Origin of the sequence: Azoarcus sp. DD4 (genome assembly GCF_006496635.1) — a bacterium.
Classification (GTDB): domain Bacteria; phylum Pseudomonadota; class Gammaproteobacteria; order Burkholderiales; family Rhodocyclaceae; genus Azoarcus.
The window spans coordinates 3,075,550-3,185,996 of record NZ_CP022958.1 but is presented as its reverse complement, the minus strand read 5'-3'; the positions used below and the strand labels follow the sequence as shown (position 1 = coordinate 3,185,996).

112 protein-coding genes, 2 tRNA genes and 1 pseudogene (2 of these 115 only partly in view) are annotated in these 110,447 nt (G+C 66.4%); 65 read left to right on the top strand and 50 right to left on the bottom strand.

The window, feature by feature from the left end:
- From CJ010_RS14740 to CJ010_RS14695, 11 genes are all read right to left on the bottom strand, one after another.
- Positions 1-220 carry the 5' portion of a TfoX/Sxy family protein gene (locus tag CJ010_RS14740; protein WP_141018733.1) on the bottom strand. Its footprint begins 143 nt before the window's first position, so only the first 220 of its 363 coding nucleotides appear in the window; it begins with the start codon at positions 218-220; its stop codon lies beyond the left edge, outside the window.
- A gap of 111 nt (positions 221-331) precedes the next feature.
- Positions 332-1,666, bottom strand: a complete 1,335-nt coding sequence (locus CJ010_RS14735; protein WP_141018732.1) for a hypothetical protein — start codon at positions 1,664-1,666, stop codon at positions 332-334.
- Between the two features lie 152 nt (positions 1,667-1,818).
- Complete coding sequence (locus CJ010_RS14730) at positions 1,819-2,892, bottom strand: zonular occludens toxin domain-containing protein (RefSeq protein ID WP_141018731.1); 1,074 nt, start codon at positions 2,890-2,892, stop codon at positions 1,819-1,821.
- Positions 2,889-3,221 (bottom strand): DUF2523 family protein, encoded by a 333-nt coding sequence (locus tag CJ010_RS14725; RefSeq protein ID WP_141018730.1) that lies wholly within the window; start codon positions 3,219-3,221, stop codon positions 2,889-2,891. Before CJ010_RS14725 ends, CJ010_RS14730 begins: the two co-directional genes overlap by 4 nt.
- Before the next feature lie 11 nt (positions 3,222-3,232).
- Positions 3,233-4,159 carry a virulence factor TspB C-terminal domain-related protein gene (locus CJ010_RS14720; protein ID WP_141018729.1) on the bottom strand — a complete coding sequence of 309 codons (927 nt, stop codon included), beginning with the start codon at positions 4,157-4,159 and terminating at the stop codon, positions 3,233-3,235.
- A gap of 686 nt (positions 4,160-4,845) precedes the next feature.
- Positions 4,846-5,055: a major capsid protein gene (locus tag CJ010_RS14715; RefSeq protein WP_240794370.1), complete on the bottom strand. Its 210-nt coding sequence runs from the start codon at positions 5,053-5,055 to the stop codon at positions 4,846-4,848.
- Entirely contained in the window at positions 5,052-5,297 is a 246-nt protein-coding gene (locus CJ010_RS14710) for a hypothetical protein (RefSeq protein WP_240794622.1), read from the bottom strand. Before CJ010_RS14710 ends, CJ010_RS14715 begins: the two co-directional genes overlap by 4 nt.
- Before the next feature lie 202 nt (positions 5,298-5,499).
- Positions 5,500-5,811, bottom strand: coding sequence for a hypothetical protein (locus tag CJ010_RS14705; RefSeq protein WP_141018728.1), 312 nt, complete (start codon positions 5,809-5,811; stop codon positions 5,500-5,502).
- A gap of 572 nt (positions 5,812-6,383) precedes the next feature.
- A complete protein-coding gene (locus CJ010_RS14700; RefSeq protein ID WP_168224965.1) occupies positions 6,384-7,070 on the bottom strand; it encodes a DNA-binding protein in 687 nt (228 codons plus the stop codon).
- Positions 7,071-7,089: 19 nt separating this feature from the next.
- On the bottom strand, positions 7,090-7,365 hold the full coding sequence (locus CJ010_RS25165; protein WP_168224964.1) for a hypothetical protein: 276 nt from the start codon (positions 7,363-7,365) through the stop codon (positions 7,090-7,092).
- A 16-nt stretch (positions 7,366-7,381) separates the two neighbouring features.
- On the bottom strand, positions 7,382-7,591 hold the full coding sequence (locus CJ010_RS14695; RefSeq protein ID WP_141018726.1) for a hypothetical protein: 210 nt from the start codon (positions 7,589-7,591) through the stop codon (positions 7,382-7,384).
- A gap of 390 nt (positions 7,592-7,981) precedes the next feature.
- On the opposite strand from CJ010_RS14695, the gene CJ010_RS14685 reads away from it, so the two are divergent.
- Positions 7,982-8,200, top strand: a complete 219-nt coding sequence (locus CJ010_RS14685) for a hypothetical protein (protein WP_141018725.1) — start codon at positions 7,982-7,984, stop codon at positions 8,198-8,200.
- Between the two features lie 21 nt (positions 8,201-8,221).
- Here CJ010_RS14685 and CJ010_RS14680 read toward each other — a convergent pair whose 3' ends face one another.
- From CJ010_RS14680 to CJ010_RS14670, 3 genes are all read right to left on the bottom strand, one after another.
- Entirely contained in the window at positions 8,222-9,199 is a 978-nt protein-coding gene (locus tag CJ010_RS14680) for a site-specific integrase (RefSeq protein ID WP_141018724.1), read from the bottom strand.
- A gap of 162 nt (positions 9,200-9,361) precedes the next feature.
- Positions 9,362-9,446 (bottom strand) — tRNA-Leu (locus tag CJ010_RS14675).
- 123 nt (positions 9,447-9,569) lie between these two features.
- Complete coding sequence (locus CJ010_RS14670; RefSeq protein WP_371415668.1) at positions 9,570-10,496, bottom strand: LysR family transcriptional regulator; 927 nt, start codon at positions 10,494-10,496, stop codon at positions 9,570-9,572.
- Between the two features lie 154 nt (positions 10,497-10,650).
- Between CJ010_RS14670 and uraD the strand changes: the two genes are divergently transcribed.
- The 5 genes from uraD to CJ010_RS14645 all read left to right on the top strand — a co-directional run bounded on the left by uraD (position 10,651) and on the right by CJ010_RS14645 (position 15,063).
- Positions 10,651-11,163, top strand: coding sequence for a 2-oxo-4-hydroxy-4-carboxy-5-ureidoimidazoline decarboxylase (gene uraD / locus CJ010_RS14665; protein ID WP_141018723.1), 513 nt, complete (start codon positions 10,651-10,653; stop codon positions 11,161-11,163).
- Positions 11,164-11,232: 69 nt separating this feature from the next.
- The gene (locus CJ010_RS14660; RefSeq protein ID WP_141018722.1) at positions 11,233-11,733 is read left to right on the top strand and encodes a hydroxyisourate hydrolase; all 501 of its coding nucleotides are present in this window, start codon (positions 11,233-11,235) and stop codon (positions 11,731-11,733) included.
- Positions 11,734-11,784: 51 nt separating this feature from the next.
- A complete protein-coding gene (uraH, locus tag CJ010_RS14655; RefSeq protein ID WP_141018721.1) occupies positions 11,785-12,138 on the top strand; it encodes a hydroxyisourate hydrolase in 354 nt (117 codons plus the stop codon).
- Positions 12,139-12,232: 94 nt separating this feature from the next.
- Positions 12,233-13,552, top strand: a complete 1,320-nt coding sequence (locus tag CJ010_RS14650; protein ID WP_205754793.1) for an MFS transporter — start codon at positions 12,233-12,235, stop codon at positions 13,550-13,552.
- A gap of 128 nt (positions 13,553-13,680) precedes the next feature.
- Positions 13,681-15,063, top strand: a complete 1,383-nt coding sequence (locus CJ010_RS14645) for an HD-GYP domain-containing protein (protein WP_305764608.1) — start codon at positions 13,681-13,683, stop codon at positions 15,061-15,063.
- A 26-nt stretch (positions 15,064-15,089) separates the two neighbouring features.
- On the opposite strand, the gene CJ010_RS14640 is transcribed toward CJ010_RS14645, so the two are convergent.
- Positions 15,090-15,977: a LysR family transcriptional regulator gene (locus CJ010_RS14640; RefSeq protein WP_141018719.1), complete on the bottom strand. Its 888-nt coding sequence runs from the start codon at positions 15,975-15,977 to the stop codon at positions 15,090-15,092.
- A 144-nt stretch (positions 15,978-16,121) separates the two neighbouring features.
- Between CJ010_RS14640 and CJ010_RS14635 the strand changes: the two genes are divergently transcribed.
- The 3 genes from CJ010_RS14635 (at position 16,122) to CJ010_RS14625 (ending at position 17,893) form a co-directional block, all read left to right on the top strand.
- Positions 16,122-16,499 (top strand): cupin domain-containing protein, encoded by a 378-nt coding sequence (locus CJ010_RS14635; protein WP_141018718.1) that lies wholly within the window; start codon positions 16,122-16,124, stop codon positions 16,497-16,499.
- A 112-nt stretch (positions 16,500-16,611) separates the two neighbouring features.
- Entirely contained in the window at positions 16,612-17,175 is a 564-nt protein-coding gene (locus CJ010_RS14630; protein WP_141018717.1) for a CYTH domain-containing protein, read from the top strand.
- 22 nt (positions 17,176-17,197) lie between these two features.
- Entirely contained in the window at positions 17,198-17,893 is a 696-nt protein-coding gene (locus CJ010_RS14625) for an SURF1 family protein (RefSeq protein ID WP_141018716.1), read from the top strand.
- A gap of 240 nt (positions 17,894-18,133) precedes the next feature.
- On the opposite strand, the gene CJ010_RS14620 is transcribed toward CJ010_RS14625, so the two are convergent.
- A tRNA-Ser gene (locus tag CJ010_RS14620) sits at positions 18,134-18,224 on the bottom strand.
- Between the two features lie 213 nt (positions 18,225-18,437).
- Here CJ010_RS14620 and CJ010_RS14615 point away from each other — a divergent pair.
- The 5 genes from CJ010_RS14615 to dctP all read left to right on the top strand — a co-directional run bounded on the left by CJ010_RS14615 (position 18,438) and on the right by dctP (position 23,158).
- On the top strand, positions 18,438-19,709 hold the full coding sequence (locus CJ010_RS14615) for an HD-GYP domain-containing protein (RefSeq protein ID WP_141018715.1): 1,272 nt from the start codon (positions 18,438-18,440) through the stop codon (positions 19,707-19,709).
- Between the two features lie 73 nt (positions 19,710-19,782).
- On the top strand, positions 19,783-20,169 hold the full coding sequence (locus CJ010_RS14610) for a DUF2237 family protein (protein ID WP_141018714.1): 387 nt from the start codon (positions 19,783-19,785) through the stop codon (positions 20,167-20,169).
- Positions 20,170-20,307: 138 nt separating this feature from the next.
- A complete protein-coding gene (locus tag CJ010_RS14605) occupies positions 20,308-20,826 on the top strand; it encodes a TRAP transporter small permease (protein WP_141018713.1) in 519 nt (172 codons plus the stop codon).
- Between the two features lies 1 nt (position 20,827).
- Positions 20,828-22,144 carry a TRAP transporter large permease gene (locus tag CJ010_RS14600; RefSeq protein ID WP_141018712.1) on the top strand — a complete coding sequence of 439 codons (1,317 nt, stop codon included), beginning with the start codon at positions 20,828-20,830 and terminating at the stop codon, positions 22,142-22,144.
- Between the two features lie 42 nt (positions 22,145-22,186).
- Positions 22,187-23,158, top strand: coding sequence for a TRAP transporter substrate-binding protein DctP (gene dctP / locus CJ010_RS14595; RefSeq protein WP_141018711.1), 972 nt, complete (start codon positions 22,187-22,189; stop codon positions 23,156-23,158).
- 46 nt (positions 23,159-23,204) lie between these two features.
- Here the strand turns inward: dctP and CJ010_RS14590 are convergent, their stop codons facing one another.
- From CJ010_RS14590 to CJ010_RS14535, 12 genes are all read right to left on the bottom strand, one after another.
- A complete protein-coding gene (locus CJ010_RS14590) occupies positions 23,205-23,855 on the bottom strand; it encodes a DsbA family oxidoreductase (RefSeq protein WP_141018710.1) in 651 nt (216 codons plus the stop codon).
- An 83-nt stretch (positions 23,856-23,938) separates the two neighbouring features.
- Positions 23,939-25,018 (bottom strand): alpha/beta hydrolase, encoded by a 1,080-nt coding sequence (locus CJ010_RS14585; RefSeq protein ID WP_141018709.1) that lies wholly within the window; start codon positions 25,016-25,018, stop codon positions 23,939-23,941.
- 130 nt (positions 25,019-25,148) lie between these two features.
- A complete protein-coding gene (locus CJ010_RS14580) occupies positions 25,149-27,797 on the bottom strand; it encodes a chemotaxis protein CheW (protein ID WP_141018708.1) in 2,649 nt (882 codons plus the stop codon).
- A gap of 170 nt (positions 27,798-27,967) precedes the next feature.
- Positions 27,968-28,684: a DUF4336 domain-containing protein gene (locus CJ010_RS14575; protein ID WP_168224963.1), complete on the bottom strand. Its 717-nt coding sequence runs from the start codon at positions 28,682-28,684 to the stop codon at positions 27,968-27,970.
- A 103-nt stretch (positions 28,685-28,787) separates the two neighbouring features.
- Positions 28,788-29,324, bottom strand: coding sequence for a flavodoxin (locus tag CJ010_RS14570; RefSeq protein ID WP_141018706.1), 537 nt, complete (start codon positions 29,322-29,324; stop codon positions 28,788-28,790).
- A 178-nt stretch (positions 29,325-29,502) separates the two neighbouring features.
- Positions 29,503-29,832: a hypothetical protein gene (locus tag CJ010_RS14565; RefSeq protein ID WP_141018705.1), complete on the bottom strand. Its 330-nt coding sequence runs from the start codon at positions 29,830-29,832 to the stop codon at positions 29,503-29,505.
- Positions 29,833-29,839: 7 nt separating this feature from the next.
- Positions 29,840-30,679, bottom strand: a complete 840-nt coding sequence (locus tag CJ010_RS14560) for an ankyrin repeat domain-containing protein (protein WP_141018704.1) — start codon at positions 30,677-30,679, stop codon at positions 29,840-29,842.
- 24 nt (positions 30,680-30,703) lie between these two features.
- Positions 30,704-32,467: a nitroreductase family protein gene (locus CJ010_RS14555; protein ID WP_141018703.1), complete on the bottom strand. Its 1,764-nt coding sequence runs from the start codon at positions 32,465-32,467 to the stop codon at positions 30,704-30,706.
- Positions 32,468-32,608: 141 nt separating this feature from the next.
- Entirely contained in the window at positions 32,609-34,081 is a 1,473-nt protein-coding gene (locus CJ010_RS14550) for a diguanylate cyclase domain-containing protein (protein WP_141018702.1), read from the bottom strand.
- Between the two features lie 119 nt (positions 34,082-34,200).
- On the bottom strand, positions 34,201-35,559 hold the full coding sequence (locus CJ010_RS14545; protein ID WP_141018701.1) for a sensor histidine kinase: 1,359 nt from the start codon (positions 35,557-35,559) through the stop codon (positions 34,201-34,203).
- A complete protein-coding gene (locus CJ010_RS14540) occupies positions 35,556-36,230 on the bottom strand; it encodes a response regulator transcription factor (RefSeq protein WP_141018700.1) in 675 nt (224 codons plus the stop codon). Before CJ010_RS14540 ends, CJ010_RS14545 begins: the two co-directional genes overlap by 4 nt.
- Before the next feature lie 6 nt (positions 36,231-36,236).
- Positions 36,237-36,563 carry a PepSY domain-containing protein gene (locus CJ010_RS14535; protein WP_141018699.1) on the bottom strand — a complete coding sequence of 109 codons (327 nt, stop codon included), beginning with the start codon at positions 36,561-36,563 and terminating at the stop codon, positions 36,237-36,239.
- A gap of 217 nt (positions 36,564-36,780) precedes the next feature.
- Here CJ010_RS14535 and CJ010_RS14530 point away from each other — a divergent pair, with 217 nt between their 5' ends.
- The 6 genes from CJ010_RS14530 (at position 36,781) to CJ010_RS14505 (ending at position 44,157) form a co-directional block, all read left to right on the top strand.
- Positions 36,781-37,989, top strand: a complete 1,209-nt coding sequence (locus CJ010_RS14530) for a cation:proton antiporter (RefSeq protein WP_141018698.1) — start codon at positions 36,781-36,783, stop codon at positions 37,987-37,989.
- Positions 37,986-39,113, top strand: coding sequence for a YbdK family carboxylate-amine ligase (locus CJ010_RS14525; protein WP_141018697.1), 1,128 nt, complete (start codon positions 37,986-37,988; stop codon positions 39,111-39,113). The genes CJ010_RS14530 and CJ010_RS14525 overlap by 4 nt, the downstream gene beginning before the upstream one ends.
- Positions 39,110-39,889, top strand: coding sequence for a gamma-glutamyl-gamma-aminobutyrate hydrolase family protein (locus CJ010_RS14520; protein ID WP_141018696.1), 780 nt, complete (start codon positions 39,110-39,112; stop codon positions 39,887-39,889). Before CJ010_RS14525 ends, CJ010_RS14520 begins: the two co-directional genes overlap by 4 nt.
- A 130-nt stretch (positions 39,890-40,019) precedes the next feature.
- Positions 40,020-41,033, top strand: coding sequence for a sulfate ABC transporter substrate-binding protein (locus tag CJ010_RS14515; RefSeq protein ID WP_141018695.1), 1,014 nt, complete (start codon positions 40,020-40,022; stop codon positions 41,031-41,033).
- Positions 41,034-41,194: 161 nt separating this feature from the next.
- On the top strand, positions 41,195-42,136 hold the full coding sequence (locus CJ010_RS14510; protein ID WP_168224962.1) for an alpha/beta hydrolase: 942 nt from the start codon (positions 41,195-41,197) through the stop codon (positions 42,134-42,136).
- 137 nt (positions 42,137-42,273) lie between these two features.
- Entirely contained in the window at positions 42,274-44,157 is a 1,884-nt protein-coding gene (locus tag CJ010_RS14505; RefSeq protein ID WP_141020713.1) for a potassium transporter Kup, read from the top strand.
- 90 nt (positions 44,158-44,247) lie between these two features.
- Here the strand turns inward: CJ010_RS14505 and CJ010_RS14500 are convergent, their stop codons facing one another.
- Both CJ010_RS14500 and xpt read right to left on the bottom strand, forming a co-directional pair.
- Positions 44,248-45,108: an HDOD domain-containing protein gene (locus CJ010_RS14500; protein WP_141018694.1), complete on the bottom strand. Its 861-nt coding sequence runs from the start codon at positions 45,106-45,108 to the stop codon at positions 44,248-44,250.
- A gap of 114 nt (positions 45,109-45,222) precedes the next feature.
- Positions 45,223-45,828, bottom strand: a complete 606-nt coding sequence (xpt, locus tag CJ010_RS14495; protein ID WP_141018693.1) for a xanthine phosphoribosyltransferase — start codon at positions 45,826-45,828, stop codon at positions 45,223-45,225.
- Between the two features lie 253 nt (positions 45,829-46,081).
- On the opposite strand from xpt, the gene CJ010_RS14490 reads away from it, so the two are divergent.
- Positions 46,082-48,106, top strand: a complete 2,025-nt coding sequence (locus CJ010_RS14490) for a methyl-accepting chemotaxis protein (RefSeq protein ID WP_141018692.1) — start codon at positions 46,082-46,084, stop codon at positions 48,104-48,106.
- Positions 48,107-48,115: 9 nt separating this feature from the next.
- On the opposite strand, the gene CJ010_RS14485 is transcribed toward CJ010_RS14490, so the two are convergent.
- A complete protein-coding gene (locus CJ010_RS14485; protein ID WP_141018691.1) occupies positions 48,116-48,979 on the bottom strand; it encodes an SPFH domain-containing protein in 864 nt (287 codons plus the stop codon).
- Between the two features lie 43 nt (positions 48,980-49,022).
- Positions 49,023-49,466: an NfeD family protein gene (locus tag CJ010_RS14480; RefSeq protein WP_141018690.1), complete on the bottom strand. Its 444-nt coding sequence runs from the start codon at positions 49,464-49,466 to the stop codon at positions 49,023-49,025.
- A 186-nt stretch (positions 49,467-49,652) separates the two neighbouring features.
- On the opposite strand from CJ010_RS14480, the gene CJ010_RS14475 reads away from it, so the two are divergent.
- Complete coding sequence (locus CJ010_RS14475) at positions 49,653-50,603, top strand: DMT family transporter (RefSeq protein WP_168224961.1); 951 nt, start codon at positions 49,653-49,655, stop codon at positions 50,601-50,603.
- 95 nt (positions 50,604-50,698) lie between these two features.
- Positions 50,699-51,328 (top strand): glutathione S-transferase family protein, encoded by a 630-nt coding sequence (locus tag CJ010_RS14470; protein WP_141018689.1) that lies wholly within the window; start codon positions 50,699-50,701, stop codon positions 51,326-51,328.
- 78 nt (positions 51,329-51,406) lie between these two features.
- On the opposite strand, the gene CJ010_RS14465 is transcribed toward CJ010_RS14470, so the two are convergent.
- The 11 genes and pseudogenes from CJ010_RS14465 to CJ010_RS14415 all read right to left on the bottom strand — a co-directional run bounded on the left by CJ010_RS14465 (position 51,407) and on the right by CJ010_RS14415 (position 59,478).
- A complete protein-coding gene (locus CJ010_RS14465) occupies positions 51,407-51,835 on the bottom strand; it encodes a hypothetical protein (protein ID WP_141018688.1) in 429 nt (142 codons plus the stop codon).
- Between the two features lie 141 nt (positions 51,836-51,976).
- Positions 51,977-52,084: pseudogene (locus CJ010_RS25720) on the bottom strand (IS5/IS1182 family transposase); the annotation flags it as partial.
- Positions 52,085-52,121: 37 nt separating this feature from the next.
- Entirely contained in the window at positions 52,122-52,868 is a 747-nt protein-coding gene (locus CJ010_RS14455; RefSeq protein ID WP_141018687.1) for a cyclopropane-fatty-acyl-phospholipid synthase family protein, read from the bottom strand.
- A gap of 124 nt (positions 52,869-52,992) precedes the next feature.
- Positions 52,993-53,424 (bottom strand): hypothetical protein, encoded by a 432-nt coding sequence (locus tag CJ010_RS14450; protein WP_141018686.1) that lies wholly within the window; start codon positions 53,422-53,424, stop codon positions 52,993-52,995.
- 479 nt (positions 53,425-53,903) lie between these two features.
- Positions 53,904-54,215 carry a hypothetical protein gene (locus CJ010_RS14445; RefSeq protein WP_141018685.1) on the bottom strand — a complete coding sequence of 104 codons (312 nt, stop codon included), beginning with the start codon at positions 54,213-54,215 and terminating at the stop codon, positions 53,904-53,906.
- A 211-nt stretch (positions 54,216-54,426) separates the two neighbouring features.
- The gene (locus CJ010_RS14440) at positions 54,427-55,155 is read right to left on the bottom strand and encodes an amino acid ABC transporter ATP-binding protein (RefSeq protein ID WP_141018684.1); all 729 of its coding nucleotides are present in this window, start codon (positions 55,153-55,155) and stop codon (positions 54,427-54,429) included.
- Positions 55,142-55,795, bottom strand: a complete 654-nt coding sequence (locus CJ010_RS14435; protein ID WP_141018683.1) for an amino acid ABC transporter permease — start codon at positions 55,793-55,795, stop codon at positions 55,142-55,144. The genes CJ010_RS14440 and CJ010_RS14435 overlap by 14 nt, the downstream gene beginning before the upstream one ends.
- Positions 55,795-56,463: an amino acid ABC transporter permease gene (locus tag CJ010_RS14430; protein WP_141018682.1), complete on the bottom strand. Its 669-nt coding sequence runs from the start codon at positions 56,461-56,463 to the stop codon at positions 55,795-55,797. The genes CJ010_RS14435 and CJ010_RS14430 overlap by 1 nt, the downstream gene beginning before the upstream one ends.
- Positions 56,464-56,535: 72 nt before the next feature.
- The gene (locus CJ010_RS14425; protein ID WP_205754792.1) at positions 56,536-57,354 is read right to left on the bottom strand and encodes a transporter substrate-binding domain-containing protein; all 819 of its coding nucleotides are present in this window, start codon (positions 57,352-57,354) and stop codon (positions 56,536-56,538) included.
- Positions 57,355-57,402: 48 nt separating this feature from the next.
- Positions 57,403-58,083 carry a FadR/GntR family transcriptional regulator gene (locus tag CJ010_RS14420; protein ID WP_141018681.1) on the bottom strand — a complete coding sequence of 227 codons (681 nt, stop codon included), beginning with the start codon at positions 58,081-58,083 and terminating at the stop codon, positions 57,403-57,405.
- Between the two features lie 402 nt (positions 58,084-58,485).
- A complete protein-coding gene (locus CJ010_RS14415; RefSeq protein ID WP_141018680.1) occupies positions 58,486-59,478 on the bottom strand; it encodes a helix-turn-helix domain-containing protein in 993 nt (330 codons plus the stop codon).
- Positions 59,479-60,079: 601 nt separating this feature from the next.
- Here CJ010_RS14415 and CJ010_RS14410 point away from each other — a divergent pair.
- The 11 genes from CJ010_RS14410 (at position 60,080) to CJ010_RS14360 (ending at position 72,299) form a co-directional block, all read left to right on the top strand.
- The gene (locus CJ010_RS14410) at positions 60,080-61,234 is read left to right on the top strand and encodes an amine dehydrogenase large subunit (RefSeq protein WP_141018679.1); all 1,155 of its coding nucleotides are present in this window, start codon (positions 60,080-60,082) and stop codon (positions 61,232-61,234) included.
- On the top strand, positions 61,234-61,785 hold the full coding sequence (locus tag CJ010_RS14405) for a MauE/DoxX family redox-associated membrane protein (RefSeq protein WP_141018678.1): 552 nt from the start codon (positions 61,234-61,236) through the stop codon (positions 61,783-61,785). The genes CJ010_RS14410 and CJ010_RS14405 overlap by 1 nt, the downstream gene beginning before the upstream one ends.
- Positions 61,782-62,384 (top strand): methylamine dehydrogenase accessory protein MauD, encoded by a 603-nt coding sequence (gene mauD, locus CJ010_RS14400; RefSeq protein ID WP_141018677.1) that lies wholly within the window; start codon positions 61,782-61,784, stop codon positions 62,382-62,384. Before CJ010_RS14405 ends, mauD begins: the two co-directional genes overlap by 4 nt.
- A gap of 21 nt (positions 62,385-62,405) precedes the next feature.
- Entirely contained in the window at positions 62,406-62,939 is a 534-nt protein-coding gene (locus tag CJ010_RS14395; RefSeq protein WP_141018676.1) for a methylamine dehydrogenase light chain, read from the top strand.
- A 10-nt stretch (positions 62,940-62,949) separates the two neighbouring features.
- A complete protein-coding gene (locus CJ010_RS14390; RefSeq protein WP_141018675.1) occupies positions 62,950-63,429 on the top strand; it encodes a cytochrome c in 480 nt (159 codons plus the stop codon).
- 132 nt (positions 63,430-63,561) lie between these two features.
- A complete protein-coding gene (locus CJ010_RS14385) occupies positions 63,562-64,881 on the top strand; it encodes a DUF1329 domain-containing protein (protein WP_240794369.1) in 1,320 nt (439 codons plus the stop codon).
- Positions 64,882-64,912: 31 nt separating this feature from the next.
- Positions 64,913-66,709: a DUF1302 domain-containing protein gene (locus CJ010_RS14380; protein WP_141018673.1), complete on the top strand. Its 1,797-nt coding sequence runs from the start codon at positions 64,913-64,915 to the stop codon at positions 66,707-66,709.
- Between the two features lie 67 nt (positions 66,710-66,776).
- The gene (locus tag CJ010_RS14375) at positions 66,777-69,140 is read left to right on the top strand and encodes an RND family transporter (protein ID WP_141018672.1); all 2,364 of its coding nucleotides are present in this window, start codon (positions 66,777-66,779) and stop codon (positions 69,138-69,140) included.
- A gap of 11 nt (positions 69,141-69,151) precedes the next feature.
- Positions 69,152-70,123: a YCF48-related protein gene (locus CJ010_RS14370; RefSeq protein ID WP_141018671.1), complete on the top strand. Its 972-nt coding sequence runs from the start codon at positions 69,152-69,154 to the stop codon at positions 70,121-70,123.
- A 14-nt stretch (positions 70,124-70,137) separates the two neighbouring features.
- Positions 70,138-70,611 carry a TerB family tellurite resistance protein gene (locus CJ010_RS14365; protein ID WP_141018670.1) on the top strand — a complete coding sequence of 158 codons (474 nt, stop codon included), beginning with the start codon at positions 70,138-70,140 and terminating at the stop codon, positions 70,609-70,611.
- Between the two features lie 185 nt (positions 70,612-70,796).
- The gene (locus CJ010_RS14360; RefSeq protein WP_141018669.1) at positions 70,797-72,299 is read left to right on the top strand and encodes an aldehyde dehydrogenase family protein; all 1,503 of its coding nucleotides are present in this window, start codon (positions 70,797-70,799) and stop codon (positions 72,297-72,299) included.
- Between the two features lie 126 nt (positions 72,300-72,425).
- Here CJ010_RS14360 and CJ010_RS14355 read toward each other — a convergent pair whose 3' ends face one another.
- Together CJ010_RS14355 and CJ010_RS14350 are read right to left on the bottom strand one after the other, a co-directional pair.
- Entirely contained in the window at positions 72,426-73,850 is a 1,425-nt protein-coding gene (locus tag CJ010_RS14355) for a hypothetical protein (protein ID WP_141018668.1), read from the bottom strand.
- Between the two features lie 156 nt (positions 73,851-74,006).
- Positions 74,007-74,348 carry a hypothetical protein gene (locus tag CJ010_RS14350; protein WP_141018667.1) on the bottom strand — a complete coding sequence of 114 codons (342 nt, stop codon included), beginning with the start codon at positions 74,346-74,348 and terminating at the stop codon, positions 74,007-74,009.
- 62 nt (positions 74,349-74,410) lie between these two features.
- Between CJ010_RS14350 and CJ010_RS14345 the strand changes: the two genes are divergently transcribed.
- The 7 genes from CJ010_RS14345 to CJ010_RS14315 are packed head-to-tail and all read left to right on the top strand — an operon-like array spanning position 74,411 to position 80,346.
- Positions 74,411-75,490, top strand: coding sequence for an NAD/NADP-dependent octopine/nopaline dehydrogenase family protein (locus CJ010_RS14345; protein WP_141018666.1), 1,080 nt, complete (start codon positions 74,411-74,413; stop codon positions 75,488-75,490).
- Entirely contained in the window at positions 75,487-76,488 is a 1,002-nt protein-coding gene (locus tag CJ010_RS14340) for a 3-hydroxybutyryl-CoA dehydrogenase (protein ID WP_141018665.1), read from the top strand. The genes CJ010_RS14345 and CJ010_RS14340 overlap by 4 nt, the downstream gene beginning before the upstream one ends.
- A gap of 52 nt (positions 76,489-76,540) precedes the next feature.
- A complete protein-coding gene (locus CJ010_RS14335) occupies positions 76,541-77,530 on the top strand; it encodes an ABC transporter substrate-binding protein (protein ID WP_141018664.1) in 990 nt (329 codons plus the stop codon).
- 14 nt (positions 77,531-77,544) lie between these two features.
- Complete coding sequence (locus tag CJ010_RS14330) at positions 77,545-78,333, top strand: ABC transporter ATP-binding protein (RefSeq protein ID WP_141018663.1); 789 nt, start codon at positions 77,545-77,547, stop codon at positions 78,331-78,333.
- Complete coding sequence (locus CJ010_RS14325; RefSeq protein ID WP_141018662.1) at positions 78,330-79,148, top strand: ABC transporter permease; 819 nt, start codon at positions 78,330-78,332, stop codon at positions 79,146-79,148. Before CJ010_RS14330 ends, CJ010_RS14325 begins: the two co-directional genes overlap by 4 nt.
- A complete protein-coding gene (locus tag CJ010_RS14320; RefSeq protein ID WP_205754791.1) occupies positions 79,145-79,909 on the top strand; it encodes an ABC transporter permease in 765 nt (254 codons plus the stop codon). Before CJ010_RS14325 ends, CJ010_RS14320 begins: the two co-directional genes overlap by 4 nt.
- Positions 79,906-80,346, top strand: a complete 441-nt coding sequence (locus tag CJ010_RS14315; protein ID WP_141018661.1) for a MarR family winged helix-turn-helix transcriptional regulator — start codon at positions 79,906-79,908, stop codon at positions 80,344-80,346. Before CJ010_RS14320 ends, CJ010_RS14315 begins: the two co-directional genes overlap by 4 nt.
- Before the next feature lie 9 nt (positions 80,347-80,355).
- On the opposite strand, the gene CJ010_RS14310 is transcribed toward CJ010_RS14315, so the two are convergent.
- Positions 80,356-81,747 (bottom strand): undecaprenyl-phosphate glucose phosphotransferase, encoded by a 1,392-nt coding sequence (locus tag CJ010_RS14310; protein ID WP_205754790.1) that lies wholly within the window; start codon positions 81,745-81,747, stop codon positions 80,356-80,358.
- On the opposite strand from CJ010_RS14310, the gene CJ010_RS25160 reads away from it, so the two are divergent.
- The 17 genes from CJ010_RS25160 (at position 81,734) to CJ010_RS14230 (ending at position 99,473) form a co-directional block, all read left to right on the top strand.
- Entirely contained in the window at positions 81,734-82,036 is a 303-nt protein-coding gene (locus CJ010_RS25160) for a hypothetical protein (protein ID WP_168224960.1), read from the top strand. The genes CJ010_RS14310 and CJ010_RS25160 overlap by 14 nt on opposite strands.
- Positions 81,939-83,156 (top strand): XrtB/PEP-CTERM-associated polysaccharide biosynthesis outer membrane protein EpsL, encoded by a 1,218-nt coding sequence (epsL, locus tag CJ010_RS14305; protein ID WP_371415711.1) that lies wholly within the window; start codon positions 81,939-81,941, stop codon positions 83,154-83,156. The genes CJ010_RS25160 and epsL overlap by 98 nt, the downstream gene beginning before the upstream one ends.
- Positions 83,157-83,227: 71 nt before the next feature.
- Positions 83,228-83,683: a hypothetical protein gene (locus CJ010_RS14300; protein ID WP_141018659.1), complete on the top strand. Its 456-nt coding sequence runs from the start codon at positions 83,228-83,230 to the stop codon at positions 83,681-83,683.
- A 10-nt stretch (positions 83,684-83,693) separates the two neighbouring features.
- Entirely contained in the window at positions 83,694-84,614 is a 921-nt protein-coding gene (locus CJ010_RS14295) for an EpsD family peptidyl-prolyl cis-trans isomerase (protein ID WP_141018658.1), read from the top strand.
- A gap of 31 nt (positions 84,615-84,645) precedes the next feature.
- Positions 84,646-85,485, top strand: coding sequence for a polysaccharide export protein EpsE (gene epsE, locus CJ010_RS14290; protein WP_240794368.1), 840 nt, complete (start codon positions 84,646-84,648; stop codon positions 85,483-85,485).
- Between the two features lie 11 nt (positions 85,486-85,496).
- Entirely contained in the window at positions 85,497-86,888 is a 1,392-nt protein-coding gene (gene epsF / locus CJ010_RS14285; protein ID WP_141018657.1) for a chain length determinant protein EpsF, read from the top strand.
- Positions 86,889-86,913: 25 nt separating this feature from the next.
- Complete coding sequence (epsG, locus tag CJ010_RS14280; protein ID WP_141018656.1) at positions 86,914-87,780, top strand: chain length determinant protein tyrosine kinase EpsG; 867 nt, start codon at positions 86,914-86,916, stop codon at positions 87,778-87,780.
- A 48-nt stretch (positions 87,781-87,828) separates the two neighbouring features.
- Positions 87,829-88,905: an acyltransferase gene (locus CJ010_RS14275; protein WP_141018655.1), complete on the top strand. Its 1,077-nt coding sequence runs from the start codon at positions 87,829-87,831 to the stop codon at positions 88,903-88,905.
- A gap of 17 nt (positions 88,906-88,922) precedes the next feature.
- Positions 88,923-89,987, top strand: a complete 1,065-nt coding sequence (locus CJ010_RS14270) for an acyltransferase family protein (protein WP_168224958.1) — start codon at positions 88,923-88,925, stop codon at positions 89,985-89,987.
- Positions 89,984-91,312, top strand: a complete 1,329-nt coding sequence (locus CJ010_RS14265) for a hypothetical protein (protein ID WP_141018653.1) — start codon at positions 89,984-89,986, stop codon at positions 91,310-91,312. Before CJ010_RS14270 ends, CJ010_RS14265 begins: the two co-directional genes overlap by 4 nt.
- Complete coding sequence (locus CJ010_RS14260) at positions 91,309-92,421, top strand: glycosyltransferase family 4 protein (protein WP_141018652.1); 1,113 nt, start codon at positions 91,309-91,311, stop codon at positions 92,419-92,421. The genes CJ010_RS14265 and CJ010_RS14260 overlap by 4 nt, the downstream gene beginning before the upstream one ends.
- Positions 92,418-93,434 (top strand): glycoside hydrolase family 5 protein, encoded by a 1,017-nt coding sequence (locus CJ010_RS14255; RefSeq protein ID WP_240794367.1) that lies wholly within the window; start codon positions 92,418-92,420, stop codon positions 93,432-93,434. The genes CJ010_RS14260 and CJ010_RS14255 overlap by 4 nt, the downstream gene beginning before the upstream one ends.
- A 37-nt stretch (positions 93,435-93,471) precedes the next feature.
- A complete protein-coding gene (locus tag CJ010_RS14250; RefSeq protein ID WP_141018651.1) occupies positions 93,472-94,626 on the top strand; it encodes a glycosyltransferase in 1,155 nt (384 codons plus the stop codon).
- 15 nt (positions 94,627-94,641) lie between these two features.
- Entirely contained in the window at positions 94,642-96,111 is a 1,470-nt protein-coding gene (locus CJ010_RS14245; RefSeq protein WP_141018650.1) for an oligosaccharide flippase family protein, read from the top strand.
- Positions 96,112-96,198: 87 nt separating this feature from the next.
- Positions 96,199-96,957 carry a WecB/TagA/CpsF family glycosyltransferase gene (locus CJ010_RS14240; RefSeq protein WP_141018649.1) on the top strand — a complete coding sequence of 253 codons (759 nt, stop codon included), beginning with the start codon at positions 96,199-96,201 and terminating at the stop codon, positions 96,955-96,957.
- 19 nt (positions 96,958-96,976) lie between these two features.
- A complete protein-coding gene (locus CJ010_RS14235) occupies positions 96,977-98,299 on the top strand; it encodes a UDP-glucose/GDP-mannose dehydrogenase family protein (protein ID WP_141018648.1) in 1,323 nt (440 codons plus the stop codon).
- Between the two features lie 70 nt (positions 98,300-98,369).
- Complete coding sequence (locus tag CJ010_RS14230) at positions 98,370-99,473, top strand: sugar phosphate nucleotidyltransferase (protein WP_205754789.1); 1,104 nt, start codon at positions 98,370-98,372, stop codon at positions 99,471-99,473.
- A 32-nt stretch (positions 99,474-99,505) separates the two neighbouring features.
- Here the strand turns inward: CJ010_RS14230 and CJ010_RS14225 are convergent, their stop codons facing one another.
- From CJ010_RS14225 to CJ010_RS14215, 3 genes are read right to left on the bottom strand one after another with little or no spacing between them, the layout of a single operon-like run.
- Positions 99,506-100,615, bottom strand: coding sequence for an FAD-binding oxidoreductase (locus CJ010_RS14225; RefSeq protein WP_141018647.1), 1,110 nt, complete (start codon positions 100,613-100,615; stop codon positions 99,506-99,508).
- On the bottom strand, positions 100,612-101,415 hold the full coding sequence (locus tag CJ010_RS14220; RefSeq protein WP_141018646.1) for a PepSY domain-containing protein: 804 nt from the start codon (positions 101,413-101,415) through the stop codon (positions 100,612-100,614). The genes CJ010_RS14225 and CJ010_RS14220 overlap by 4 nt, the downstream gene beginning before the upstream one ends.
- Before the next feature lie 35 nt (positions 101,416-101,450).
- Complete coding sequence (locus tag CJ010_RS14215) at positions 101,451-103,595, bottom strand: TonB-dependent siderophore receptor (RefSeq protein WP_141018645.1); 2,145 nt, start codon at positions 103,593-103,595, stop codon at positions 101,451-101,453.
- 250 nt (positions 103,596-103,845) lie between these two features.
- Here CJ010_RS14215 and CJ010_RS25625 point away from each other — a divergent pair, with 250 nt between their 5' ends.
- From CJ010_RS25625 to CJ010_RS14195, 4 genes are all read left to right on the top strand, one after another.
- On the top strand, positions 103,846-105,315 hold the full coding sequence (locus CJ010_RS25625; RefSeq protein WP_141018644.1) for a sensor histidine kinase: 1,470 nt from the start codon (positions 103,846-103,848) through the stop codon (positions 105,313-105,315).
- Positions 105,312-105,953 (top strand): response regulator transcription factor, encoded by a 642-nt coding sequence (locus CJ010_RS14205; RefSeq protein ID WP_141018643.1) that lies wholly within the window; start codon positions 105,312-105,314, stop codon positions 105,951-105,953. The genes CJ010_RS25625 and CJ010_RS14205 overlap by 4 nt, the downstream gene beginning before the upstream one ends.
- A gap of 104 nt (positions 105,954-106,057) precedes the next feature.
- On the top strand, positions 106,058-106,546 hold the full coding sequence (locus CJ010_RS14200) for a heme-binding protein (protein ID WP_141018642.1): 489 nt from the start codon (positions 106,058-106,060) through the stop codon (positions 106,544-106,546).
- Positions 106,547-106,571: 25 nt separating this feature from the next.
- Positions 106,572-107,276: an ankyrin repeat domain-containing protein gene (locus CJ010_RS14195; protein ID WP_141018641.1), complete on the top strand. Its 705-nt coding sequence runs from the start codon at positions 106,572-106,574 to the stop codon at positions 107,274-107,276.
- Between the two features lie 9 nt (positions 107,277-107,285).
- Here CJ010_RS14195 and CJ010_RS25295 read toward each other — a convergent pair whose 3' ends face one another.
- Positions 107,286-108,500, bottom strand: a complete 1,215-nt coding sequence (locus CJ010_RS25295; protein ID WP_141018640.1) for an alpha/beta hydrolase — start codon at positions 108,498-108,500, stop codon at positions 107,286-107,288.
- A 205-nt stretch (positions 108,501-108,705) separates the two neighbouring features.
- On the opposite strand from CJ010_RS25295, the gene CJ010_RS14185 reads away from it, so the two are divergent.
- From CJ010_RS14185 to CJ010_RS14180, 3 genes are all read left to right on the top strand, one after another.
- Complete coding sequence (locus CJ010_RS14185; RefSeq protein WP_141018639.1) at positions 108,706-109,404, top strand: response regulator transcription factor; 699 nt, start codon at positions 108,706-108,708, stop codon at positions 109,402-109,404.
- A gap of 193 nt (positions 109,405-109,597) precedes the next feature.
- The gene (locus CJ010_RS25290) at positions 109,598-109,891 is read left to right on the top strand and encodes a hypothetical protein (protein ID WP_205754788.1); all 294 of its coding nucleotides are present in this window, start codon (positions 109,598-109,600) and stop codon (positions 109,889-109,891) included.
- Positions 109,870-110,447, top strand: the 5' portion of a protein-coding gene (locus tag CJ010_RS14180) for an ATP-binding protein (protein ID WP_205754787.1). The gene runs 313 nt beyond the window's last position; the window shows 578 of its 891 coding nt (coding positions 1-578); the start codon lies at positions 109,870-109,872; its stop codon lies off the right edge, out of view. The genes CJ010_RS25290 and CJ010_RS14180 overlap by 22 nt, the downstream gene beginning before the upstream one ends.

Genomic DNA, 110,447 nt, shown 5'->3' with positions numbered 1-110,447 from the left:
GGATCGGCTTGCCGCTGCGCACGTACTCGAAGGGAAGCAGGCCCTGCGCCTCGAATTCGCCGACGCTCTGCGCGTCGGCCTTCAGGTAGAGCGTGTCGTCCACGACCAGGCCGAACATCAGGCCGTCGTGATAGATCCCGTAGCCGCCGAACATCCGGCGCGCAGAAACCGCACCGAAGCGTTCGAACACCTCTTCCAGGTAAGCGACGTATTCGTTCATGGGATGGAAGTCCGGTATCGGTGAAAACCACGCCGAACATCTGGTGCCTTGGGCGAGACTCGATAGCCCACGAAAACACTCACTAAAACACGCTATGTCGTAATTCCGTCGTTACGCGGCCCGACCCTGTAACACGCGCAAGTTTAACGCCTTCTCCACGAACTGGTATATGTCCGACTCTTGAAAGCACTGCAGCCGGAAATACGCCCGCTTCTCGAAGTAGTTGTAGAGATCATCATAGATGCCTGACGCCTTGATGCACGCATACGCACGAGTCGCGTTAAAACCATTGCGCGCATAAACCGACAACAGATTACCCAACGCCAGCATCAGATTCTTCTCGTTACCGACCCCGGGCGTTTTCTTAACCCGACGGTAGGCAAAGTCGCCATCCGGACACGACCACCGGACATCATCAAGCAGGAACTGCCACATCGGCGCGTAATAACGCGCACCACGCGCCGACACCCGACGCTCAGACCGGAACGAGTTAAGGCCGTAGGCCCACAACCCCTGCAGATGCCCGCAAACGCCCCGGAGACCAGCCCACACCGCCGACTGGAAACTAAACCCGTAATCCATATCCTGAGCCATCCCACGGCCAAAATCAGCCAGCACGGAATGATGAAACCGGAACTCCAGCCGCCACACCGGACGCTCAGGGTCATACGCCGACCGGTCAAACGACTCCCCCGGAGCCTGCGACCAGACATTAGCCCAAAAATCCATCTTATCCGCCGCTTTCGCCTGAACATCCTTGCGATACATCGCAAACTGCACCGTCGACGCCGAACCAAACAAATACGACTGACCATTGCCGAACACAGATGCAATCTCACCCATGTTCATGTACGACACGTTCCCACCCGAGTGAACCGACGAACGTCGAGCACGCGTAATCAAAGTGTCCTGAAAGTCCTTAGCAGGCTCCCAGCCCTGCACATCCACGCATAGATGCACCGCGACACCGGACGGAACCGCACGCTCAAGAAAACACCCCGCCAACACTCCAAGCTCCGCGTGCATTTGCTCATCCGACCGTGGATAAATCCAATGCGGTGATGCCTCGATCTTGACATGCGAACCTTCATCGGTTTGTTCGCAATACCGGCTTTTCAGAAAGCAGATCAAGCCAAGATCAGAATTCTGCAGCCGATACTGATAACCCGAAGCCCCGCCCGACCCAACCGCCCACACATGCCCGCCAAGTTCGATACATTCGCCGAAACCGGCTTGAAAACGCTCCGAGACATCCGCCAACACATCCACCCGCAACACACCGGAATACAACTGTTTCACGGTATCCAAACCGTGATGCAGCACCCGGACCCCTTCTAAGTTTTCCTGTCCAAGTTCAGAAAGGAAAAGCCTACCCCTATCGTCCGAATGCCCCTCGACCAGACTCGCAATGCTGAATCGCTCCCACCGCTTCACAAGCTTATTCATACCATCCCCGATCTATTGTGTTGCAATGTGTCAGACTGAAACGCTATGTCGTATGTTCATGAGACGTGCTACAGGCCCGTCTCAGCCACCCCGGTTTTCGCGGTACCGTCGTCGCACGCTCCGCCGGTACCGCGAAAACCCATAACCCAAAACTATCGAACGCCGCCCCACGTATCCGCAGCAGCAACACCACCCCAAGCACCGCCACCAACGCCCACAGCAGCCGCAGGAGCACCGGACGCCCCCTGACCCTCGGACCGCACCGCGCGCCCGACCTGAGGCCGCGCACCGTCATCCCACGCCACAAAGTAACCATGCGCCGCAATCTCGCGGCACAACGCATCCGCCATGCCGAGCCGAGTTGCCTGCGACGTGTAACAGACGCACGCCGAAGCGCTCGCAATGCAGCCAGCCGGATGCGGCGCACGCACCGGCACCGTCACCTTGTCGTAAACAGGCGCCGTATGCGGCAACCCGACCACGCGCGGCTTACGATCCTCAGCCCAATCCAGCCCGGCCGTCACCGGTTGACCAGGAGACGGCGACGCAGACACCACCCCCGACTTACCCGCCACCGCCACCGACTCTTGACCCTTCCCCGCCGACCCACGCACCCACGACACCACGAACCAAACCAACACACCAGCCACGACAAAAAACACCGGCAACGCCACCAAACGGGCCGGCAACCGCATCTTATGTGTATGTACCGTAGCGGAGACATACGCATCAAAAAGCGCTCTCGGATACACCACTTGCTCTTTCAGACTCCCAGCCCTCGACTTTACAACCTCATCCCGAACACCCTTAAAACGATGGACCGTAGCCACCTTCGAACCAAACGCACGCACAACGTGCATATGCTCCCCGACAAGCCGACGCAAATTCACATCGACTAAACCCGGATGTTGCGTAATGAAATAAATATCAAAACCTTTATGCCGATGCGTCTCCAGTTCTGAAACATATTTCGGAACCCGCGAACCATTCTGACGAGGACGGTAAAGCTCTTGACATTCATCGTGCAAAACAATCGCGCCGTCCGGTAACTCATACCACTTCTCCGGATCATCCAACTTGACCCAGCCCGGAAACAACTCCGGCTTGAGTATCTCAATCCCTGAATAATAGACCGCTCGATTTTCACTCGCCGCTCGCTTCATCACCGCAGCCAGCGTCAACAACGTTTTTCCATCACCCGGCGCACCGGTAACCAAAATAATCATTGCGCCAACCTCGCCAAGAACACACGACCTGCCTTGACATACGCCATCGCCATGTAGCCGGCAAGCACAATGTTGATTCCATCGAACAACCCACAATATGCCGCGAACTTCAGCATGATTGCGCCCCAGTGCGTGGACGAACCGGAGAACGCGCCAACCACCGTATTGAAATCCGCAATCATGAAGCCAACGATCAGTTCAAGCCCCTTAGCCGTTACCAGCGTAAGCCCAGCACCCACGAGAATTGCACCCGCCTTCGATGCGAAGAATTGCACCAAGCCCGAAATCAGACCACCAATAAACGTAGCAGCAAGCAGCGGAACAGCCATCGCACACCCCCTTAATCCAATTTCATGAAACCGCGAAGAACGATCATGTACGCGATCAGATGCACCATCAGCCGAATGTAATCAGCGATCTGGCACAGGAACTCCGTATTGAACGTATATGTGGTGCCCTTGAACTCGAAATAGGGCGGAGGCATACATTCGCTTGTGAAAGTCACGTAGTCCTGCCGCGCCTCTTCAAACTTCTGGCCCAAGTCAATATCCAGATCACCGGACTTGTTCATCGCCGCGTCAATCACACCCTGACCCGGCACCGCTGCCAGCGTTTCGTTATAAATCTCGGATAAGGGATTCGCCTCTTCCGCCCACTTCATCGCGCAACGCTGTTCATGCAAGGTTTTGGCAACGGCACAATCAATCGGATCGCCTTCGCATTGATACGCGCTGCAGTCCCCGGACCATTTGCGCTCCGGCTCTTTCTTGCAGATCGCCGACGCCGCGTTATCCTTACAAAAGTCTTCTAGCGGATCGTCGCTTTGATCCTCGCCGCTCCCGCTGCCACTACCGCCACCAGTCCCGGCAGTCGTTGTCGTAGTTTCCGAGCAATTCCCCGCCGCATCACACGTTCGTGTCGTTGTCGTCGTTGATCCATCCGACCCGGTTTCCGTCGTCGTCGTCGTAATCGTGCCGTCCCCGTTATCCGTCGTCGTCGTATCCTTTGTGGATGTTTTAGGCGCAGTCGGAACCGGGTCCGGGTGCGGATCATTCTCCGCACCCGTATTAGGGTCATAACAAATGTTCTGCCCGTTCGAATACAACGAGACCCAGCCGGCCGGACACGTGTCGTCAGGAACATCAGTCGTACTACTCGACGCCGTTTCCCCCGTTGAACACGTACCGCCAGTCTTTTGATATTCCCCATTCATGTAGTAGTGATATTCGCCGCCGACGAGCGCGCGACTACTGATGTCACCGGTCAAGACGACTTCGCAGCTACCAGAGCACGCAACGCGCATCGAAGAGCTTATTTCCGGCCTGATTCCAATGTCGTAATAGCCCGACGACGTGACCTCTCCCGCAACACACGGCGGAGGCGGAGGCACGCCACACAAGCCTGTCGTAGTATTACGGACCTGACCCGACGAACATGCCTGAGAAACGGAACTAAAAGTGACAGTCACATAAAAATATTGAGAGCCACCCGCCGATGATGTGTACCTAACATTGATCTGCGAACTAGTAGGCGAGCCAAATCCATCTGTCGTATACGTCGCGCCCCCGGAAACATGAGTTGTGCCCAACGTATAAACACCCTGTATATATGACCACGGTGCCGACGTAGAGTCCCACTGCCGACCGACCAAATGCTGATTCGCAGTCGCCGATTTAACCGCCAACTCATGCCCCGAATTTGAAGCCGCAACGCCTGTTATCCGATATGTCCCCGCCCAAGCCGCAGACGCCGCAAACATAATGACAAACGGAAGCAAAAACGCGACAGCGTTACGCCCGCCGCGCGACAGGCCACACCACGCCCGCCAGATCAATCCGCCAAGATTAGCCATACCGCCCCCAGTATCCCGATCAGCACCCAAGTCCCCATTTCCACACCTCAGAAAAAAAGGGCGCATAAGCGCCCTGGGGTAGAACTACGGGCCGCAGCGAATTACATCGCCGAACGGACCCACTTGAAGACCTTGATGCCCACGATCACCAGCAGCACCGCCGAACCGATCGCAGCGATCGGAGCCGCAGCACCGGCAATCTCGGTGACCACACCGGTGACATCCGGAGCCGCAGCCATCGCGGACACCGGCACCAGCGAAACCAGACCCATCGCCGGAATGCCGGCACGCTTCATCAGATTCTTGATCATGATTCACTTTCCTTTTCATCGACAGTTTTCAAAGTCCGGATCAACAACCGGAACACGTAAGCAAGCGCCCAAAGCGCAAGGATCGAACCCGCTACCTCTGAACCTTGCTCCGGCGTCAAAGCGAACGGAGAAACACTCAACTCCGCCGCACTCTGAACAACCAGACTGCACCCCGTTACTTCAACCGGCTGAGGATCAACCGCAACCAGCACGCCCGATTCATCCACAGCCACGCACAACATAATCAACCCCTAAATCCAACCCATGTACCACGCCAAAACCACCGCATTACCGATCAAGATCAACCCCAAAGTCAGCCGCTCCAACATCACAACCCCCTTTCAGTAAGCCGCATCACGATCTATTGAAAAGGTGCCGGTTACAGTTTCCGGCCCTGACTCGGCGGTAGAGATTGACCGCCTTACAGGTGACTTACGGGGGTATTCAGGAAGCAGGCTTCTGGTCCGGAACACGACCCACCGGCTTGAACGCGATGCAGACTTGCTTCTGTTTGCTGCCCGACGTGACGGTTTCCATCGTCATTTCCGCTTCGATAGGGAAGGGAAGATGCTTCACCTTCTCGAAGTTCGAGGAGTCGCCCCACTGGTAGGACGCACCGGCGAACCCCTTGGCAGTGCCCTGCGATTCATCGAGCATCGTTTGAACATAGACCGTCGTCGTATCGAACTTGCGACCATCGATGATCCCCGAGAACGATTTGATGCCAAGAACCAGACCTTTCGTGACGTAAGACATTTGCGAATCTCCGAACTCAGTAGAAAACCCCGCTCGATTTGGCCGTTATCGCGCTGCGGGATATGCGCGCGGCACCGAAAACTTTTGATTCTGCTGATGCAGCCTTCGCATGCTCAGGCTGCATCGATCTTTCCCTTACCGCGTTTCACGCTGCACCCTGCACGGGTTTTCGCCGTGTCGCACGTAACATGCACTGCAGTCATCACCGCTATTCCTGTCGGAATTCCTGCGGAAATCCGACAGGAAAGACTCGCGCCGGTAACTGCAGAAACCTTGGGGCGCCGCCCCAAACCCCGCACTCGCCGTGAGGCAGCCGCCGGGGGAATTAACCCCTTCCCCCGGCAGCAGCCGGGAGCGTTTTAGTGTTGCGCCGATCAAGAGTTCGCTTCGCCGCTCGGACTGGCCGTGTTCGCTTGTTCGCGGCAGCGGCGGGACCCTTGCTTCTTTCGTCAGGATCGCCCCCGCCACTCGACCCGCTTGCCCCGAACACAACCAGACCGACCGCCCTTGACGGTAGCCGGCCGAGCTGCGCGCCCTAACCCCAAAACCGGCGCACGCTCGGCGCAGCTCCGTCAATGCACATCCGCTGCCGATTGTTCCGAGGCCGCCGGACTCGCGCTCTTGCTCCCGCCCGAACGCTTCCGAGTCCCGCCGCTGCCGCTTCCGAACTTCCTGCGGAACTCCTCCAGCTCTCGCTGTGCCGCATCCAGCGCCGCCTGCTGCACCTGCACCTGAACCCGTGCCTGGGTGAGCTCTGCAACCACCGCATCCGCCCGCTTACGCTCCCGCTCCGCCGCCTCTTGCGCCGCCAACTGCAAACCCCGCGACGTTTGCGCATCCGCCCGCAACGAGTCCCGCAACAACTCCGCGTCATGCGCTGCCTGCCGCCAGCTTTCTACGTCCGCCTGCACCTGATCCGCCCACTGATTCGCCGCCGCAACTTGCTCCAAAAGCTCCGCTTTTTCCGCTTCCCACACCAGACGCGCTTCATTCGCAACACCAAGCGCCACTCGAGAGGCCACCGCCCACAAATCGCCCGCCGCCAAGGTGAGCTTTTCCAACACTTCAGCCGGAACCGGAGACAGCTCCGCCCCTTCCTTCGCGGCTTCCGCTGATTCCTTCCATTCCTTCAACGCCGCCGTGATCGTGCTGTAACTGCCAGAGCCAAGACGCCGCCGAACTTCCAGCGCAGACGCCTTACCGCCTTCCGCGTCAATCTCCGACGCAACCCGGAAAACATCCTGTTTCGTGATTGCCATGCTGAAATCCCCCGCTTGATTACGACTTGCACACCCCGGCAAGAATCGCCCCGATTCGAGCCGTATCCGCCTTGCCGAAGAACGGCACAAATACATCCCGCAGGATGCAAGCCGCCCGTTCCGGCCCCTGAACACCCGCAACCCGATCAATCCCGCGAATCGCCCTCGCCACCGCAGCACGCGCCACCCCGAGCGGATCAATGCCGACGCGCTGAACATCGCGGATCAATTCCAGCTTCAACTGCCTCGACAGGAATTCAACGCTTTTCATATACGCCCGCCCGATGTTCATCATTCGCCCCCGCGATTGATCACAAGTCCCGATCCGGCGCAGACATGCAGTCCGCGTGAAGCTTCGCCAGATTGATAAACCGATGCTTCCCGATCTGAACAACCGGAACATGCCCCTTCTCACACATGCCCCGCATTACCCCTTCCTCAACACCAACAAGCTCCGCGAACAGCCGCCAGTGCATGACCGGCACAGACGGTGCCTGCACAACCTTGATGGAATCGCTCATATCTGACACTGTTCACCACTGTGAACCACAATCGATTAATTACTAAGGATTCTAGCAAAAACTAAGAATCTTAGTGATGATATGTCACTATCAGATATTCAATACAGATTGAAAAGAATTATTGACAGGCAGCTGCCGTCAAAAGCCTCTGCAGAACTCGCAAAGAAAACCGACGTGAGTGCTGCAATGTGGAATCACGTCTATCACGGACGCGTAAAACCAAGCGCCGAACACCTAGAACACCTATGTCGACTCTATCCTCGCTACACCCTATGGCTTATGACAGGCCAGACCGCCCCAGACGCCGGACAGACCAGCCCGGACATTGAACAGCTTGAAGAATTGAAAAAGGCCGTCAATCACTGACGGCCCTTAATAGGAGAAGCAAAGATGAAAAGCGCAACGCTCGCAGCACTCGCTACCCTGACCCTGTTTGCTACCACCACACAAGCAGCCGACCCGAACAACAACAGCGAATGCAAAGCCCTCAAAGCGCAGATCAAACGCATTGACGAAGCCGCCCGCAAAAATTCCACCGAATATCTAACCGAACAACGCCGCCAAGCCGTAAAGCGATTCAACGAACTCGGCTGCAGCAACTTCGATTAACGTAATTACAGCATTACGTAATTACACTGCAAGCCGGGCCGCAATCTCATCCGGCTTTGCATTGTAATAGACCATCAGAATCCGCAAGTCCCGCACCCCGACCATCCGCGCCAGATCGAGCACATCGAGCTTACGAGCCAGCCGCGTAATTGCTTCATGCCGCGTATCGTGGAAGTGTAGATCATCAATCAAGGCTCGCCGCTTCACCTTCCGGAACAGCGCATCGATCTGACTCGGCACCAGTCCGAACACCGGCCCATCACCCCGAGGCAGTGTATCCAAGATCGACAACGCAACAGGCGACAACGGAACCGAACGAGCCGAACCATTCTTAGTTAGCGGCAACCTCGCCACCGGCCCGGACACATTCGCCCAGGTAAGCCCGCATATCTCGCTTGCCCGCATCGCTGTTTCAATGGCGAAGCAGAACGCCGCACCACACCGCGCAGTCACGGTATCCGGAACCTCACCCAAGCGATACCCAAACCCCAGCAACAGACGATCAATCTCGTTTTGCGAAATACGCCGATCACGAGACGGAGGCGCTTTAGGACGCGCGACCCCCTGAAACGGATTCTCGCGCAACCAACGCCACTCTTTAACCGCCACCGTGAACGCGTGACTCAACAAAACCCACTCACGCAACACCGATGCCGCCGAAACCTGCGCTAACCGCCTATCCCGCCACGCGGCAACATCCGCAGGCGACAGATTCGGAAGGCGAACATCCGCAAGCTTGTCCCGCAGAAACAGACCGATCCGCATCCGCTCCCAACGCTCGCCACGCTTACGAACCGAAACCTCATCGCGGTAACGCTCCAAAAGCGCCGAAACCGGCTTATCGAGCACCACACCACGAACGCCTGCAAAAATCTCCGCCTCGACAGTCGCCGCCCAGGCTCTAGCCTCAGACAACCGGCTAAAGCTCGCCGACTTGCGCACACCCAACCGGCAGACCTGCACCTGATAGACAGCACCACGCTTGCGAAACGTCGCCATACACACCCCTTGTCGTAATCAATGTCATAGCCGTGTCGTAAGCACATCCGACACAACGCAACACATCGGACCACGCAAGAAGCGAGGCAAACAAGCAAACCCTTGATATAAAACGGGAATGCGTTACATAGTGGTTTATTGTGGTTGCAGAAAAACAACCGTTGGTGCCTTGGGCGAGACTCGAACTCGCACGGCTTTCGCCACTACCCCCTCAAGATAGCGTGTCTACCAATTTCACCACCAAGGCTTTCGAGTCGCGAAGAGTTCGCGGCTGCGGAAAGGGGGCGGATTATAGCCAAAGGACCATAACGGTCGTCAAGTCCTCCTTGCGGTTGGGAAAGTGAGCGGTCGGAAGCGGGGGCCGGCCCTGTCACCCGGCCAGCTGCTGCCGGCCGACCGCACCCAAGAGTTCGCGCATCCAGCGATGGCTTTCCACATGGTGGGTGCGCTCGTGCCATAGCAGGTAGAAGCGCATGCGCGGAAAGTCGAAGGGTGCGGGCAGCACAGCCAGCGGCAGGTAGGCGGCGAAGTGCTCGGCGAAATGGCGGCTGGTGGTAAAGACCAGGTCGGTGCCCGGCAGCAGGTGCATCGCCATGCCGAAGTAGGGCAGTACCACCGCCGCGTTGCGCGACAGCTTCATGCTTGCGAGATGGGTCTCGACCACGCCGCGGTGCGCTACCGAGTAGGGCATGGGCACGATATGCGCGGCGCGCAGGTATTCCTCGGCGGTGAGGCCCTTGCGCGCGAACGGGTGGTTGCGGCCGACCACGCAGACGATCTCGTCTTCCATCAGCATCGCCAGGTGCAGGTTGCCGGGTGGCTCCGGCCAGTTGCCGATCACCACGTCGAGCTCGCCGTCAGCGAGCGCACGCTGATAGTCGAAATCCGGCCCGAGTGCATGCACGCTCAGGTGTACATGCGGCGCCTCACGGCGCAGGCGTTCCACCACGCGGGCGAGGAACACCACCGAGAGGAAGTCCGGCGAGCCGACACGGAAGGTGAGCTGGGCGCGCGCCGGGTTGAACTGCTTGGGTGCGCTGAACATGCCGTCGATCTCGGCCAGCGCGCTGCGGGCGCGTTCGTGCAGATCGAACGCTCGCTCGCTGGGAATCAGCCGGCCCTTGTCTACGCTGAACAAAGGGTCGTCGAAGATTTCGCGCAGGCGCTTGAGCGCATTGCTCACCGCAGGTTGGGACTGGTTCAGCTTGATCGCGGTACGCGACACGCTGCGCTCCGCCATCAGGGTGCACAGCACCCGCAGCAGATGGGTATCGAGGGGGGCTGCCGCACGGGGCATCGTCAGGCCACCGAATCGTTTGTGGGTATATCGGCGCAGCTTATAACACGTATAGACGCGGACGCGTTTCGCGCGTCCGGGCGCTCCATATACTGGCTCGCAAGTCATCCAGCCGGCGGCGCAGCAGACGCTGCCGCATACCAAAGGAAGCAAGATGAGCCTCGACATCGCCCACATCAACGCCATGGACCGCAGCGAATTCGTGAACGCATTCGGTGGCATCTTTGAACATTCGGCCTGGGTCGCCGAACGCGCCTGGAGCAAGCGTCCATTCGCCGATCTGGCCGCGCTGCACGCGGCGATGCGCGCGGTAGTCGCCGAAGCGCCGGAAACGCAGCAACTGATACTGCTGCGCGCCCACCCCGACCTTGCCGGCAAGGAGGCACAGGCCGGCACCATGACCGACCATTCGGTTTCCGAGCAGTCCAGCGCCGGCCTCGACGCGCTCACCTCGGCCGAGCTGCAGCAGCTCACCCGCCTCAACACCGCTTATCGCGCCAAGCACGGCTTCCCTTTCATCATCGCGGTGCGCCGCCACACCAAGAACGGCATTTTCGCCGAGTTCGAGCGGCGGGTGGGCAACGACAGCCGCAGCGAACTGCAGGAATGCCTGACGCAGATCTTCGACATCACCTGGCTGCGCCTGCAGGCGCAAGCCACGGTCTGAACGCCGCCCGAACCGGGCCCAGACGCGGCCGGCATCCGGCACACCGATCTTCACCACAAGGGGAACACCATGAGCACTCATGAACCGACGCGGCGGAACTTCCTTGCCGCTGGCCTGGCGATCGGCACCGCCACGCTGCTGCCGGCCCAGCAGGCGCAGGCGGCCGACGCCGCCACCAAACCGGCGGCAGCGCCGGCACAGGCCGCCACGCCCGGCCCTGGGCGGATCACCTTCCACGCCATCGACACCCACCACGGCGCCACCGTCGGCACGCTGCGGGTGGATCTGCTGCGCCTGGAAGGCGGCCAGTACCGTCTGGTGAAGAGCTTCGACACGGTGAAGAACGGCCGTTCCGACGGCGCGGTGATCGAGGGTGAGGCGCTGACCCCCGGCCTTTACGAGATGCTGCTGCATGTGGACGACTACTTCGGCAAGCTCGGCACGCAGCTGCCGTCGCCCACCTTCCTGTCCAAGGTGCCGCTGCGCTTCGGCATCCACGACGCCGGCCAGCGCTACCACATTGCGGTGTTGTTCAACCCGTGGAGCTACTCCTACTACCGCGGCAGTTGAGCGCACGCCGACCCCGCATCCAGCATTTTCCGAACGCGACAGGAGAAAACCATGGCAGGCATCACCACCCACGTGCTCGACACCACCAGCGGCAAGCCCGGCGCTGGCATGCGCATCGACTTCTCGGTGCTCGACAACGGCAGCTACCGGCTGGTCAAGACGGTCACCACCAACGCCGACGGCCGTACCGACCACATGATCCTCAAGCCCGAGGACACCCAGGTCGGCCAATACGAACTGCTGTTCCACGTCGAGGACTACTTCCGCGCCCAGGGGCTGGCCTTGCCGACCCCGTCCTTCATCGGCCAGGTGCCGGTGCGCTTCGCGGTGTTCGACACCAAGCAGCACTACCACGTGCCGATGCTGGCCACGCCCTGGAGCTGCGCAACCTACCGCGGCAGCTGAACACCCGCTTCACGCAGCACATAACTAGATCGGAGACCGAGGAGACAACCATGAAGCATGTGCCAATCAGCCCAGGTAGCAGAAGGAGATGAGCATGAGCAATGCAAGCACCTTGCCGCTCGGCAACGCGGTGTCGACGGCGCCGACGCTGGACCGGATCTACGCCAGGATCACCTGGCGGCTGATCCCCTTCCTCGCAACCCTGTGGGTACTCGCCTGGATAGACCGGGTGAACATCGGCTACGCCAAGCTGCAGATGCTGGACGACCTCCAGTTCAGCGAGGCGGTGTACGGCCTGGGCGCGGGCATCTTCTTCCTCGGCTATTTCTTCTTCGAGGTGCCGAGCAACCTGCTGCTGGAGAAGATCGGCGCCAAGAAGACCATCATGCGCATCACCATAGGGTGGGGCCTGGTGTGCATCGCGCAGATGTTCGTCACCACGCCGGAAATGTTCTACGTGCTGCGTTTCCTGCTGGGCGTGTTCGAAGCCGGTTTCTACCCCGGCATCATCCTCTACCTCACCTACTGGTATCCGAGCGTGCGGCGCGCGCGCGCCTTCGGCCTCTTCATGTCGGCGTCGGCACTGGCCGGCGTGATCGGCGGGCCGCTGGCCGGTGCCATCATGACCGGGCTGCATGGCGCCAACGGCTGGTCGGGCTGGCAGTGGCTGTTCCTGATCGAGGGCATCCCCTCGGTGCTCGCCGGCGTGGTGACCCTGTTCTACCTCACCGACAAGCCGCAGAAGGCCAACTGGCTGAGCGACGAGGAAAAGCGGATGGTGCTCGCCGACCTCGAGGCGGACCACGGCGCCCAGGGACACCGCGACCACAGCATGATGGCGGCACTGCGCAACCCGAAGATCTGGATGCTCGTCCTGGTGTACTTCTGCATCATCGCGGCCAACTCCTCGCTGACCTTCTTCGCGCCGACCTTGGTGAAGGCGCTGGGCTATACCAGCACGATGCAGATCGGCTGGATCATGGCGGGTATCTACCTGCTCGGCGCCATCGGCATGATCGCCAACGGCCGCCACTCCGATCACCGCAAGGAATCCCGCCTGCACTGCGGCTTCGCAGCGCTGATCGGAGCGGTCGGGGTCGGCGTGGCGGCGGTCTCCACCGACAACGCGGCGCTCGCCCTGGCTGCCCTGGCGGTGGCCGTGGTCGGGACGATGAGCGCGATACCGGTGTTCTGGCAGCTGCCCAACCAGTTCCTGTCGGGTACGGCAGCGGCGGCCGGCATCGCGATGATCAACTCCATCGCCAACCTCGCCGGCTTCGGCGCGCCGTGGATGCTCGGCGTGGTCAAGACCGAGACCGGCTCCTTCGTCGGCGGGCTGCTGGCGGTGGCTGCGGTGGAGGCCCTGACGCTGGCGCTGGTGCTGATGTTCATCCCGCGGCGCAAAGCGGCTTGAACCTTGCGACCGGGCGGTTGGCGTGCCGTCGCCCGACAAAGTGGATAGAGTGAAGACCTCGCCATTCACTGCGGCCGCGCGCGGTACGGATCACGAATCCGCGCCGCGCGCGGCCGCACCGCGCATCGATGAACGACATCCTGCCCCCCGCCGTGATGCAGCGCGCCGAAACGCGGCTGCAACTTTCCGAACTGATCTCTGCCCTAAGCCACGCGCTCGACATCACCGAGGGCCAGCCGGAAGGGCACTGCGTGCGCTGCTGCTGGATAGGCATGCAGATCGGCCGCCGGCTTGGACTGCCCGACGATACGCTGTGGGGGCTTTACTACACACTGCTGCTCAAGGATCTCGGCTGCAGCAGCAACGCCGCGCGCATCTGCGAGCTGTACCTGACCGATGACCTTTCCTTCAAGCGCGACTTCAAGGTGGTGGGAGACAGCCTGCCCAGGGTGCTCGACTTCGTGCTGTCGCACACCGGCCTGAAGGCTCCGCTGGCCGAGCGTTTCCGCAGCGTGCTCAACATTCTGCGCAATGGTGGGGAGCTGGCGCGGGAACTCATCCAGACCCGCTGCCAGCGCGGCGCCGAGATCGCCCGGCTGCTGCGCTTCCCGGAAAGCGTGTCGGCCGGCATCTACAGCCTGGACGAACACTACAACGGAAAGGGCCGGCCGCAGGGGCTGGCGGGGCAGGCGATCCCGCTCTATTCGCGGGTGGCGCTGCTGGCCCAGGTGATCGACGTCTTCCACACCGCCGGCGGGCCACAGGCGGCGCTCGACGAGGCCAGGCTGCGGGCCGGCCGCTGGTTCGACCCGGAACTGGTGGAGGCCTTCGAGGCCGTTGCCGACGAGGCTTTCTGGGCCACGCTGGGATCACTCGACATCGTCCGCGATGTCCTTGCGCTGGAGCCGGCCACCCATGTCGTGACGCTGGATGACGACTACCTCGACGATATCGCCACTGCCTTTGGTCAGGTGGTCGACTCCAAGAGCCCTTACACCAGCGGCCACAGCGCGCGTGTCGCGCTCTACACCGACCTCATGGCCGAGACCATGGGCATGGATGGCGAACGCCGGCGCTGGCTCAGACGCGGTGCGCTGCTGCACGACATCGGCAAGCTGGGTGTGAGCAACAGCATCCTCGACAAGCCGGGCAAGCTCGATGAAGACGAATGGGCGGCAGTCAAGGCGCATGCGGCGTATACCGAGGCCATCCTGGGGCGCATCACGGCCTTTGCCGAACTGGCGCGGGTGTCCGGCGCGCACCACGAGCGGCTGGACGGCAAGGGCTACCCGCGCGGGCTCATGGCGAGCGAAATCAGCCAGGAAACCCGCATCATCACCTGCGCCGACATCTTCGACGCGATCACCGCCGAGCGGCCCTACCGCGGCGCGGTGCCGATCCCGAGGACGCTCGAAATCATGAGCGAGAACGTCGGCAGCGCCATCGACCCGGTGTGTTTCGAGGTGCTCAAGGCCAGCGTGGCACGCCTGCCCCTGGGTGGGGGCGCCTGACGGCGGGCGCTCCCGGCCACAGATCCTCACCGTTCGCCGGGCGCCAGTGCCTCCATCAATGCCCGCAGCCGTGGCGTGATCCGCCGGGCCGACGGATACACAAGCGAGATCGGCAGCGGCGGCGGTCGAAAGGCGGCGAGCACTTCGACCACGCGGCCCGCCTCGATGGCGCGGGTGGTCATGTAGTCCGGCACCTGCGCAAGGCCGACGCCTTCGGCTACTGCCGCGACCAGCGCCTCGCCGTCGTTGATGGTCACCGCGGATGGCGGGTTCAGCTCCAGCAAGCTGCCATCCACGATGAAGTCCCAGGGCCGTACCCGGCCGCTGGACGGCATGCGGAAACGCAGGCAGGCGTGGCCGGCGAGGTCGGCCGGCGTGGCCGGCTGGCCGTGCTGCTCGAGGTAGTGGGGTGCGGCGATCACGACGATCTGGTGCTGGCCGATGCGGCGGGCGCTCAACGTGGAGTCAGCCAGCGGGCCGATGCGCAACGCCGCGTCTACGCGTTCGCCGACGATGTCCACCTGACGGTCGGACAATTCGACTTCCATGGCCAGCGCGGGGTGGCGCCGCCGCAGGGCGGCGAGTGCCGGCAGGATCAGCATCCGGCCCAGCACCACCGGGGCATTGAGCCGCAGGGTGCCGGTCGGCTCGGCGCGTGCGCCGGAGGCTTCGTCATGCAGTGCCTCGATCTCGTCGGCAATCCGGCAGACCCGCTCGTAAAGCGTCTGGCCCTCGATGGTCAGGCTCACCTGCCGCGTGGTGCGCTGGAACAGCCGTACGCCGAGGTCCTCCTCCAACCGCGCCACGCTCTTGGCAACGGCGGATGCGGAGAGACCGAGCCTGCGCGCAGCCTCGGCGAAGCTGCCGTGCCGCACGGTCTCGGCAAAGGCCAGATAGGTCTGCAGTCCCGCCATGGTGCCCTCGCGTCATTGCCGAATATTCGTCGGCAATCTTACGACACGTCCCTCCGTTCTGTTCCGGCTTGGTGATGCGCACACTGGCGACATGCCGCTGGGGCGCGCTGCCCGGCGACGCCGATCCGTCTGGAGGAAGCAAGCATGTTCGTACTCGATAACGCCCGCCTGCCGCAGGCGGAACTACCCGGTATCCAGCACACGACGCTGGCTGGCAGCGACAACGGATTGCGCCATCTTTCCGTGTGGCGCCAGACCATCGCGGCAGGCGAGGCCACGCCGCCACATCGGCATGACTGCGAGGAGGTGGTGGTGATCGACAGCGGCCGCGGCGAACTGCACGCCGCCGGTGCAGTGTTTGCGTTCGGCCCGGATTCGACACTGGTGATTCCGCCCAACCTGGATCACCAGATCATCAATACCGGCGACGCGCCCATCCGGCTGACGGCGGCGTTTTCGGTGTCCCCGGTGACCGTGGTGTTGCCCGACGGAAACATGCTCGAACTGCCCTGGCGGAGCTGAGGCCGGCGTAGCGCACAGTGGACGAAGCCTGGCCGCAGGCTTGGGCGCGCTGTAACATTTCGAACGTTTTGTTTTGTTACAATGCGTTTTGCTCAAATAGACGGCAGAGCGCATGGCCAGAGAGATCGAGCGCAAGTTCCTTGTACGCGATACCGGATTCCTGAACGGCCTGGTCGGGGAGCGCATCCTGCAAGGCTATGTAGCCAAGGAATCCGGTGCGATGTCCACCCGGGTGCGCCTGCGTGGTACCCAGGCCTGGCTCACCCTCAAGGGGCCGCGACTGGGCATCGGTCGCGACGAATACGAATACCTCATCCCGGTCGAAGACGCCCGCCAGATTCTCGCCAGCCACTGCGCTGGCCGCCTCATCCAGAAAGTCCGCTACCTGGTCGATTATGCCTCGCACTGTTTCGAGGTTGACGTGTTCGAAGGCCGGCATACGGGTTTGGTCGTTGCCGAGGTCGAACTCGGCCATGAACGGGAAGTGGTAAGCCTGCCACCCTGGATAGGGCCGGAAGTGACGCACGATCCGCGCTACGGCAATTTTTCGCTCGCCCAGTTCGAAGGGCCTATGCAACCGCGGATGATCCTGTCGCAACTGATGTCAGCCCGCGCCCGCCCCGAAACGCCCCCCTTCCTGCGCGAATCGCGGGCTTCGACGCTCATGTCGGGCTGAACCCGTCCTCGGAAGACACCCCATGCTCAAGCGCTTCCTCGCCGCCATCGGGCTCAGCGCCACAACGGCGGCCGCGTCCGCCAGCCCTCCCTACGCCCCTTATGCGGACGATGCCGCGAATAGCATCTACAACATGCTGTTCTGTGACCTTCCCGCGCTGTTCGAACCTGAGGCCGCGGGCGTCCCCGCGCGGTGGAAAGCCACCTTGCAGGCAGAGCCCGCGGACAGGGAGGCACTTCGGGCGCTCGCGGAAAATGCCGGGCATGATGGCCGCGTTCGCGCGCTGGCCTACCGGCGCCTGCGCGTGTCCGGTGCGACGGTGCCGCGCGGCGTTCTGCTGGGGGTGATCACCGAGGTCGGGCTGCCCCAGGGGCTGGATACCTTGGCTGCATTCTCCGAGGGCGGGGTGCGCTACCTCAATTTCAGCGGCAAGATGGTGTTCGTCGAAGGCGCGGTTCCGCAAACGCGTGAACTCCTGCCCCGGCTTTTCGCTGCTGCCCAGGTCGCGGTAGACACGCTGAAGCCGTGGGCGGCGGCGCGCCGGGCGCCGCCGGCGAACGGTTTCATCCGCTTCACCTTCCTTACCTCCGACGGCATGTACTTTGGCGAGGGACCGATCGAGGCGATGGCAAGCGACGGCATGGGTGGTCCCATCGTGCGTTACGCCACCGAACTCATGCAAACAGTCGTCGGCATGGACCTGCACAAGGCCGACTAGCGGCGGCCCGAGGATCTCGACCACGGCGGATGCACACGGATGTCATCAAAACGTCATGGACGTCATGCGTGAATTCCCAGGGAATGCGTATGCCGAAAAAACTGTTGAAGAAGCTCAGCCCGTTTACCAGGAAGAAGTCGTACGCGAAGGGCAGCGACCGGGAGCGCCGGTGGTGATTGGCTGCGTCGGGCTTCAGGAAAGCAAAAGGCCGTTGATAATCAACGGCCTTTCTATTTGTTCTGGCGGAGAGGGCGGGATTCGAACCCGCGTCAGGGTATTACCCTGAACACGCTTTCCAGGCGTGCGACTTAAACCGCTCATCCACCTCTCCGTGGAAGCCGCGCATTATAGCGTTGCTTCCACGGAGTGGGAAGGCGTTTCGCGCGAAAGTTTCCGGTGAGCTGAACGTGGGCCTTCGTCACGGCGATAGGGGGAGGTCGGGGTAAAATGACGGCAATAAGACAGGAGCGGACCGTTTCCGGCGCAGTTCCTGCACGGCAAAGAAGTCAGAACAACGCATTCATCCCCAAGAGAACCTGCGGCAATGGTCCCACTGAATCTGCATGACGCGATCACCGCGCTCACCACTTCCTTCGACTTCGTCGGCATCGACGAGGTGCAACACGGCAAGCGTGTCGGCTATATGGCGCGCACGGTGGCGCAGGCGCTGGGCTGGTCGGACGAGCGCTGCTGGAATCTGCTGCATGCGGGCATGCTGCACGACTGCGGCGTCTCGCGGGTGCGGGAGCATCGCCATCTCACCGAGACGCTGGAGTGGGACGGGGAGGAGGAGCACTGCATCCGCGGTGCCGCCTACCTGCAGGCCTGCCCCATCCTCGCGCATTTCACCGACATCGTGCGTTATCACCATACGCGCTGGGCGACCCTGGAAACCATGCCGGAACTCGACCCGGCGATGAAGCTCGAGGCGAATCTCGTCTATCTGGTGGACAGGGCGGACGTCCTGCTTGCGCCCTGGATGGACGGCGGCCACCTCAACAACGCGATCATGTGGGAGAAGGATGCCATCGTCGCCCGGTTGCAGGGGCTGGCGGGCACCTTGTTCTGTCCGGAACTGGTCGACGCCTTCGTGCGCGTGGCGGAGTCCGAAGCCTTCTGGTTGGGGATGGACCCGCTCTATCTCAACGAGGAGATGGAATCGCTCGGGCGCAACATTCCCCCGGTGTGTCTTTCCGCGCCGGAACTGCGCGAGTTGGCGTTGATGTTCTCGCGGGTGGTCGATGCCAAGAGTCCCTATACCGACGACCATTCCCGCCGCGTCGCCTTGATCAGCCGCCATCTTGCCGAGGTGATGGGGCGCGATCGCGAGACCCTGGACATGATAGAGCTGGCCGGCCTGCTGCACGACATGGGCAAACTGCGGGTGCCGGACGAGATCATCGAGAAGGCGGGCGAACTCACCCGTGAAGAGCGGGCGTGGATCTCCCGTCACAGCTACGACACCTACCGGATTCTCGCACGCATCTTCCCGGCGACGCCCATACCCGACTGGGCCGGCGCCCACCACGAGAACCTGCTCGGGCTGGGCTATCCGTTTCGCCGTACTGCGGGCGAGATCGATCTCGAAACCCGCATCATCTCTGTCGCCGATATTTTCCAGGCGCTGCTGCAGGATCGCCCCTATCGCGCGCGCCTGTCCGGCGACGAGGTGATGAGCCGCATCCGGGCGCTGGTGGCCGATGGAAGGCTGGATCGCGATGTGGTGGCGACCCTGCAGTGCGAGCTCGCCGTGTGCCTCGATCTGGCTGCCGGTGAGGACGCCCTGGGCGAGCGCTTTCCTGCCATTGCTGCCTGAGCCTTCCGGCCCCTTGCCGGCGGTCCGCGATTCGGTTTAACTGGCACAGGACCAACTCACCGGAAAGTAAGACATGCCCTCCTCACGCAATGTGCTCGGCGGCGACTTGCTGGCTTGCAGTTACGCGCCGTTGACCGGCTTCTACCGTACCGGCTGCTGCGAGACCGGGCCCGATGACCATGGCCGTCACCTGATCTGCGTGCGGGTCACCGCCGAGTTCCTGAAGTTCTCCCAGCAGGCCGGGAACGACCTCTCGACGCCGCGGCCCGAGTACCGCTTTGCCGGCCTCAAACCCGGTGATCGCTGGTGCTTGTGCGCGATGCGCTGGGTGGAGGCGCTGCGCGCCGGGTTCGCACCGCCGGTGGTGCTCGAGGCCACCCACGAAGCGGCACTGAAGATCGTCGATCTCGATACGCTCAAGGCCCACGCCTACGGAACCAAGTTGGGGCCGACCAACTGAAATGCGCACTGCCACTGTGCCGAAAACCATGACGCCAATAGGTTGAAAGTCATAGGTTTCAAAAAGACGCGGAAACGCGTGGACACGAAAATTTACCCCTGATATGTTTAAGTCTGAATTAATAGCAGGGGTAAGAGCATGGCAACCCAACAGGCCCCGGCCGCGTTCAGAGCGCCGGCCAACAGGCTTTACCACGCCTTGATGGCGAGCTGCGGCGTGACTGCAGCTGCGCTCTTCGGCAGCATGGCGCTGCTGGTCAGCGTCGACGTGTTCATGCGCAATCTCGGTCTCGGCACGCTGCCGTGGAGCGTCGAGATGACCGAGTACATGCTGATGGTCGCGACCTTCGTCGCTGCGCCCTGGCTGCTCTACGTCGGCGATCACATCCGTATCGACATGCTGCTGCGCGCGGCATCGCCCGCCGGGCGCTGGCTGCTCGAGGTCGTCACCGATCTGGCCGGGCTGGTGATCTGCGCGGTGCTGGCGTGGCAGTGCTTCGTCGTCACCCAGGACGCCGCAGCCCAGGGCGGCGTGGTGTTCAAGGTGCTGATCTTCCCGGAGTGGTGGTTGAACCTGCCCATGGGCTTTGCCTGTGTGATGCTGACGGTGGAGTTTGCCCGCCGCCTGCGTGCCGCCTTCGTGCGCCGGGAGGCCTGACATGGAATGGCAATCCGCGCTGTTGTTGATGATGGGCTGCCTGTTCGCGCTGATGCTGATTGGCGTGCCGGTGGCGTTTGCCTTCCTCGGGGTCAATCTGATCGGAGCCTGGATCTTCCTCGGCGGCGAGGCCGGGCTCGGACAGCTGGTGCGCAACTCGGTCGGCTCGGTGAGCAGCTTTTCGCTGACGCCTATCCCGCTGTTCGTGCTGATGGGCGAGGTGCTGTTCCACACCGGCCTTGCCTTCAAGGCCATCGAGGCGATCGAACGGCTGATCTCGCGCGTCCCGGGCCGCCTGTCGGTGGTATCGGTGCTGGGCGGCACGGTGTTCGCCACGCTGTCCGGCTCGACCATCGCCAACACCGCGATGATGGGCGGTACCTTGCTGCCGGAGATGCTGCGACGCGGCTACCACCCGACACTGTCCATCGGCCCGATCATGGCGGTGGGCGGCATTGCGATGCTGATCCCGCCCTCGGCGCTGGCGGTGATGCTGGGCAGTTTGGGCGGCATTTCGATCTCGCAGTTGCTGATCGGCGGCATCGTGCCTGGCCTGGTCATGTCGATCGGCTTCCTCGGCTACATCGTGCTGCGCTGCCGCGCCAACCCGGAGCTGGCGCCCGCCGACGACAATGTGGTGGATGTCCGAGGCTGGGAGCGATGGAAGCCCTTCGTGCGCGACGTGGTGCCGCTGTTCGCCATCTTCGTCGCGGTGGTCGGCAGCATGTTGATCGGCTGGGCTTCGCCCACGGAGTCCGCTGCCATCGGTGCGCTGGCCTCGGTGGTGGCCACCATGGCCTACCGCGCGCTCACCCTGCATGCGCTCTACAAGGCACTGATGGAGACCGCGCGCGTGTCGGTGATCATCCTGTTCGTGATGGTGGCCTCCACGACCTTCTCGCAGTTGCTGAGCTTTTCCGGTGCCACCACCGGCTTGCTGGGCCTCATCAACGGCATGGACCTGTCGCCGCTGCTGCTGGTGCTTGGCATGCTGTTCCTGCTGCTGGTGCTCGGCTGCGTGATCGACCAGGTCAGCATGATGATGATCACGCTGCCCTTCTTCATGCCGCTCGCGCACGCCGCCGGCATCGACACCGTGTGGCTCGGCGTGATGATGCTGATTGCCATCGAGATGGGCCTGCTGACGCCGCCGTTCGGCCTGCTGCTGATGGTGATGCAGAGCGTGGCGCCGCCGCACATCCGCCTGCAGCAGATCTACGGTTCGGCGATTCCCTTCATCGCCATCGAGCTGGTCGTGCTTGTGCTCATCATCGCGGTGCCAGGGCTGGCGATAGGCTTGCCCAAGCTGATGAGCTGATGTTTTCCCCTTGCAGTCGTTGATACCCCACGGAGAACCAAGATGCAGAAGAAAACCGGAAAACTGGCCGCGGGCCTGCTGTTCGCGATTGTCGCCTCGACCGCACAGGGTGCGGAAATCACCCTCAAGGCCGTCAGCGCCTTCGGCCAGGACACCTTTTTCGCGCAGCGATTCAAGGCCTTCGTCGAGAAGGTGAATGCCGAGGGCAAGGGCGTCATGAAGATCCAGGTGGTCGGCGGGCCGGAGTCGATGCCACCGTTCGAGGTCGGCAACGCCCTGCGGGCCGGCGTGATCGACCTCGCCAACAGTACCGGCGTGTTCCACGCCAACCTGGTGCCGGAAGCGCTGGCGATGACGCTGGCCGAGAAGCCGATGTCCGAACTGCGCGCCAACGGCGGCTACGCGCTGCTCGACCAGATCCATCGCGAGAAGGCCAACATGGTGTGGCTGGCGCGGGTGTCGGACGGCCTGCAGTACCACATCTATTCCAACAAGAAGGTCGCCAGCTCCGACTTTTCCGGCTTCAAGCTGCGCAGCGTGCCGGTGTACCGCGCCTTCTTCCAGTCGGTTGGCGCTTCGCCGCTGCAGGTGGCGCCGGGAGAGGTCTATACCGCGCTCGAACGCGGCGTGGTGGATGGCTACGGCTGGCCGTCGATCGGCGTGTTCGACCTCGGTTGGCAGGAAAAGACCAAGTACCGCGTCGAGCCCGGCTTCTACAACGTCGAGGTCAGCTTCTTCATGAACCAGAACACCTGGAAGAAGCTCGATGCCACCCAGCGGGCCTTCCTGGAGAAGCAGATCGCCTGGGTGGAATCGCAGAACGCCGGCGATCTGAAGAAGGCGGAAGAAGAGAAGGCGCGCCAGGGCAAGGCGGGGATCGAAGCGGTCGCGTTGCCGGCCGACCAGGTGAACCTGTTCGTGGCCAAGGCCTACGAGGCGGGTTGGAAGGGCATCGAGCAGGCCAGCCCGCAGAACGCCGCCAAGCTCAAGCCGCTGTTCAGCAACGGCCGCTGAGCGATGGCGCCCCGCGGCCGGCAGGCGGTCGCGGGGCGGTTTCCGCTTATTCCAGCGCTTGCAGCAGCGCGGCACCCATGGCCGCCACCGACTGTGCGCCCGAAACCGCCAGCTTGCGGTTGAGGATGAAGAAAGGCACTCCGGTCACCCCTTGCTGCTGTACCTGCGCCGCCATCCGCTGCACCACCGCAGTATCGGCATCGCTTTCAAGGTAGGCGCGCACGGCGTCGGTCTTGTCGCCGCAGGCCGTGGCGATGTCCGCCAGCGTGTCGATGTCGCCGATGTTGCGGCCTTCCAGGAAGTGCGCGGCGAACAAGGCATCGGCCAGTGCGGCGATCTGGGTCTGCCGTCTGCCTTGGGCCTGGGCGCGATACATCAGGCGATGCGCCCGCAGGGTGTTGGGCCGTATCGTCATGCGTTCGAAGGCGAAACTCACATCCGGTGCGCCCGCTTCGGCGACGCGCGCATGCATCGCGTCGACCTGCTTCGCGCCGCCGAACTTGGCCTCGAGGAAGGCGCGGTAGGGCTCGCCGGCAGGCGGCGTGTCCGGATTCAGGAAATAGGGCAACCAGTTGATGCGGACGTCGAGTTCCGGGCGCTGGGCCCGCAGGTCGTCGAGTGCGCCTTGCAGCCTGGCCTTGCCGATGAAGCACCAGGGGCAGACGAAGTCGGAAACGATGTCGATGTTGAGCGGCATGGGCGAGGGCGGGCCGGGCGCGTGCCCCCGGCGGAATTGATCGAGGCGCTACGCTAGCACACCCGCCGACCCGCGGCGCTCAGTCAGGCACCGGGGATACGGTACATGTGGGTGGCCGGATCGAAGGGCAGGCCGTCTTCGGCGCGTTCCCCGTTGAAGGCGCGCTGGAAGAACTGGCGGGCGACCGCGGTCTTGAGACGCACCGTGTCGTCCTCGAAGTAGGCATGGCTGCTGCCTACCTGCGGCGCGCCGGTGAAATCCACGTACAGCGCCTGGCGCGCGTCCAGCCGGTGGCGGTAGTGGCCGAGCCGGGCCTGCTGCTGCTCGCCGGTCTTCATGCGCGAGGCGCGCAGGGCGCCGTCGTTCTCGTTGATGGTGATGTACACCGATTTGCGGCAGGGAATGCGGTCCACCCATTGCGCGTGGTCGAGGTTGTTGGTGTCGGCCGCCAGCAGCACGATGTTGTCGAACACGAGCCGGTCGGCGTAGCTCGCGGTCGAGAGCAGGGTGTGCTTGTAGAGGTAGTTGCCCATGCTGTGCAGCATCATGTTCACGGTGAAGGGGCAGTGCTTCTCCTGCAGGCGGGCGAAGAAGGCTTCGCGCTTCTCGGCGTCGTCGGGGTGGCGCAGGCGGGCTTCTTCCTGCAGGCGGATGCCCTCCTGTACCGTCAGCTCGGCGAGCAGTTCACCGATGCGGCCGAGGCAGCGGTCGAAGGCGCCGACCGAGGCGCGCGCGTCGCGCTGGTCGCTCTTGTAGCTCGCCACCCCGCTGAGTCCGCCGCCATTGGCGGGCCAGGAGAAAGCCAGCACCTCCACGCCATAGAGCTGCTGCAGGCTGTTGGCGCGTTCCAGCACCGCCTTGACGTCGTTGTTGAAGCCATGAACGAAGAACAGCAGGTTCTTCTTTTCCTTGCGGATGCGCTCGAGCAGCACGCGGGCGACGTAGGCGCTGGCATAAACCGGTTGGTCCGAGGGCGCAATGCCTGCGCTGCTGCGCATGTCCGGCGTGACGACATCGGGCAGCACGCTGACCGACCAGCTTCGCCCGCTCTTGACCGCCTCGACCAGGCGCAGTTCGTTGGGCCCCTTGCTGTTGGGTGTGGTACCGAGTTGGCCCATGCCGGTCTCCCCGGCGACGATTTCGCGGTTGGTGACGAAGAACATGATCTCCCCCCGTTTGGTCCTGGATGACAAACAACCCCGTCGATGACGGGGATACGCTTGAATCTAGACCATATGCATCGAGGCGCCACAACGAACAGCAGGGGAATGCCGGCGCGCGCCGGCCGACGCCTCATCCGAGGACCAGACGTTCTCCGTCCAGCGGCAGCGCGCGCGCGGCCTGCGTGATGGCATCGCCCTGTCGCTGCAGGCGGTCGCGGATGCGATGCGCCGAGAGAATCACCAGGATGCCGTTGCGGCCATGCGAGGGGTCCGGCCGCGCCACGCTTTCGGCCAGCACCGCCTGGCCGGGAAAGAGGTTGGCGATCGGGTCGATCAGGTGCAGGGGGATTTCCGGCGTTTCCGCAAGTGCGTGGACGAGGATGCCGAACACGCTGTCGTCCGATGCGCGCACGATGACGATCTGCCGGTAGGTGTCGGGATCTGCCGGTTTGCCGAAGCGCAGCTCGTTACGCAGATCGAACACCGGCACAGGGTTGCCGTGGAACATCATCACGCCGCGGACGTGGTCCGGCATGCCGGGAACCGTGGTGACGTGCTCCAGGCCGACGGCTTCCACGACGTCGCGACAGGGAATGCCCAGCCATTCCTCGCCGATGAGGAAGCTGGCGATCTCCATGGTCTCGGCACCGTCGTCCGCGGCGTGGCGATGGGGCGCGCGGATGCGGTCGACGGGGGCTGTGGCACCCGATCCTGTGGTGATCTCGGCGCCGAGCGGCATGAAGACGAGCGCCGCCACGTCGTTGCGGTAGGCGTCGTCCGGGCCCTTGTATTCGCGGTAGCCGGACGACATCCGCGATCCGACCGCGTAGTAGGCTCGGTTGCGCACGACGATGCTGGAGTAGGTGGCGCCCGGTGCGAGCGCGAGCAGCGCGCCGTCCGCTTCCAGCATATCGCCCGGCACAAGGGTGTGGTCGCTGCAGGCCACGACTTTGCCCTTGTCGTCGACGAAGGCGGCGAAGGGCGTCGATGCGTCGCCGGCAGCCGGTGCGTCGTGGGCGATGGCGTCGCACAGCATGGCGCGAAACTGCGGCTCGGCATCGAACACGATGGCGATGCCGCCTACCACACGCAGTGCGGCCCCCGCTGCCGGAATCGGGGCGGCGTAGATGTAGGTGGGGCGGCCATCGTAGAGCGGCGTCGCTTCGAAGGGCGACACCACGTAGTGGCGCAGGTTGTCCAGCGCCAGCGTGCGCCGTGCCCATTCGTCGCCCAGGGTCAGGCCGACCAGGTGCTGGCAGCGCTCGCTGGAGACGGCGACGATGCGGCCGCGGCGATCGAACACGACGAGTTTGTCGTACACCGTGTAGAGCGCGTTGATCTGCGCCAGCGTCGCGGCCATGGCGCTGCCGTGGGCGGCGTCGGGCGCGTCGTCGCCGAGCGCTTCGCGGAACACCGGGTTGAGCGCCCACCAGCGGCAGTCGTTGGCCCGCTCGTACAGGTTGCGGTCCATGATGTCGATGGCCAGCGCGGCCTGGAATTCGCAGTCGCCCAAGATGGACGACACCACCGTTTCGTGCAGGTTGCCGATGGAGCGGGCGAACACGTCGCGGGTCTGTACGCCGGTGTTGCCGATCTCGCCGAGCAGCACTTTGGAGAAGGTGCTGTTCATGGTGTTGCCGCCCTTGCCTTGCCTGACGCTGCCGTTCCACACCGAGCGGTTGAGTTCGCGCTGGATGAGATCGGCACGATCCGGGATGCGCTGGAGCTCGTCCGAGAAGAGCGTCGGGCTGTGCATCACGCCGTGGAGCGTCGCCGGTGGCACGCGGGCCAGGCGGTCGCCGGCATCGCGGCCGAAGGCGTGTTCGAGCGGCACCATCACGTGGGCGAGCCAGCCGGGCCCGAGGTAGCCCTGATAGCCGCGGGTGTTGGCCGAGGTGGCGAGATATTCGCGTCCGCCGAGGCGGACGATCCGACAGTCGGCATCCAGCACCATTTCGACACGGGTGCCGACCGGTAGCTGCAGTGGGTCGGAACTCGCGATGCAGATGCCGTCGGCGTCGAGCAGGCTCAGCAGGTACCAGTCGCCGGTTCGCAGCAGGTTGGCAAAGATGCCACGCATCTCGTCCTCGAAGCGGAAGCACAGGCAGAGCACGCCGAGCGGGGTGTCACCGCCGGCGTTCTCGATACGGTAGGCGTAGGCCAGCACCGGTGCGCCACCCGCCTGCAGGTCGGAAACGCGGAAGTGTTCGACATAGGGCGCGGTTGTCCGCAGCGCTTCGTCCACCAGCGGATCGTTGGAGTGTTCGAGCGCCTGTGTCTGGTCGAGACGGGCGAGCACCCGGCCGCCGGTGTCGAGCAGCACGATGTCGTGGTAGACGGAGTACTTCTCGACGTAGGCCTGGAAGCGTTCGACGATGGCAGCGTGCTCGGCAGGGTCTGCCCCCTGGGGTGACGAGGCTTTGCCGGCGTAGCGGCGCAACTCGTCATCGATTGCCAGGAAGCCGATGTCGGCGGTGCGTTCGAAGAGGTTGCGCACCAGGATGTCCACCGCGACCTGCGCGCGAGACCTCATTTCGAGCACGACCTTGCGGCGGGTTTCCATGCCCAGGTTGTCGAGCAGGGTAGCCGTCAGTTGGGAAAACGCCTGGCGGGTACTGTTCATGTCGGTGGCAATGCCCGAGAGCTGGCCCAGCAGGGCGAGGTTGTCCCATACGGCCTGCAGGCGCTGCAGCATTTCGCGGTATTCCTCGACATGCGCCATGTGACGGATGAGCGGGCAAAGACGGGAGTCGATCTCTATGCCTTTGTAGGTGGTCATTGCACGCTGTGTCCTGGCGTGGGAGGTGTGTGTTCGAGGAAAGCAAGAACCGGGCGCACGGTCGGCGGGGCAAAGCTGCGACAGGCGCGCGCTGACGGGGTGGGTGTTGCTCCGCCCGTGTCCGCGATCTGGCTGGCGGGCATGTGCCGTTGGCGGTTCGGTCGAAGAGCCTAGCGTAGCCAGGCGAAGGCGGACTCGAGGCGGCTGCGGGCGTCGGCCGCGATCACCGGTCCGTGTGCAGGCACGATACGCTCGAAGTCCCAGGCAAGGACGCGTTGCAGCGAGGCCCGTGCCGCGTCGCGGTCGCGGAAGAAGCGCTTGAGCAGGAAGGATAGGCCGAAGCGGTCGTAGAAGCCGTTCAGCCGTGCGTAGGTTCGCGTCCCGAAGGAGTCCCACGGGCCGATGTGCACCGCGAGGTCGGTGATGACGAGGCTGCGGCTGGGCTGGTGGAAAAATACGGTTTCGTTGAGTTCGCTGTTGCCCTCGATGAACACCGAGTCGATATCCGCAGCCCACGGCGCCGCGCGCGGTGGAACCGGTGGATGGCTGGCGAAGGCGGGGTTCTTGTCCGCAAGGCCGGGGGCGACGTATAGCGTGGCGCCCGGACTTGCGGCGAGGAAGTCCAGCGCGTGGAGGTGATGCAGGCGATTGGGGGCGACGATGTGGCGCACGCTGCCGAGCGGCGCGAGTTCGGCGAGCAGTTCGGGCGTCGGCGCGATCGGCGAATGCACCCAGAGCGTACCGTTGCCGAGCCGGCACACGGTCATGCACGTCGTCATGCGAAAACCGTAGAACACCAGCGGCTGGCGGGCGATCCAGATGTCGTCGGCCAGGCGGGTGAGGCGGAATTCGCTGGCAGGGCTCCAGCTGGCGCTGCGGTCAGTCATGGCGCAATCCATCCGGGATATCCTCGATGGGGGCATGATAACGCGCTGCGAAATGGCGGCGCAGCCCGCGGGTGGGGGCTGCGCCGGTGGTTCGAGGGCTGACTCAGGCCGCGAGCAGCGCCGGCTTGATCTGCTCCAGCCAGGTGTTCACACGCTCGTCGGTGAGATTGGCCTGGTTGTCGTTATCGAGGGCGAGGCCGACGAACTGGCCGTCGATGACCGCTTGCGAGACCTTGAAGTCGTAGCCTTCGGTGGGCCAGGGGCCGACCACGGTGGCGCCGCAGGTGGTGACGGTGTCGTAGAGGAAGCTCATCGCATCGCAGAATTCGTTGCCGTACTTGTCCTGGTCGCCGAGACCGTAGATGGCGACCACCTTGCCGCTCATGTCGGCGCCGTCGAGCTGCGGCAGGAATTCGGCCCAGCTTTCGTTCTGCGCGCCGGACTCGATGCCGGGCAGTTCGCCTTCGCCCAGCGTCGGGGTGCCGATGATGAGTGCGTCGTAGGACAGGAAGTCGTCGACCGTGGCCTTGTTCACATTGACCGGGTCGGCGGCCAGTTCGCCCAGCTGCTTGGCGATGTACTTCGCGACCTTGCGGGTGCGGCCGGTGTCGCTGCCGAAGAAGATGCCGATTTTTGCCATGGTGTGCTCCGTTGCGTTTCAGGGAAAGACTGGGTCCGCTACGCGTTGCCCGGACAGGCGCGCGTGCGGACCGGTGGACAGGACGGGAGGCGGCGCTTCATCGGACTACCCTCGTGTCGCTGCGCGACATTCTTCCGGAGTGAGGGAGCGCAGCCTTCGGGCGGCCGGGCGGAAGCGCTCATGCGTACCCCGGCAGGTTGAAATGGGTGCGGATCACGGTGAGCAGTTGCTCCAGGCTGAGGTCTTCCCGGTACAGCGGCACGTTGGCGGTGGCGATGTCGGCGAGTTCGGGAAAGTCGAGTTCCACGCCGTAGTGGCCCTGGGCCTGACCGTAGATGAAGACGTAGGCACCGAGCTTGGGTTCGCCGGGCTGATGGAAGCGGATTGCCTGTTCGTTGTCGTGCCAGCCGTCGCTTACGGCGAGTCGGCCGTTGTCGATCAGCTCGGCCAGGGCGTCGAGCAGGGCGAGCAGCGAGCGGTACTTGACGGGCTGTCTGGTGGTGGGCATGGGAGCCTCAGCGGGCGGTGTGGCGGAGCAGCTTGAGGCATGCGAGCGTGGCGGCCAGGTCCACCGCGCGCGCATCGTCGAAGTTGGGGATGGACGGATCGGCACCGCATTCGAGGAGCAGTGCCACCATGTCGGCCTTGCCGGCCGAAGCGGTGTACATCAGGCAGGTGGCACCCATGTCGTTGCGGTTGTCGACGTCGATGCCGGCGGCGACGAGTTGGCGTACCACCTGGGCATTGCTCGACACGCAGGCCAGCCACAACGCGTTGTTGCCGTCCATGTTGCGACGGGCGATCGACACGCCATGGGCCAGCAGCTCTTCGACGATGTCGGCGCGGCCTTCGAGCGAGGCGCGCATCAGCGGCGTGAGGCCGTGTTCGCGGGTGGCGTCGAGGTCGTCCGCGTCGAAGCCGTGATGTGCCAGGAACTCCGTCAGCGCAGGGCTGGGCGCGACGCTGTGCCGCGGGGCGCCGCTGCGGCTCGCCTCCAGTTTGGCGAGTGCTGCGGCGAACACCTCATAGCCGCCATCGACGCTGTAGACCTCGGCGAAGCGGAAGTCGGCAAACATCTGCGCGTAAGTCTGGCTGGCGTTGCCGTGGTAGCAATAGACCAGCACAGGAGTGGTCTTGGGCAGGCGGCGCGCCACACCCATGAAGCCCGACTCGGTGAGATGGTCGGCGCCGGGGATGCGGCTGGTGCCGTAGCGGGCCGGGTCGCGCACGTCGAACACTGCCAGCGCCGGCAGGATGCCGTCGCGGTGGCGCAGGTAGAGGTCGGCGGCGTCGTCAGCGGAGATGCGGCGGTCGCTGCGGCTGGTGACCGGGGAGGGGGAGGCGGTCTGCGTCATGGTCGCGGTCTCGTCGATGGGCGTTCAGCCGGCGCTGCCGGGGGTGGGGCGCTTGGCATAGGCGGGGGTGGATTCGATGCGCCGATCGTCCACCGCCTTGCCGATGGTGAAGTGGTAGAGCGTCTGGAACACTTCGCCGTCCAGGCCCAGCAATTCGTGCACCGGGTCGTCGAAGAAGCAGCCGATGCCGGTGCCGCGCAGGCCGAGCGCCTCGGCCTGCAGGTAGAGGACCTGGCCGAGCAGGCCGGCTTCGCGGTAGAGGTCGCGGTAGGCTGCGGCGTCCTCGGCGATGACGCCGTCGAAGGGCGCGATCATGCCAAGCGCGAGGCAGGCGGTGGAGGCGATGTCCTGGTGGCAGTGCAGGCTGCGCGCCAGCCGGTGCAGCTGAACCGGCTCGAATCCCTGCAGGAAGCGCAGGTCGATGTCCTCGCCCAGCTTGTCTACGCGGCGCGGCGAGAAGGGCTGCTGCAGGCGCGCCAGCAGCGGCGCGGCTGCGGCGCTGTCGCGGCTATAGACGTAGAGGCCGGGTTCCATGCCCTCCACGCGGTGGATGAAGAGTACCGGGGTGATGCGCCTGTGCTCCTGCAGCGCGTCCCAGGGCAGGCCGGCACGCGGCTCGAGGGCGCGCAGCAGGCTGGCGAAGTGGCTGCGCGGCATCACGTATTCCGGGGTGAAGCGCTGCGCGCTGCGGCGGCCGAGCACCAGTTCTGCCCCGCCGCGCTCGCCGCCCGGCGTCGCCACCGGGCGCGAGCAGGGCACGGACTGCAGGCGCGACTGACGGGGGGCGTCGTCGTCGGCACGGCGGGTGGCGACGGCGACTTCGCCGATGATGGGCCAGCGGAACATCGGCCGCGGGTCGAGCATGCTGGCGGTGCCGTGCCACTGCGCCGCGGCGGTATCGGCGCGCAGCGCGGCCGGCAGCAGCGCCGGCGAAGCGGGCGCGTCCAGCGGTTCCAGGGTGAAGAGGATTTCGGCCTCCTCGAGCTCGGTCTCGGGGTACTTGCGTGCAGGGAAGTCCGCGCTGCGGTCCAGGCCCAGGCGGCCGGCGAGGCTGGCGGTGCCGATCTGGCGCTGTTCGAGCATGCGCCAGCCGAGCATCGCGCAGGCGTAGCGCAAGGCGCCGACGGCGTGGCCGACGTCGAGCTGGCAGTAGCGGAAGGCGCGTTCGCCGTACTTCCAGGCTTCGCGCCACATGGCGCTGGACAGTGCGATCTGCAGGCGCGGTGCGCTGCCGGGCGCGGCGGCCCGGTCCGAGGCGCGGCATTCGAGGGCGTGGTCTTCCGGCCGGTAGTGGTGCACGCCATCGGCGAGGCCCGGCACGGCGTGGCTGACGATCCAGGCTTCGACCGGATGCAGGTTGCCGCTGGACGGGTTGGCGCGGACCGCCCAGCGGTCCGGACCCAGCGTCTTCCACGCCGTGACGCCAAGTGATAACTGGAACAGGGCGCCCAGACTGGCAAGCCCGACCGGCTGGGCCGGGGGAGGAAGCGGCAGCGAGGCGAAGGGCGACACCAGCGCCTGGCGCAGCGGCGCGTCGGCGTCGAGCTCGTCGATCAGCGGCAGCGCGACGGCGCTGGCCCCTTCATAGTGGCGGAACGCAGCGGGCTGGGCATCCCAGTCGAGCACGCCCGGACCCACCGCATAGGCCTGGAAGCGGTGCTTGGTGCGGCGGTGGTAAAGGCGGACGACGAGGGCGGGCGATAGTTCGATGCCGCCGGTGCTCGCCTGCGCTGGCGGGCGGTCGGCGGGGGCGTCGGTATGGGGCGGGCGTTGGGCAGCGAGGTTCATGCCTCGCCCGTTGCAAATCTGATACCAGCCCGAAGGCGCCGGCGCGGCAAGGGTTTTGCGCCGATCCGGCGCGCAGTGTCGCGTGTATTGCGACGACGGGCCGGGCCTTGTCGATTTTCCGACAGGCGCGGTCCGCGGTCGTCAGTCTGTGCTGCGGCGGTCCTTGCCCTCGCCGAGGTAGAACTCGCGCTTGACGGCGTACATCTGCGCGTCGGCGGCGTGGATGGCCTTGGACAAGGGTTCGCCCTGGGTGCAGGTGCCGATGCCGAGCGAGAAGCTGAGTGCGGTGCCGGTATAGAACTGGTTATTGAGCACGGTGACCGCGAGGATGCGCTCGACGACTTCTTCGGCGCTGTGCGCGTCGCAGCCGGGCAGCAGCACGGCGAATTCGTCGCCGCCGATGCGTGCGCTGCAAACCTCGTCGCCCACCGCCTTCTTCAGTACCTCGCCGGCGCGCCGCAGCAGTGCGTCGCCGGCGGCGTGGCCGAGGCCGTCGTTCACCAGCTTGAGGCCGTTGAGGTCGGCCACGATCACGCTGACCGGGAATGGCCCCTTGCGGCCGAGGCGCATCAGTTCCTCGTCGTAGTAGGCGCGGTTGTAGAGCTTGGTGAGGGCGTCATGGCGGCCGAGGAATTCCAGGTAGGCTTCGGCCTTCTTGCGCGCGGTGATGTCGGTCAGCGCGATCAGGACGCGGTCCCAGCTGTCTTCATGGCCGGGCAGTACCGAGAACTGCAGGAAGACATTCACCTCGTTGCCGGCGAGCGAGTAGTTCACCGTTTCGCGCTGGTGGAAGAGCTTGCCGTTCCACAGGTCGATCAGCTGCTCCATGAAGTGTTCGCGCATCTCGTCGCGGAAGACGCGGTCGAGGTTGCCGAAGAGTTCATCCTTGCTGCGCGCACCGAACAGCTTGAGCGTCTGCCGGTTCACGTCGATGACCTGGATCTCCTGCATGCAGCGGGTGATGAATTCCGGATGCACGTTGAGAAAAACGCGGAAGTCCGAGATGCCGGCGTCGCGCACGCCTTCGATGAGGTGACGCACGCCGCTGAAGTTCTCCACCCACAGCGATACCGGCGAATGCTCGAACAGGCCGCGCGCGTACTGCTCGGAGAACTTCAGTCCGCGCTGGGCCCGGACGTGGTCGGTGATGTCTTCCAGCGACACCATGACGCGGCTCCAGTCGTCCTCGTGGCCCGGCAGGATGCGCGCGTTCACCCGCACATCGATGCGGCGGCCGTCGATGCCGTAGTTGACCGACTGGCTGGAAAAGCCGCCGTTGCCGTTCCACAGGGCTGCCATGTCGTGGGCGTGCTGGCGGTGCATGTCGTCGCGGAAGACCTTGTCGAGGTTGGCGACGAGGTGGGCGAGGTCGCGGGCGCAGAACATTTCCAGCGTGCGCTGATTGACGTCGAGCACGCGGATGCCGGCCGAGCAGGCGCCGACCTGTTCCGGGTAGGCGGCGAAGTAGGCTTCGATGTCGGAAATGCCCTTGCTGCGCCACTCGTCGAACAGGGTCTTGATCGCCGAGAAATCTTCCAGCCACAAGGAGATCGGCGCGAGCTGGAAGAGATCGCGGAAGTTCACGTTGTGTTCGGAGGCGGTAAGCGCGCTCATGTCCATCGCGTGTTCCGGGGTCGGGGCCGGGCGCCGGGATGCGGCGGCAGGCGGTTTGGAAAGCCTGTCGTTATATCACTTTCAGCCGGCCGGGCACATGCGGTTTGCCGCGCTCGCCGTCAGCGCGGGATTGCGTCCGGATCGCCCGGATAGGGCAGGCGTCCGTCCACCTGCAGGCCACCGAGGCTGGCGCTGCGGGAAAAGCGCAGTGTGCCGCCGTACTGGCTGACGATGTCGCCGACGATGGCCAGGCCGATGCCGTGGCCGGGCCGGTTCTCGTCGGTACGCAGGCCGGCGGTGCCGAGCCGGCCGAGCAGGTCGTCGGGCACGCCGGGGCCGTCGTCCTCGACGCGAAACACCAGCGCATCGCTGGCCTCGTCGCGCGGCGCCACCCGCAGGCGCAGCTCGCCACGCGCCCATTTGCAGGCGTTGTCGAGCAGGTTGCCGAAGAGTTCCAGCATGTCCTCGCGGTCGAGCGGATCCCAGCGCTCGGGCAGGTCGAGGCCGATGGCGACGCGGCCGTCGTGCAGCCGCCCGACGGCATCGGCGAGCGCCTGCAGTTGGGGCCGGAGATCGAAACCGGCGCCCGGTGGCCCGCCGCCGGCCAGCCGGGCGCGGCGCAGTTCGCGTTCTATGGTGTCGCGCATGGTGGCGATCTGGGCGTCGAGTTCGTCCGCGAGCGCCGGGTCGCCACGCGAGCGCAGGCTGTCGGCTCGCTGGGCGAGCACGGCGAGCGGCGTCTTGAGCGCATGCGACAGGTTGCCGGCGGCGTGGCGGATGCGGCCAAGGCGCTGGGCCTGGTGGCGGGCCAGGCGGTTGACGGCGTCGAGCATGGGCCGGACCTCGCTCGGCGAGCGGGTGTCCACCGCCACGTCTTCGCCGCGCTCCAGCCGGCGGCAGGCGTCGACCGCATCGTCCAGCGGGGCGAGACCGCGGATCAGCAGGCGTCGCTGCACTACGACCAGCACCAGCAGCGCTGCGAACAGCCCGGCCAGCAGGCCGGTGCGAAAGCGCGCGATGGCGACGTCGAGCGTCGACACGTCCTCGGCGACGGCGACCAGGAGCGGCGGCACGCCCGTTTCGTCCGCGCTGCGCTTGGTGAGTACCAGCAGCGTCTGTCCGGCCGGGCCGGGCAGGCGGAAGCTTGCTTCGCCGGCGGGCAGCGTCGCAGGCAACTGCAAGTCCTCGTCCCAGAGCGAGCGCGAACGGAGCAGTTCGGCGCCGCGCCGGACCACGAAGTAGTGGCCGGACAGCGGCAGCTGGTAGACAGTGCCGGTGGCTGCCTGGACCGCGGTGGCGGCATCGGCGGCGTCCAGCACGCGGGCGTAGAGCAGATCGGCGTCGTGTTCGAGGCGGGAGCGCACGTAGTCCTCGACCAGCCGGCGTGGGAAGTCCTGCAGGCCGAAGGCGAGCAGGGCGCCGGCGCCGATCAGCACCAGCGACAGCGCGAGACTGAGGCGATTGCGCAGCGATTTCATGGTGCGGCGACCGGCGGGTGGAATATGTAGCCCTGGCCGCGCCGGGTTTCGATGCAGTCCTGGCCGAGCAGCACGCGCAGGCGGCGGATGTAGACCTCGATCACGTTGCTGTCGCGGTCGCCGTCGTAGTCGTAGACGTGTTCGGCCAGCCGCGTTTTCGAGATGACCTCGCCGGGGTGGCGCAGAAAGTAGCGCAGCATGCGGAATTCGGTGGCGGTGAGCGCACGGCTGCTGCCGTCCGCCTCGATCAGGCACTGGCGGCCTTCGTCCAGTCGGGCCGTGCCGACGCGCAGTTCGGGGCTGCGCACCGGCGCTGCCCGGCGCAGCAGTGCCTGGATGCGGGCGAGCAGTTCTTCGACATGGAAGGGCTTGCCGAGGTAGTCGTCGGCGCCCGCCTGCAGGCCGGCGACGCGCTCGCTCCAGCCGTCACGCGCGGTAAGGATGAGCACCGGGACGTGGTTGGCGGCCGTGCGCCAGTCGCGCAGCAGGTCCAGGCCGGCGCGGCCGGGCAGGCCGAGGTCGAGGACCACCGCGTCGTAGGGCTCGGTGGCGCCGAGGTGGCCGGCGTCGATGCCGTTGGCGGCGAGATCCACCGCGTAGCCCTCGGCGACCAGGCGCTGGCGCAACTGCTCGCCCAGCGCCGTGTCGTCTTCTGCGATCAGCAGACGCATCGTGGCTTACTTCTGCCGGCGGCGGAGCACTTCGCCGCTGGCGGCGTCGAGCTCTAGCTTGTGTATCGCGTTGCGCTCGTCGATCAGCTTGACCTCGTAGACATACTTGCCGTTTTCGCGGTCGAGTTCGACCTCCACGATCTGGCCCGGCTGGGCGGCGCGGCTGCGGGCGAGGATGTCTTCCATCGGCAGGATCTTGCCGGTCTCGCGCAACTGGCGGACTTCGCCCTGGTCGAGCTTGTCGTCGGCGTGGCCGGCAGGACTGGCAAGCAGGCCCACGCTGACAAGGACGGTGGCAGCGATGGTGGCGATGCGGGTGCGGGTTGAATTCATGGCGTTCCCTCCGGTCGGAAGTGTAGTGGATGGGCTCGGCGGCCCGGTGTTGCCAAGTATCCGTGGGGTGGCTGAAGCCAAGCTGAAACGACAAAACGCCGTCCATTGCCGGTTTGCGGGTTTGCCGCAAGCGCTCGAAATATTTGCACGAACTATAATCACGCCATCGCGGGAGCAGGCACCGGGGTGGGGACACCCCTTCCGGAGGACTTTGCTGATGGATCTTCCCCTTTGGCCGGAATGGCCGCCGCGCTTCGGCGTGTTGCTGTTCTTTGCGGTGGCGCTGTTGGCAACGGCGCTGGTCGGCGAACTGCTAGGCCGTCGCGCGGGCTTGCCGCGTGTCACCGGTTATGCCCTGTGCGGCCTGGTGCTCGGTCCGCTGGTGCTGGGCGGTTTCGCGCAGGACGACCTGGTGACCTGGCGCGGCGTGCTCGATCTGGCGCTGGCGCTGCTGCTGTTCGAGCTCGGCATCCGCCTCGACCTGCGCTGGTTCCGCGCCAACCCCTGGATACTCGCCTCCAGCCTGGCCGAGGCGGCGCTCAGCTTCGTGCTGACCCTGGGCGCGCTGCTGGCGATCGGTGTCGGCAAGGAGGTGGCGCTGGCGGTGGCGGCGATCTCGGTCGGGACCTCGCCGGCGATCGTGATGCGCGTGACCGCCGAGCTGCGTGCGGCGGGGCAGGTGACCGAAAGGCTGCAGGCCTTGTGCGCGCTCAACGTCGGCTATTCGGTGATCCTGTTCAAGCTGGTGATGGGCGCCCTCTACGGCGCCGAGGTGCAGACCTGGTGGGTGGCGGTGCTGCACCCGCTCTACCTCTTCGCCGGGTCGCTGCTGGTGGGCACGCTGGTGGCCGTCGCCTTCGTCGGCCTGCGGCGGGCGGTCGATCCCGGCACCGAGCAGGGCGCGGTGGCGATCTTCGGCCTGCTGCTGGCCGCGATCGCGGTGCTTACCGCGCTGCGCCTGCCGACCCTGCTGGCGCCACTGCTGGCTGGCCTGCTGGTGAAGTGGCACGACCCACGTCCGCATCGCTGGCCGCAACATCTCGGGACCGCCGGCGGCGTGCTGGTGATCGCGCTCTTCATGCTGAGCGGCGCGGCGGTCAGCGCCACCCAGCTCGCCCAGGGGCTGGCTGCGGCGCTGGTGGCGGTGCTGGTGCGCATCGTCGCCAAGCTGGGCGGCGTGATGATGTTCGGCGCGAAGAGCGGGCTGGGGCTGCGCAAGAGCTTTGCGCTGGGCGTGGCGTTGCTGCCCTTGTCCGCCGTCGCGGTGCTGCTGGTGGAAGACGTGCGCATGCTCTATCCGAGCTTTGCCGACCAGCTCGCCCCGGTGGTGATGAGCATGGTCGCGGTGCTGGGCCTGGTCGGGCCTGTCGCCACCCAGCGCGCGCTGATCCACGCCCGTGAGCATCGCAGCGGAGATAAGTCATGAGCCTGGAAGCCTTTTCGCCTTCGCGCGCGCTGTCGCTGGGCGTCGAACTCGAGCTCCAGCTGGTCAGCACGCACGACTACGACCTCGTCGGCGTCGCCGAGGACATGTTGCGCCTGACCGACGGCCTGGACATCACCGGCGAAATCAAGCCGGAAATGACCGATTCGATGATTGAGATCTCGACCGGCATCTGCGACGGACACGAGATGGTGCTGGCGCAGCTGGAGGCGATACGTGCGGCGCTGTCGGGTATCGCCCGCAAGCTCAACGTCGGCATCTGCGGCGGCGGTACGCACGCCTTCCAGCAGTGGGGCGAGCGGCGCATCTTCGACAAGCCGCGCTTTCATTATCTGCACGAACTCTACGGCTATCTCGCCAAGCAGTTCACCGTGTTCGGCCAGCATGTGCACGTGGGTTGCCCGGGGCCGGATGCGGCGCTCTACCTGCTGCATGGCCTGTCGCGCTACATCCCGCACCTGATTGCGCTGTCGGCCTCGTCGCCTTTCGTGCAGGGCAGGGACACCGGCTTCCAGTCGGCGCGGCTCAATTCGGTGTTCGCCTTTCCGCTGTCGGGCCGGGCGCCCTTCGTCGAGAGCTGGAGCGACTTCGGCGCGTACTTCGACAAGATGACCGCCACCGGCGTGGTCAGCAGCATGAAGGATTTCTACTGGGACATCCGGCCCAAGCCCGAATACGGCACGGTGGAAGTGCGGGTGATGGATACGCCGCTCACCGTCGAACGCGCCGCGGCGATCGCCGCCTACATCCAGGCGCTGGCGCGCCACCTGATGATAGAGCGGCCGATCCGCCCGAGCGAAGACGACTATCTCGTCTACACCTTCAATCGCTTTCAGGCCTGCCGCTTCGGCTATGCCGGTACCTACGTCGATCCGGAAAGCCATACCCACATGTCGGTCGGCGAGGCGATAGAAGCGAGCTTCGGCCGTATCGAACAGCATGCGGTCGAACTCGGCGCCGATGGCGCGATCGCCCGCTTGCGGGCCGAGGTGGCGGCCGGCCGCAACGATGCTTCGTGGTTGCGCGAGAGCCTGCAACCGCACGGCGTGCTGCCCGAAGTGGTGATGGCGCAATGCCAGCGCTGGATGAACGGGGAGGGAATGTGAGTGACGGGCCATTGCGCATCGGCCTGTCGGCCCGCCTGCTGCACAGGCCGCCGGCCGAGCTGGGCTTTCCGGGCAAGACGCTGCAGTACCTGGAGCAGTCGATGGCGCACTGGGTCATGGCCCACGGCGCGCTCGCCTTCATGGTGCCGACCATAGGCGAACACCTCGGCCTGCGCCGAGCGCAGATTTCGGTGCACGATTACGTCGCCGTGCTCGATGGCCTAGTGCTGCAGGGCGGTGCCGACGTCAGCCCGACCACCTATCACGAATCCCCGCTGCGCCCTGAATGGAGCGGCGACCGGGTACGCGATCTGTACGAGATCGAGCTGCTGTGGGAGTTCGTGATCCAGGGCAAGCCGGTGCTGGGGGTGTGCCGCGGCGCCCAGCTCATCAACGTCGCCTGCGGCGGAACCTTGTGGCAGGACATCGCCGAATACGTGCCGGGCGCCGGCACACACCGTAACGACGACCTCTACGACAGCCATCACCACGAGGTCGAACTGCTGCCCGGCAGCCGCCTCGAAGCCTTGTACCCGACCGCCCGCGTCGGCCGGGTGAACAGCATCCACCACCAGGCGGTGCGCGAGCTCGGCGCCGATCTGTGCGTGGAGGCGCTGTCGGTGGGCGACGGCGTGATCGAGGCGATCCGCTGGAACGGCAGCAGCTACATGTTCGGCTGCCAGTGGCATCCGGAATTCCATGGTGCGGCCGGCCTGCTCGACGGCGGTGCCATCCTGCAGGACTTCCTCGACGCGGCGCGGCGGGCGCGGGGCTAGGGCGAAGCGAGGCTTGCAGTGGTTGTCGGGCAAGCAGTGCGGTGAATAATGTTCGCAGTTTTTGTTATTTTGAGTTCTTAAGAGTCGAATATCTAATGTCTCCACGTTATTTAAATGCTGGAGAGCGCAGATGTCCGCCCCGTTCCGCTTCAAATCCCTGATTGCCGCTGTCGTCCTTGGCCTCGGCGCGGCAGGCGCCGCCCAGGCGCAGACCGCGCTGCTCAATGTGTCCTACGATCCGACGCGCGAGCTCTACCAGGAATTCAATCCCGCCTTCGCCAGGTATTGGGAAGCCAAGACCGGCGAGAAGATCAGCGTCAAACAGTCGCACGGCGGTTCGGGCAAGCAGGCGCGGGCGGTCATCGACGGCATCGAGGCCGACGTCGTGACCCTGGCGCTGGCCAACGACATCGACGCCATCGCCGACAAGGGCAAGCTGCTGCCGGCCGACTGGCAGAAGCGCCTGCCGCAGAACAGCACGCCCTACACCTCGACCATCGTCTTCCTGGTGCGCAAGGGCAACCCGAAGGGCATCAAGGACTGGGACGACCTGGTCAAGCCGGGCATCAGCGTCATCACGCCCAACCCCAAGACCTCGGGCGGTGCGCAGTGGAACTATCTGGCGGCCTGGGAATACGGCAAGCGCAAGTTCGGTGGCGACGACAAGGCCAAGGACTTCGTCGGCAAGCTGTACAAGAACGTGCCGGTACTCGATTCCGGCGCCCGCGGCTCGACCATCACCTTCGTCGAGCGTGGCATCGGCGACGTTTTCCTGTCGTGGGAGAATGAAGCCTTCCTGGCGATCAAGGAGTTGGGGCCGGACAAGTTCGACATCGTGGTGCCCTCGCTGTCCATCCTGGCCGAACCGCCGGTGGCGGTGGTCGACAGGAACGTCGACAAGAAGGGCACGCGCAAGGTCGCGCAGGCCTACCTCGAATACCTCTACACCGAGGAAGGCCAGGAGATCGCCGCCCGCAACTATTACCGGCCGACGCTGGACAAGGTGGCGAAGAAGTACGCGAGCCAGTTCCCCAAAGTCACGCTCTTCACCATCGACGACGCCTTCGGCGGCTGGAAACAGGCTGCCAGGACCCACTTCGCCGACGGCGGCAGCTTCGACCAGATCTATACCGCCGGTCGCTGATACTTTCGCACTATCTTCACCCCGCCGTGGCAGTCTGCCCCGGCGGGGCATTTCTTTTCTGGATGCGGTGCACAAAAGTCGGGGCGGCATGATTAGAATCCGCCATCCCAACAATTTCCCGCCGCAGCGCCCCGCAAGAGTGCGCGCGGCTGCACCCCGACATGCCGCTGACTCCCCAGGCCCGGTCGCTGCTCGACATGGTGTATCGCGTGGGCGCACCACGCTTCCACGAACTCTCGGTGGCGCAGGCGCGGCACTCTTTCCAGAAGCTGCAGTACGCCTTCCGGCCCGACGTGCCGGCGGTGGCCTCGGTCATCGAAGTGCCGATGGCGCGCGCCGACGGCTCCGCCTTGCTGGCACGCTACTACCGCCCGCTGCAGCGCGGCCCGCAGGAGACCCTGCCGCTGCTGGTCTACTTCCACGGCGGTGGCTGGTGCGTCGGCGACATCGAAAGCTATGACGTGCTCTGTCGCGAACTCGCCAACGGCGCCGGCTGCGCGGTGCTGTCGGTCGATTACCGGCTGGCGCCCGAGCATCCCTTTCCGGCCGCGGTGATCGATGCCCGTTTCGCGGTGGAATGGGCCTGCGACCATGCCGACCTGCTCGCCATCGATCCGGCGCGCATCGCGCTCGGCGGCGACAGCGCCGGCGGCAATCTGTCCATCGTCACCGCGCTGGCGCTGCGCGACGCCGGCGGCCCGCAGCCACACTGCCTGGCGCTGGTGTATCCGAGCACCGAGATCGTCAGCCAGCGGCCTTCGCGCGAGCGCTATGCCGACGGCTATTTCCTCGACCGCGAGAGCCTGGTGTGGTTCTTCGAGCGTTACCTGCCGGAAGGCCAGACCGAGGACTGGCGGGCTTCGCCCATGCGTGCGGCCTCGCTTGCCGGCCTGCCGCCCATGCTGCTCGTCAGCGCCGAGTTCGATCCGCTGGTGGACGACTGCGCGGCTTTCGGTGCGCGTGTGCGCGAAGAGGGCGGCGAGATCGAGGAGGTGTGCATGCCGGGTATGGTTCACGGCTTCCTGACGCTCGGCAAGTATTTCCCCGAAGCCAACGAAACGGTACGACTTTTGGCCGATACTCTCGGGCGCCGGCTGGCTTGAATCGAACGGTCGTGCACCTTCGTACGACCGGGATGTGACGGCGGCTCCGAAATCGTCGCCGCAGGCGCCGGCCGGCGTGGCCGGCGCAACAGAGGGGAACACCGATGCAGTTGGAACGTGAAGAATCGCAGGCTGAAATGGCGGCGTCCCCTGGCCATGGTTCGCGCAAGGGCCTGCTTGGCGTCGCGGTGGCTGCGATCGGCGTGGTCTACGGCGACATCGGAACCAGCCCGCTCTATACGCTGAAAGAGGTATTCAACGGCCCGCACGCGGTGCCGGTGACCGAGGCCAATGTGTACGGCATCCTGTCGCTGGTGTTCTGGGCGCTGGCGCTGGTGGTGTCCGCCAAGTACGTGATCTTCATCACCCGTGCCGACAACCGCGGCGAGGGCGGCATCATGGCGCTCACCTCGCTCGCGCTGCGCGTCGTCGAGCCGGGGCGCAAGGCCTGGTGGCTGTCGGTGCTCGGCGTTTTCGGCGCGGCGCTGTTCTACGGCGACGGCATGATCACGCCGGCGATCTCGGTGCTGTCCGCGGTCGAAGGCCTGGAGGTAGCGACGCCGGCCTTCCGGCCCTTCGTGATTCCGATCGCGCTGGTGGTGCTGGTCGGGCTCTTCCTGATGCAGCGCCACGGCACCGGCCGCGTCGGTGCGATCTTCGGGCCGGTGATGGTGTGCTGGTTCGTGGTGCTGGCGGTGCTGGGCGTCAATGGCATCATGCTCCACCCGGAAATCCTGGGTGCGCTCGATCCGCGCTGGGCGCTGGGCTTTTTCGCCGAGCAACCGCTGATCGGCTGGCTGGCGCTGGGTGCGGTGGTGCTGGCGATCACCGGCGGCGAGGCGCTGTATGCGGACATGGGCCATTTCGGGCGCAGGCCGATCAAGCTCGCCTGGTTCTTCATGGTCTTCCCGGCGCTCTACCTCAACTATCTCGGCCAGGGCGCCCTGATCCTCGATCACCCCGACAACGTCCGCAATCCCTTCTACATGCTGGTGCCGGATGCCCTGGTGTACCCCATGGTGGGCATGGCGACGCTGGCCACCATCATCGCCAGTCAGGCGGTGATTTCGGGCGCATTCTCGCTGACGCGCCAGGCGATGCAGCTTGGCTACGCGCCGCGCATGCAGACCCTGCACACCTCGGAACACGAGATCGGCCAGATCTACGTCCCCGGCATCAACTGGATGCTGCTCGGCGCAGTGATCGCCCTGGTGGTCGGCTTCCGGTCGTCGAGCGCGCTGGCCTCGGCCTACGGCATCGCGGTGACGCTGACGATGATGATAGACACCGTGCTCGCCTTCGTCGTGGTGCGCAGCCTGTGGGGGTGGGGCAGGGGCAAGGCGATCCTGTTCCTTGCGGTCTTCCTGACTGTGGATTTCGCCTTCTTCTCGGCCACCACGGTCAAGATCATGGCGGGCGGCTGGTTCCCGCTGCTGATCGGCGCGGCGATCTTCATCCTGTTGCGCACCTGGAAGCGCGGGCGCAGCTTGCTGGGCGAGCGGATACGCAGCGACACGATGCCGCTCGACCTCTTCATCCAGTCGATGTTCCACAATCCGCCGCCGCGTGTCGAAGGCACCGCGGTGTTCATGACCACCTGGCTGGAAGGCGTGCCGCGCGCGCTGCTGCACAACCTGATCCACAACAAGGTGCTGCACCAGCGGGTGGTGCTGCTCAAGGTGGATACCGCCGACGTGCCGCACGTACCGGTGAGCGAGCGGGTGGAGGTGGAAGAGATCGACTACGGTTTCTACCGTGTGCGGGTGAAGTACGGCTTCAAGGACGAACCCGACATCCCGGCGGCGCTGGCGCTATGCACGCAGGCCGGCATGAAGTTCAACATGATGGAAACGTCCTTCTTCCTCGGCCGCGAAACCCTGGTGTCGCGCGTCGGCTCGGGCATGCCGCGCTGGCGCGAGAAGCTCTTCATCGTGCTGTTCCGCAATGCGGGCAGTGCGGCCGATTACTTCCGCATCCCGCCCAACCGGGTGGTCGAACTCGGCACCCAGGTCGAGCTCTGAGCGCCCATCGCGCGCAGGCCGCCTCAAAACGCCTTCGGCCCGGACCACGCTGGGTGATCCGGGCCGAAGGCGGGCGGGCGTAGCCGGGGATCAGCCGCAGACGGCGGCGAGGATTTCCTGCTTGTTGCTGCGGGCAGCGTCGAGCAGGGCGTCGAACTTGCCTTTTTCGATGCCGGCGATACAGGAATCGAGCAGCTCCGGCCGGCGCTGGATGCCGAGCAGGGAGTCGAAGGGGTTGGGCGTCTCGGCGGCGATGTTGGCGACGAACAGGATGTCGCCGAGGCTGGCCGGCGGCCACGAGCCGCCATACGGATCTTCGTATTCGTAGGCGTCTAGCACCGCTTCCGGCAGCTCGAACACCTCGAGGATGGCGCGGGCGACCGGTTCGCGCCAGGTGGAGATGAACTCGGCGAAGCGGTCCAGATGCTCTTCCAGCGCCGGATAGGCAGAGGCGCGGGCGAGCAGGAAGAACTGGCCGATGTCCGTCATCATGCCGGCGAGCATCGCGGTGTCGGGCGTGACCGTGCGCAGCTGGCGCGAGAAGGCGTAGCACCAGGAGGCCACGTCCACCGAGTGCATCCACAGGCCGGACGCGATCAGGCGGATGTGCTTGGAGCGGTGATCCTGCGACAACTGTTCGGCGGCGACCGCAAAGGCGAGGCAGCGCAGCGAGGCGAGCCCGATCCGCTTGACCGCATCGTTGACGCTGGTGATCTGCGCGCCGTAGGGGTTGAGCAGCACGGCGTTGGCCATGCGTACCACCTTGGCGCTAAGCACAGGTTCGGCACGCACGACGTTGGCGATGTCTTCCAGCGTGGAGGCGGGATCGTCCGCCAGCCGCTTGATGCGCAGCGACACGTCGAGCGAGGTCGGGAAGTTCAGCCGGCCTTCCTCCAGTTCGGCCTCGATCTGTTCGGAAAATGCCTGTGCCTGCGCATCGAAATCGTGCATTGCTGAGCTCGCCGGAAATGGTGACGTCAAAGTTTATCGTGCCGGAGCGGGCACGGGCGAACCTTTGGGCCCGTTCGTGGCCGTGTTCACGCCGGAACCGGCCGTGCGGGCGCTTCAGGACGGCTGGTTGAGGATCGCTCTGCCGTTCTCCAGGCCTTCGACCTGAGCCAGCGTTGCCACCGGCACGCCGAGCGATTCGATCGCCTCGTGACCGCGCTTGAAGCGCTTCTCGACGATGAAGCCGGCGCACAGCACATCGGTGCCGGCCTCGCGCGCCATCTCCACCAGCGCGACCGCGGTCCGGCCATTGGACAGGAAGTCGTCGACGATGACGACGCGGGCGCTTGCCGGCAGGTAGCGCTGCGACAGCACCAGCCGCGTCTCGCCGCCCTTGGTGGGCGAGGGAATGATGCGCGACAGCGCGGGCGATTCCACCTGCGGCGAATATTTCTTGGCGTAGACCAGCGGCACATTCAGCGCCTGCGCGACCACCAGGCCGGGCGCAATGCCGCTCGCTTCGGCCGTAAGGATGAGGTTGGGCTGGTAGCCGGACAGCCGGCGCGCCAGTTCCCGGCCCATCTCGGTGATGAAACCGGGTTCGATACGGTGGTTGAGGAAGTGGTCGATCTTGAGGATCTGGTCGCCGATGACCGTGGCTTCCGCCTCGATGCGGCGCACCAGCGGGCCGTAGGCGGAGGTGAGTTCGGTGTATTGGTACATGGAGGGGCACTTGCTGAACGGCCCCCGGACCGGGGGCAGGACGCTGCATTCTAGCCCACGCCTTGCGCCACCGTTGTTGCGCGGGCGGCACGCTCGCGCAGCCCGCCCGAGGCAAAACGGCGAGGACCGGGCAGCTTTGCCCTCTTATCCGCGGATCCATGCGCGCTTTGGCTGTCTATCATGAATTCATCATCGTATTGCCGCGCCCTGGCCCCGGGGGGCGGCATACTGCATTCAATCACAGGAGCGCGTCATGGACCTGCTGTTTCGCCCGGTCATCGGTCTGCTCGACCGCCTTCGTTATCCCTACAAATTCGCCCTGATCGGCTTCGTCAGCATCGCCGCGTCGATTGCGCTGCTGGCCCAGATCTACGCCGGTTTGCGCCAGGACATCGTGTTCACCGAGCGCGAGATCGCCGGCGTGAGCCTGCTCGACAAGGGCTTTGCGGTGCTGGTGCTCAGCCAGCAGCATCGCGGCCTGTCGGCCGGGGTGCTGGGCGGCAGCGACGCATTGCGGCCCAAGGTCGCGGAGAAGGCGGCAGCCCTCAACCAGGCGATCGCCACGCTCGACGCCGAGCTGGCGCAGGACGAGGGCTGGGCGCCGTTGCGCGCTGGCTGGGGCGACATCCGGGGCAGGCTGCAGAAGCTCGCCGGCGAGGGCCTGGGCATGAGCGCCGGCGACAACTTCCGCGAGCACACCGCGGCGATCGAGCGCACGCTGACCTGGATAGGCGATGTGGGCGACGCCTCCAATCTGGCGCTCGATCCGGAAGGCGACAGCTACAACCTGATCGACCCGATGCTGCACTCGATCCCCGAAATGACCGAGCGCCTCGGCCGCCTGCGCGGGCGTGCCACCGGCATCATCGCCAAGGGCTCGGCCACCAAGGAAGACGAATACGCCATCGTTGCCCAGCTGGCGGAGCTGGGGCAGACCGAGAACGCGCTGAAGGACAGGCTCAATCGCGCGGCGCGCGAGAACGAGTCCCTGGCCGGGCCGCTCAACGGCGCGCTGGGCGAGATCGACGCCGCGGTCAAGCGCGTGCGCGACACGGTGCGTGGCGAGGTGCTGGACCAGGGCTTCTCGATGCAGCCCACGGCTTTCTTCGAGGTCGGCACCAATGCGATCGACGTGGTGCTCAAGCACTACCGTGAGTCGGTCAAGCCGGCGGCGGAAAAGCTGCTCGCGGCGCGCCTGCAGCAGCTCGAACGCAGCCTGATCCGTGATGCGGTGGTGTCCGGCATTGCGCTGGTGATCGCCGCCTATCTCTTCATCGGCGTCTATCTGTCCATCCTGCGCTCGGTGCGCGAGCTGTCCGCCGGCGCGCAGCAGTTTGCCAAGGGCGACTACCGCGCGCGGGTGGCCTTCTCGGCGGAGGACGAACTGCGCGAGGTGGCCGACCGCTTCAACGCCATGGCGCACGACGTGGCCGAACTCATCCGCGAGATCCAGCACGGCGCCGAGAGCGTCGGCACCGCTTCGGCCAACGTCTCCGGGGCGGCGCATCGGGTGGCGGAAGGCTCGGACACCCAGAGCGAGGCGGCTTCCGGCATGGCAGCCGCGGTTGAGGAGATGACCGTAGGCATAGACGAAATCTCCCGTCACGCCGGTACCGCGCAGGTGCTGGCGGAGCGTTCCGAGAGGCTGTCGAACGACGGTGGCGAGGTGATGAAGCGGACGGTGGAGGAAATGGAGCGTATCGCTGCGGCCGTCAATGCCTCGGCTTCCACCATCGGCGAGCTGGGCCAGAAGGCGCGCCACATCAGCTCGATGGTGGATGCCATCCGCGAGATCGCCGACCAGACCAACCTGCTGGCGCTCAACGCCGCGATCGAGGCGGCCCGCGCCGGCGAGAGCGGCCGCGGCTTTGCGGTGGTGGCGGACGAGGTGCGCAAGCTTGCCGAGCGCACCGCGCGCGCCACCGAGGAGATCACCGACATGGTGGGCTCGATCCAGCATGGCACCGAACGCGCGGTGGAATCGATGGAAGCCGGGGTGGCGCGCGTGCGCGACGGCGCCGAACTCACCACCCGCGCCGGTCAGTCGATGGCCGAGATCAATACCGGCGCCCGCGAAGTGCTGCAGGCGGTAAGCGACATCTCGCTGGCCCTGCGCGAGCAGAGCAGCGCCAGCGCCGACATCGCGCGCAACGTCGAGCGCATCGCGCAGATGGCCGAGGAAAACAGCGCGGCGGTGCGCGACACCGCCCAGATCGCCTCCACCCTGCAGTCGCTGGCCGGCGACCTGGAACGCAAGGTGGAGCGCTTCAAGGTCTGAGCGCCCGGCTCAGCCGCGTGCGCCGAGCTTGCCGACCAAGCCGCGCAGGGTTTCCTGCAGGTCGGCCGGCATGACCACCACCTTGGAACTCTCGCCCTGGCCGAGCCTTTCCAGCGAGGCGATGTACTTTTCGCCCAGCAGGTAGAGCATGGGCGTGGTTTCGGTGCCAACCGCGACGGCAACGCGGCGGATCGATTCGGCCGAGGCTTCGGCGAGCATCACCTGGGCGTTGGCGTCGCGCTTGGCCGACTCCAGCCGCGCTTCCGCTTCCAGGATGGCGGCCTGCTTCTCGCCCTCGGCCTTGGTGACCGCGGCCTTGCGTTCGCGCTCGGCGGCGGCCTGCATTTCCATCGCGCGCTGCATCGACTGCGACGGCTTGATGTCCTGGATCTCCACCGACTTCACCGTCAGGCCCCAGTCCACCGCCTCGTCGGCGATGCTCTCGCGCAGCCGCGCCTTGATCTTGTCGCGCGAGGACAGCGCTTCGTCCAGCTCCATTTCACCGACGATGGAACGCAGTGTGGTCATGATGAGGTTGCGGATCGCCTCGGAGAAGTCGGTGACGCCATACACCGCCCTGACCGGGTCGGTGACCTTCACGAAGGCGATGGCGTTGGTGAGGATCACCGCGTTGTCGCGGGTGATGACCTCCTGCTCCTGCACGTCGAGGATGATGTCCTTGGTCACCAGCTTGTAGGCCACCGCGTCGAGGTAGGGAATCAGGATGTTGAGGCCGGGCTTGAGGGTGCCGTGGTATTTGCCCAGCCGCTCGACGATCCATTCCTCGCCCTGGGCGACGACGCGCACGCCCTTGGCGATGGTGACGGCGACGAAGATCAGCAATGCGATGACGATGATCAGACCTGCACTCATGCGGGAACTCCGGTGATGTGAAATCGGTTGTGAAGCGGTGGCGTCAGACCTTCGCCACCTTGAGAAAACTGCCTTCGATGGCGACCACGCGCACCCGCTCGCCGGCCGGGATGGCGGTTTCGGCAAGACAGCTCCATTCGTCCGAACCGAGGATGGGGCGCTGGAAGCGCACCTTGCCGCGGCCGTAGGGTTCGATGGCGCCGACCAGCAGGCCGACCTCGCCGATGACTTCGCCGGCCGCGGTGCCGGCCAGGGTCTTGTGGCGGCGCCGGTCGAACACGCGGAACCACAGCACCGTCATGGCGATCGAGGCCAGCATCCACAGGGCGAGCTGCACGGTCAGCGACATCTCGCCGGCGAGCAGCGCCACCAGGGCGACGAGCAGGGCGCCAAGGCCGAACCAGATCACGAAGAACGCCGGAATCGCCAATTCCAGCAGGATGAGGACGATGCCGCCGACCGCCCAGTGCCACCATTCCAGATTCATGGGAACCTCCTTGGCGGGCATTCTAGCCTGCACCGGTGGTGGAAACGGGCGATATCACGCCGGGCTTATCCGCGGCATAAGCGCCCGGGCCTTACGGGCGGCGGCCGCTATTGATACCCTCGCTCCCTGACCCCGCCGCGGCCGCGCCATGCGCCGCGCCTATCGCCAACCCTATCCGGAAGATCCATGAACCCGAACCACGGCTCCCGCCTCGCGCTGGGGGCGCTGATCCTGCTTTCCCTTATCTGGGGCTACAACTGGGTGGTGATGAAGCAGGTGATGCAGTACGTCGATCCCTTCGACTTCTCCGCGCTGCGCACCCTGCTGGGCGCGGCCGCCCTGTTCGGCGTGTTGCTGGCAAGGCGCGGCTCGCTGCGGCCGGTGGCCGTGGTGCCGACGATCTGGCTCGGGCTGGTGCAGACCGCCGGCTTTACCGCGGTGATCCAGTGGGCGCTGGTCAACGGCGGCGCCGGCAAGACGGTGGTGCTGGTGTACGCGATGCCCTTCTGGCTGCTGCCGATGGCGTGGTGGCTGTTCGGCGAGCGGGTCGGCCGCGTGCAGTGGATCGCGGTGGTGCTGGCGCTGATCGGCCTGGTCTTCATCCTCGAACCGTGGCATGCCGCCGGCGGCAGCCTCTTCAGCGACATGCTGGCCCTGAGCGGCAGCGTGCTGTGGGCGGCCAGCTCCATCATGGCCAAGCGCATGCGCCAGCGTTTCCAGGTCGATCTGCTGTCGCTCACCGCCTGGCAGATGCTGTTCGGCGCGCTTGCGCTGTCGGCCGTGGCCTGGGTGCTGCCGTCGCGGCCGATAGAGCCGACCGCGTATTTCTTCGGCGCGCTTGTCTTCTGCGCCGTGGCGGCAACCGGGCTGGCCTGGCTGCTGTGGCTATTCATCCTCGACCGTCTGCCGGCCGGTCTGGCGGGGCTGTCCTCGCTGGCGGTGCCCGCCATCGGCGTACTCTCGGCCTGGCTGGAGCTGGGCGAACAGCCGAGCGGCAGCGAATCGGTGGGCATGCTCTTCATCGGCGGCGCGCTGGTGGTGGTGAGCCTGCTGACCTTGGGTACGCGCACGGCCGCTGCGCCCAAAGCGGAAGCGGCGGTGGAGGAGGGTGAAGCGAGGTGCCAGGCGCAACGCTGATGGTAGTAGCATGCCCGGTGCATTCCGGGCACAACCCCTGCTGATTCGGGCCGCTGCAGCGCGGGTGCATCGTTGAATTCCAAGGAGACGTGGAGATGAGCGATCTGGTCCTGTACACCCACCCGCATTCGCGCGGCCGCATCACCCACTGGATGATGGAAGAACTCGGGCAGCCTTACCAAACCGTGTGGATGGATTTCGGGCCGGCGATGAAAACGCCGGAATACCTGGCGATCAACCCGATGGGCAAGGTGCCGGCGCTGCGCCACGGCGAGGTCGTCGTCACCGAGGCGGCGGCCATCTGCACCTATCTGGCGGACTGCTTCCCCGAGAAGGGCCTGATTCCCCCGCCGGGCGATCCGGCACGCGGCAGCTTCTTCCGCTGGCTGTTCTTCGCCGCCGGTCCGCTGGAAATGGCGGTGGCGGTCAAGGCCATGGACTGGCCAGTGCCGGCGGAGAAGGGCTCATTTCTCGGCTTCGGCAGCTACGCCGCCACCCTGGCCGCGCTGGAGCAGGCGGTGTCGGCAGGGCCGTACCTGTGCGGCGACCGCTTCACCGCCGCCGATCTCTACGTCGGCGCGCACCTCGGCTGGGGCATGATGTTCGGCACCATCGAGAAGCGGCCGGCGTTCGAAGCGTATGTGGCGTGGCACTACGCGCGCCCGGCGGCACAGGCGGCGGATCGGATCAATGAGGCTTGGCTGGCGCAGCGGGCGGGTGGTTGAGGGCTGGGAGCGATCCGGCGTCGGCATCGGTATTCGTCATGCGCCAATGGCAATCCGCAGCCTCGCATACACAGGGGGCTAGGTCGTGCTCGTCGCGACCTTCCCCACGGTTGCGCCGAGGTAGAAGTATCCCCACCAAACGAGCCCAATAGAACCCAGAATTGCCGCGGCGTACATGGCTTCAAAAAGGCAAGCCCACCACTCTGCCCGCGGAGCATCAGGGTTGATCTTGCATTCTGCTGCGCGATACTCATACCAACGCTTGATGCAAAAGAGTATCTGCGCTACGGAGATCGAGGCGGCGAAGGACAGGAAGACGGCAATCGCAAGTATCAGATCCAGGACGACGGCTTGCGACAGCGACAACTTCTCCGCCGCGGAGACGAGCGTGATCGTTCCAGCGACGAACGCTGCAAGTGTCCTCGCATATGACGCGAATGTGTCCTTCGTCAGATCAACCAGGTAGAGCTGGCGCGAAGTAACAAGCTTATAGCGCTCGTGAATCATGGACTCTCGGAAATCCATAGGGCACCTCCTTCGATAGACGGACTTCAATTTCTCCCGTGCGAGCTAACAGGACGATGCGAAAGCGCTGGATGCCACATCAACTGAGGGATTCCGATTGATCTCCATGGCGACTCCGTTGCATGAGGCCCATGCCTTGATGAGCATGCCATCGACGGTGAAATGATCCGAGGACAGAAGATGGTCCCGCCGAGCCAGACTCACCACTTCGTCAAAGAAATGGCGCGCGATTATTCCCCGCCATCCGGGATGCCCGCAAATTCCCTCATCACTGCCTCATAAGCGCGAACACGCCCCAGCCCAGGTATTCACGCGTGTAAGCGGCGTAGCGCTCGGGTTCCGCGCTTAGCCTGGCTCGAACATCCTCGGCGAACTCGTCGTCCGGATTGGCTTCAAGCCATCGGCGCATGGTGAGCCACTTGGCTGCCTCGTATCTGTCCCAGCTGTCCTGGTCTGCCAAGACCATTTCCACCACGTCGTAGCCGAGGTGGCGGAAAAAGGCGAGAAGTTCTGGAAGCAGGAGAAAGTCGGAGATCGAGCCGGCAAGACAGCCCCTGGCAACATCTTCCGTCGGCGGTAACCGCCGCCAGTAAGGCTCGCCGATGAGGATGAGCCCGCCGGGGCGGAGGCTTTGCGCCAGGAGTTCGATGGTGCCACCGACTCCCCCGGCGATCCACGTCGCGCCGAGACAGGCTGCCACACCGACCTTCTCGTCGGAGACGAAGCCGGCAGCATCGCCATGGATGAACCTGACCTCATCGGCGACACCGAGTTCTTCTGCGCGGCGTTTCGCTTGCTCGGTAAACAACTGGCTCATGTCGATGCCGGTGCCGGTGATTCCGTAGTCGCGTGCCCAGGTGCACAGCATCTCCCCCGAACCGCTGCCGAGATCGAGCACCCGGGTTCCCCGCTCCAGACGCAGCGCCGCGCCGAGCGTGGCGAGCTTTTCGGGTGTGAACGGGTTATGGATGCGGTGAGCGCTTTCGGTGATGTTGAAGATCCGTGGAATATCCAATGCGGAAAAGCTCCTTACCGGGGTGAAGATGAGCAGTCACTGTCCAACTAACGACGGCCTTCAGCCGCCGGAAAAATGCACAGCATTTTGACGGTCGGCTGCAAGCACTAGTTGGGCACGACGTTCACGTTTGCGAACACGTTACTCTGCTGACCAGCGGCGCCAGAGCCGCGAGCGTCACACTTGCGATTAAGATCAGCGTCGAGAAGGCGTGCTGCATGCCCAATCCTGAAAGCATTTCACCGAAATGGCGGATGTTGGCTTCCTCCGCACTATCACTCGTCGGCTCCCCAACGTGAACGCCCCCAAGCCGATTGGCACACGTCTTGATCAGTGTAACGACTGAAAAATGCTCTCCTTCGAATTTCGCAACCGGAAACTTTAGGAATTGCTCCAATTTCAGAATCTTCCTTGGTTCGTTCGGCGGAATCGCGCCGAGAAAGTGCAGCATTACTTCGGGTAGCCCGAGAGCACGCATTTCAGCTTCTCTTTCCTTTGACGATAGCCCGACAGAAAACTCAAGCGGTACACGGTGCTCCCGATTCACGACGTCCACTAGCCGATTTCCGTCTACAAGGAGTTGCCGAAGTGCTTGAGATAGAAGAAGCATGGACTCGGCATCTCGCCTTTCGAGACACTCACTAAGTTGCCGCACGCGAATAAGGAAGAGGCTATTCGGATGCATAGCGTATTGCCCAACGTGTTTTCGCCCGCAGATCTGCGGACTCGTTCCGACCCCTGCGATATATCCGGGGGAACCCGACATTCAGAAGCCAGTGAACGAATTGCTCTTCTTGGGCAGATCGCATTTATGAGCCCCAATAAACAAGCCGACAAACCTGGTAAGCCGCACCCGCGATTGCATGCATCGCGATGACTGGTCGCAGGAGAGCGGGCGCGGCGGGAGTTCGTATCGGCCACAAGGATACAACTTGCCATCCGAATGACAATATGTGTTCAGGATGCGGAGCCTGCCTCGGTCGTGAGACGCGGGCGCGGCTACTTCCGGTCGAATAGCGGCCGCGAAGTCCGGCCTCAGCGAATCTCGCCGAGAAACCGCTTGCGCGCCATCTCCAGTGCCTCGCGTCCTGCCTCGTCGGTCAATGTCAGTGCCGTCTGGTGATAGCTTTCGAAGGCCGTGCTTACTTTGGCCGCGTCGAGCGTCTGGCCCGCTGCCTCCGGCGGCGGGAGCGGGAATTCCTCGCCGGGCGCGGGTTTCAGCACCGCGTGCTTGGGGATGAAGGCGACGCCGCCGGTCTCACCGGAGGCCGTCATCGGGCCGATCTTGGTATAGGTGATGCCTTTCCACTGGAAGCGGGCGCCGAGGGGGAGGAGGTCGATCTTCATGGCCTTGTGCGGGTGTCTGCGTTTGAGCCGACAGTCTATACCCGCACTGTTTGCCGCCCGGGGTGTCCGCGGCTTGCCGCCGGCCAGGCGCGAGGGCCGTCGCCTGCCGCGCGTGGGGATGAAAAAGGCGCCGGTCGCGCAGCGTGGGCTGCGGCCGGCGCCTGTCCCGGGCGCTGCGTGGTGCCGGCGGTGTCGCCCGCCGGCGTGGCCTTCAGCTGACCGCGCCGACGAAGGCCGCGAGCTCGGGCGTCTGCGGCGCGGCGAACACGGTTTTCGGGTCGCCGCTTTCGTGGATGCGGCCGTGGTGCATGAAGATCAGCTTGTTGCCGACCTCGCGGGCGAAGCGCATCTCGTGGGTGACCATGATCAGCGTCATGCCTTCGGCGGCGAGCTGCTGCACCACCGCCAGCACTTCGTTCACCAGTTCCGGGTCCAGGGCCGAGGTGATCTCGTCGCACAGCAGCACCTTGGGCTTCATCGCCAGCGCGCGGGCGATGGCGACGCGCTGCTGCTGGCCGCCGGAGAGCTGGTCGGGGAAGCTGTCGAACTTGTCCGCCAGGCCTACCTTCAGCAGCATTTCCTTGGCGATGTCCTCGGCTTCCTTCTTGGGCGTGCCCTTCACCACGGTGGGCGCCAGCATCACGTTCTGGCCGGCGGTGAGGTGGGGGAAGAGGTTGAACTGCTGGAACACCATGCCCACCTTCTGGCGCAAGGCGCGCAGGTCGCCCTTGCCGTCGTGCAGTGCGGCACCGTCCACCCGCAGCTCGCCCTTATCTATGGTTTCGAGGCCGTTGATGGTGCGCAGCAGGGTGCTCTTGCCCGATCCGCTGCGGCCGATCAGGGCGACCACGTCGCCCTGTGCGACTTCCAGATCGATACCCTTGAGAACGTGATTGCTGCCGAAGTGCTTGTGCAGGCCGGCGATCTTAACGAGCGACATGGAATTTCCTCTCCAGGCTTTTCGCGTAGAGCGAGAGCGGATAACACAGGGCGAAGTAGCCGGCCGCCACCAGGCCGAACACCATGAAGGGTTCGAAGGTGGCGTTGGCGAGCATCGAACCCGTCTTGGTGAGTTCGGCAAAGCCGATGATGGAGGTGACCGCGGTGCCCTTGACCACTTGCACCGAGAAGCCGACGGTCGGCGCCACCGCGATGCGCAGCGCCTGCGGCAGGATCACGTGACGCATCTGCTGCGCGTAGGACAAGGCGAGGCTGGACGACGCCTCCCACTGGCCCTTGGGCACCGCCTCCACGCAGCCGCGCCAGATCTCGGCGAGGTAGGCGCTGGTGAAGAGCGTCAGCCCCACCGCGGCGGCCAGCCAGGGCGAGACGTCGATGCCCAGCAGCGACAGGCCGAAGAACACGATGAAGAGCTGCATCAGCAACGGCGTGCCCTGGAAGACCTCGATATAGCCCTTGGTGAAGGCCTGCAGCGCGCGGTTCTTGGAGATGCGGGCGAACAGGATGGCCAGCCCGACGATGCCGCCGAGCACGAAGGCGATCAGCGACAGTGCCAGCGTCCATTTGCCGGCATCGAGCAGGTTGCGGACGATGTCCCAGGTGGTGAACTGGACGAACATCAGCGTGCCCTCCCGACCACGTAGCGCTGGCCGATCTGGATCAGCAACTGGCGGATCAGCAGCGCCATCGCGAAGTAGATCGCGGTGGTGACGAAGTAGGTTTCGAAGGCGCGGAAGTTGCGCGACTGGATGAAGTTGGCGGCGAAGGTGAGTTCTTCCGTGGCGATCTGCGAGCACACCGCCGAACCCAGCATGACGATGATCACCTGGCTGGTAAGCGCCGGCCACACCTTGGCCAGCGCCGGGCGCAGCACCACGTGGCGGAAGATCTGGCTGCGGGTCAGCGCCAGCGATTGCGCCGCCTCGATCTGGCCGCGCGGCGTGGCCTGGATGCCGGCGCGGATGATCTCGGTGGAGTAGGCGCCGAGGTTGATCACCATCGCCAGCACCGCCGCCTGCCATTCGGTCATCTTGACGCCGAGCGAGGGCAGGCCGAAGAAGATGAAGAAGAGCTGCACCAGGAAGGGCGTGTTGCGGATCACCTCCACATACACGCCGAAGATGCGGTCGAAGGGGGCGAGCTTCCAGGCGCGGCAGATGGCGCCGAGGATGCCGAGGCCGATGCCGAACACCGCGCCCACCGCGGTCAGCGCCAGGGTGAAACCGGCGCCCGACAGCAGCAGGCCGGTATTGTCGAACACCGGTGCAAAGTCGAATTGATAGGCCATCGTGGATTCCGTTGAAGGCGGATCAGAGGCATGCGCGCAGGGCCTGCGCCCCGCGCGCCCGGCGGCTTGCGCTTACAGGTCTTTCGGCAGCGGGGCGTTGAGCCAGCGCTGGGCGATGTCGTTGAGCGTGCCGTCCTGCTTGGCCTTGGCGATGATGGCGTTCACCTTGGTCATCAGCGCGGTTTCGCCCTTGGCGGTGGCAACGTAGCAGGGGGAGTTCTTGATCAGGAACTTGGCGCCGAGGCGGCGCAGCTTGGTCATGTCGTTCACCGCGGCGGCCACCACGTTGCCGGTGGCGACGAACTGCACCTGGCCGGTGAGGTAGGCGGAGATCGTCGCGTTGTTGTCCTCGAAGCGCTTGATCGTCACCTTGGGCGAGGCGATCTTGGTCAGCTCCAGGTCTTCCACCGAGCCGCGGGTCACGCCCACGGTCTTGCCGTCCAGTTCCTCGACCTTGGAGAGCTTGACGTCTTCCGGCCCGAACACGCCGTTGAAGAAGGGCGCGTAGGCGGTGGAGAAGTCGATCACCGCTTCGCGCTCCGGGTTCTTGCCCAGGCTGGAGATCACCAGGTCGGCCTTGCCGGTGGTGAGGTAGGGGATGCGGTTGGTGCTGGTCACCGGGATCAGCTCGACCTTCACGCCGAGTTCCTTGCCGATCAGGTTGGCCATGTCGATGTCGTAGCCGCGCGGCTTGAGGTCGGTGCCGACGCTGCCGAAGGGCGGGAAGTCCTGCGGCACCGCGACGCGCAGGGTGCCGGCCTTCTGCACATTGGCGAGCACGTCGGCACGGGCGTCGGTCAGGCCGATGGTAGAGGCGACGGCGATACCGGCGGCAAGGCCGAAGAGGCTGCGCAGGAAGGGGCGGCGGGTGGATTGAATGGGCTGGGACATGCTTGCTGGCTCCGTGAAGGATGAGGGGAGGGAAGGGAGTTCGGGCGTTCAGCCCGGCGGGCGGTAATCGATGCTGATGCGGCGGGCCGAGCCGCCGAGGTGGGCATGCATTGCGGCGGCAGCGGCGGCGCTGTCGCCGGCGAGGATGGCGTCGGTGATGTGGCGGTGCTCGTCGGCCGGTTCCCAGATGCTGGCGGTGCGCGAGAAGGGCAGGCGCAGGCTGTGGCTGATCTGGTCGCGGAAGTGGCGCGCGATCTCGGTGAGGCCGGGATTGCCCGAAAGCTCGGCCAGCAGCAGGTGGAATTGCAGGTCCCAGTCCGACGCCATCACCAGGTCGCCGACGTTCAGGGCTTCTTCCATGCCGCGCTGGATGGCGCTGAGGCGTTCGCGGCCGCCGTCGTCGATGCGCATCGCGGCAAGGCTGGCCCAGGCGGGTTCGATGGCCGCGCGGAATTCGATCAGCGCCTGCGGCGTCATCGTCGCCGTGCCGCGCAGCGGCAGGGAAGCGGCGCTCTGGCTGCCGCTGGTAACGAACACGCCTTTGCCGGGCTGGCTGCGCACCAGACCGAGCGCTTCCAGCGTCGAGATCGCTTCGCGCAGCGACGCGCGGCTGATGGCGAGCTGCTCGGCGAGTTCCCGCTGCGAGGGCAGGGCGGCGCCGGCGGAGAACTCTCCGTTGTTGATCCGGCGCTGCAGGGCCTGGGCGGCGATGTTGGCGATGCTGGGCATGGTCTTCCTGCTGCGGGTTACTGTTCTGACTGGTCTGACCAGTCCAACCAGTTAAGCAGGCGTCGTGCCAGATCGCCGCGCACGCGACGGGTGCCCGGATCTACAGGGATTTCGGGGAGATGACCGGTGGCCGCGAGCGGCAAGAACGCGGTGTGCGTGCATGGAGTTGGGGCGCGAAGTCCGGTCGATGAACCAGTACGGGGCGTTCAGACCACGCCTTCGACTGCGCCGGATAGGCAGTCTTTGGATCGCCCTGCGTCGGTGAGCGATGTTCGCCTTGCCGATTCGGGCTAGTGCAGGGTGGCTGGGGCGCTTCCGGCAGGGGTGCGGGCCGGGGGAGGGGGGTGTGCGGGGCGCCGGTCGTGCTGTTGCTGCGCACCAATCGGGGGCGAACCCCAGTCTTCAGCGGCCGCCGCGGGTGGTCTGGCGCAGGGTTTCCGAAGGCAGTTCGCCGAACATCGACTTGTAGTCGGCGGCGAAGTGCGACAGGTGCCAGAAGCCCCAGCGCGCGGCGATGTCGGCCACGGTGCCGACGTCGGCCGTGGCGTGCTTGAGCGCGCGGCGCACGCCGTTCAGCCGCAGCGCGCGCAGGAAACTCACCGGGTTGAGGTTGAGCACGTCCTGGAAGCTGTACTGCAGCGTGCGGCGCGACACCCGCAGCTCGGCGCAGAGGTCGGCTACGGTGATCGGTTCTTCGATGTGCTCGCGCATGTACTCGCGGGCGCGCTCCACCACCAGCTGGCGGGCATTGCCCGATGGCGGCGTGCGGCCTTCCGGCTCGTTGCCGATGGCGGCGATGATGCTGCCGAAGATCGCCTGTTCCAGCGCCTTGCGCATCGGCGCGTGGCGCAGCATGTCGGGCGTGGCGCGCAGGCTGGCCATGACCGTGCGCAGGAAGGCGCGCAGGTTTTCCGCCTGTTCCGCGCTGGAAGGGGCCACCCGGCGGTCGGCCAGTTCGGCCTCGATGTCGCGGTGCTCCACCTGCAGGGCGTAGGTGTTGAGCGCCTGTGCGTGGGTGGTGACGGCGAGGATGTCGTGGAGGCGCGGGGTACGGAAGTCGAGCTCGTCGCCGCCGCGCAGGGTGATGATGGAGTTGATGTCGAGGATTTCGCCGCAGTACCAGCCCTTGCCGTCCACTTCGAGCGGTACGCCGAAAGTACGGGAGCCTTCCCAGGCCTGGCCGGCCTCGTGGATGGACTGGTTGGTGCGTTCGCGAAAGACCTGGACGTTGTCGAACCAGTATTCCTCGAAGCTGCCGGAGAAGGTGCCGGCGGTGAGCTGATCGTAGCGCTGCTTCCAGTGTTGCAGGCAGGACGCGTGGTCGTCGGCGTCGCTGGTGTCGTGCCAGGTGGCACTGAAGGCCTGGTCGTCAGGGGACGAGGCGTAGGAAGTCATGGAAGCCGCTCTCCGCAACTGGGCGTAACGGATAAGGGCACGCATGCATCATGCCAAGCCCGAATCGGCAAGGGCATGGGCCGACCCTTGCGGGCATGCGCAAGCTTGCGGACATGTTGTGGGAGAGGGTGCCGGCACGGCGTACCCAGGCGTGACGGGCGCGCGCGGACGCCCATCGATCGCTGCCCGGTCTCCACGGGTGCGAGGGCAAGATACTTCATTTCCGTCTGTCTCCTGACCGGAAATCGGTTGCTTGTCGTTATGTGTGAGCTGCTGTTTTTTCAGCGTAATCCGATAAGCGGCCCACCGACAAGCACTTTTCTGCAATCCCGCCGGCTGGCGCGGGTGCCGTCCGCCCGAAGCGCCGAATTGGTGCATTGCAGTACCACTTTTGTGCAGGCGACGCCTTTCCCCTCGGGCTGCAAGGTTTTGCCGATTTCGGTTACCGGTCGCCGAAACCCCCGCTCCAGAATCCGTTCCACCCGCTGCTTTGACCTGGATCAAGGAACGGCGCGGACAACAAGCGCACTCGCCTTCCGGACGGACGGGCGGGTTCCGAGGATGCCGTTGCAGATGCAGCGGCCACAACAAGGAGTCAGCCGTGCTTCGACACAGCGCCCTGCGATCCTGCCTGGCTGCCGTGCTGATTGCCCTCACCGGGGCGTCGGCACAGGCCGAACTGCAGGTCGAAATTCCCAAGGTGGCGGAAATGCCGCCCGCCAACCCCTACCGCATCTACCTGTCGGACGTTTCCATCGGCCACATCGTCGACGGTCGCCTGCATGTGATCGACGGCGACAGCATGCGCTACCTCGGCGTGGTCGCCACCGCCTACGCCGGGCAGGCCATCGTGTCGCCCGACCGCAAGGAAATCTACGTCGCCACCACCTACTACTCGCGCCTGTCGTCGGGCGAACGCACCGACACGGTGGACATCCACGACGCGCAGACGCTGACCAAGACGGGCGAGATCATCATCCCGCCCATCCACGCCCAGGCGCTGCACTACAAGGGCACCATCCGCGCCTCGGCCGACGGCCGCTGGCTCTATGTGCTCAACGCCACCCCGGCGATCTCGGTGACGGTGGTCGATCTCAAGGAGAAGAAGGTCGCCTCGCAGGTCGATATTCCCGGCTGCTGGATCCTCCTGCCGGCGGCGAGCGTGTCCAACCGCTTCTCCACTGTCTGCGGCGACGGCACCCTGCTCACCGTCACCCACGACGACAAGGGCCAGTCGGTCGATCAGCAGAAGAGCGCGGTGTTCTTCAATCCGGACGCCGACCCCATCTTCATCCACGGCGAGCAGGACGGCGACACCTACCGCTTCGTCTCCTACGGCGGCGACCTCTACACCGCCAATGTAGGCGGCGCGGTGGCGAGCTTCGAACCGAAGTGGTCGCTGCTCACCGACAAGGAGCGCAAGGCCGGCTGGCGTCCCGGCGGCTACCAGCTGCTCGCCCAGCACAACGCCAGCGGCCGCGTCTTCGTCGGCATGCACGACGGCGCCAAGGTCGGTAGCCACAAGTTCCCCGCCAAGGAAATCTGGGGCTTCGACCTCAAGACCAAGAAGCGCATCACCCGCGCGCCGGGCAACAACGCGATCGCGATGGCGGTAAGCCAGGGCGACAAGCCGCGCCTGTTCGCCTACGACGGCCTCAAGGCGGCGATCGCCTCCTACGACGCTTCCGGCCCGCTCAAGCTCATCCGCCGCATGGAAGGCGTGGGCGAAACGCCGTCGCTGATGGAGCTGCACTGATGGACGCGCTCGCACTCGACCCGGTGCTGGCGCGCACCTGCGGGGCGGCGCTGGCGGTGATCCTGGTGCTGGGCGCGTGGCAGAAGCTGCGCGACCTGGCGGTGTTCGAAGCCTCGGTGGAGCTCTACCGCCTGTTGCCGGAACGCCTGGTGCCGCTGTTCGCCCGGTTGTTCCCGGTGGTGGAGGCGGTGGCCGGCATGGCGCTGCTGTTCGACACCACCCGCGCGGCGGGCCTCGTGCTCGGCCTGCTGGTGCTGGGCGCGGCGACCGCCGGGGTGGCGATCAATGTCGCCCGCGGCCACACCGAAATCGATTGCGGCTGCGGCGGCGCCGAAGGCCACACCCGGCTGTCGTGGGCGCTGGTGGTGCGCAATGCCGTGCTGCTCGCGCTGCTCGTACTCGGCGCCCAGTTGGGTAATGAGCGCGGCCTGGTCTGGATCGACTACCTCTCCGTTGCCGGCGGCACGCTGATGCTGCTCACCCTCTACGCGGCGGCCAACCAGCTGCTCGCCAACCACCCCCATCTCGCCCAAATGAGGAGCGGATCATGAATGAAGCCCTGATGATTTCGAACGTCCTGCTGTGGATCGCGGTGCTCGCCGCGCTGGTCGGCCTGTTCGCCCTTGCGCGCCAGATCGGCGTGCTCTACGAGCGGGTCGCGCCGATGGGCGCGCTGATGCTCGACACCGGCCCGCAGGTGGGCGAAGCCGCCCCGGTGTTCGACCTGCCGCACATCGTCAATGTGCGCGAGCGCGTCTCGCTCGGCCTGCCGGGCGACAAGAGCACGCTGCTGTTCTTCCTGTCGCCGACCTGCCCGGTGTGCAAGAAGCTGCTGCCCATCCTGCGCTCGGCCAACCAGTCCGAACGCAGCTGGCTGCGCGTGGTGCTGACCTCCGACGGCGAGCAGCCCGAGCACCTCGCCTTCTACGACAAGGCCGGCCTGCAGGACTTCCCCTACGTGCTGTCGCGCGAACTGGGCATCGCCTACCGCGTCGCCAAGCTGCCCTACGCGGTGCTCATCAACGAACAGGGCCGCATCGCCGCCAAGGGCCTGGTGAATTCCCGCGAACAGCTGGAAAGCCTCTTCACCGCCAAGGAGCTGGGCGTGGCTTCGGTGCAGGCCTACCTCGAACAACCCGGCCGCGCCTGACCGAGAGAAGGAGAACGAACGATGAAATGGCTGGATGAATTCTTCGAGCGCAAGACGCGCAAGGTGGCGCAGAGCGCCTCCCGGCGCAGCGCGCTGATCGGCATCGGCAAGCTGCTGGTGGGCTCGGCCTTCGTGCTGCCGGTGCTGCCCTTCGACCGCACCGCCCAGGCAGCCGGCGCGGCGATGAAGAAGGCCGGCGGCAAGGCGCCGACCGACGAGGATTGCGAATACTGGCGCTACTGCGCGCAGGACGGCTACCTGTGCAACTGCTGCGGCGGCACCGCGTCGAGCTGCCCGCCGGGCACCGAGGCCTCCAAGGTGTCGTGGATCGGCACCTGCCACAACCCGGACGACGGCAAGGACTACCTGATCAGCTACAACGACTGCTGCGGCAAGACGGCCTGCGGACGCTGCTTCTGCAACACCAACGAGCGCGAGATGCCGGGCTACCGCATGGGCCTGCACAACGACATCAACTGGTGCATGGCCAACGACTCGACGATGTTCCACTGCACCATGGCCACCGTCGTCGGCCTGGCCGAGACCAAGAGCTGAGGGCGCGGCGATGGACGGCAAGCGCATCCAGGGTCGGGCCGGGCGGCGGGGCAGGGCAGCCGCGCTGGCCGCCGTCATCGTCGCGGCAGCCGGCGCGGCCCAGCCGGCCATCGCCGACGAGGCGGGCAAGGCCCGCTACCAGTTCATCCTGAACTGCGCCGGCTGCCACCAGGCCGACGGCAGCGGCGCCAAATCCGGCGGGGTGCCGACGCTGCGCGGGCAGTTCGGCCACTTCCTCAAGACGGCGGAGGGCCGCGCCTTCCTGGTGCAGGTGCCCGGCACCTCGAACTCCTCGCTCTCCAACGGCGACATCGCCCGCATGCTCAACTGGATGGCGAAGGCTTTTTCAGCCGAAACCGTGCCGGCGGACTTCCAGCCCTACACCGAGGCCGAGGTGACCGCGCTGCGCAGCCAGCGTCTGGCCGACGTCTCCGCGGTGCGCCGCGGCATCGTCGCCCAGCTCGCCGCCCAGGGCATACGCATCGAGTGAGACCACCCATGCCCGGCCGCTTACGCATTCCGTATCACGCATCCGCTTCCACTCTTTGACGAGGAACCCCAAATGGACAAAACGACAAGGAAAACGCTCCGCCCGGGCCTGCTCTGCATGGCGATCGCTGCCATGTTTGCCAGCACCCTGGCCGGCGCCGCAGCCACCGATGCCGAGGTGGCCAGCCTTGGCAAGACGCTGACGCCGATCGGCGCCGAGGTCGCCAAGAACGCCGACAGCAGCATCCCGGCGTGGTCGGGCGGCATGACCCAGGTTCCGGCGGGCTGGAAGCCGGGCAAGGTCGATCCGTACAAGGACGACAAGCCGCTGTTCTCGGTCGATGCCAGCAACGTCGACAAGTACGCCGACAAGCTCTCCGCCGGCCAGATCGCGCTGATCAAGGCCTACAAGGGCTACCGCATGGATGTCTACCCGTCCCGCCGCAGCTGCCCGGTGCCGGACTTCGTCGGCGCCCAGACGAAGAAAAACGCCACCACCGCCAAGCTCGGCGCCGACGGCTGGCAGCTCGAAGCGGTGCAGGGCGCCGGCATTCCCTTCCCCTTCCCGAAGAGCGGGGCGGAGGCGATGTGGAACTACAAGCTGCGCTACACCGGCCTCGGCCGCCGTGCGCAGATATCCGCGCTGATGCCGGACAAGGACGGCTCCTACGTCGAGAACAAGCAGTGGGCCTATGAGCTGTACCCGTTCAACGATCCCAAGGTCACCAGTCCGGCCGACGTCGGCGGGGTCGAGAGCAAGCTGCTGTTCGACGTGCTGTCGCCGGCCTCGCGCGCCGGCGAGGGCTACCTGATCCACGCCTACATCGACAAGCCGCAGGACGCCTGGATCTACTTCCCCGGCCAGCGCCGCGTGCGCCGCTCGCCCACCTTCGCCTACGACAACCCGATCGCCGGCTTCGACAACCTCTACTTCGTCGACCAGATCAACATGTTCACCGGGGCCATCGACCGCTACGACTACAAGCTGGTCGGCAAGAAGGAGATGTTCGTCCCCTACAACAACTACAAGCTGATCGACAAGAACAACAAGTTCAAGGACATGCTCGGCCCCGAGTATGTGAACCGCGACGTCATGCGCTACGAGCCGCACCGCGTGTGGGTGGTGGAAGCCACGGTCAAGGGCGACAAGCGCCACTCCTTCGCCAAGCGCGTGTTCCACTTCGACGAGGATTCCTGGGCGCTGCTGCAGGTGGATATGTACGACGCCAAGGGCAACCTGTGGCGGGTGCAGGAAGGCAGCCTGTGGGCCGCGCCCGACGTCGGCGCCTGCATCACCTACGAAACCCAGATGTACGACCTGGTCGCCCGCCGCTACGTGACCGACAACTGGACGGCCGAGGGCGAGGTGATAGACCTCACCGCAGCCAAGGAAGGCCGCGTGACCGCCGCCACCTTCAGCCAGGACGAAATGCGCCGCCGCGGCGAGCGCTGATCCCGACCGACCGCATCCAGGAGAAAACTAGATGAACGACAAGACGATTGCGCATCGTCGGGCGGCGCGCGCGCTGGCGCCTTCCACGCTGGCGCTGGCGATTGCCGCCACGCTGTGGGCACCAGCCAGCCACGCCTTCCGCTTCGGCTCGGAGGAAGGCCTGTCCGGCAGCTTCGACAGCACCGTGTCCTTTGGTGTGATGGCCCGCACCCAGTCGGCCGGCTGCAAGACCATAGGCAACGACAGCGGCGGCTGCAACAACACCACCAACAACGAGCTGCAGGCCAAGCAGGGCGCCAGCGGCTATGCCAACGCCGACTTCAACTTCACCAACTTCGACGACGGCAACCTCAACTATGACAAGGGCGACGTGGTGTCGGCCGTGTTGAAGGGCACCCACGACCTGTCGCTGAAGCTGCCCGGGGGTTGGAGTTCGCTGGTGCGGATGACCTGGTTCCACGACTTCAAGTCCTCCGACACCCAGCGCACCGACGTGCACAGCGCGGCCGAGGGCGAGGTCACCCTGCTCGACGCCTGGGTGGCCAAGAGCTTCTCCATCGGTGAGCACAACGGCAAGATCAAGCTCGGCAACCAGGTGATCTCCTGGGGCGAGGACATCTTCATCCTCGGCGGGGTGAACCAGATCAACGCCATCGACCTGCAGAAGTTCCACGTGCCCGGCACCCAGTTGAAGGAGATCTTCATCCCGGCGCCGATGCTGTCCGGCTCCTTCGGCCTGACCGAGAACCTGGGCATGGAGGCTTACTACCAGTTCGCCTGGAACAGCTTCAAGTTCGATCCGTCCGGCACCTTCTTCTCCACCGCCGACGTGCTCGGCAAGGGGCGCCGCGTGGCCTACGTGCCGACCAGCATCATTGAAGCCTTCGCCGGCCCCGGCGCCTGCGCAGGGCTGCCGACCGGCCATTGCGGCGACAACCCCGGCATCTCCGATGCGGACGCGGTGGCGGCCGGCATCGCGGTGCCCTACCTCGGTACCGACGAGCCCAAGAACCGCGGTCAGTACGGCGTCAACTTCCGCTACAACGCGGAGGAGATCGACACCGAGTTCGCCTTCACCTACCAGCGCTACCACGACAAGCTGCCCTTCCTCGGCTTCACCGGCTCGCCCGCCGGCGCGGTCACCGGCTATTTCATCGCCTACGGCGAGGACAAGGACCTGTACGCAATCTCGGCCAACACCAAGATCGCCAACGTCGCGGTCGGCGCGGAGCTGTCCTACCGGCCCAACGACAGCGTCGGCATCGACCCCACGGTGCCCTTCGGCTCGCTGGCGGGCGCCTTCGACAAGTACAGCGTGTACGACGTCGGCCGCCATCCCGGCTTCGTCGAGGAGGAGAAATACCAGTTCCACCTCACCGGCTTCTACACCTTCTCGCACAACGATCCGCTCGGCGGGCTGGCCAAGGCGATCGGTGCTTCCGATGGCTTCATCCTGGCCGAAGCGGCGGTCACCCACTATCCCGGCCTGGACACCAGCGGCCGTATTCCCTACTTCCTGCCCGACTACTCGTTGCCGGACAAGACCTCGTGGGGCTATGTGTTCGAGATGGGGATGAACTACCCCAACGCCTTCGGCAGCGGCATCACGCTGACGCCGCAGATCGACTGGTACCACGACGTCTCCGGCACCAGCCCCAACGCGATCCCCTTCGTGGAAGGCCGCAAGGCGCTGACGCTGTCGCTGTTCGCCAACTACCGCGACCGCTGGAAAGGCGCTATCCAGTGGGTGAATTTCCACGGCGGCGGCGCCAACAACCTGATGCGCGACCGCGACTTCATCTCCGCCAGCCTTAGCTACTCGTTCTGATCCGTACCGCCGGGCCCGGCCGTCTCCGCCCGGAGCGGCCCGGGTCCGGCACTTTGGAAACCCCGACATGATCGAGAAACTCGTGCTGGGCCTGCAGCGCTTCTGCTTCAGGTTCCGGCTGCCGATCCTGGTCGCGCTGCTCGCCTTCACCGCTGTGATGGGCACCTTCGCCGCCCGCCTGCACATGAGCGCCGGCTTCGACAAGCAGCTGCCGCAGGATCACGAATACATCCAGACCTTCAACCAGTATCGCGAGGTGCTGTTCGGCGCCAACCGCATCATCGTCACCGTCGAAGCGAAGAACGGCGACATCTGGAACGAGAAGGCGCTCACCAGGCTGTACGACGTCACCCAGGCGCTGTTCTTCATGAAGGGGGTGGACCGGCGCACGGTGAGTTCGCTGTGGACGCCCAATACCCGCGCGGTGCAGATCACCGAGGAGGGCATGAAGGCCGAGGACGTGATCGGCGGCGACGTCACCGTCAAGGCGCTCACCCCGGACAACATCGCCGCGATCCGCGAGCGCACCATCGTCGGCGGCTTCATCGGCAGCCTGGTGGCCAACGATTCGTCCTCGGCGATGGTGGTGGCCGAACTCGCCGACCCCGATCCGCAGACCGGCGAACGGCTGGACTACTTCGAATTCAGCCAGCGGCTGGAAAAGGAAGTGCGCGACGCTTTCAGTGATGACGACGTGCGCATCCGCATCATCGGTTTCGCCAAGCAGATGGGCGACATCTCCGAAGGCGCCACCAGCGTCATCGAGTTCTTCGCGCTCGCCTTCCTGCTGACCGCCGCGGCCGTGTATTGGTACACCCGCTCGTGGGTGCTCACCTTCCTGCCGCTGGCCTGCTCGCTGGTGTCGGTGGTGTGGCAGTTCGGCACCATCACGCTGCTCGGCTTCGGGCTGGACCCGCTCGCCATCCTGGTGCCCTTCCTGGTGTTCGCCATCGGCGTGTCGCACGGCATCCAGCAGGTGAATTACATCGCCAAGGAAGTCATCAACGGCGCCGATGGCTACACCGCCGCCAGCCGGAGCTTCACCGGCTTGCTGGTGCCGGGCACGCTGGCGCTGATCACCGCCTTCGTCGGCTTCGCCACCCTGGTGCTGGTGCCGATCCCGATGATCCGCGAGCTGGCGATCACCGCCTCGGTGGGCGTCGCCTACAAGATCGTCACCAACCTCATCATGCTGCCGGTGCTGGCGAGCTACTTCCGCTTCGACGACAAGTTCGTGCTGCGCGCGAGCAAGGTCGAGGGCATGCGCAACCGCATGATGGCCGGGCTGGGCGTGCATATCGCCAATCCGCGCAACGCCGCCATCGGCACCCTGATCGGCATTGCGCTGATGGGCGTCGCGGTGTGGCAGAGCCAGGGCCGCCACGTCGGCCATGTGCTGCCGGGCGCGCCGGAGCTGCACGACGATTCGCGCTACAACCAGGACGTGGAAGCGGTGGTGGCGCGCTACAGCCTGGGCCTGGACCTGCTCACCGTGGTGGTGGAAACCCCGGCCGACGGCTGCTTCCGCCACGACGTCATGAGCCATGTCGACCGCCTGACCTGGCACCTGGCCAATGTGCCGGGCGTGCTGTCGGCGCAGTCCCTGCCGACGCTGACCAAGCTCGCCGCCTCCGGGGTGAACGAGGGCAATCCGAAGTGGGCGGCGCTGCCGCAGGAAGAACTGACCCTGGGCGAGGCGGTGCGCCAGGTGCCCGAGGGGCTGCGCCTCTTCAACGCCGACTGCACGCTGCTGCCGGTCAATCTCTACCTGGCGGACCACAAGGCGGCGACCATCAAGGAGGTGGTGGAGGCGGTCAAGCACTTCCGCGCCGACCAGCCCTTCGACGGCGTCACGGTGCGGCTGGCCAGCGGCAACGCCGGCGTGCAGGCCGCCACCAACGAGGTGGTCGAGCATTCCGAGCTGCCGATGATGCTCTACGTGTATGCGACCATCCTGGTGCTGGTGTTCGCGGTGTATCGCGACTGGCGCGCGATGATCGCCTGCTGCCTGCCGCTGACGCTGGCGACCTTCCTCGGCTACTGGTTCATGAAGTCGCTCGACATCGGCCTCACCGTGGCGACGCTGCCGGTGATGGTGCTGGCGGTGGGCATCGGCGTCGATTACGCCTTTTACATCTACAACCGGCTGCAGATGCACATGGCGCACGGCGAGGACATCGTCACCGCCTTCAAGCAGGCGCTGCGCGAGGTAGGGGTGGCCACGGTGTTCACCGCGGTGACGCTGTCCATCGGCGTGGCGACGTGGTCGTTCTCGGCGCTCAAGTTCCAGGCCGACATGGGCATGCTGCTGACCTTCATGTTCATGATGAACATGATCATGGCGATCACCCTGCTGCCGGCGCTGGCAGTGACCATAGACATGCTGATCCCGCGTCGCGGCCCGGTGCGGGCGCCGCTGATGGCGCACTGAGGAGGCCCGCGATGACGATCAAACGCAAACTCCTGGCGCTGTGCGCCGCACTGGCCGCGGTGGGTGCGACCACGGTGTCGCTGCACGCCGCCGGTTCGGCCTCCAGTGCCGGCCCGGTGCCGGCGATGAAGGCGCGGCTGGCGGCCAAGGTGCCGGTGACCGGCATGGCGCGCGCCGGCGACGCGCTGGTGGCGGTGGGAGACTACGGCACCGTGGTGCGCTCCACCGACAACGGCAAGAGCTGGCAGCAGGCGGAAGCGCCGGTCAGCAGCCTGCTCACCGCGGTGCATTTCGCCGACGCCCAACGCGGCTGGGCGGTGGGCCACGGCGGCGTGGTGCTGGCCACCACCGACGGCGGCGCCAACTGGACGCTGCAGCAGGTGCTGGACGACAAGCCGGTGCTGCTGTCGGTGTATTTCGCTTCGGCCGAACGCGGCTACGCGGTGGGCGCCTACGGTACCGCCTGGCGCACCGAGGACGGCGGCAAGAACTGGGAACCGATGAGCGTGGGGCAGGGCCGCGACGCCGACCTCCACCTCAACCACATCTTCGCCACCCGCCAGGGCGCGCTCTACGTCGCCGCCGAAACCGGGCTGGCCTTCCGCTCCACCGACGGCGGCGACAGCTGGAGCGTGCTCAAGCCCGGTGTCTCCGGCTCGCTGTGGGGCGGGCTGGAGGCAGGCGACGAAGTGGTGCTGCTCGGCATGAGTGGCCGCGTGCTCGCCAGCCGCGACGGCGGCGACAGCTGGCGCGCCATCGAGGGCGACACCGAGCAGTCGCTCACCGGCGCGGTCGCCGACGCCAAGGGCAGGCTGCTGGTTGTGGGTGCCGGCGGCGTGATGCTGCGCGGCGACGGCCAGCGCCTCGCGGCCGAGGTCCGTGGCGACCGCCAGAACCTCGCCGCGGTACTGCTCGCGGCCGACGGCAGCGTTGTTGTCGGCGGTCAGCTCGGCGTCGAACGCCTCACGAATTCCCCCCGCTGACGGAGATGCCATCCATGCTGAACAGATTGATCGCGCTCCTGCGCGGCGATGTCGAAGCGGAACCGAACGAGACCGGCCCCTTCGAGCGGCGCCACATCGCGGTCGCCGCACTGCTGCTCGAAGCCATGTACGTCGATCACCGTGCGACCGAGCAGGAGCACGCCGCGATCACCCGCCTGCTGCACCAGCACTTCCACCTGCCCGAGGCGATGGCGCGCGAACTGCTGCGGGTGGCCGACGAGCGCTATGCAGAAGTGCTGGACGACTGGGAGTTCGCCGAAGCGGTGCGGGCGGGTTTCAACCCCGCCGAACGCCAGGAGATCCTGACCCTGCTGTGGGAGGTCGCCTATGCCGACGGCGATCTCGTGCGGTTGGAGAACCGGCTGATCACCCGTCTTGCCCGCCAGCTCGAACTCGACCCCGACGCGGCGGACGCCGCGCGTGCGACTGCGGTGGCGCGGTCGGGGTTGATTGATGGGGGGAGTTGAGTAGCGGGCTTGGCGGCGGGCGGGTCTTGCTCCTCCCCCTTCAAGGGGGAGGTGGGGAGGGGGGTGGGGTTGGGCGCGCGCCGCATCCAACCCCATCCCCACCCCAACCCGGGAGCCTCCGCTTCGCTCCCCAAACCAAACCCATCCCCTTGCAGCACCTAAACGAGAAGAGAGGAGACAACCCGATGAACCCGTACCCCGACCAACTGATCAGCCCCGCCACCCGCGCCTTCCTGGCCCGCCCCAAGCGCATGCTGATCGGCGCCGAATGGACCGACGCAGCCAGCGGCGAGACCCTGGCGGTGCTCGACCCGGCCACCGCCCAACCCTTCGCCTCCGTGCCCGCCGGCGATGCCGCCGACGTCGACCGCGCGGTAGCCGCCGCCCGCCGCGCCTTCGAGTCCGGTGAGTGGCCGAAAATGCGGCCGGTGGACCGCGAGCGCCTGCTGCTCAAGTTCGCCGACCTGATCGAAGCCAACGCCCAGGAACTGGCCGAGATCGAGGCGCTGGACAACGGCAAGCCGGTGATGATGGCGCGTCATGTGGATGTGGCGCTGGTGGTCGATTTCCTGCGCTACATGGCGGGCTGGGCGACCAAGATCGAAGGTTCGACGATGGATGTGTCGGTGCCGCTGATGCGCGACCGCGAACTCTTCGGCTTTACCCGCCGCGAGCCGGTGGGCGTGGTCGGCGCCATCATCCCGTGGAATTTCCCGCTGCTGATGGCGGCCTGGAAGGTCGGGCCGGCGCTGACCTCCGGCTGCACCATGGTGTTGAAGCCGGCCGAAGAGACGCCGCTCACCGCGCTGCGCTTCGCCGAGCTGGCGCTGGAAGCGGGCTACCCGGCGGGCGTGCTCAACGTCGTCACCGGCCACGGCCACACCGCCGGCGCGGCGCTCGCCAGCCACAAGGGCATCGAGAAGATCGCCTTCACCGGCTCCACCGAGATCGGCAAGCTGGTCGGCAAGGCGGCCATCGACAACATGACCCGGGTGTCGCTGGAGCTGGGCGGCAAGAGCCCGGTGATCGTGCTCGACGACGCCGATCCGGAGATGGCCGCGGCCGGCGCGGCGCAGGCCATCTTCTTCAACCAGGGCCAGGTGTGCACCGCCGGCTCGCGCCTCTTCATCCACAAGAGCCGCTTCGAACAGGTGGTCGAAGGACTGTCCGGCATCGCCGCCAGCATGAAACTCGGCCCCGGCATCGATCCCGGCACCCAGATCGGCCCGCTGGTGTCGGCGATCCAGCAGCAGCGCGTGCTCGGCTACATCGAGAGCGGCTTCGCCGAGGGCGCGAAGGCGGCGACCGGCGGCGCGGCGGGCGGCGGCGAGGGCTACTTCGTCAAGCCGACGGTGCTGGTGAACACCCACGACGCGATGAAGGTGGTGCGCGAGGAGATCTTCGGCCCGGTGGTGGTGGCCATGCCCTACGAGGATCTGGACGAGGTCGCCCACCGTGCCAACGACACGCCTTACGGCCTCGCGGCCAGCATCTGGTCCAACGACCTGACGCGGGTGCATCGCCTGATCCCCAAGATCAAGGCCGGCACCGTGTGGGTGAACTGCCACAACATCCTCGACAACGCGATGCCCTTCGGCGGATACAAGCAGTCCGGCATCGGCCGCGAGATGGGCAGGGCGGTGCTCGAAATGTATACGGAATCCAAGTCGGTGATCATGGCGCTGTAAGGAATCCATCCGGGTTTCATGGTGTTACGGCAAGCCGTTGCGACGGTTTGCCGTTTTTTTTGATCCGGGGGGGGCCGCGTCGCTGCCGGGATTGCCGGTGCGGTGTTGCCGTCGGGGTGCGAAGCGCTAGTTGCATGGTGCGCCGCTCGCCGATCCGGTCATGAAGGGGAGATAGAACCAGCGGTTCGGCCAAGGCTGCGGCAGCGCTGGCCATTCGCCCCGGCGCGCCCAGCTGGGGTCTACCGTGCCAGCGAGTGTCCGATAGGCCCCCGTCCATTCCGTTGCGCGCGTGCGGCCCTCGAACTGGAAGCGCGCGCGTACCGTCCAGAAGTAGTAGCTGCAAGGCTGTAGTGCGTGTTCGAGCCTGAAGGACGGCTGTGCGATGCCGAATTGCTCGAGGACGAGCCGGGCGGCGGCGACGCCCTGGCCCAGGAAGGGGCCGGCGTCGTACACCCGGAAGTCGTATACCAGGTCTGCAAGCGATGGCGGGGAGCGGCCTCCGACTGGCTGGAAGTCGCGGGGCTGGGCTTCCCACGCGAAGGCAGGCGAGCGAGGCACCAGCACCGGTTCGAGGTGCCCGGGAAGCAGGGGGCGCTTGAAAAAGCGCATGTCCACGCGTAGCGGCGGTGCGAGCGGTTGGAGAGCGAATTCCGGCACGCGGGGGAGCTCAGCCCCCGAGGCCGCGCCGGGTGCCGGCGTCGCGGAGGAGGCGGGGCCCGGGCTGCCGCGATACAGCAACAGCCATTCATCGATGAGGGCTTCCGCCGCTTCATCCAGCGCCGCGTCGATAGCGCGCGCCATCATCCTGCCGTCCTCGGCCAGCCAGTGATCGACGGTGGCGGTCGGTGTCTCGACGTCGATGGACAGACTGTCGACAACCACGCCGTCGGCTGCGCGTATCAGCCGGGCACGCACCGGAAAGGCGAATCCGTAGGGGAGGTCCTTGGAACCCGGGGTGAACACCCGGATTTCGCTGACCCCGGCCTCGATGACGTAATCGACCACGCTGGCGTAGCGCGGGGTCTCGCCGGGCGCGACCGGCCCTTCGGCCATCGGGAACAGCTGGACGCTCGCGCCCGTCTTGGCGGCATAGCGCTCGATCGCCTGGCGGAGTTCTTCCTGGAGCTCGATCGTCGTCAGTGGGCCGCCAAGGCGGGTTCGGGCCGACGCGATCTGATCGCTCGATGCCGCATGGCCGGCTCCGATCATCGCCCCTATTGCTGCGCCGAAAGGCAGGCAGATCAGCGTGATCAAACCCGTGCCCGGACCGGTCGAACCCTTCTCGATCTCGAGGCATGCCAGTGCGCCCCGGCCGGCGCCGTAGAGCGCGCCGCCACCTTTGCCGCCGATTTCCGCATCGATCGAAACCGCGGGGGCGAAGCGCGCAACCGCGATTCCGATGCGGTGCGCGCCGGTGATGGCTTCCCTGTGCCCGGCCACCGACAGCGCCTGTTTCGACGGCAGGGTCGAACAGGCGGCCAGGGCAAGGGCGACCAGTGCGCTACCCCAGCGCGCAGTCCGGCTTGCCCGGGTTATCAGACCGTTCGGCATGTCAGTGCTTCTTTCCCGCTGAGAGAGACCTTCCTGCTGGGTGGAGAGCGGGCAGCGCCTCGGGGCATGGGGTTTACAGGATCCTTCCCGGCCCTGGCTGGCGTACCCGGTCCCGCTGCCATTCCCGCCCGCAGCGCCCCATTGTCGATTCTGCTTTTACCGGGTCCGCGGCGAAACGGCAGTGGCCTTTGCCACGAAGGGCGTGTCGCGCGCATTCCGGCTTTCGATCCGAAGCCCGATTGCCGTGAAATCGGCCGGCAATTTTGCATTGCAGCAAAAACCAGCCAAATCAGACGGATAGACGCACCGTTTCGGTGAATTCACGCCCATGTTTTGTGCAATGCGGCAGCGGACTATCCGTTTTTCGCGGATTTCGGGATGCGCTGCAATTTGAGGATGAATCTGCATTGACCTATTTGTATGCACATGCATAAATAGAAGCACGACAGCGAACAACGCTGTTCCGAGTGGCGGCCGGCCGACTTGCTCTCGTTTCATCCAATGTCGCGACATCGCGTCGCGACTGCGTATTCATACGTTCATCTGGACAGGAGACAGGTATGCGAATCGCAGTGCTGGGTGGTGGCAACGGGTGTTATGCGGCGGCGGCCGATCTGTCGGAAGCCGGTCACGAAGTCCGCTTCTGGCGGCGCGACGCCAGGGGTCTGGCGCCGGTGCTGGAAAGTGGCCGGATCGCGGTGAAGGACAGCGATGGCCGCCGCGAGGTGGCCATCGCCAAGCCGACCACCGACATCGGCGAGGCGGTGCGCGGCGCCGAGCTGATCGTGATCCCGACGCCGGCCTTCGCGCAGGTGGATATCGCCAGGGCGATGGCGCCGTATCTGGCGGACGGCCAGGTCGTCTTCCTGCCGCCGGGCAGCTTCGGCAGCTACGCGATGCTGAAGGCGCTGCGCGAAGCCGGCTGCACCGCCGACGTCACCATCGGCGAAACCGGCACCTTGCCGCACCTCACCCGCAAGCACGGCCCGGCCGAGGTGGCGATCACCATCCGCGCCACCCGGCTGCCCACCGGCGTATTCCCGGCGAAGAACGGCACCCACGCCTTCAAGGTGCTGAAGGCGGCTTTCCCCGCGGTGGAGCCGATCGAGGATGCCTTGTCCGGCGCGCTGATGAACGCTGGCCCCATCATCCATCCGCCGCTCATCCTGATGAACGCCGGCCCGCTGGAGCACTTCGACGCCTGGGACATCCACAACGAAGGCACCCAGCCGTCCATCCGCCGCGTCACCGACGTGCTCGACAACGAACGCATCGCCATCCGCGAGGCGCTCGGCTACCAGCCCTCGCACTTCCCGCTCAGCGACCACTACAACAACGACCAGTGGATGTACGGCGACGCCCACAAGCGCCTGGTCGACAGCGGCGACTGGCGCGAGCGCATCGACCTCACCGCCCACCGCTACATGACCGAGGACATCCACTACGGCCTCGCTTTCCTGGTCTCGGTGGCCGACTGGGCCGGGGTCGAAGCGCCGACCGCGCGCGGCCTTCTGGCGATCGCGTCGGCGGTGTGCGGCAAGGACCTGAAGCAGGGCGTGCGCACGCTGGGCGGGCTGGGCCTGGCTGGGCTGGACCGCAAGCAGATGGCGGCGCTGCTGCACGACGGGTTGTCGGCATGAGTGGCGCGGGGCAAGGACTGGTCGGCGCGCTCGGCGCCGGCCGCATGGGCCGCGGCATCGTGCTCGCCTTTGCGCTGGCGGGGCGGGAGGCGGTGCTGCTGGACATCAAACCGCGCGCTGCCGAGGCCTTCGCCACGCTGAAGGCGGAAGCGGAAGCCGAACTGCGCGCAAGCCTCGCCACCCTGGTGGAACTCGGCGTGGTGAAGCCGGAGACGGTGGATACGGTGTTCGCCCGCATCGCCATCGTCGGTCGCGACGAGGCGCCGGCCTGGCTGGCGCGGCTGGGGCTTGTGTTCGAGGGCGTGCCGGAAACCCTGGAGGCCAAGCGCGAGGCCTTCGCCTACGCCTGCGAATTCCTGCCCAAGGATGCGCTGCTCGCTTCGACCTCGTCGACCATCCTGTCGACCGAACTCGCGGCGCTGGTGACACAGCCGGAGCGCTTCCTCAACGCCCACTGGCTGAACCCGGCCTACCTGATTCCGCTGGTGGAGCTGCAACCGCACCCGGGCACCGCGCCGGCGGCGACACAGCAACTTTCAGCCCTGCTGGAGGCGGTCGGCAAGGTGCCGGTGGTGTGCTCGGCGCAGCCCGGCTACATCGTGCCGCGCCTGCAGTCGCTGGTGATGAACGAGGCGGCGCGGATGATAGAGCAGGGCGTTGCCACCGCCGCCGACATCGACAAGGCCACCCGCTACGGTTTCGGCATCCGCTATGCGGCGATGGGGGTGGTCGAGTTCATCGACTTCGGTGGCGCCGACATCCTGTACTACGCCAGCCGCTACCTCGCGGGCGCGCTCGGCGACAGCCGCTACGCCAGCCCGGCCATCGTCGATCGCAAGATGGCCGAGGGCAACATCGGCCTCAAGTCCGGCGAGGGCTTCTACGACTGGCGTGCCATCGACACCGCCGACTACCGCCGCACCGCGCTCGCGCGCCTGGTGGAACTGATGCGCATGAACAAGGTGCTGCCGCCCGATGGCGAGACAGCAGCCCGATAAAGAAGACGTAGCGCCTTACCCCGCAGTATCAAACCCCACGGAGATGACGAAGATGACGATGCTCTCGCAGTCCCTGAAGCGCTTGCTGTGTGCCGGTTTGCTCGCGAGCTGCCTGCCGGTTCAGGCGGCGGATATCCCCACCATCCGGGTTGGCTGGACCATTCCCGGAGAAGAAGCCAAGTACTGGATGATGCGCCGCCCCGATGCCTTCCCCGATCTCGGCAAGACCTACAGGATCGAATGGGTGCAGTTCCAGGGCACCGCGCCGATGGTGCAGGCCATGCTTGCCGGCGCGCTCGACTGCTCCTCGCAGGCGCCGCTGTCGCTGGGCCAGGGCGCGGCCGAAAGCGGGCTGCAGGCCTACATCCTGAATCAGCACGTCGGCGAGAAGCCGGGCTCGTTCTCGGTGTACTGGGGCGTGCCGGAGGAATCGCCGATCAAGTCCATCGCCGACCTCAAGGGCAAGACGGTGGGTGTCAATGTCTATGGCTCCGGCGTCTATGGCGGCATGGCGATGCTGTTGAAGAAGAACGGCGTCGATCCGGAAAAGGACATCAAGCTGGTCGAGACCGGCTTTCCCGGTTCCGAAGCCGCGATCCGCGGCGGCCGGGTCGATGCCGGCGTCTTCGTCCAGCCCTTCGCCAGCCGCGCCGAGGCCAAGGGCGGGCTGCGCAAGGTGTTCGCGCTCTCCGACCTGATGCCCAACACGGTGCACGTAATGGAGGTCTGCAAGAAGGATTGGGTGGATGCCAACCCGGAAGCCGCCCGCCGCTACTCGCGCGACATGGCGGCGGCGATGAAGATGGCGCTCGCCAACCGCGAGGAGACCATCAAGGTGGTGTCCGAAGTCACCCGCGCGCCGGCGCCGGCGCTCGAACCCTACCTGCTCAAGGCCAGCGACTTCGCGCGCGAGCCCGGCATGCATCCGGACTACGCCGCGGTGCAGGCGATGTTCGACATGTACCACTCGCTCGGCCTCATCAAGAAGCCGCTGTCGGTCGCCAGCTTCCGCCGCGACGACGTGGCCGCGCCGGCTCAGTAGTCGGGGATGCCGCGATGACTGCGCCGATGATAGAAATCCAGGGCCTCACCAAGCGCTTCGGCAGCGCCGACGGGCGCAAGCACCTGGCGATAGACGATGTGAACGTGAGCGTGGCCGAGGGCGAGTTCGTCTCCATCCTCGGCCCCTCCGGCTGCGGCAAGTCCACCCTGCTGTACATGGTGGGCGGCTTCGTCGCGCCGTCGGCGGGTTCGATCGCCGTCCAGGGCCGGCCGATCACCGGGCCGGGCCCGGATCGCGGCCCGGTGTTCCAGGAGTTCGCGCTCTTCCCGTGGAAGACCGTGCTGGAGAACGTGATGTACGGCCTGCGCCAGCAGGGCGTCGCCAAGGCCGAGGCGCAGGCCCGCGCCGAAGCCCTGCTCGACATGGTGCATCTGCGCGCCTTCGCCGACTTCTATCCGAAGGAGCTGTCCGGCGGCATGCGCCAGCGGGTGGCGATCGCCCGCACGCTGGCCTACAACCCGGCCATCCTGCTGATGGACGAACCCTTCGGCGCGCTCGACGCCCACACCCGCACGGTGTTGCAGAACGAGCTGCTCGGCATCTGGGAACGCGACCGCAAGACGGTGCTGTTCGTCACCCACGGCGTGGACGAGGCGGTGTTCCTGTCCGACCGCGTGGTGGTGATGACGCGCGCGCCCGGCCGTATCAAGAAGGTGGTGGAGATCGACCTGCCGCGCCCGCGCATCCGCGCCGAACTGCTGGTGAACCGGCGCTACCAGGAGTACATCGTCGAACTCGAGCAATTGATCGAGGACGTGCACCTGGAGGCGGCCGGCGCATGAAGCTCGCTCTCCACTACCTCGGCTACCTGCGCGGCGGCGCGGGCGGGACCTGGCTGTCGCTGGCGAGCCTGCTGATCGTGTGGGAGCTGCTCGCCCGCGGCGCCGCCATCGACGGTTTTCCGCCGGCCACCGAGGCGCTGGTGCAGGTGCCGGCCATCCTCGGCGACCGCGAGGCGCTGCTGAGCATCGCCGCGTCGCTGCGGCGGATGTTCCTCGGCGGCTTGCTCGCCATCTTGATCGCGATTCCGGTCGGGCTGGCGATGGGCCGCAACAAGCGCATCGCCCAGGCGCTCAACCCGGTGCTGACCGCCGCTTATCCCATCCCGAAGGCGGCGCTGATGCCCATCGTGATGCTGTGGTTTGGCGTCGGTGACCTGTCCAAGGTGCTGGTGATTTTCCTCGGCGTCAGCCTGCCCTTGCTCTACCACAGCTACCATGGCGCCCATGCGGTGGATGAAAAGCTGCTGTGGTCGGCGATGGCGATGGGTATGAAGCCGGTCGGGCGGCTGTTCAAGGTGGTGCTGCCGTCGGCGCTGCCGGAAGTGCTGCTGGGCTGCCGCGTCGGGCTGGCGATGGCGCTGATCGTGATGATCAGCTCCGAGATGATCGCCCGCCAGTCGGGTGCCGGCGACCTCCTGTTCAATGCGCTGGACATGGCTTTGTATGCGGATGTCTATGCGATGATCGCCATCCTCGCCGGCATCGGTTTCGCGCTCGACTTCGTGTTCGAGCGCATCCGCCGGCGCCTTACCCACTGGGCCGAAACCCGCCAGGACAGCGGCGGTGCCGCCGGCTTTTCCGGGAGTTCGACATGATGAAGTCCGAACGCATGCGCAGCGTGGCGGCGGCCTTGCTGCCGCTCGCGCTGATCCTGCTCGCCTGGGAAACCGCCTGCCGTGCCGGGCTGGTCGCCCCTCATCTGCTGCCGGCGCCGAGCGCGGTGCTGGCGCGGCTGGCCGAGCTGCTGCCGCAGGGCGAGTTCCTTCATCACCTGATGCAGACCTTGATAAGGCTGGTGTCCGGCTTCGCCATCGCGCTGGTGGCCGGCGTGGCGATCGGCCTGGCCGCCAGCCGCGCCGGCGGCAGCCTGCTGGAGCCGGTGGTGCGGGTGCTGGCGCCGATCCCGAAGATCGCGCTCTATCCCGCCTTCGTGCTGATCTTCGGCTTCGACCACGCCTCCAAGATCGCACTGGTGGTGGCCGACGCCATCTTCCCCATCCTGCTCGCCACCTTCCACGGCGCGCGCGCGGTGGAGCCCAAGCTGCTGTGGTCGGCGTGGGCGGCGGGGGCGGGGCGGGGCAGGACGCTGTTCACCGTGGTGCTGCCGTCGGCGCTGCCGTCCATCCTCACCGGCTGCCGCATCGGGCTGCTGATCGCCTGCGTCACCGTCTTCCTCGCGGAGATGATCTCGTCCTCCGACGGGCTGGGCCATCTGCTGATACGCGCCGCGCGTTCCTTCCGCATGGTGGACATGTTCGTGCCGCTGGTGCTGATATCCTCCATCGGCCTGCTGCTCAATGCCGGCCTGCTCGCAACACGCCGCCGCCTGCTGGCCGGCTATGGTGACCAACGATGACCCTGAGCTATCCCGGCCACGGCCGCTTCCTGCCCTACCTGATCAATCGGGCAACGTCCTTCCTCAACCTCGAGTTCCAGAAGGTGCTGGATGGTTATGGATTGACGCTGACGCACTGGCGGGTGATTGCCTTCCTCAGCGAACAGGATGGCCTGAGCGTCAATGCGCTGGCAGATGCGACGGTGACCGAACAGTCGACCCTGTCGCGCGCGCTGACGAACCTGGTGAACCGCGGCTACATCCGCCGCGAACCCAGCCCGGAGGACAGCCGCTCGGTGCATATCTTCCTGGCGCCCGAGGGGCGTGTGGCGTTCGAGCAGATACTGGAGCGCGCGCTGCGCATCGAGGCCCGCGCGCTGGCGGGCCTGGACGATGGCGAGCAGGAGCATCTGCGCGCCACCCTGCTCAAGCTGATCGCCAATTTGCGTCCGGCCTGAGCCGGGCTGCTAGAAGGCGTTGCGGTCGCGCACCACCAGCAGCGCCGTCTTGACGATGATCCAGAAGTCCAGCTTGAGCGACCAGTTGCGCAGGTACTCGAGGTCGTAGTCGATGCGCTTCTGCATCTTGTCCACCGTTTCCGTTTCGCCACGGTAGCCGTTCACCTGCGCCCAGCCGGTGATGCCCGGCTTGACCTTGTGGCGGATCATGTAGCCCTTGATGAGCTTGCGGTAGGTCTCGTTGTGGGCGACCGCGTGCGGCCGCGGTCCGACGATGCTCATCCTCCCTTGCAGCACGTTGAAGAACTGCGGCAGCTCGTCGAGCGAAGTCCGGCGGATGAAAGCGCCGAAGGGCGTGATGCGCTGATCGTTGCGCGATGCCTGCTTCACCACCGCGCCGTCGTCGCAGGTGGTCATCGAACGGAACTTGTACACCACGATCTCGCGGCCATCCAGGCCGTAGCGGCGCTGCTTGAACACGATGGGCCCGGGCGACGACAGCTTGACCCCGGTCGCCACCGCCAGCAGCAGCGGTGACAGCAGCGCAAGGATCACCAGCGCCAGCACGATGTCGGCCAGCCGCTTGAACATGCCGTTGAGCCCGGTGAAGGGGGTTTCGCACACCGCGACCACCGGCATGCCGCCCACGCTGTCGACCCGGCCCTGGATGAGATCGGTGACGAAAATGTCCGGCACGAAATAGATCGACGCGGTGGTGTCCTTGAGATTGTCGAGCAGGTCGAGGATGCGCGGCTGCGTCGCCATCGGCAGGGCGAGGTAGATGGCGTCGATGTGGTGCCGCTTCACGAAGGCGGCGAGTTCGGGCATCTGCCCAAGCAGCGGCAGGCTGGACGACGGCAGGCGGTCGGCATCGCGGTCGTCGAAGAAGCCTACGACGCGCGTACCCAGGTAGGGATTGTCGGCGAACTGGCGGGCGAGCTGCAGGCCGATGTCGTTCACCCCGGCGATCACCACATTGCGCCGGTTCTCGGCACTGGCGATGACACGCGGCAAGGTGTGCCGCAGCAGCAGGTGCGCGACTGCCACGGCCAGCGGTGTTCCTGCGATCCAGGTCATCAGCATGCTCTGCGGGAAGTAGTACAGGTAGCCGCTGAGATAGCCGAACAGCCACAGCACCGACGCCAGCAGCAGCCAGTTAACCAGGAACTTGCGCAGCACCCGCCGCAAGGGTTCGTGCAGGCGCGCGTTGCCGGGAAAGGTCAGCGAGAACGCGAGGACGGCGAGCACGACATAGGGCGGCCCGATGCGCTCGTTGTAGGCGCCGGCGCAGGCCAGCAGGATGGCGACCACGATCACCGGATCGAGCAGGGCCTCGAGCACGCTGGTCAGGGTGAGGTGGGTACGCAGGAAGGAGGCTTCCTTCTGGATGGCAGCGGACATGTCGGCTCACTCGTTGCGATTTAATGCACTGCAGCATATCTCTGACTATAGCAAACAAGATTCATTCTTCTTGTGGGAATATGTTTCTAACGCAAGCCATTTGCAACAAAACGAATCGCCAGGTGACCTCGGAAAATATTTGGGCCATTCTGTTGTCCGCCTGGAAGTTTCTCCTGAGGGGTTCCATTGTCATGGAGAGAAAGCCGAAGAGGATGCCAAAACTTGTCAGCACGACATTAAGTATCTATATGATTATAAATGCGAGTTCTTCATTCGCGCAGGGCTCTGACGAAGGCCTTAAGTTTAACGTTGGTCAGAATATATATTACGACAGCAATATATATCGATTGGCCGACGGTATTAGTGCGCCCGCGGGAAAACGTTCCGACTGGGTTGGAATCACTGGCTTTGGGCTTTCCTTCGATAAGACTTATGGCCGACAGAAAGTATTCGCTGAAATGGGTATCGACCGAACCTATCATGCAGTGCACAAGTCGCTGGATTACACCGGCGGCAACGCGGCGCTGCGTTGGGACTGGGCGCTCGGCCGGCAATGGAGCGGCCAGTTCGGGCACGAGCAGCGCGAGGCGCTCGCTGGCTTCGACGAGTTCATTGGCGCCACCCAGAGCGTCAACATCTTCCGCAAGTCGATGGCTTCCGCCGACTACTGGTGGTTGCCTGACTGGGCAGTCGGGGGGGGTGTGATGCGGCTCTCCAGCCGTTTTCGCGACAACGCCCGGCCGGAGTCGGAGTACGACGCCGACGTCGTTGATCTCAATCTCGCCTACCGGCCGGTCAGCGGCAACCGGGTGATGCTGTCGATGCGCAGCACCGACGGCCGTTACGCGAATCGCCCGGCCGTGGCCGGTTCGATGCGCGACTATGAGCAGCGCGAAGTGCGCCTGGGGGCCGAGTGGCAGGCCACCGGCAAGCTCAGATTGACGGGTTACGTCGGGCGTACGCAGCGCGAGTATGCGTTTGCTTCCAATCGCGATTTCGAGGGCGCCACGGGTCGGCTCGCGCTGACCTGGGCTGCAACCGGCAAGACCACGGTCGATCTTTCGTTGCGGCGTGAGATCGGCGCCGAGGAAGACGTCGTCGCCAATTACGCAATCACCGAGGCCATCAACCTGCGGCCGGTGTGGGCCATCACCGACAAGCTCGCGTTCGGCACCGAGTTCGAACTGCGTCGTCGAGATTTCGGCGGCAATGCGGGCGATCCGGCCTTCACCGGAACGCCGGTCGCCGGCGAGGAGCGTTCCTACCTCTACGGCCTCAGCCTCAACTACCGGCCGCTGCGCTCCACCACGGTGTCGCTCGGTCTGGCCCGCCGCATCAGGACGGCGGGCGATCCGCTGCGCGAGTTCGATGCCGATACCGCGCGCATTTCCGCGCGCATGGCGTTCTGAGTTTCCAGGGCGCGGCGGATCACAAGTCCGCCGCGCCGAGCTTGATGTTTTTCCTATCGGGAGGCAGGAAGATGACGAAACCCGCACTGATTTTGGCCATCGCGTTCGGGCTTGGGCTATCCCAGGCCCATGCGAGCTCCTTTTCCTCTGCCACGGTGATGACCTACCTCGAACGGTCGGCGGGAGGCCGCGACATCGGGGACGATTTCCTGGGCGGCCGCGCCGCGGCCCTGCACGGCTTGTCGGCAGCAACCCTGCGTGGCGAGAGCTTCCTCGGCATGGCTGCATCGGCCAGGGAACTGGGGGCGGTGTCGCCTTCGTCCGCGCTGGGCGGGGTGGGGATGCTGCGCACGGTGGGTTTCATCCCCGCCGCGTATGCCGATCAGGGCGCTGCGGTGATGACGGGCGCCATGCGCCTGGACGGGACGGCGCCGCGTGAGCGGGTTGCCGATCAGCCCTGGCTGCTGGTCGCGGGGCTGGGTCTGATCGCTTTCATCGTCCGTCGCCGTGTGGCCTTGCGTGAGTAAGGGAGGACCCATGGTGAGAACCCTGTGGTGCTCGGTGCTGCCTCTGGCCTTTGCGGTCGGCGGCTGCGGCGGCAAATCCGATCCGGCGGCGGATGTGGCGGCACGCGTCAATAACACGGCGATCTCGGTCACTCAGGTCGAGGCAGCGATGACGAAAACCGAAGGCTTGAGCGCCGAGCAACTCGCCCGTACCCGCAGCGCCGTCCTCGAAAGCCTGATCGACGAAGAGCTGATGGTGCAAAAGGCGCAGGACCGGCGCCTGGAGCGCGAGCCGCGGGTCGGTCAGGCAATCGAGAGTGCGCGCCGCGACATCCTCGCCCGCGCCTACATCGACCAGGTCACGGCGGTGGATGCGCGGCCGGCGGACGGCGACGTCCGCGCCTTCTATGCCACCCATCCGGCGCTGTTCGCCGAGCGGCGCGTCTACACCTTCCACGAGTTCAGCGTGCGGCTGCGGCCCGAACGCATGGAAACCCTGCGGACGATCGCCGCGCGCGAGCACAGCGTCGACGGCATCGTCGCCGCGCTGTCGGAGGCCGGAATGAGCTTTGCCTCCAGCGTCTCGGTGCTGCCGGCCGAACAGTTGCCTTTCGATCGGCTGCAGGGCTTCGCCGAACTGCAGGACGGCGAGAACCTCGTCACGCGGACGACCGAGGGCGCGTCGCTGGTCCATCTGCTGTCGTCCCACCCGCAGCCGCTGGACGAGGCGGCCGCGCAACCGGTGATCGAGCAGTTCCTTGCCAATCGACAGCGGCTGGAACTCGCCAGGGAAGAGGCGGAGCGCTTGCGCAAGGCGGCCGCGATCGAATACGTCGGGGTCTTTGCTCATGGCAGCGCGGCGACGGCGAAGCGAGGCGCGCCCGTGTCCGACGCCGACGGCGCAGTCGTGGCCCCCCAGGCCGGCGTCGCGCGGGTCGCCGGATCGAACTGAGGTTGTGGCGGGGCAGCAGCTCGCCCCGCTCATGACCCGCTTTCATATCGAGGTGCTCATGCTCAAGAAGCTCGTCACGCTGCCATTGATATTTTTTCTCTGCTTTGCCGCCGCGGTGTCGGCGGCGACCGCTACGCCGCAGGTCGAACGCGAGTACGTGCTCGGTGCCGGCGACGTGGTCCGCATCACCGTCTTCCAGAATCCCGACCTCACCACCGAGACCCGGGTGTCCGAAACCGGCGCCATCACCTTTCCGCTGATAGGCAGCGTGCAGGTCGGCGGCCAGAGTGTGCCCGCGGCCGAGCGGCTGATCGCCAGCCGTCTGCGTTCCGGCGGTTTCGTCCAGCAACCGCAGGTCAGCATCCTGCCGGTCGAGATGAAGGGCAACCAGGTGGCGGTGCTGGGGCAGGTCAACCGGCCGGGCCGCTATCCGATGGAAACCTTCAACCTCAAGGTGTCCGACCTGCTGGCGCTGGCCGGTGGGGTGGCACAGGGCGGCGGAGACGTCGCCGTGCTGATCGGTACGCGCGACGGCAAGCCGGTGCGGCGTGAAATCGACATTCCCGGATTGTTCGGCGCGGCCACGGCCGACGACCTGGTGCTGTCGTCCGGCGACGTGATCTACGTCGATCGGGCACCGATGGCCTACATCTACGGCGAGGTCCAGCGGCCCGGCGCCTTCCGCCTCGAACGCAATATGAGCGTGATGCAAGGCCTGGCCACCGGCGGCGGCACGACGGCGCGCGGCACGGTGCGCGGCCTGCGCATCCACCGGCGCGAGGCGGGCGGCGAACTGAAGGTCTTCGAGCCCGGGCTCGACGACCTGCTGCGCGCCGACGACGTGATCTACGTGAAAGAAAGCCTGTTCTGAGGGGGGCGGGGATGACGATCCAGCAACTGTTCCTGATCCTCCGCGCCCATCTGCGCCTGATCGGTGGCGTGCTCGCCGGCGTGGTGGTGGTCACCATGCTGGCGAGCCTGATGCTGCCGCGCAAATACACCGCGCAGACGGCGGTGGTGGTGGACGTGCGCGGCACCGATCCCATCCAGGGGGCGGCGATGCAGGGGGCGGTGATACCCGGCTATCTCGCCACCCAGGTGGACATCATCGCTTCCGAGCGCGTCGCCCGCCGCGTCGTCGCGCTGCTCAAGCTCGACCGGAATGTCGACCTCCAGGCGCGCTGGCAGGGCGACACCGGCGGCAGCGGCAGCTTCGACGACTGGCTGGTGCGCATGCTGGCGGCGGGTCTCACGGTAAAGCCCTCGCGCGAAAGCAGCGTGCTGGCCATCGGCTACACCGGCGCCGATCCGGCCTTCGCCGCCATGGTTGCCAACGCTTTCGCCCAGGCCTACATCGACACCTCGCTCGAACTCAAGGTCGAGCCGGCGCGCCAGTACTCGCAGTGGTTCAACGACCGCAACAAGAGTCTGCGCGACGACCTGGAAGCGGCACAGCGCAAGTTGTCCGACTACCAGCAGGCCAACGGCGTGATCCTCAGCGACGACCGTCTCGATGTCGAAAGCGCGCGTCTTGCCGAACTGTCCTCACAGCTGGTCAACGTCCAGGCCCAGCGTGCCGACAGCCGCTCGCGCCAGAGCCAGTCGGGCTCGGCCGATACCATGCCCGAGGTGTTGCAGAACGGTCTGATCCAGAACCTCAAGGCCGACATCGCCCGCCTCGAGGCGCAGCGCGGCCAGACCCTGGGCCGGCTGGGCCCCAATCATCCGGAGATCGCCCGCATCGATGCCGAGCTGGGCTCGCTGCGCCAGCGCGTGGCCGGCGAGATCGCACGCGTGGCCAGCTCGCTCGGCACCGCGGCGCGGATCAGCAACGCACGCGAGGCCGAGGTCGCTGCGGCGGTGGCGGCGCAGAAGCAGAAAGTGCTCGAACTCAAGGCCCACCACGACCGCATCAGCGTGCTCCGCCGCGATGTCGAGAGTGCCCAGCGCGCCTACGACCTCGTCGCCCAGCGCCTCGCGGAGACCAGCCTGGAGAGCCAGACCCGCCTTACCAACGTGGTGGTGCTCAGCCCGGCGGTCGAGCCGGCGTCGCCGTCCTCGCCCAAGCTCGCCCTCAACGCCGTGCTCGCGGTCGTGCTTGGCACCCTGCTCGGCATCGGCGCGGCGCTGGTGAAGGAGCTGCGCAATCCGCGCGTGCGCGCCGCCGGCGAACTCGCCCAACTGCTCGGCGTACCGGTGATCGCGGTGCTGCCGCCGCGGCCGGCGCTGGTGCGCGATGGCCGCCGCCGGCTGCTGCAGGCGCCGGCCCGCTGAATTCCCGCTACGGAGGCGAACCCAGATGAATGCTCCCCATCACCTACCGCTGCAGGCACCGGAGCGCTCGATCGGCGCGATCCTGGTCGATGCCGGCCGGATTGCGCCGGAAGACGCCGAGCGCATTTTCCGGGTGCAGCGCGAACGCGGCCTGCGCTTCGGCGACGCCGCGCGCGAACTGCGGCTGCTCAGCGAGGACGACATCGCCTATGCGCTGGCCCGCCAGTTCGACTATCCCTACGTCGTCCGCGGCACCAGCGCCATTTCGGAAACCGTGGTTGCCGCCTATCAGCCTTTCAGCCCCGAAGTCGAAGCGCTGCGCGGGCTGCGCACCCAGCTGCTGCTGCGCTGCACCGGTCAGCTGGCAACGCGGCGCCGGCTGGCGGTCGTGAGCCCCGCGGGCGGGGACGGGCGGAGCTGGGTGGCGGCAAATCTCGCAGTGGTGTTCAGCCAGCTCGGCGAGCGCACGCTGCTGATCGATGCCGACCTGCGCAAACCGGTGCAGCACACCCTGTTCGGGCTCGACAACGCGACCGGGCTCAGTTCGGTGCTGGCCGGCCGCAGCGGCAACGAGGCCATCCGTCGCATCGACGGCCTGCTCAGCCTCAGCGTGCTGCCGGCCGGGCCGCAGGCGCCCAACCCGCAGGAGCTGCTGTCGCGGCCGCCGTTCGCCGCCTTGCTCGAACGTCTCGGCGCGCAGTTCGACGTGGTCATACTCGATACGCCGGCCGCCGCCTGCGGTGCCGACGCCGAGCTGATCGCGGCCCGCGCCGGCGCGGCCTTCATGCTCGCGCGCCAGGATGCCTCCAGCGCGCGTGATCTTGCCCGTTTCGGCGAACGGCTGGCGGGCGCTTCGGTGGCCCTGGTGGGAGCGGTACTCAATGCGCACTGAACGGATGTCGCGTGCCCGCCGGACGGGCGACAAGGGGAGGGTGGCGTCATGAACACCGCAGTTGGCGCATTGGGGCGGGCAGCGGGCGCGCTGAACGTGGCGACGCCGGCCGCGGCCACCCGCAGCGAGAACCTGCCATGCCTCGACGGCTTGCGGGCGTTGGCCTGCCTGCTGGTGGTGCTGTCCCACCTGCCGGCCGATCTGCCCAAGGCGCTGGGCGTGCATGTACTGGGTTCGCTCGGCGTGGCCATCTTCTTCTCGCTCAGCGGTTTCCTGATGGCCCACCTCTATGCCCGCAGCGAGTGGAACATGCAGGCGGTGGCGCGCTACGGCATCGCACGGGCGGCACGCATCCTGCCGATCTACTGGCTGGTGGTGCTGGTGAGCTTCGTCGCCTTCAGCTTCGTCGATCCGCAGTGGCCGTATCCGATCGACGGCTGGCAGCTGCTTCGTCATCTCGCCTGCCTGGGATCGGTGCGGATGTTCTGGTCGATCTCGCCGGAGATCCAGTACTACGTCTTCTTCGTGGCCCTGTGGTACGCGCTGTGGGCGCTGCGCAGCGGTCGCTGGCTGGCGCCGCTGGTGGTCGCGGTGGCGCTGGGCGTGTTGTTCGCCACCCGTGCCGACTGGCCCGGCCTGGCGCTGCCGTCCAAGCTGCAGTTCTTCGTACTCGGATCGGCGGTGGCACTGGTGCCGCGCGAACGTATCGGCGCCATCTTCCGTCATCCGCTGCTGGCGCCGCTGCCCCTGCTCGCGATCGCGCTGCTGGTGGTGTGGTCGTTGTCCGGCGAGGCCTCGCGTTCGCTCTACCTCGACCCGGCCTTTGCGCTGCTGGCGGCGGCGACCGTGCTGCTGTGCTCCTTCGACACGCCGCTGCTGCGGGCGGTGCTCGGCGGCCGCCTGATGCGCCTGCTCGGCCGCACCAGTTTTTCGATCTACCTGCTGCATGTGCTGCTGATCGAACTGACGCTGCGTGCGCTCGGCATCGCCACGCCGACCCTGGTCGAAGCCACGCTGGTCGCGGTGTTCGCGGTGGCGCTGTCGGTGGTGATCTCGCTGTGGGTGGAGTTTCCGCTGCACCACGCGGTGCGCGGCCGCTTCAAGCGGCTGGCGGGGCAGGCGTGAACATGACGACGGCGGGCATGCCGCCTCGCGTCCTGCCGCAGGCGGCATCGCGCGATTTCCGCATCGATGCCGCCAAGGCAGTAGGCATCGTGCTGGTGGTGCTCGGCCATGCCAAGGGCTGCCCGCCCTGGCTGGTGATGCTGCTCTACAGCTTCCACGTGCCGCTGTTCTTCTGGCTGGCCGGCGCGGTGGTGAGCGATGCCCGGCTGGCAGAGACGCCGGCGATGACGCTGCGCCGCCTGGGGCGCACGCTGCTGCTGCCTTACGTGTTCTTCTTCTTCGCCGCTTATGCATACTGGCTCCTGACCCGCGGCATCGGCGACAAGGCGTTGCGCTGGGGTAGCCAGCCGTGGTGGGAGCCCTTGCAGGGCTTCGTCACCGGCAACGGCGTGCTGCTTTACGTCGATCCGGCGCTCTGGTTTTTGCCGGCGCTGTTCGTCACCGCCTTCGCCTACGCACTGCTGCGGCAGCGCTTCGGAGGGCGCACGACGGCGCTGGCGGCGGTCGTCTGCGGTGTGGCGTGGGCTGCGCTGTTTCCCGCGCTGGGCCTGCGCCTGCCGTTCGCGCTCGACATCCTGCCGGTGGCGCTGGTTTTCTACGCGCTCGGCGCTGTGCTGCGCGGTCTGCCGGGCGTGTCCGTCGGCGGTACGCGCGGTGTGGCGACGCTTGCCGTGCTTGCCGCCCTGTGGCTGGGCGCTGCCTGGTTCAATGGCCGGGTCGATCTCAATCACCTGCGTTTCGGGGCGGCGCTGCCGCTGTATCTCATCTCCGCGCTGGCCGGCACCGCGGTCTGCCTGATCCTGGTCGCGCGTTTGCCCGACAGCCGCGTGCTGCGCTGGCTGGCGCGCAACTCGCTGCTGATTTTCGCCAGCCACATGCTGAGCTTCAGCGTGATGTCGGGCGTGGCCACGGTCGCAGGCCTGCGGCCCGCCGAGGTGGGCATCGGCTGGGCGCTGGGCAGTTCGGCGCTGGCCATCCTTGCCTGCGTGCCGTTGCGCTGGCTGATGCTGACGCTGGCGCCGTGGGCGCTGGGCGTGGCGCGACCGGCCCCGGCCTTGGGGACGATGGAGCGGGTGGCATGAGTGCGCTGTGGCCTGCCGCTGGCAACGGGGCATTGGCGGCCAGCGTGGCGGCTACTGGCGACCGGCGCCCCTTGAGCGGCGTCGAGCGCTGGGTGGTGCTCACGCTGGCGCTGGCCTGCGCCTATCCGCTGCTGATGGCCGGCGTGCACACCAACCTGATGCCGGTCAATGCTGCGCTGCTGGGGCTCACCGAGGCCTGCATCCTCGCAATGTGCCTGCCGCTGATGCTGCGCCACATTCCCGGCCGGCTGGCGGTGCTGGTGGTGATGGCACTGGCGGTGCTCACGGCGCTGTGGCTGGTGCGCGACGGCATGGACTTCAAGGCGGTGCGCGACTTCGTGATCCCCGCCTGCTTCCTGTGGCTGGGCATGCGCATGCCCGACCGGGCGGTCGCGGAGCGCTGCCTGCTGGTGATCGGCGGCATTGCGCTGGCGATGGGCGTGTTCGAGCTGCTGTTCGTGGACGTCTATTCGCGCATCTTCAACATCCTGTCCTACTACGTGGCGCAGGGCACGGTGCTGGAAGCGGCGGTGGCGCAGCAGGACGTCGCGCTCAGTTTCAACGGCGTGCGCCCCGAAGGCATCGGCCGTACCTTCTTTCCGGCGCTGCTCGGCAACCACCGGGTGTCGTCGGTGTTCATCGAGCCGGTATCGATGGGCAACTTTGCCACGCTGCTGGCCGCCTGGGGGTTGTCCAAGGGGCCGGACGAGCGCGGCAGGATGTGGCTGCTGCTTGGCCTCGCCTGGTGCCTGATCGTGCTGGCCGATTCGCGCTACGGCCTGGTGGTGGTGAGCCTGATGGTGGCGATGCGGCTGACGTCGGGCCGCCATGGCCAGGGGCTGGCCTTTGCCTTTCCCTTCGTCGCAGTGCTGATGGTGAGCGGGCTCGCGCTCGCCTTCCCCGGCTATGTCGGCGACAACTTCCTCGGACGCCTGGTGTGGAGCGGTCATGCCTTGCTCGACCTCGGCTGGAGCGGCCTGCTCGGGTTGGACGGCTGGGCGACCCAACACGGCGATTCCGGCTACGCCTATGTATTCACCCGCTTCAGCCTGCCGCTGGCCGTGGCGGTCTGGCTGTTCGTGTGGATGCTGCCGGTGCGTGACGAGGCCGCGGCCCGCTTTCGCGCCCACGCTTCGCTCTACATGGCGCTGATCCTGACCATCAGCGGCACCTCGCTGTTCGCGATGAAAACGTCCGCCTTGCTGTGGTTCCTGATCGGCGTCGGTGTCGCCGGCAGTGCCGCGGCCCCTTCCGCCTACGCCGCAGGGCGCGCACGACCGACGCCGTTTCCGGCGGCAGGCACAGTCCAAGGGAGAACCCCATGAAAGTGGTCCACGTGGTACGCCAGTTCCATCCGTCCATCGGCGGGATGGAGGAGGTCGTCCTCAACATCGCCCGCCACCAGCTCGAGGTGTGCGGCCACCAGGCCGAAGTGGTCACGCTCAACCGGGTGTTCCGCGACGACGAGGTGGTCCTGCCGCAACGCGACGAGCACCAGGGCATCGTCGTGCGCCGGCTGCCCTACGCCGGATCGTCGCGCTACCCGCTGTGCCCCTCGGTGATCGGCGCCATCCGCGACGCCGACCTGGTGCATGTGCACGGCGTCGATTTCTTCTTCGACTACCTTGCCGCCACCCGCCCGCTGCACGGCCGCCCGCTGATCGCCTCGACCCACGGCGGCTTCTTCCATACCGCCTTCGCTTCGCGCCTGAAACGCTTGTGGTTCCGCTCCATCACGCGGACTTCGGCGCGCGCTTACCGGCGGGTGATCGCCACCAGCGACAACGACGGCGAGATCTTCAGCGAGGTCGTCGCGGCGCCGCGCCTGCGCGTGATCGAGAATGGCGTCGACGTCGACAAGTTCGCCGGGGCCGGCAGCGAGGAGCCGGGCAAGACGCTCGTGTATTTCGGCCGCTGGTCGGTGAACAAGGGCCTGGTCGAAACCCTGGACCTCTTCGCCCGGCTGGTGGCGGTCGATCCGGAATGGCGGCTCATCATCGCCGGCCGCGAATACGACCTGTCGCTGAGCGATCTCCAATGCGCGATCGGTCTGCGCGGACTCATGGACCATGTCGAGCTGGTGGCCTCGCCTTCACAGCAGGCGCTGCGCGCCTTGCTCGGGCGCGCCCAGTATTTCGTCTGCCTGTCGCGCCACGAAGGTTTCGGAATCGCGCCCATCGAGGCGATGAGCGCAGGGCTGGTTCCGGTGCTGAGCGCTATTCCGCCTTTCGCCAAGCTGCATGCCGATTCGTCCATCGGCGTGCTGGTCGATGGCGAGGCGGTGGCCGGACTGCGTGCGCTCGCGGACGTAAGCCCGGCCGTGTTCCGTACCCGTCGCCAGCGTGCGATGAACTATGCGGTGCGTTACCACTGGCGGCACGCTGCGGATCAGTACGTCGGCGAATACGAGGCGCTGCTGGGGGCACGGTCATGAAAGGGCCGTTCCGCCTGTTCATGGGGTGCTTGGCTGCGCTGGCGGTGCTGGTGGCCGGCGGCGCCCACGCGCAGTGCGAAAGCGGCAGCCAGCTGCGCGGAGTCAATCTCGCCGGCGCCGAGTTCAACAGCAAGGCGATACCCGGCCGCTACGGTTACGACTACATCTACCCGTCGGCGCAGGACCTGAGCTATTTCCGCGACACCGGCATGAGCGTGATACGCCTGCCGTTCCGCTGGGAGCGCATCCAGCCGGCGATCAACGGCGCGCTCGACAGCGCCGAGCTCGACCGCATCCGCAGCGTGGTGGACACGGCCCGCGGCCTCGAGCTGTGCGTGCTGCTCGACGTGCACAACTACGGCGCCTATGCCGGCCAGGCGATAGGCAGCAGCGCGGTGCCGGAAGCCGCGCTGGCCGATCTGTGGCGGCGGCTCGCCGAAGTCTTCGCCAATCAGCCCAACGTCGCCTTCGGCCTGATGAACGAGCCCGCGGCGCTGCCCATCGCCCTGTGGGCGAGCATTGCCCAGCGCACCATCGACGCCATACGGACCGCCGGCGCCGCCAACCTAGTGATGGTGTCGGGTGGCCGCTGGAGCGGGGCGCACGAGTGGGAGAAGACCTTCGGAGGCACTTCCAACGCCGAGGCCTTCCGCGACTTCCGCGACAGCGCCGGCAACTTCGTGTTCGAAGTCCACCAGTACGCCAACCCCAGCTATTCCGGCACCACTACCGAATGCATCAGTGCCGACAGCCTGCGCGGCATCATGCGCGCGGCGACCGACTGGGGGCGTAACAACGGGCACCGCTTCTTCCTCGGCGAATTCGGCACCGCCAGCACCGAGGCCTGCCTGGCCGCGCTCGACGCCATCCTCGGCGAGATGCATGGCAACGAGGTCTGGGCGGGTTGGACCTACTGGGCCGCGGGGCGCTGGTGGGGCACCTATCCCTTCAGTATCCAGCCGACGCCCACCGGCCCGGCGCTGCAGATGTCCGTCATCGGCAAGTACCTCTGAACACGCGGAACACAACACCAAATCGGGGAGTGACACCATGAACCATATCGACACCACGGCGGTGCCGCGCGCGACCCGCTACCTGATGCTGTCGGCCCACGACTACCGCACGCCGCGGCGCGCCAGCATCCATTTCATCGCCGACGAGCTCGCGAAGCGTGGCGAGGTGCGCTTCTTCTCGCTGCGCTACAGCCGCCTGTCCCGCATGAAGGGCGATATCCGCCTCGAACTCGACGACCGCGCCAACCGTGTCGAACGCCACAACGGCGTCGAATGCTACCTGTGGAAGACGGCCGTCCATCCCTTCAATGCCCGCCAGTGGTATCTGCGGCCGCTGGAGGATGCGATGTTCTGGCTCTACGAGAAGTCGCCCAATCCGGTGCTGATGCAATGGATCGCCGAGGCCGACGTGGTGGTGTTCGAAAGCGGCATCGCGCCCATCTTCTCCGGGCTGGTGTCGCGCATCAATCCGCAGGCGCGGCAGATCTACCGCGGCTCGGACAGCCTGGACACGATCAACGTCGCCAGCTACGTCAAGCGGCGCTTCACCAAAGTGTCGGGCAGGATGGACGTGATCGCGCTGCTGTCGCCCCAACTCGCCGACGAAATCCCCAGTCGCGGCAACGTCTACCACGTACCGCAGGGCTTCGACGCCAGCCTGGAAGTGCATGGCGACCCCTCGCCCTACGGTGCCGGCCTGCATGTGGTCAGCATCGGTTCGATGCTGTTCGATCCGGCTTTCTTCGAGATCGCAAGCCGCGCCTTTCCCGGCATCACCTTCCACGTCATCGGCTCGGGCGCGCCGCGTTCGCCCGGCTATGGCGAGAACGTGCGGGTGTATGGCGAGATGAAGTACGTCGACACCATCCGCTACATCAAGCACGCCCGCTTCGGCATCGCACCCTACCGTTCCGAGGCGGTGCCGCCCTATCTCGCCGACAGTTCGATGAAGCTGGCGCAGTACGACTACTTCGGCGTGCCGGCGGTCTGCCCGCACGCGGTGGTCGGCCGTTATCCGTCGCGCTTCGGCTACACCCCGGGCGACGAGCCTTCCATCGTCGCCGCGGTCCGCAGTGCGCTGGCGGCGCCGCATGTGCGCCAGCGCAAATGCTTGAGCTGGCCGGAGGTGGTCGACCGTTTGCTGGATCCGGCCGCCTTCCCCGACACCCGCATCGATGCCCCCGCCATCTGACCGAGCGCCGCTGCAATGACGCCTCCCTCGACACGCAAGACCGGCTTCGGTGCCGGCGCGATCTGGTCGATGCTCGACAACCTCGCGCAGCAGGTGCTGTCCTTCGCCATCTTCATCGTGCTCGCACGCTTCCTGCTGCCCGAGCACTTCGGCATCCTCGCGGTCGCCCATCTGGTGGTCACCGCGCTGCGCCAGGTCGTCTTCGACGCCATCGCGATGCCGGCTGCGCGCGCGGCCAGTCCCGACGACGCGCTCTATTCCTGGACCTTTCGCCGCTGCGCGCTGGCGGCCATGCTGTTCGCCGCCATCGTCGCCGCCGCCTCGGGCTGGGTAGCGCGGGCCTATGGCCAGCCGGAGCTCGAACCGGTGCTGCGCTGGATGAGCCTGGCGGTGCTGTGCACCGGATTGGCGCGGGCCTACGAGGCGCGCCTGATCCGGCAGATGGCCTTCCGGGTGCTGGCGATCCGCTCCATCGTCTCGGTGTCGGTGGGCGGTGCGATCGGCATCGTGCTGGCGCTGCGCGGCGAGGGCGTGATGGCGCTGGTCGCGCAGCAGGTAGTCGGCGCGGTGCTGGCGCTCGTCCTGCTGGTGGCGCAGTCGCGCTGGCTGCCGCAACTATGGGGCGGGGACGGCCCGCGCCGTCAGTACCGGCGCGAGATCGCGCAGGTGGGCGTGTCGGGCCTGATGGGTTTCCTGACCACGCACGGCGACACCCTGCTGGTGAGCATCCTGCTCGGCAGCCATGCCACCGGCCTCTACAACTTCGCCAAGCGCATCACCTCGGCGATCTACCTGGTGGTGGGCAGCTCCATGCTCAAGGTGGCGATGACCGCCTTTGCCGATGCGGTGGCCGGCGCCGTCCCGGCCTTGCGCAAGGCCTACGTGCGGGTGCTGGGCGTCACCCTCTTCATCATGGCGCCGCTGCTCGGCGGGCTGGGGGCGCTGGCGGTGCCGCTGATCGATGCGGTGTTCGGGCCGGTGTGGGCGCCGGCCGCGCCGGTGGTGGCGGCACTCGGCCTGCTGCACTTGATGCTGGCGGTGAATCAGACCAACGACTACCTGCTGTTCGCGGTGGGCGAGCGTCGCATTCCGCTGCTGCGCGGGCTGGCGCAGGTGGTGCTGGCCGCCGGGTTCGCCTGGGTTGCCGCGCATCAGGGGCTCTTCGCAGTCAGCCTCGCCTTCGTCGGCGCCAGCGTGCTGGTGTGGCCGTGGGCCCAGCGTTCGGTCGGGCGCAGGCTCGAAACCGGGCTGATGTCGCTCTTCCACGCCTTGAAGGCGCCGGTGCTCGCCACGGCCGCCATGCTCGCAACCGTGCTGGCGACCGCGCACGCGGCGGCGGGCGAGCTGCCGCTGTGGGGCTTGCTGGCACTCGGCATTGCCGGCGGCGCGCTCACCTATGTGCTCGCGCATCTTCTTGTCACCCGTCTGAGCGACAGCAGCTACGACGCCTTCGGCGAACTGCTGCGCCCGCGGCGCGCGGGGTGAGAGCGGATGACGATGCACGCACCGGCCGCGAGCCGACGAACTTCATCCAGCCAGCCATCTCACTCCCAGCCCGTCAAGGACCCGGACATGGACGACACCCTCTATCTCGGCGGCTACCGCATCCTGCGCACCGATGCCGCTACCCTTGCCGATGAACTGATCGCCGCCTGCGAGCGGCGGGAGAAGCGGCGGGTGCTGTTTGCCAACACCAATTTCATCGTCCAGTGCCGCAAGCTGCTGCCGGCCATGGCGCGTCCGTCGGTGCGTATCGTGAACGACGGCATCGGTGTCGATCTCGCCGCCTGGCTGGTGCACCGCCGCCGTTTCGCCGACAACCTCAACGGCACCGATTTCATTCCCCGCCTGTGCCGGACCAGTCGCCGGCCGCTGCGCATCTTCCTGCTCGGCGCGCGGCCGGGCGTCGCCGAGCGGGCGGCGCGTCGCCTTGCGATCGACTACGGCCAGCCGGTGGTGGGGTGCTGCGACGGCTATGACGAATTCGCCGCCCTGAGCGGGCGCGGCGAGCTTGCCGCGCGCATCAACGCCAGCGGCGCCGACCTGGTGCTGGTGGCCTTCGGCAATCCGATGCAGGAACAGTGGATGCTCGACAACGACGACGCGATCGATGCACCGCTGATGTTCGGTGTCGGGGCGCTGTTCGATTTTCTTGCCGGCGAGGCGCGGCGGGCACCGGCCTGGGTGCGCAAGGCGCGGCTGGAATGGCTGTTCCGGCTGTGCTGCGAACCGCGCCGGCTGCTGCGGCGCTACACCGTGGACATCGTCGCCTTCCTGTCGATCTGCCTGGCGGCGGGCAAGGGTACGGCGGCGACCGAATCGATTTCTTGACTACAGCGGAGCAATTGCAATGAAGATAACCGTGATCGGTACCGGCTACGTGGGCCTGGTGTCGGGCGCCTGCCTCGCCGACGTCGGCAACGAAGTGCTGTGCCTGGACGTGGACCCGGCCAAGATCCAGGTGCTGGAGCAGGGCGGCATCCCCATTCACGAGCCCGGCCTGCTGGAAGTGGTCCGGCGCAATGTCGAGGCCGGGCGGCTGGCCTTCACCACTGACGTGGTACGGGCGGCGCAGCACGGCGTCATCCAGTTCATCGCCGTCGGCACGCCGCCGGACGAGGACGGCTCCGCCGACCTGCAGTACGTGCTGGCCGCGGCGCGGAACATCGGCCGCCATCTCGACGGCTACCGCGTCATCGTCGACAAATCCACGGTGCCGGTGGGCACCGCCGACAAGGTGCGCGCCGCGGTGGCGGAAGCGCTGGGCGAGCGCGGCGCCGACATCCCCTTCAGCGTCGTCTCCAACCCGGAATTCCTGAAGGAGGGCGCGGCAGTCGAGGACTTCATGCGGCCCGACCGCATCGTCGTCGGCGCCGAGGACGAGCGCGCCATCGAGCTGATGCGCCAGCTCTACGCGCCCTTCCAGCGCAAGCACGACAAGCTGGTGTTCATGGATGTGAAGAGCGCCGAGCTCACCAAGTACGCCGCCAACGCCATGCTGGCAACCCGTATCAGCTTCATGAACGAACTCGCCAACCTGGCGGAGACGCTGGGTGCCGACATCGAACTGGTGCGCCAGGGCATCGGCTCCGATCCGCGCATCGGCTGGCACTTCCTCTATGCCGGCTGCGGCTACGGCGGCTCCTGCTTTCCCAAGGATGTGAAGGCGCTGATCCGCACTGCGGCCGAGCACGGCGGCAGCCTGCGGGTGCTCGCCGCGGTCGAGGAGGCCAACGATGCCCAGAAGCATGTGCTCATCGACAAGATCGTCCGCCGCTTCGGCGAGGATCTGTCCGGCCGCCGCTTCGCCCTGTGGGGGCTGGCGTTCAAGCCCAATACCGACGACATGCGCGAAGCGCCCAGCCGGGTGATCGTCGCCGAGTTGTTGAAGCGCGGCGCCAGCGTCACCGCCTACGACCCGGTGGCGATGCTGGAGGCCGAGCGCATTTTCGGCGACGAGCCGCGCATCGCCTACGCCGGCCGCCCCAAGAGCGCGCTGGAAGGCGCGGATGCGCTGGTGATCGTGACCGAATGGAAGGAATTCCGCAGCCCTGACTTCGATGCCATCCGCAGCCGTCTGCGCCAGCCGGTGCTGTTCGACGGCCGCAACATGTACGAGCCCGCCGTGGTGCGTGCGGCCGGCATCGAATACCACGGCATCGGGCGGGCCTGAACCGCCCGAACCGGCGCGGCCGTCACGCCCGCCGGTTGCCCGCGTTTTCAATCAATACAGGAGAAGCGAATTGGCCAAGGGAATGATCCTCGCCGCCGGCCAGGGGACGCGTGTGCGCCCGCTGACCACCAATCTGCCCAAACCCATGGTGCCCATCCTCGGCAAACCGGTGCTCGAGTACCTGATCGAGCACTTGGCGCGCTACGGCGTCGACGAAATCATGATCAACGTGGCATTCAACCACTACAAGATCGAGGACTACTTCGGCGACGGCCACCGCTGGGGCGTCTCCATCGGCTATTCGTACGAGGGCGTGCGCGAGCACGGCGAGATCGTGCCGCGGCCGCTGGGTTCGGCCGGCGGGATGCGCAAGATCCAGGACTTCAGCGGCTTTTTCGACGAAACCACGCTGGTGCTGTGCGGTGACGCCATCATCGACCTCGACATCCGTGCCGCGCTAGACGAGCATCGTCACAAGGGCGCGCTTGCCAGCGTGGTGACGCTGGACGTGCCGCGCGACCAGGTACAGAACTACGGCGTGGTGGTGGCGGACGACGCCGGGCGGGTACAGTCCTTCCAGGAAAAGCCCAGGCCCGCGGAAGCGCGCTCCACGCTGGCGAGCACCGGCATCTACATCTTCGAGCCGGAGGTGGTCGACCTCATTCCGCCGGGCCGCGCCTTCGACATCGGCAGCGAACTCTTTCCGCTGCTGGTGCAGAAGGAACTGCCCTTCTTCGCCCAGAAGCGTTTCTTCAACTGGATCGACATCGGCCGCCTCACCGACTACTGGTCGGTGCTGCAGCGGGTGCTGCGCGGAGAGATCGCGCAGATGGACATGCCGGGCCGCGAAGTCAAGCCGGGAGTCTGGGTGGGGCTCAACACCTCCATCGCCTGGGAAAGCGTGCAGATCGTCGGGCCGGTGCACATCGGCTCCGGCGTGCGCATCGACCCGGGCGCGTCGGTGATCGGCCCGACGTGGATCGGCCACGGCAGCCATCTGCGCGCCGGCGCGCGGGTGGAACGCAGCATCCTGTTCGAATACACCCGCATCGGCGAGGGCCAGCGCTTCACCGACAAGATCGTGTCGCCGCAGTATTGCGTGGATCGCACCGGCGAGACGCGCTACGTCGGCGAAGACACCACCACCCTGCGCTGGGGCGACGCGCGCGGCTGAAGGCTGGTGCCTGGCGCGTCCGGCTGGGCGCCCTAGGCGGCGCGTATGCGCAGATCGCCGGCCGGCTGGCAGACGCAGGGCAGGATGTCGCCGTCGTCGAGTCGGCAGGCCGGCGCAAGCATCCAGCGGACCTCGCCGGCTTCCAGCCGCAGACGGCATTGGCCGCAACTGCCGGCGCGGCACTCCGACGGCGGCGCGCAGTCGTGCGCCTCCAGGGTGGCAAGCAGGCTGGGTTCGCCCGCGGTCTCGATGCGACGACCGTCGCCCAGCGTGATGGCTTGGCCGTAGCCACCTGCCGCGGCGGCCATGCCGAAAGCTTCCCAGTGGATCTGCGCCGGCGTGATGCCCGCGGCAAGCAGGCCGGTGTGCAGGCTTTCCAGCAGTGCCATGCCTGCGCACAGGTAGAACTGGGCGCTGCCCGGCCGGCTGACCGCATCCAGCATCCGGCGTGCGTCCAGCCGGCCGCGTTCGCCTCGCCAGGCTGCAGTGGGGCGCGATACCAGCGGCAGGTAGGAAAAGCGCGGATGCAGCTCGGCCAGCCTGTCGAACTCCGCGCGATAAAGCAGCGCCTCTGCATGGCGGGCCGCGTGCAGCAACACGATGCGACGGCTGGAGTCGGGGCGGGCGAGGGCTGCGTGCACCATCGCTCGCATCGGCGTGATGCCGATGCCACCGCCTGTCAGCACGAGTTCGCTGTCGTCCGGGCCGAGCACGAATTCGCCGCGCGGCGGCGAGACCCGCACGACGCTGCCCGGCAGCAGTGCGTCCCAGGCCCACGACGACATTGCGCCCTGCGCCTCGCGCTTGATGCCGAGTTCGTATTGGGTCGGTCGCGGATGCCAGGCGGCAAGCGAATAGGCGCGCCGGATCGCACGACCGCCGGGGCCGGCCGGCGCCAGCATGAGCACATGCTGGCCGGCGTCGAAGCGGGGCAGGCCGCGTCGGCGCGGATGGGCCAGGGTGAGGCGGAGCAGGTCGCCCGCCACTTCCTCGCGAGCCCGCACCACCAGGGCGAGCGGGCGCAGGCGTCGCTCGTTCCGCCAGCGTTCAAGCACGGCGCGGAGGCCGTCGACCAGCAGGTAGATGACGAAGGCCAGGCCGATCAGGCCCAGAGCCGCCAGGAGCAGGGCCGCGATCTTCAAGCGCGCGGGCTACCGGTATGCGCCGGTACGACGCCTGCCGGGGTTGCGGCGCTGGCGGTCGGCAGGCCTTGCCGCTGCATGTCGCGCTTGCGGCGTTCGCCACGCCACCACATATATACGCCAGTGAGCGAGAGCAGGGTCATCGCCAGGCCGACGAGGTCTATCCACAGCCATTCGAGGTGCTTGCCGACGATGGCCTTGCCGGTGTGCAGGTCCATCACCAGCCTGGCGAGGGTGACCGTCTCGACGCCGCTTTCGCCCTGCAGTGCGGCCAGCGCCGGCATGAGCGTGGTATCGGCCTGCCATCGGTGGCCATCGCGGCTGACGAGCAGACCGCCGTCCCTGACCGCCACCACGACGCTGCCGTCGGCGCGGGTGGTCGCGCTCCAGGCGTCGCCGGCGTGCACGCGCTGCCACTGGCCGTCGCGTGCCAGCCAGATCCCGTGCTTGGTGGCGGCGACCATGCCCCAAGCCGCCTCGGCCAGGCCGCGGATCTGGTTGCCGGCGAAGGTGGGCTCGGCCACCAGTTGCCCCTGTTCCAGCCGGTAGAGCCCGCCGGTGGTGCCGACGTAGTGCTCGCCGCGGCTGCTGAGCAGGCTGGCGCGCGGCTCATTCTGGGCCTTCGCGGCTTCGTTGCCGCCGTAGCCGGGGAGCCAGCTCACCGCCACCGGAATCTCGCCCAGGCGCAGCGATTTGTTGTGCGCGATGAAGACCGCGGTGACGGCGACGATCAGGATGGGCAGCGAAAGGATCACGCTGACCCAGATATGCCACGTGCGGCTGTCGAAACGGAGATTCATCGGAGACTCCTGGTGGGGGCTGAGGGTTGTTGTTGTCAGAACCGGCTTTCGAGGGTGACCATGACCATGGGCCTGGAATGTTCCACCTTCCACTCGTGGCTGCTGATGGCGCCGGCGGTGGTGTACTTGGTGGTTTCCTCTTCCTTGTCGACGGCGAGCACGTTCTTGGCGATCAGGCGAAGTTCGGCTGCCGGGCTGATCGCCTTGCTCATGTAGAGATCGAGCTGCGTCGCCGCATCGCGGCGCTTGACTTCGCGCACACCGTCGGAATTGACCCCGTCGGTTGTGAAGGTCGGCTGGTAATTCATGCTGAAGCCCGCCGACCACATCGTCGGGCGATACAGCCAGTCCAGCCCGAGGTTGGTCACCCGCGGCGGCATGTCCTTGACCTCGCTGGTCCCGGACACGCCCTTCACCTTCACCCGGCCGCGCATTTCGCTGTGGTTGCCGGTGAGGGTCAGCTCGTGGGTGCCCTGGCGCAGCAGCGGAATGCGCCAGTCGAGTTCTGCACCCCAGAAGCGGGCCTCGCCGACGTTGTAGGGGCGTTCCACCCTGAGCGCGCCTTCCAGCCGCTCTTCCTTCTGGATGAAGTCGTCGACGTCGCGGCGGTAGAAGTTGATGCCGACCACGCCGCGGTTGCCCCAGAAGTACTGCTCCAGGCCGAGTTCGTAGCCGAGCGCGGTTTCCGGCTCGAGGTCGGGGTTGCCGCCCTTGTATACGCCGCTGTCGAGTTTGAGGAAGGGGTTGAGTTCGTCGAACTTGGGCAGCTTCACCGTGCGGGCGACGCTGGCGCGCAGGTTGAGGTCTTCGCTCAGCCCCCAGCGGTAGTGCAGCGAGGGATTGGTGCCGGTGAGGTCGTTCTTGCGGGTGACGTCGTTGCTGTCGGTGGATTCGCGCTCGATGCGCTCGATGCGGATGCCGGGGGTCAGCGCGTGGTCGGCGTTGATCCGCCAGTCGTCCTGAAGGTAGGCGATCAGGCGGGTTTCGTCGATGTCGAAGCTGTCCTTCGCCTCGGACTTGTTGACGCCGTTCTCGGTCTTGGTCTTGCGGTTGCGGTAGTCGCCGTCGCGCCATTCGAGGCCGGCCGACAGGCGGTGGTCGCTGCCTAGTGCGACGCTGACACCGGTTCCGGCATAGACGCCGCGCTCGCGCAGCGTCTCGTCCTCCAGCGTGGTCTTGCTGAGAGTGCCGTTGGCCCGGTACTCGAGCGTGGTGGCGTCCTTTTTCTCTTCCGCTTCCTGCGCGCCCAGTTTCACGAACCAGTCGCCCCAGCCCGCCTTGCCGTCGTAGCGCGCGGCCAGCCGGCCGATGTTGTCGGTCTTGTCCTCGTCCTTGTCGGTGGATTTGTTGATCGTGCCGTTGGCGTTGTAGGTGGTGGTGGGTTCGTCCTTGCGTTCGCTGCCGTTGGAAATGAAGGGCTCCAGCGTCAGCCGGTCTTCGCCGAAGTGCCAGACGAAGCGCGGCGCGAACAGGGTCTCGTCCTTCCTGACCGGCTTGTCCTTGAGCTCGATCTGCTTCACGGTGCCGTTGGCGTTGTAGGCGATCTTGTCCTCGTCCACGTCTTCCGCGCCGACGGTGTGCGAGGCGGCGAGCAGCACGTCGAGATTGTCGAAGCGCCGCGACCATTGCGCCACTACGTCGCCGACCTCCATGTCGCCATTTCTGCCGTAGGCGGCGCGCAGGCGGGTGAGGCCGTCGGCGCGGCTCTTGAGGACGATGTTCACCGTGCCGCCGATGCCGTTGGCGTCGTACATGGCGCTCGGGTTACGAATGATCTCGATGCGCTCGATCATGTCGGCCGGCAGGCGGTCGACCTGGATCTGGCGTTCCTTCTTGGCCGAAGGTAGCGTTTCGCCGTTGATGAGGAATTGCGTGTAACCCTTGTCGAGGCCGCGCATCCGGATGTCCTTGGTGACGCCGGCCGGGCCGGTGAAGGTCATGCCGGGCAGCCGGCGCAGCACATCGCCGACGGTGGCGTCGCCAAAGCGCTCGATCTCGGTCTCGGAGATGACGATCTTCTGGATGTCGGACGTCTTGCGTTCGACCTGGGCGTCGCGCTGGTCGACGACCAGTACTTCGGAAAGCGCATTCGATCCGGCCGGGGTGGTCTGGGCGATGGCGGGGGAGCTGCAGATGCCGGCGACGAGCAGGCAGAGCGGTTTCAGGCAATGCGGGCGCACGATGGATGGGTCCTGGAGTCAGTTGCTGGCTGGCTCGGCTTGCCCTTGGCGGCGCCTGGCTGGCTGTGTCCCTTTGTCGTCTTGTAACGATATTGAGAAGTATTCGCATTGTATCCTAGCCCATGCTGGAGGCAAGGGTTTTCTATGACCTTGGTCGTGTATCGGTGCGATGTGGGCAGCGCTGGGGCGACCGCAAAAGCTTTAGCGCCGGCGCGTATGATTGCCGCGACATTCCTGCCCCGGATTCCGGATGTACCGCGTACGCACAGTCCTCCCCTGGATCGCCGTCTGGCTGCTGGTTTCGGCGGCCGGTGCGGCTTGGCTTGCGCGCGCCGAGCTGTCGCGGCTGCGCGAACTCTTCGATACCGATGCGCGCATCGTGCACCGCCTGCTCAGTCAGCAGGCAGTGGAGCACGAAGCGGTGCTCGCCACGCTGGCGCTGCTCGAACCGGCTGCACTGGCGCGGCCCGAGCAGCGTTTGCCGGCCATCTACCCACGCATTCTCGCGGTCGGCCGCCGCGAGGCGGGCCAGGCCTGGCCGGATGCAGCGCTGGATGCGGCCGAAGCGGCATCGCGCCGTGGCGGTCAGGCGGTGGTGGCGGATCCGGAATTCGGCCGTGGGCGCTACTGGCTGGTGCTGGCGGGCGAACCGGCGAGCTATGCCCTGCAACTCGACGTGCAAGGCATGGTGCCGCGCAGCGACTGGCCGCTGGCGGCGGACAGCCCGGTGGGCGTGGAACTGCGTCACGGCCAAGGGCAGTGGCGCCTGCAGGCCGGGCTTGGCGCCGAACGCGACGGCGGCTGGCGCTTCGAGGCGGTGAAGCAGCTCGCCGCGGCGAGCCAGCCGTTTACCGTGGTCGCCGGACGGCGGGTGGGTTGGGGAGAACTGCCCTGGCTGTCGATGGCGGGCTGGACGGGCGCCGTCGGCGTTCTGCTGGCCGGCATCGCCACCGCCTTGCGCCAGCGCGCCGAGCGTCAGCGCGCGGAGGAGCGGCTGCGGCTCGGCCAGGTGGCGCGGCTCAATGCGCTAGGCGAACTCGCCGCCGGCATGGCACACGAACTCAACCAGCCGCTGACCGCGGTGCTGGCCAATACCCGTGCCGCGCAGCGCCTGCTGGCCGACGATCCACCCGAGGTGGAGACCGCACTCACCGCGATGACGCACGCGGCCGAACAGGCCAGGCGAGCGGCCGAGGTGCTGGCGCGGCTGCGGCGCACGGTGGAGCGCCCGGAACTCGGCGAGCGCGCCCGGACAGTGGACCTGCGCGCGACGGTGGACAAGGTGCTGCACCTGATCGAGCCCGAATGCCGCCAGCGCGCCCTGCAGCCACGGGTCGTGACCGAAGGCCCGGCCGAGGCGGTCGGCGATCCGGTGGCGGTCGAGCAGATCGTGCATAACCTGCTGATGAACGCGCTGCAGGCGCTGGAGCAGGTGCCGGCAGCCGAACGCGGCCTGGAACTCGTCCTCGGCGTGGAGGCGGACGAGGCCGTGCTGCGGGTGCGCGACAGCGGCCCCGGTATTGCCGAGGCGGTGATGCCGCGCATCTTCCAGCCTTTCTTCACGACGCGGGCAGAGGGGCTGGGGCTGGGCCTCAGCCTGTGCGAAACCCTGGCCGCCGGCATGGGCGGCAGTCTTACGGTACGGGCGGCGCTGCCGCGCGGCGCCGAATTCCGGCTCGCGCTGCCGCGGCCGGCCAGCGGAGCGGTGATCGAACGATGACGACCAACGTGGATGCGACCCAACTTTCACCGCTGATACACCTGGTGGACGACGACGAGGCCGTGCGCGGCGCCTTGTCGCTGCTGATCGGCACCGTCGGCCTGCGGGTACAGGCGTGGGACGGCCCTGCGGCCTTCCTCGATGGTTTCGACCCATCGGGCATCGGCGCCATCGTGCTCGACGTGCGCATGCCCGGCATCGGCGGCCTCAAGCTGCTGGAGATGCTGATGGCACGCGGCTGCGATCATCCGGTGATCATGCTTACCGGCCACGGCACGGTCGATCTGTGCCGTCGGGCCTTCAAGGCCGGCGCGGCAGAGTTCCTCGAAAAGCCGGTGGACGACGATCTGCTGCTCGACACCCTGCAAACGGCGGTGCGCAGGCATGTGCGCTCGCGCGAGCGCAATCGTGCCGACCAGCTTGCGCGCGAGCGCTACGCGATGCTGTCCGAGCGCGAGCGCGAGGTGCTCGGATTCATCGTGGCGGGCCTCACCAACAAGGAGATCGCACGCGCGCTGGCGCTGTCGCCGCGGACGGTCGAAACCCACCGCGCCAACCTCTTCGCCAAGCTGCAGACCGAATCGCTGGCGCAACTCATCCGCCATTACGCGGCCTTGGTGGAAGGCGAGGCTCCGTAGTTTTACGGAGCCGCACGCGTAGGCGTACGCATGGGCGGGCGCCGATCGCCTGCCTAGACTGTTCTCACGGTTCGGATGAGCCGAAGCCAACCAAGGAGAACAGCATGAACAAAATCTTTGCCGCGACCGCCGCCCTGCTGCTGGGCACCGCCGGTGCCAGCCACGCGCAGGTGCTGACCGAGCGCAACATCGGCCTCGAACTCGCCAACCGCCTGGCCGCCGCCACCGTTGCGTCCTGCCAGGAGAAGGGCTATTCGGTGAGCGCTGCGGTAGTGGATCGCGCCGGCGTGCTGCGCGCCCTGCAGCGTGCCGACAACGCCGGCCCGCACACGATCGGCGCCGCCCAGCAGAAGGCCTTCACGTCGGCGTCGGCCCGCAACACCACGCTGGCGATGATGGACAATGCGCAGAAGAACGCCGGCGCGGCCAACCTCACCGACATCCCGGGCTTTCTGCTGCTGGGCGGTGGCGTGCCGGTCAAGGTCGGCAATGAAGTGATCGGCGCGGTCGGCGTCGGCGGTGCGCCCGGCGGTCATCTCGACGAGCAGTGCGCCATGGCCGGCGTCGAAGCGGTCAAGGATCTGCTCAAGTAAGTGCAGCCGGATCGCGGAGAACAGCATGGCGATCGAGGCCCTGATACGCAGCGCCGTGCTCGGTGTGGCGCTGGCTGCCGGCTACGTCGGCAGCAGCCATGCCCAGGTGCCGCCTTCGGCTGCCGAGCAGGCCGCCTACACCGGCCTTCATGCCGCCGCCTGGCTGGGCGATACGGCACGGGTGGCGGCCCTGGTCGCCAAGGGCATCGACATCGAGGCGCGCGACGGGCGCGGCCGCACGCCGCTGCATGTGGCCGCCCACGGCCGGCGCCGGGAGGTGATCGCCTTGCTGGCGAAGGCCGGTGCCGATCTGAACGCCCTGGAGTACGACCGCTACGATGCGGTGACCATCGCCGCGGTGGCCGACGACGAAGCCACGCTGGCGCAGTTGCTCGCGCTCGGCGCCAGCGCCCGCCAGGTCACCAGCCGCTACGACGGCACCGCCCTGATCGCCGCGGCGCATCTCGGCCACGACGGGGTGGTGCGCCAGCTGATCGCGGCCGGCGCACCGCTGGATCATGTGAACAACCTGCACTGGACCGCGTTGATCGAGGCGGTGGTGCTGGGCGACGGCGGAGCGCGTCATGTCGCCACGGTCAAGGCGCTGCTGGACGCCGGTGCCGATCGTCGCCTGACCGACCGCAGCGGTGTCACGCCGCTGGAGATGGCCCGCAGGCGCGGCTACCGCGAGATGGTCGATCTGCTGCAGGCACCGGCACCCGCGCGCTGAGCACCATCCTCACTTCCACTGCAGCTGGCCGACGGGCTCCAGCCAGCCGGGGCTGTTGCGCTTCAGCCACTCGGCGGCCATGTCGTCGGCGCGCAGGGTGGCGTCGAGAAAGGCCAGCGTCACCGACTGCACGACAATGGCGGCGCGCTGCTGCTCACCGTGACGATTGCCCTCCGGCCGCTCGCCGCCGCCCATGCCGCCGTCCGGCGGCGGGCCTTCGCCCATGCCGCCGCTCGGACCGCCACCCATCCCGCCGGGCCGTCCGCCGCCCATGCCACCGCTTGGGCCGCCGCCTGGGCCGCCGTGGCCGCCGGCCATGCCGCCACGGCCACCAGCCGGGCGTGCCGACGATTCGGTTGGCGGGGCGATGTCGGCGCCGTTCAGCAGGGTGTAGCCGCCATCGTTCAGCACCAGCTGGTACTTGTTGCCCTCGCGCAGGTGGCGGAACGGTGTCTGACGCAGGGCGGGCGTGATGCCGAGGCCGTAGCGGTCTTCGTCGGCTCCGCCGGTAACGATCAGCGTGGCGGTGTCCAGTGCGCCGTAGCGGCCGTTGACCTCACCGGCGGGGCTGACATACGGGCTGAGCGCGATCGCGGCCTTGACGCCTTCGGGGGGGCGCAGCGCGGTGGCACTGCGGTAGCGTTCGCCGGCCAGTGCCATCGCAGTCTGTGCGCCCAGTTCGAAGCCGACCAGTGCGATGCGGGAGAGGTCCACGCAGGCATACATCGCGTCGTTGCCGGCGCGGCGGCGGATTTCGTCGAGCGCCTCCTGTACCGCCTGGGCGCGCGCCGCGAGCTGCTCGGTGCCGAAGCGCTTGCGGCCGAGCTGGCTGAAGGCGCCGCGGCGGGCGTCGGCGGAGGACCACACCTGCGGTCCGTCGACCGGCCGTTGCAGGGTGAGTACCGCGTAGCCGGCCTGGGCCCAGGTGTCGCGCCAGCGCGCGCCCGCAAGTGTACTTTCGCCGAGGCCGGGCAGATAGATCACCAGCGGATAGCGCCCGGGCGTGGTGGGGCACAGCAGCTTGACGTCGATCTCGCTGCCTTCGCTGCCGATGCGCGTGTCGCGCCCGTCGACGGGCAGGCGGCGTTCGGGGCGATAGCTGCGCTCGGCGAAGCGGCGCAGCCGGTCTTCCTCGATCCCGGCACGGTCGGGCCGGAAGCTGCAGGCGCCGATGGTGCCGGCGACCAGCAGCAGGGCGGGCAGGATGATGGGAATGAGCTTCATGTGGGGTGTGTGCTCCGGTTGCGGGGAAATGGCCGGGCGCGTCGCGGCGACGAAGCCTGGCCAAGGCTGCCGGCGCACTATGCGGGACGGGGCCGTTAAGCGCGGTTGGCCAAGGTAAAGCTCGGTAAAGACGCGGTTTCGGCGCTTGTCGGCAGTGTCGCTGCGGCTATCATCCGCGTCCGTCCCCTTGCTTTCTGCACGCCCGATGACCCCTCTGCCCCGAATCCTGCTGGTCGACGACGATGTCGAGCTGAGCCGCATGCTCATGGAGTACATGGGGCGGGAAGGCTTCGACGTCGACGCGGTACACGACGGCGAGAGCGGGGCGAATCGCGCGTTGGCGGGCGACTATGCGCTGGTGGTGGTGGACGTGATGATGCCGCGCCTCAACGGTGTCGAAGTGCTGCGCCGCATCCGCCAGGGCGGCAACCTGCCGGTGCTGATGCTCACGGCCCGCGGTGACGACGTCGATCGCGTGGTCGGGCTGGAGCTCGGTGCCGACGACTACGTGCCCAAGCCCTGTTCGCCGCGCGAACTGGTGGCGCGGGTGCGTGCCATCCTGCGGCGCACGCGCCACGATGCCGGCGCAGAGGACCGGCTCGCCCAGCTGACGGTGGCGCCGCTGGTGTTGTGGCCGCAGAAGCGTTCGGCCGCCTGGCGGGGCAGCGCGCTCGAGCTCACCAGCACCGAGTTCAATCTGCTCGAAGTGCTGGTGCGCCACGCCGGACGGGTGGTGAGCCGCGCCGATCTTTCCGAGCAGGCGCTCGGCAGGCCGCTCGCCCGCTACGACCGCAGCATCGACGTGCATCTGTCCAGCATCCGCCACAAGCTCGGTCGCTATGCCGATGGCCGTTCGCCCATCGAGACGGTGCGCGGCATCGGCTACCAGTACCTGCGGGAGTAGGGCATGGGGCGCCTGTTCTGGAAATTCCTCGTCGCCTTCTGGCTGGCGCTGGTCACGGCGGCGGTGGGGGTCGGCGTCGCGGTGTGGCTGCACCAGCGCGGCAGCGACACCCAGCTCGGCCGGCCGCCGTTCCCGCCCGGCTTCGCGCTCGATGCGGCGGTCGGCGTGCTGCGCGCGGGCGACGTGGCGGTGTTTGGCAAAGACGCTGCGCGAATGGCGCCAGGACGGGCCGAGCGGCATCTTCGTGGTCGACGATGGGGGCCGCGAGCTGCTCGGCCGCGAGGTCTCGGCGATGCTGATGGCCCGGGTGCGCCTGGCGCTGGCGGAGGATGGTCCGCGCAGCCCGCGCGAGTTGGTGCTGGCCGACGGGCGCCGTTATCTCTCTTCGCGGCGGCGTCATCGAACGGTCCGCCGCAGGAGCCCGGGCCGCTGGGGCGGCCGCCGCGACAACCGCCCAACCCGGCCTTGTCCATCGCTGCCGGGCTGATCGCCAGCCTGGCCTTCAGCGCCTTGCTCGCCTGGTATCTGGCCAAGCCGATCCGCAATCTGCGCTGGGCCTTCGGGGCTGCGGCCGGCGGCCGCCTGGATACCCGGGTGGTGCCCTTGATGGGGAGCAGGCGCGACGAGATCGCCGACCTCGGCCGCGATTTCGACCGCATGGCCGGCCAGCTGCAGGCGGCGATGGCGGCGCAGCGGCGCTTGCTGCACGACGTTTCCCACGAACTGCGCTCGCCGCTGGCACGCCTGCAGGTCGCGATCGGCCTGGCGCGGCAACGGCCGGCCGAGCTGTCCGATTCGCTGGACCGGATCGAACGCGAGGCCGGGCGGGTGGATGAGCTGGTGGGCGAGCTGCTGACCCTGTCGCGCCTGGATGCGGGCATCGGCGATCTGCCGGCCGAGACGGTGGATCTGGTCGAAATGGTGGCGGTCATTGCCGACGACGCGCGTTTCGAAGCGCGTGCCGCCGGCCGCGACCTGGTGCTCGAAGCCAGGGGCGAGGCGGTGAGCGTGGTGCGGGCGGCCTTGCTCTATCGCGCCTTCGA

Coding starts and splice junctions, on each gene's coding strand:
- CJ010_RS14735 (WP_141018732.1), bottom strand. CDS start 1,666: ATGAATAAGCTTGTGAAGCGGTGGGAGCGATTCAGCATTGCGAGTCTG.
- CJ010_RS14730 (WP_141018731.1), bottom strand. CDS start 2,892: ATGATTATTTTGGTTACCGGTGCGCCGGGTGATGGAAAAACGTTGTTG.
- CJ010_RS14725 (WP_141018730.1), bottom strand. CDS start 3,221: ATGGCTGTTCCGCTGCTTGCTGCTACGTTTATTGGTGGTCTGATTTCG.
- CJ010_RS14715 (WP_240794370.1), bottom strand. CDS start 5,055: ATGATCAAGAATCTGATGAAGCGTGCCGGCATTCCGGCGATGGGTCTG.
- CJ010_RS14710 (WP_240794622.1), bottom strand. CDS start 5,297: ATGTTGTGCGTGGCTGTGGATGAATCGGGCGTGCTGGTTGCGGTTGAT.
- CJ010_RS14705 (WP_141018728.1), bottom strand. CDS start 5,811: ATGTCTTACGTCACGAAAGGTCTGGTTCTTGGCATCAAATCGTTCTCG.
- CJ010_RS14700 (WP_168224965.1), bottom strand. CDS start 7,070: ATGGCAATCACGAAACAGGATGTTTTCCGGGTTGCGTCGGAGATTGAC.
- CJ010_RS25165 (WP_168224964.1), bottom strand. CDS start 7,365: ATGATGAACATCGGGCGGGCGTATATGAAAAGCGTTGAATTCCTGTCG.
- CJ010_RS14695 (WP_141018726.1), bottom strand. CDS start 7,591: ATGAGCGATTCCATCAAGGTTGTGCAGGCACCGTCTGTGCCGGTCATG.
- CJ010_RS14685 (WP_141018725.1), top strand. CDS start 7,982: ATGAAAAGCGCAACGCTCGCAGCACTCGCTACCCTGACCCTGTTTGCT.
- CJ010_RS14680 (WP_141018724.1), bottom strand. CDS start 9,199: ATGGCGACGTTTCGCAAGCGTGGTGCTGTCTATCAGGTGCAGGTCTGC.
- CJ010_RS14670 (WP_371415668.1), bottom strand. CDS start 10,496: ATGCCCCGTGCGGCAGCCCCCCTCGATACCCATCTGCTGCGGGTGCTG.
- uraD (WP_141018723.1), top strand. CDS start 10,651: ATGAGCCTCGACATCGCCCACATCAACGCCATGGACCGCAGCGAATTC.
- CJ010_RS14660 (WP_141018722.1), top strand. CDS start 11,233: ATGAGCACTCATGAACCGACGCGGCGGAACTTCCTTGCCGCTGGCCTG.
- uraH (WP_141018721.1), top strand. CDS start 11,785: ATGGCAGGCATCACCACCCACGTGCTCGACACCACCAGCGGCAAGCCC.
- CJ010_RS14650 (WP_205754793.1), top strand. CDS start 12,233: ATGAGCAATGCAAGCACCTTGCCGCTCGGCAACGCGGTGTCGACGGCG.
- CJ010_RS14645 (WP_305764608.1), top strand. CDS start 13,681: ATGAACGACATCCTGCCCCCCGCCGTGATGCAGCGCGCCGAAACGCGG.
- CJ010_RS14640 (WP_141018719.1), bottom strand. CDS start 15,977: ATGGCGGGACTGCAGACCTATCTGGCCTTTGCCGAGACCGTGCGGCAC.
- CJ010_RS14635 (WP_141018718.1), top strand. CDS start 16,122: ATGTTCGTACTCGATAACGCCCGCCTGCCGCAGGCGGAACTACCCGGT.
- CJ010_RS14630 (WP_141018717.1), top strand. CDS start 16,612: ATGGCCAGAGAGATCGAGCGCAAGTTCCTTGTACGCGATACCGGATTC.
- CJ010_RS14625 (WP_141018716.1), top strand. CDS start 17,198: ATGCTCAAGCGCTTCCTCGCCGCCATCGGGCTCAGCGCCACAACGGCG.
- CJ010_RS14615 (WP_141018715.1), top strand. CDS start 18,438: ATGGTCCCACTGAATCTGCATGACGCGATCACCGCGCTCACCACTTCC.
- CJ010_RS14610 (WP_141018714.1), top strand. CDS start 19,783: ATGCCCTCCTCACGCAATGTGCTCGGCGGCGACTTGCTGGCTTGCAGT.
- CJ010_RS14605 (WP_141018713.1), top strand. CDS start 20,308: ATGGCAACCCAACAGGCCCCGGCCGCGTTCAGAGCGCCGGCCAACAGG.
- CJ010_RS14600 (WP_141018712.1), top strand. CDS start 20,828: ATGGAATGGCAATCCGCGCTGTTGTTGATGATGGGCTGCCTGTTCGCG.
- dctP (WP_141018711.1), top strand. CDS start 22,187: ATGCAGAAGAAAACCGGAAAACTGGCCGCGGGCCTGCTGTTCGCGATT.
- CJ010_RS14590 (WP_141018710.1), bottom strand. CDS start 23,855: ATGCCGCTCAACATCGACATCGTTTCCGACTTCGTCTGCCCCTGGTGC.
- CJ010_RS14585 (WP_141018709.1), bottom strand. CDS start 25,018: ATGTTCTTCGTCACCAACCGCGAAATCGTCGCCGGGGAGACCGGCATG.
- CJ010_RS14580 (WP_141018708.1), bottom strand. CDS start 27,797: ATGACCACCTACAAAGGCATAGAGATCGACTCCCGTCTTTGCCCGCTC.
- CJ010_RS14575 (WP_168224963.1), bottom strand. CDS start 28,684: ATGACTGACCGCAGCGCCAGCTGGAGCCCTGCCAGCGAATTCCGCCTC.
- CJ010_RS14570 (WP_141018706.1), bottom strand. CDS start 29,324: ATGGCAAAAATCGGCATCTTCTTCGGCAGCGACACCGGCCGCACCCGC.
- CJ010_RS14565 (WP_141018705.1), bottom strand. CDS start 29,832: ATGCCCACCACCAGACAGCCCGTCAAGTACCGCTCGCTGCTCGCCCTG.
- CJ010_RS14560 (WP_141018704.1), bottom strand. CDS start 30,679: ATGACGCAGACCGCCTCCCCCTCCCCGGTCACCAGCCGCAGCGACCGC.
- CJ010_RS14555 (WP_141018703.1), bottom strand. CDS start 32,467: ATGAACCTCGCTGCCCAACGCCCGCCCCATACCGACGCCCCCGCCGAC.
- CJ010_RS14550 (WP_141018702.1), bottom strand. CDS start 34,081: ATGAGCGCGCTTACCGCCTCCGAACACAACGTGAACTTCCGCGATCTC.
- CJ010_RS14545 (WP_141018701.1), bottom strand. CDS start 35,559: ATGAAATCGCTGCGCAATCGCCTCAGTCTCGCGCTGTCGCTGGTGCTG.
- CJ010_RS14540 (WP_141018700.1), bottom strand. CDS start 36,230: ATGCGTCTGCTGATCGCAGAAGACGACACGGCGCTGGGCGAGCAGTTG.
- CJ010_RS14535 (WP_141018699.1), bottom strand. CDS start 36,563: ATGAATTCAACCCGCACCCGCATCGCCACCATCGCTGCCACCGTCCTT.
- CJ010_RS14530 (WP_141018698.1), top strand. CDS start 36,781: ATGGATCTTCCCCTTTGGCCGGAATGGCCGCCGCGCTTCGGCGTGTTG.
- CJ010_RS14525 (WP_141018697.1), top strand. CDS start 37,986: ATGAGCCTGGAAGCCTTTTCGCCTTCGCGCGCGCTGTCGCTGGGCGTC.
- CJ010_RS14515 (WP_141018695.1), top strand. CDS start 40,020: ATGTCCGCCCCGTTCCGCTTCAAATCCCTGATTGCCGCTGTCGTCCTT.
- CJ010_RS14510 (WP_168224962.1), top strand. CDS start 41,195: ATGCCGCTGACTCCCCAGGCCCGGTCGCTGCTCGACATGGTGTATCGC.
- CJ010_RS14505 (WP_141020713.1), top strand. CDS start 42,274: ATGGCGGCGTCCCCTGGCCATGGTTCGCGCAAGGGCCTGCTTGGCGTC.
- CJ010_RS14500 (WP_141018694.1), bottom strand. CDS start 45,108: ATGCACGATTTCGATGCGCAGGCACAGGCATTTTCCGAACAGATCGAG.
- xpt (WP_141018693.1), bottom strand. CDS start 45,828: ATGTACCAATACACCGAACTCACCTCCGCCTACGGCCCGCTGGTGCGC.
- CJ010_RS14490 (WP_141018692.1), top strand. CDS start 46,082: ATGGACCTGCTGTTTCGCCCGGTCATCGGTCTGCTCGACCGCCTTCGT.
- CJ010_RS14485 (WP_141018691.1), bottom strand. CDS start 48,979: ATGAGTGCAGGTCTGATCATCGTCATCGCATTGCTGATCTTCGTCGCC.
- CJ010_RS14480 (WP_141018690.1), bottom strand. CDS start 49,466: ATGAATCTGGAATGGTGGCACTGGGCGGTCGGCGGCATCGTCCTCATC.
- CJ010_RS14475 (WP_168224961.1), top strand. CDS start 49,653: ATGAACCCGAACCACGGCTCCCGCCTCGCGCTGGGGGCGCTGATCCTG.
- CJ010_RS14470 (WP_141018689.1), top strand. CDS start 50,699: ATGAGCGATCTGGTCCTGTACACCCACCCGCATTCGCGCGGCCGCATC.
- CJ010_RS14465 (WP_141018688.1), bottom strand. CDS start 51,835: ATGATTCACGAGCGCTATAAGCTTGTTACTTCGCGCCAGCTCTACCTG.
- CJ010_RS14445 (WP_141018685.1), bottom strand. CDS start 54,215: ATGAAGATCGACCTCCTCCCCCTCGGCGCCCGCTTCCAGTGGAAAGGC.
- CJ010_RS14440 (WP_141018684.1), bottom strand. CDS start 55,155: ATGTCGCTCGTTAAGATCGCCGGCCTGCACAAGCACTTCGGCAGCAAT.
- CJ010_RS14435 (WP_141018683.1), bottom strand. CDS start 55,795: ATGTTCGTCCAGTTCACCACCTGGGACATCGTCCGCAACCTGCTCGAT.
- CJ010_RS14430 (WP_141018682.1), bottom strand. CDS start 56,463: ATGGCCTATCAATTCGACTTTGCACCGGTGTTCGACAATACCGGCCTG.
- CJ010_RS14425 (WP_205754792.1), bottom strand. CDS start 57,354: ATGTCCCAGCCCATTCAATCCACCCGCCGCCCCTTCCTGCGCAGCCTC.
- CJ010_RS14420 (WP_141018681.1), bottom strand. CDS start 58,083: ATGCCCAGCATCGCCAACATCGCCGCCCAGGCCCTGCAGCGCCGGATC.
- CJ010_RS14415 (WP_141018680.1), bottom strand. CDS start 59,478: ATGACTTCCTACGCCTCGTCCCCTGACGACCAGGCCTTCAGTGCCACC.
- CJ010_RS14405 (WP_141018678.1), top strand. CDS start 61,234: ATGGACGCGCTCGCACTCGACCCGGTGCTGGCGCGCACCTGCGGGGCG.
- mauD (WP_141018677.1), top strand. CDS start 61,782: ATGAATGAAGCCCTGATGATTTCGAACGTCCTGCTGTGGATCGCGGTG.
- CJ010_RS14395 (WP_141018676.1), top strand. CDS start 62,406: ATGAAATGGCTGGATGAATTCTTCGAGCGCAAGACGCGCAAGGTGGCG.
- CJ010_RS14390 (WP_141018675.1), top strand. CDS start 62,950: ATGGACGGCAAGCGCATCCAGGGTCGGGCCGGGCGGCGGGGCAGGGCA.
- CJ010_RS14385 (WP_240794369.1), top strand. CDS start 63,562: ATGTTTGCCAGCACCCTGGCCGGCGCCGCAGCCACCGATGCCGAGGTG.
- CJ010_RS14380 (WP_141018673.1), top strand. CDS start 64,913: ATGAACGACAAGACGATTGCGCATCGTCGGGCGGCGCGCGCGCTGGCG.
- CJ010_RS14375 (WP_141018672.1), top strand. CDS start 66,777: ATGATCGAGAAACTCGTGCTGGGCCTGCAGCGCTTCTGCTTCAGGTTC.
- CJ010_RS14370 (WP_141018671.1), top strand. CDS start 69,152: ATGACGATCAAACGCAAACTCCTGGCGCTGTGCGCCGCACTGGCCGCG.
- CJ010_RS14365 (WP_141018670.1), top strand. CDS start 70,138: ATGCTGAACAGATTGATCGCGCTCCTGCGCGGCGATGTCGAAGCGGAA.
- CJ010_RS14360 (WP_141018669.1), top strand. CDS start 70,797: ATGAACCCGTACCCCGACCAACTGATCAGCCCCGCCACCCGCGCCTTC.
- CJ010_RS14355 (WP_141018668.1), bottom strand. CDS start 73,850: ATGCCGAACGGTCTGATAACCCGGGCAAGCCGGACTGCGCGCTGGGGT.
- CJ010_RS14350 (WP_141018667.1), bottom strand. CDS start 74,348: ATGAAACGAGAGCAAGTCGGCCGGCCGCCACTCGGAACAGCGTTGTTC.
- CJ010_RS14345 (WP_141018666.1), top strand. CDS start 74,411: ATGCGAATCGCAGTGCTGGGTGGTGGCAACGGGTGTTATGCGGCGGCG.
- CJ010_RS14340 (WP_141018665.1), top strand. CDS start 75,487: ATGAGTGGCGCGGGGCAAGGACTGGTCGGCGCGCTCGGCGCCGGCCGC.
- CJ010_RS14335 (WP_141018664.1), top strand. CDS start 76,541: ATGACGATGCTCTCGCAGTCCCTGAAGCGCTTGCTGTGTGCCGGTTTG.
- CJ010_RS14330 (WP_141018663.1), top strand. CDS start 77,545: ATGACTGCGCCGATGATAGAAATCCAGGGCCTCACCAAGCGCTTCGGC.
- CJ010_RS14325 (WP_141018662.1), top strand. CDS start 78,330: ATGAAGCTCGCTCTCCACTACCTCGGCTACCTGCGCGGCGGCGCGGGC.
- CJ010_RS14320 (WP_205754791.1), top strand. CDS start 79,145: ATGATGAAGTCCGAACGCATGCGCAGCGTGGCGGCGGCCTTGCTGCCG.
- CJ010_RS14315 (WP_141018661.1), top strand. CDS start 79,906: ATGACCCTGAGCTATCCCGGCCACGGCCGCTTCCTGCCCTACCTGATC.
- CJ010_RS25160 (WP_168224960.1), top strand. CDS start 81,734: ATGGCAGCGGACATGTCGGCTCACTCGTTGCGATTTAATGCACTGCAG.
- CJ010_RS14310 (WP_205754790.1), bottom strand. CDS start 81,747: ATGTCCGCTGCCATCCAGAAGGAAGCCTCCTTCCTGCGTACCCACCTC.
- epsL (WP_371415711.1), top strand. CDS start 81,939: ATGGAGAGAAAGCCGAAGAGGATGCCAAAACTTGTCAGCACGACATTA.
- CJ010_RS14300 (WP_141018659.1), top strand. CDS start 83,228: ATGACGAAACCCGCACTGATTTTGGCCATCGCGTTCGGGCTTGGGCTA.
- CJ010_RS14295 (WP_141018658.1), top strand. CDS start 83,694: ATGGTGAGAACCCTGTGGTGCTCGGTGCTGCCTCTGGCCTTTGCGGTC.
- epsE (WP_240794368.1), top strand. CDS start 84,646: ATGACCCGCTTTCATATCGAGGTGCTCATGCTCAAGAAGCTCGTCACG.
- epsF (WP_141018657.1), top strand. CDS start 85,497: ATGACGATCCAGCAACTGTTCCTGATCCTCCGCGCCCATCTGCGCCTG.
- epsG (WP_141018656.1), top strand. CDS start 86,914: ATGAATGCTCCCCATCACCTACCGCTGCAGGCACCGGAGCGCTCGATC.
- CJ010_RS14275 (WP_141018655.1), top strand. CDS start 87,829: ATGAACACCGCAGTTGGCGCATTGGGGCGGGCAGCGGGCGCGCTGAAC.
- CJ010_RS14270 (WP_168224958.1), top strand. CDS start 88,923: ATGCCGCCTCGCGTCCTGCCGCAGGCGGCATCGCGCGATTTCCGCATC.
- CJ010_RS14265 (WP_141018653.1), top strand. CDS start 89,984: ATGAGTGCGCTGTGGCCTGCCGCTGGCAACGGGGCATTGGCGGCCAGC.
- CJ010_RS14260 (WP_141018652.1), top strand. CDS start 91,309: ATGAAAGTGGTCCACGTGGTACGCCAGTTCCATCCGTCCATCGGCGGG.
- CJ010_RS14255 (WP_240794367.1), top strand. CDS start 92,418: ATGAAAGGGCCGTTCCGCCTGTTCATGGGGTGCTTGGCTGCGCTGGCG.
- CJ010_RS14250 (WP_141018651.1), top strand. CDS start 93,472: ATGAACCATATCGACACCACGGCGGTGCCGCGCGCGACCCGCTACCTG.
- CJ010_RS14245 (WP_141018650.1), top strand. CDS start 94,642: ATGACGCCTCCCTCGACACGCAAGACCGGCTTCGGTGCCGGCGCGATC.
- CJ010_RS14240 (WP_141018649.1), top strand. CDS start 96,199: ATGGACGACACCCTCTATCTCGGCGGCTACCGCATCCTGCGCACCGAT.
- CJ010_RS14235 (WP_141018648.1), top strand. CDS start 96,977: ATGAAGATAACCGTGATCGGTACCGGCTACGTGGGCCTGGTGTCGGGC.
- CJ010_RS14220 (WP_141018646.1), bottom strand. CDS start 101,415: ATGAATCTCCGTTTCGACAGCCGCACGTGGCATATCTGGGTCAGCGTG.
- CJ010_RS25625 (WP_141018644.1), top strand. CDS start 103,846: ATGTACCGCGTACGCACAGTCCTCCCCTGGATCGCCGTCTGGCTGCTG.
- CJ010_RS14205 (WP_141018643.1), top strand. CDS start 105,312: ATGACGACCAACGTGGATGCGACCCAACTTTCACCGCTGATACACCTG.
- CJ010_RS14200 (WP_141018642.1), top strand. CDS start 106,058: ATGAACAAAATCTTTGCCGCGACCGCCGCCCTGCTGCTGGGCACCGCC.
- CJ010_RS14195 (WP_141018641.1), top strand. CDS start 106,572: ATGGCGATCGAGGCCCTGATACGCAGCGCCGTGCTCGGTGTGGCGCTG.
- CJ010_RS25295 (WP_141018640.1), bottom strand. CDS start 108,500: ATGAAGCTCATTCCCATCATCCTGCCCGCCCTGCTGCTGGTCGCCGGC.
- CJ010_RS14185 (WP_141018639.1), top strand. CDS start 108,706: ATGACCCCTCTGCCCCGAATCCTGCTGGTCGACGACGATGTCGAGCTG.